Genomic DNA, 115,343 nt, shown 5'->3' with positions numbered 1-115,343 from the left:
CAGCGGTGGCCGGGCGGGGTGGAACATCGTGACGTCGGCCGGCGCGGACGAGGCGGCGAACTTCGGCGTCGACGGAATCCCGGCGCACAGCGGAAGATACGATCGTGCAGCGGAATTCGTCGACGTGGCACTTGCGCTGTGGGACAGCTGGGAAGACGATGCCGTGGTACTCGACCCGGACACCGGCCTGTTCGCCGACCCGGCAAAGGTCCACACGATCGACCACGATGGACCGCGCTTCCAGGTCAAGGGGCCGCTGAACTCCCCACGATCGGCGCAGGGGCGTCCACTGCTGGTACAAGCCGGTTCTTCGGAGAGCGGTAAAGAGTTCGCCGCCCGGCACGCAGAGGCGGTCTTCACTGCGCAACGCACCCTCGCGCAAGGGCAGGAGTTCTACCGGGACCTGAAGGCGCGGGTGGTGAAGTACGGCCGCAATGCCGGCGATCTGAAGGTGCTGCCCGGTATCGTCCCATTCATCGCAGACACCCAGGAGGAGGCGGAGGCGCTCGAACGGTCCTTCACCGACCTGATTTCTCCCGCGTACTCGCTGCGTCAGCTGTCCACGATGCTCGGCGTCGACCTCACCGAGCATTCGCTCGACGCCCCGCTCCCACCCTTGCCGCCGCTCAACGAGATTCAGGGGAACAAGAGTCGGTACCAGCTGGTGAAGGATCTTGCCGAAGACGGCTCGCTCACCGTGCGGCAACTGATCGGACTCCTCGGCGGCGGGCGTGGACACCGCACGTTCGCCGGAACCCCCGAGCAGGTGGCGGACGAGTTGCAGATCTGGTTCGAACAGGGTGCGGCGGACGGCTTCAACATCATGCCGCCGTACTTGCCGGGAGGTCTCGACGACTTCGTCGATCGGGTGGTTCCCATTCTCCAGGACCGCGGACTGTTTCGCACCGAGTACACCTCGACGACCTTGCGCGGTCACTATGGACTGGGCGAGGTCGGCAACCGGTTCGCACCCGGTGACGCGCTGGGCGGTGCCGTCGGCGAAGCGAGCGCATGAGCGGTCCGACCGGCCTCAAACCCTTTGTCACCACGGTCTTCGTCCCGGCCGCAATCTTCGGGATCGGCCAGGGCGCCGCGGCGCCGGTCATGGCCCTCACCGCACGCGATCTCGGTGCGTCGGTGGCGGTGTCGGGGCTGATCGTGGCGGTCGTCGGGCTCGGAGCCGTGCTCGGTGACCTGCCGGCCGGGCGGATCGTAGCCAGGTTCGGCGAGCGGCGGTCGATCATCGGGGGCAGCTCGGTCGGCGCCCTCGGCGTCCTGATCTGCTTGTTCGCGCCGACGCCGGGAGTGCTGGGTCTCGGCGCCCTGCTGACCGGGCTCGCCAACGCAGTATGGGGCCTGGCCCGGCAGAGCTACCTGGCCGAGGCCGTGCCGCTCGGGCTGAGGGCGCGTGCCATGTCGTCGTTTGCGGCGATGTGGCGGCTCGGCTTCTTCGTCGGCCCGCTTCTCGGTGCCGCCGTGATCCTCGTCGTCGGCACGCGCGGCGGGTTCGTCGTCCAGCTTGTCGGTGTCGTGTTGTCGGGGTGGCTGATGTCCCGCGTCCCCGATCCACCGAGCCGCACGGACGGCCCGGCGAAGTCGCATGCCACGCTGCCCTCCATTCTGCGGGGGCACCGAAAGCTGTTGTCCACCCTCGGCGCCGGCTCGCTGCTGATGGGTGCGGGGCGAGCATCTCGGGAAGCGGTGCTGCCGCTGTGGGCCGCCCACCTCGGACTCGACGCCGCACAGGTAAGCCTGGTGTTCGGTGCCGGAGCGGCCGTCGACCTGCTGTGTTCGTATCCGGCCGGCCACTTCATGGACCGGTACGGCCGGCGATTCATCGCCGTACCCTCCCTGCTGGTGATCGGAGTGTCGTACCTGGCGTTGCCGTTCTCACACGATCTGGTGTCGATCGGTGCGGTCGCCGTCCTCATGGGCATCGGCAACGGGCTCGGCAATGGCGTCATCATGACGCTGGGAGCCGACATCGCCCCACCCGCGATCCGCGCCGAGTTCCTCGCCGCCTGGCGACTGACCCACGACACCGGTATGTTCGCCGGGCCGTTGGGGGTGGGTGCGCTGGCCGCGGTGCTCCCGCTCGGGTTCGCCGTCGGTGCGATCGGCGGGGCTGCGCTGCTCGGTGCGGGCCTGCTGTTCCGCTTCATTCCCGTCTATTCGCCGTGGCCGCCTCGACCGAGCCTCGATCCGGGTTCCGTCGCCCTCGAGGAACAAAGGACCTAGGACTCGGCCGGGCTCGGTGAGGCGGCCCAGGGGAGCTAACCGGCCATGGCCGATACCGGCGAGATCGCCCCTGCACGCCTGGCGGGAAGCAGTGCCGCAATCACCCCGCAGACCCCGCCGATCAACACGATGGCGAAGAGCTGCACCCACGGGATTCCGCTGAGCACCACATCGTCGTAACCGAAAACAGAGGCAGTTCCGGCGCTTCCGAAGATCATACCGAACACGACGCCCATTCCGGACGCCACACCGGCCACCAGGAGAGCTTCCCAGATCAACATTGCGCGTACTCCCTTTCTCGTCAGGCCGAGTGCTCGAAGCAGTCCCGATTCACGACGACGTTCGAGGACGGACAGTGCCATCGTGTTACCGACGCCGATCAATGCGATCAGCACGGCTACCGACAGCAGACCCGCGACCACCATGAGCATGGTGTCGAGCACCGAATCGATAGCCCCGCGCATCGCGATCATGCCTTGGACTTCGCTTCCGGGCGCCAGCTCACGGGCAAGCTCCGTCACCTGGTCGGTCGCGGCCAGCGACTGCTCGTCGGAGTTGCCCTCCGACAGACGAATCCAGTACGCGTCGATCACCGGGGACGATGCCGACACCGCCATATCGGTGTGGTCGAGGAGAGCCGGCTGACCGTCCCGGCCCTCCACCACCGTGACTGTGACGTCGCCGCGATCACCTCGGACCGTCGCCGTGTCTCCAGGGCTCAGACCGTTGTCCCGCAGTCCGGCGGGAGAGAGCACCAGCCGTCCCGGTGAGGGAAGGGTGATCGGGGTGCGCAGCACGGACCGCGCGGCACTGCCCGACACCCCGAAGGCCTCCAGTTCGCCACGTCCATCGATGACCAGGTCGGCCCGCTCGAGCGCCGAAACCCCCGACACGCCCGTTGTTGCCGTGATCCGCGGGCCCAACTCCGGTGCAAGTCCTCGGTTCCCTGTGCTGCTGACCATCACGTCCACCGGAAACTGCTCGTCCATCGCGGCGGGGGCGGACGATTTCACTGTCGCGATCCCCACCACCAAGGTGCTGGTCAGCGCCACACCGATCAACAGAGCAGTGACTGTAGCGGCGGTCCGGCGCGGATTCCGGCCTGCGTTGCCCGCGGCGAGCTCGCCGACCGGACCTGCCAGCCGTGCCAGAACGATGCCCGTCCGGCTGATCAGCGCCGGCACCATGGTAGTGCTCAGTGCCGCGATGCCGAGGAACGAGAGCAACCCGCCCACAGTGGCTGCCGGAACTTGCTGTGCGAGGACGCCTACCACGGTCATCGCGATTCCGGCGGATAGCATCACGAGGCCGAGAACCCTGCGGCCGAGTGATATTCGCGCACTCTCCGGCTTGGCCTCCATCGGATGCAGCGCTGCTAGTGGTGACAGTCTGGTCGCCGCCCGTCCGGGGGCAGACGCTGCCACCATGGTCATCACGATCCCCACTGCCACACCGAGCGCGACCGCCAGCGGATCGACATGCAACACCGACAACGGGATCGGTGCATCCGCGGCCGTGGCCACCCGTCCGACCACCCAGGCCAACGCGATCCCGACACCGGCGCCGAGAACGGACGCGATGATCCCTACTGCGGCGGCCTCCGTCCGGATACTGCGGCGCACCTGTGATGCGGTTGCACCGACACAGCGCAGGAGCGCAAGCTCCTGGGTCCGCGCCGCGAGCAACACTGCGAACGTATTGGCGATCACGAGCGCCGCGACAACGACCGCGATGGCGCCGAAGGACAGGAGGATGGAACTCAGCACCTCGGCCTGGCCGAGATACTGTCCTGCAGCGTCTTTCGTGGCCGCGGCTCCGGTGACCACGGTCGAGTCGGCGGGCACGGCCTCGCGGATACGGGTGGCCAGCTCCTGCTGTGACAGGGACCCGTCACCGGCAATGCGTACCTCGTGGGTGGCGGCGTCACCGGCCCACTGAATCAACTGAGCAGGTGTCGCGAAGACCGTGGTGCCGCGCATTCGCTGCGCTGTTCCGGAGAGGTCGACCAGCCCGACGACGCGCACACTGGTGGTCACACCGTCGCTCGCGTCGAGTGCAGTCACCGTGATCTCCGAGCCGACAGGGATTCCGGCGTCCTTACTCACCAGCGCCTCACCGAGTCCCCTGGGCAGTTCTCCGTCGGAGACCTGCTGCCACCGCAACACACTGTCGTCCGCGATCGACACGGCGTCACCGTAGGACTTTCCGTCGATCGCAGAATCGACCCGGACGGAGGCGCTCACGTCATCGGTCGTCGTGGCGACGCCGGGGATCCGGGCGAGGTCGGCCGCCCTGGCGCCCGGCCCGGAAGCGACCGCGTCGGTGCCCCGATATTGCACAGCGAGTGAGTTGTCGATTCCGGCGCCGACGGTGGAGTTCAAGGTCAGCGTCGCCACGATGTACCCGACGGCGATGACCACCGCGAGAATTGAGGCCACGTACCGGCCCGCGTGCGCCCGGGCCTGCGCCAAAGCCAGCTCCCTCATCGCCGCACCGCCGCGAGGTCGTTCGCGCCGAGTGCGCGCATCGACGCGATCACGGAATCTACGGTCGGCCGGAGAATGTCACCGGCGATCAGACCGTCTGCGATGAGAACCACCCGGTCCGCATACGACGCGGCCACCGGGTCGTGCGTCACCATCACCACCGTCTGCGACGTCTCCCGCACGCACGTCCGCAGGAGCCCGAGAACCTCTGTGCCGGAGTGTGAATCGAGGTTTCCGGTCGGCTCGTCGGCGAAGACGACGTCGGGCTGCGGAAGCAGAGCGCGCCCCACAGCCACCCGCTGTTGTTGCCCGCCCGACAACTCGTGGGGGAGATGATCGAGCCGGTGGGTGAGCCCGAGCTTGGCGACCACTTCCGCCATCCACTGTGGCGATGGGGTGCTGCCCGCCAGGCGCATCGGCAACATCATGTTGGCTCGTGCGCTCAGAACCGGCAGGAGGTTGAATGCCTGGAACACGAATCCGATCCGCTCACGCCGCAGTTCGGTCAGCTCCCCATCGCCCAACCCGGTAACCTCGGTGTCGCCGAGAAACACGCGGCCGGCCGACACCGTGTCCAGTCCGGCCAGGCAGTGCATCAGTGTCGACTTGCCGGAACCCGACGGACCCATGATGGCGGTGAATTCGCCTCGTGCGAAATCGACGTCCACCCCGCCCAGCGCCTGCACCGCTGTCTCACCCGTGCCGTATACCTTCGTCACTCCGCTCGCGCGGACCGCAGCCTGCATCGTCGTCCCCACCTCCGTGTTGGTCCTTGTCATCACGGAATCGACGTTATTGCAGGTGAAGCGGTGTGCGCGTCGGAGCGCGGAGCCATCTTTCGGCGGCGGCCGTCATCCCCCGGTAGGACGACGTGGGCCCCCAGCGTCAGTCCTCGGTACCGAGAAGGTCCGAGCGGCGCACCAAACCGACCTGGAACGCGAACACCACCGCTTGCACCCTGTCTCGTGAGTGCGTTTTCGACAGGACGCGTCCCACATGCGTTTTCACCGTGGTCTCCGATATGTGGAGCTGCGCCGCGATCTCTGTATTGGACAGCCCATACGCCATGGCCTCGAGGACTTCCACCTCACGGGGTGTCAGTTCCTCCGGAAGCTGTGCGCGGTCCATCGAATCCTCGAGTAACGGCCCCACGTGCTGGAGGAGGCGGCGAGTGGCCCGTGCCTCGATCACAGCGTCGCCCCGGTGCACCGTCCGGATACCGTCGAGCAACTGTTCCGGTGGAACGTCCTTGAGGAGAAAGCCACTCGCACCCGCCCGGATTGCGGACAGGACATATTCGTCGTTGTCGAAAGTGGTGAGTACCACCACTTTCGGCGCATCTTCTGCGGCCAGCAGCTGGCGGGTGGTTTCGATGCCGTCCATGCGCGGCATCTGCACATCCATCAAAACGACATCGACGCGACGTGCCGCGAGTTCGGTGAGCGCCTGCCGCCCGTCCGACGCCTCGACTACCACCGACAGGTCCGGCTGCGAATCGATGACCATCCGGAATCCGGCGCGGACCAGTTGCTGGTCGTCGATCAGCGCAACATCGATGCGGCCGCCGTGTTCGTCCATGCACTCACCCTAGGTGTTTCCGTGAGGGAGGACGGCGCGGACCCGATAGCCGCCACCAGGTTTGGGACCAGCCGTCACCCGGCCGCCGTGAAGTCGTGCGCGCTCGGTCATCCCGATCAAGCCCTGCCCACCTGCGGATGGTTCGATGAGCGCCGCCGAAACGCCCCGGCCGTCGTCCACGACAGTGACAACCAGATCGTGCTCGCTCCAGCTCATTTCGACGTCGGCGTGCGCCCCCGGCCCGGCGTGCTTGAGCACGTTGGTCAGCGACTCCTGCACGATCCGGTACGCGGTCAGACTCGTTCCCGGGGGCAGTTCCCGCGGGTTACCTTCGATCTGCAGGTGCACGTCCACCGCACTTCTGCGAAGGTCTGCGACGAGCGACTCGATATCCGACGCACCGGGGATCATGGCGAAGTCCCGGGGTCGGTCCTCCCGCAACACAGACAGCAGGGCCCGCATATCCGTCAGCGCTTGCCTGCCTGTGGCGGCGATCGTCTCCAGCGCAGCGACAGCCGCTGCGGGATCCTGGGCGGCCCCGTACCGCCCACCGTCGGCCTGAGCGATGACCACGGTCAGCGAGTGGGCGACGATATCGTGCATCTCCCGGGCAATCCGCGTGCGCTCGGTGATGGTGGCGATCTCGGCTTCCTGTTCCCGTTCGAGTCCGAGGAGCCGAGCTCGCTCTGCCAGCCCGTCGAGTTCCTTCATCCGAACCCGGCGCAGGTCACCGAAGGCCCACACCGCGAGGACGAAGACGACGAAGGCGAGGGAGTTGTACACGAGTATCTCGGACGACTTGCTGTCGGAGAAGTACTTCACCGTCGCGCCCACAGCCCCGACCATGGCGAGACCGAGCGCAGTGAAACTACTCCACCGCGGACCGTAGGCGGCGAAAGCGTAGAGCGCGATGGGGACCGCGACTACGGACAGCAGGAGGGTGTGTGCGATCACGACAAGGTGCAGCACGGAGAACGCGGCGATGACGAAACCCGACACCACCGTGTGCGAACGACGCCAGGCCAGCGGCACCGTCATCCCCAAGGAAACGACCACCGCGGTCACGCTCGCCTCCGCCGCGGTGAGGAGACTGAGAACGGTGACGACGCCGGCAACGCACACGTCGATTCCGCGACTGTGTTTCGCGCTCCATCGGTACCACTGTTCGGTGGAAGGAAAGCGGGCCATGCTGTGACGGTAGCGCCTGTTCAAACGATCGGGCCGCGGGTGGCGCCGCACCCTGCAGGACTACCTGGACTGTGGGTACATTCTTCTCATGCGCTTCGGATTGTTCGTTCCTCAAGGCTGGCGCCTCGACCTCGTCGGTATCGATCCTTCCGAGCAGTGGGCGGTGATGCGCGACTTCTCGTTGCGTGCCGACCGCGGCTCCTGGGATTCGCTCTGGGTGTACGACCACTTCCACACCGTTCCGGCGCCCACCGAGGAGGCAACCCACGAGGCGTGGACCCTGATGTCCGCTCTCGCTGCCGTCACCTCGCGGGTGCGGCTCGGCCAGATGTGCACCGCGGTCAGCTACCGCAATCCCGCGTATCTGGCCAAGGTGGCCGCCACCACCGATCTCATCTCCGGTGGGCGAGTGGAGATGGGCATCGGAGGCGGCTGGTACGAGCACGAGTGGAGGGCCTACGGATACGGATTCCCCTCGCCCGGTGAGCGTCTCGGTCGCCTCGAAGAAGGCGTTCAGATTCTGCGCCAGGCCTGGATTAACGGCAGCGCGACCCTTGCAGGCACGCACTACCAGGTGGACGGGGCGATCGTGCGGCCACTTCCTCTCCAAGAGGGCGGTATTCCCCTGTGGATTGCCGGTGGCGGCGAAAAGGTGACCCTGAAGATCGCGGCGAAGTACGCGCAGTACACCAACTTCGACGGCACTCCCGAAGGATTCGCCCACAAGTCCGAGATCCTCCGCAGGCACTGTGAGGACGTCGGAACCGACTTCGATGCCATCGTCCGGTCGGCCAACTACAACGTCGCAATCGGAACCACCGAGGCCGAGGTCGAGCAACGACTGGCCACGCTGGTCGAGCGCGTCACCCCCTATGTCGGCGCCGAGGCGGCGGAGGGAACTCTCGGCGCCTTCCGCGGAATGCCGGGCGTGGGTACCCCGGATCAGATCATCGAGAAGCTGTCCGCTCTGAAGGCGCAGGGCATGACCTACGGCATCTTCTACTTTCCCGAAGCCGCGTACGACACGTCCGGTATCGAGCTGTTCGAGAAGGAAGTACTCCCGGCGCTGCGCTGATCGCCGGCTCGCAGGCCTACAGTGGCGGCATGTTCGTCGTCACCCTGAACACCGGCACCGTGTGGCTGAGCCCGCCGGTCGTCAGCGACATCGACGCGATCTGTGCCGCCTGTAGCGACTCCGCGATCGCCGAGTGGACCACCATGCCCTCGCCCTATGCACAATCGGACGCCGAGCACTTCGTGCGGCGGACCGTCCCCTCCGGATGGGCGGATCGCAGCCCGGTCTGGGCAATACGCGAGCGCGCCGACGGACCGGCGGTGGGAATGATCGGGCTACTCGCGCGCGACAACTCGTCGGCCGAAATCGGATACTGGCTCGCCGCCGGTGCCCGCTCTCGGGGTCTCATGGCAGCCGCGGTGGAGGTGGTGTGCGACTTTGCGTTTCGGCCGGGTGGGATGGGTCTCGAACGCATCGAGTGGCGTGCCTTCGTCGGCAACCACGACTCCGCGGCGGTGGCCCGTAAACTGGGATTCCGGTTCGAGGGAGTGCAGCGCCGTGGGCTGCTCCAACGTGGAGTCCGGCGGGATTCGTGGATGGCAGCGCTGCTGAGGGACGACCCGCGCACGCCGGCAGACGGCTGGCCCGGCTAGTTCAGCGCAGGCTCTCGGGAAGCTCGTGCTCGGACACGGCCACTCGCTGATCGGGACTCGTGCGCACGTGTTCCGACTCGGAAATCTTGCTCTCCAGAAATTCCCACTCCGCCTGATCGATGGCCTCGGCCGCACGGGCGCGCACCGAGGAGTCGCGCGTCCCCCAGGCGATGGGCATCGGACTGACCATCTCCCAGGTGTCGGCGGCGCTGTGCGTGTTGCGGTCGCTCAGAAGCGCGACGGACGGCACCCTGTCGCCGACGTTCTGCTTCTGATGTGCACGGATCGGAACGTTCCGGGTGACCAGCACGTACGACGGCCGCCCTGCCGCAGGCTTCGCCGCGTCGATCAGCGACAGCAGCGTGAGCGCACGCGGGTGCACCTCCGAGATCACGGCCGGAACCAGTGGGCTCTTCGCATACAGGTCTTCGATGCTGCCCACCTTCTTGGGCACCCAGAACGCCACCCACACCGACGTGAGAGCGACGAGCGCCACCACGACGCCGAGGATGATCGACCACGGATGCCCGAGCAGGATCAGCCCCACAGCCGCGGCCGCGAACAGCAGGGCAACGATGACCGCGGACACCTGGAGGCGTCGCATATCGGCGAACGTCTGATTCACAGACTTCGCGTAGGCCCGATCGACGGTGAACTCGAAATGTCGCACGGCACCAGCTTAGAGTCCCAGGCTCCGCGGCGGCGGAGTCACCCGATGGCGGGCCCGAGAAGGTCGTCGGCGTCGGTGATCCGGTACGCATAGCCCTGCTCCGCCAGGAAGCGCTGCCGGTGTGCGGCGTACTCGGCGTCGAGGGTGTCGCGGGCGACGACGGAGTAGAAGTGCGCTTGGCCGCCGTCCTGCTTGGGGCGCAGCAGCCGTCCGAGCCGCTGGGCTTCCTCCTGCCGCGAACCGAACGTGCCCGAAACCTGTACCGCGACGGAGGCTTCCGGAAGATCGATCGAGAAGTTGGCGACCTTGCTCACCACCAACGTCTGGATGTCACCTGCCCGGAAGCTGTCGAAAAGTTCCTCACGTTCCTTGTTCTTGGTGGAGCCCTTGATGACCGGTGCGTTCAACGCCTCGCCCAACTCGTCGAGTTGGTCTAGGTAGGCGCCGATGATGAGCGTGGGTGCATCGGTATGCCGCTCGAGGATCGATTTGACCACTGCGATTTTCGTGTGTGCTGTGGAACACAGCTTGTACCGCTCGTCGGGTTCGGCGACTGCGTAGGCCATGCGCTCGGCATCGGTCAACGTGACCCGCACCTCGACGCAGTCGGCGGGAGCGATCCAGCCCTGGGCCTCGATGTCCTTCCACGGTGCGTCGTACCGCTTGGGGCCGATCAGCGAGAAGACGTCACCCTCGCGACCGTCCTCACGCACCAACGTGGCGGTGAGGCCGAGGCGGCGACGGGACTGCAGGTCGGCGGTCATCCGGAACACCGGGGCCGGAAGAAGGTGGACCTCGTCGTAGATCACGAGGCCCCAGTCGCGGGAGTCGAACAGTTCGAGGTGCTTGTACTCGCCCTTGGTCCGGCGGGTGATCACCTGGTACGTGGCGATGGTGACCGGCCGAATCTCCTTGCGCTCACCGGAATATTCGCCGATTTCCTCCTCGGTGAGGGAGGTGCGGGCGATGAGCTCCCGCTTCCACTGGCGTCCCGCGACGGTGTTCGTGACGAGGATCAACGTGGTGGCTTTCGCCTTGGCCATGGCGGCGGCACCGACCATGGTCTTGCCTGCGCCACAGGGAAGGACGACGACACCGGAACCGCCCGCCCAGAAGGAATCGGCTGCCATTTCCTGATAGTCGCGCAAATGCCAATGGCCGTCCGCCGATCCGGGCGACGTGCCGTCGTAGTCGAGGTCGATCTGGTGGGCTTCACCGTCGACATATCCGGCGAGGTCTTCGGCCGGCCAGCCCACCTTGAGGAGGAGCTGCTTGAGTCGTCCGCGCTCACTCGGGTGAACTACCACGGTGTCGTCGTCGACACGGGCGCCGAGCATCGGGGCAATCTTCTTGTGCCGGGTCACCTCGGTGAGCACGGCGCGGTCCAGACTGACGAGGGTCAACCCGTGCGCGGGGTTCTTCACCAGCTGCAGGCGGCCGTACCTGGCCATGGTGTCGACGATGTCGACCAGCAGAGGCTGCGGCACGGCATAGCGGGAGAAGTTGACGAGGGCGTCGACCACCTGTTCGGCGTCGTGCCCGGCCGCTCGCGCATTCCACAGGGCCAGGGGAGTGATGCGGTAGGTGTGGACGTGTTCCGGCGCACGCTCGAGTTCGGCGAACGGCGCGATCGCCTGCCGGGCGTCGTTCGCGCGTTCGTGATCAACCTCCAACAGCAACGTCTTGTCGGATTGGACGATCAACGGTCCGTCGGTCACGGAAGCCTCCTTGTCACGCCGGATTCTGGCCAGCCTGTCCATTGTCCTGGTATGGGCGTCGGCGCGCCACGTCGCCACCTCTCACCTGGCTCGATACCAGCACATTCTGGGCGGTGGCCGCCTAAATTGAGAGGTGAGCCGGTGGTTCCCCCAGAGACGAGGCCTGAGATGACCCAGCCCCCCGACCCCTCACGTCCCGATCCGAACACCCCCGGCCAGCCGCCGAACAACCCGCAGCAGCCGTACCAGCAGAATCAGCCCTACCAGCAGGGCCAGTACCCGCAGCAGCCTTACCAGCAGGGCCAGTACGGTCCGCCGCCGGGACAGCCGGGTCAGTACGGTCCGCCGCCGGGACAGCAGGGCCAGTACGGTCCGCCGCCGGGACAGTACGGGCAGTACCCGCCCGGCGGTCAGTATCCGCCTCCGAAGAAGTCGCGCAAGGGCCTGTTCATCACCCTCGCTGTGGTCGCCGTGGTGCTCCTCGCCGCTGTCGCCGCAGTCGGCCTGTTCACAGTGCGTAGTGCCGACCAGAACAGCCTCGACGTCGGAGATTGCGTCTTCTTCGAATCCGCCTCGACCACGGCCGCCGAGACCGAGCACGAAAAGCGGGACTGCTCCGACGACGACGCCACGTACGAGGTGGCCACCAAGCAGGACGGTGACGTCCAGTGCGGTGACGACTACTTCTCCTACACGCTGGTGGGGGAGGACGACACCGTCGAAAGCACGCTGTGCCTGATCCCGAACATGGTGAAGGATTCGTGCTACCTCCTCGAGGACGACGGCAGAATCGTTCCGGGTGTCTGTTCCCAACCCGACACCGTCACAGTGGTCGAACGCGTCGACGGCCAGGACGACGAATCCCTGTGCAACCAGTTCGACGCCGCATTTCCCATCGCCTTCTCGGAACCGCAACGCACCTACTGCATCGAGGTGAACTTGACCGGTTAGCGACTCACAATCAGCGCCGTGCCGATGCGCTGTGGCGGGGAAAGCGCGGGCGTACCGTCGATGTCATGACCGACGACCAGGTTGCGCCGTGGGATGACATCTACCGCGGGGATGCGGAGAATTTTTCGGGACCGGTGCCATGGAACATCGGTGAGCCGCAACCCGAAATCGCCGGACTGATCGCCGAGGGCAAGTTCCGCAGCGACGTATTGGACGCGGGCTGCGGACACGCCGAGACTTCCCTCCACTTGGCGGCGCAGGGGTACACGGTGGTCGGTCTGGACCTGTCGCCGACGGCCATTGGCGTGGCTCGGGCGGCCGCGGCGGACCGTGGACTGACAACTGCCACCTTTCAGGTGGCGGACATCAGTTCTTTCACAGGCTTCGACGGACGGTTCGCCACGATCGTCGACAGCACCCTGTTCCATTCGCTGCCCGTTGACCGTCGCCGCGACTACCTGCACGCCGTCGCCCGAGCGGCGGCACCCGGTGCGCACTACTACATCCTGGTGTTCGCGAAGGGTGCCTTCCCCGAGGGGCAAGGACCGAATCCGGTGACCGAGGAAGAGTTACGCGAGGCCGTCGCGGAGTACTGGAACATCGACGACGTTCGCCCCGCCTTCATCCACGCGCTGCTCGGACCGGAGGAGGCCGCGAACTGGGAGCGCGACGACAAGGGCCGGGCCATGCTGCCTGCGTGGCTACTGTCGGCTCACCGCGATTGATGGGGTGGGGCGACACCGCGAGTCGTGCGGCGCAGCCAAGCGCAGCCCCTGCCAACGATCTATATCAGCTGGCAGGGGCGCTACACGGACAACCTGCTACGTGATGACGAGCGGCGCATGAGAAATTTTGGCGAGCACGGGCATGGAAGTCCAGAGATTGTGATCCACGCCATGAAATGCCCTGTGAGTACTTGTTAACCGCCCGCGGTTAACAAGTACTCACAGGGGGGATCAGGCGCCGATCGACGCCTTCATCATCGGGAGCATGGCCCAGAGCTGATCTTGCCAGTAACCCCAGGTGTGGGTTCCGGATGCGGGGAAGTCGTAGTGCGCGGGGATTCCCAGTGTGTCGAGCCGTACCTGGAAGGCGCGGTTCTGGGCGAGGGCGATCGCTTCGAGGCCCATTGCCGTGCTGGTGTTGAACACGCCGATGGCGGAGTCCGGCCGGTCGTACGCACCGGGCAGCCCGCTTCCGGCGGAGATCCACATCGGTAGCCCACGGAGGAGGGGGGCGACGACGAAGGGGTCGTTGCGGAGCCAGGCCGGATCCCACGGCGGCCCCCACATGGAGTCGGAGTTGTAGCCGCCGGAGTCGAGCATCGACACCCGAATGGCTTCGCGCATGCCCGGTGCCGACAGGTTGAGGTATCCGGACATCGAACCGGCGAACGTGAACTGGTCGCGGTGGTATGCGGCGAGGATGAGGGCTGCGTTGCCGCCCATCGACAAGCCGGCCACGGCGTTGCTCGTCCGACTGATGCCGTACACGTTCGCGAGGAAGTCGGGCAGGTTCTGGGTCAGGAACGACTCCCACTTGTAGGTGTAGGGCTGTCCGTTGGTATTGCTCGGGGCGTACCAGTCCGAGTAGAAGCTGGACATCCCGCCGACGGGCTCGACCACGTTGATTCCGTGATCCGACAGCCACGCGGCGTTGGTCTCGTGCTCCCAGCCGCTGACGTCGTTGGGTGCGCGGAGGCCGTCGAGCAGGTACAGGGCCTTGTTGCTGCCGTTGTTCGCCAGCCAAATCCGTACCTTGATCTGCCCGACACCTCCCGGGGCGGCAACCCAGTGTTCACGCAGCCGGTCATACGGATTCGCCGCAGCAGTTCCGCCTCCGGCCAGTACGAATGCCAACGGCAGAATGACCACCGCGACCATCAGACGTACGACTGCGCGCAGCATCGTCCGCCGGCCCGTTCCGGTAACACTCATGTTCCAGCCTCCTGGTAGTCGTCCCCGGCCAGGTACATACCCGTAACACGTTATTGCCCGGAAACCCTGAGTCCAGGTGTTTGCGCACAATCGTTATCCGAGGCGCCGTTCAGTCGACTCGTGCGACGGAGGTGATTCGGTGCAACGTGAAGCGACGGACACTGCCACTCGCCGGGTCGAAAGCGTCGAGTTGACCACCGCCGACGCTCACGGGGTCGACGATGCGGTGCGTCGCGACGCCCTGCGCGTCGACGTAGCCGATGGACACGCTGCTCTTCTCCCGGGCGGCAGTGCTGAGCAGTGCGACGGTGGCGGCACTGCTGGCTCGCGACCCGTCGGCGCGGATGCTGCCGCGGCCGTGAGTCGATGCGGCCAGATCACCCGCACGCAGGGTGCGGACCACTGCGTCGAGCTGCGCGTCGGTGGCGACGGCCGGTGCTCGAGACCCGGGGGCCTTGCGACGGGTCAGCACCCGCGCGCCCCGCGGACGAAGGTCGACCAGCGCTCCCGAAGAATCCTCACCCGCGGGCGCGAACCCGGCGGCGCGCAGTTCGTTCAGTACCTCCCGCAGCGGGGCCTGCGACACCGCCACCGTCGGCGCCAGCGCGCGGAGCGCCAATGACGCGGCCACGGGTGACGCCAGCACCTCGGCGAGCAGGGCGGGATCCTCACAGCGGACGAAGGACGAGGCGACTCCGGCCCGCAGCCGTCCGTGCCGCCGGGCAACGTCGTCGATCAGGTACGACAACGACTGCGGCACGGGGGTGCGCGACCGGGTCGTGAAGAGGCTGTGCAGCTCGGCGGCCGTCATCCCGGCGTCGAGTGCCCTGCGCACGCTGTCTTCGCTGATCCGGTACATGGACGCGGCACCGGCCGACTCGATGTCCGCGACCAGGGCGATCTGCTCGAGCAGGTCGGGCGTGAGCGGTCCCGGAGCGACGACGGTGAGGTCGGCCTGCACGAGAACGTGGTCGACGGGCTCGGGGAGTGAGGCATGCATCTCCGCCTCGGCGTCACCGCCGTGAATGAGCGCACGACCGGCAGAGCTGAGGGCGCCGCGTGCGACCAGACCGAGAGTCGCGGCCTCGTCGAGGGTCCGCTCCACCGCATGGACGCGCAGTCGGGCACCCCACCTCGGGCGTCGCCACGCGAGCAGTCGGCTCAATTCCGCGGGCGCTGCGGACTGACCGCTCCCGAGTTCGGCGAGAAGCCCGAGGATCGTCTGCCGGTCGCGGGGTGCGGACGGCGCCCGCACCTCCTCCGACAAGGCGGCAACCGGTTTGTCGTTGGAATCGCGCATACCGATGAACCACGCCATGCGCGGCAGCTCGAGCCATCCGGCGGCCAATGCGTGCCACCGCCGGGCGATCGGCGCGTTCAGCCAGTTGTCGACGGCGGCCGTCGGCGCCCAGTAGCTGTCCCCACTGTCCGAGGGCGGAGCCGGATCAGGCGCGCCGCTCGCGATCAACCCGGCCGCCGCGAGAAGCTCGACCAGCAGACTCAGCCGGTTCTCGTCGATCCCGGACACCTTCGCGATGCGCCGTAGCTCCCGGACACCCAGACCGCCGGCCCGCAGGGCGGGCGCGGGCGCCTCCCCGAGCACCTTGACGACGTCCTCGCAGTGGCGGACCAATTCGAGGGCCTCACCCGCCGCTGCGGCATTGATGTCGGCCGGTTTGTACTTACGGCCGGTCACGGCGGGCGGCGTCAGGGAGGTGGGGTCGAAAGCGGCTTCGCCGCGCAGGACCTGACGCACCTGGAACGGCAGCTCCACCGTCTCTTCGTCGACCCAGCGCAGGAGTCCTGCGGCGAGAAGGCGCTGCACGGGCCGATCGGCAGGCGTTCCCGGGGCCGCGTCCCGCGTCCGACCGACGGACGTGGAGCGGGCGAGCGTCTCGAGGATGTCGCGTTCGACCGTCACCAGCTGTGCCAGAGCCGCGGTGATGCCGGCCTCGTCGAGCGTCTCCGTGGGCTCGGCGATACGTCCGACACGCCACGGAATGGTCGCGACGACGGCGGGAACGATGCGGAGATTGTCGGCATCGCCCCACACCAGTGCCAGCGACCGCAGGGTGTCGAGGGTGGCGTCGACCGTCTTCTTGGTCACCCTCGTCCCCACTGCACCCAGGAGTGTGGCGCGGGAGACAGGCATCTCGTCCGCTTTGTCGAGGGCGAGTAATTCGAGGATGCCGAACTCGAGCGAGGTGAGATTGTCGGCGGCACGGGCCACCGACGCCCGCTGTTCGGCGCGTCCGGCGAGAACGACGATCGTGGCAGGCGGGGGGACCGCCAAGTCGGGGCGCGCACGAAGCAGCGCGATCAGGTGGGCGTCGCTGCGCGCTGCCAGCCAGTCGGCGAGACTTGCGCCGCCGGCGCTGCTCGTAGCGGCGCCGGGGGTCGTGACGGTGTCGTCGGTGTCGGTCATCGACTATCAGATTAGAGACCTGGGCTGTACGTCGCCGACCGCTCCTGTCAAAATGTCCCCGTGGCTAACAATTCTAAGAAGCAGTATGTGGATCCAGGGTGGCCCGAAACCGCCGATGGAGATCACGCCGTGACCGAACTGTCGTCGAGCCGGGCGGGCGGTCTGTCCCCGTTCGGCGAGGACACCGAGTTCCCGCTGCCGGCGGAGTCGTTGCCGTACGCGCATCCGCACACGGTGATCAACCGCTAGTACAACGGCAGAAGAGGGGCCCTGCACCGGAATGGTGCAGGGCCCCTCTTCGCTGGGCCGAGAGGACTTACTGCGGAAGCAGGGCCCGGTTGGCGTCGATGAGCTGCAGGATCTGGGGATCGATCTGGATACCCTGAGCCTTGACGGCCTCGATGGCCGAGTCGATGGCGTCCGCAGCCTGCGGGGCCGCATTGGTGCTCGGAACGCCGCTGGTGAGGTCGGGGAGCGCCGGGGCCTCCGGGACGTCGGGCACGGTGGCCGGCGCGTTGCGCTGGGTGGGGGCGCTGCTCAGGCCGAGGCTCGAGGAGCAGGACGGCCATGCGCCCCATCCCTGCGAGTCGAGAACACGCTCGGCAACGACGATCTGCTCTTCGCGTGAAGCCTGGTTGGCGGTGGCGGCGTACTGGCTGCCGCCGTGTGCGTTCCACGTGCTGGGCGAGAACTGCAGGCCGCCCTGGTAGCCGTTTCCGGTATTGATGCCCCAGTTGCCGCCGGACTCACACTGCGCGAGGCGGTCCCAGTCGGAATCGGGGGCTGCGTTGGCGGTGCCCGAGAAGGCTGCTCCGGCGACGCCCATGATGGCGCCGGTGACGGCGACCTTGGCGACGGTACGGCCGGTGGTGGTGGGCTTGCGATGACGTCCGCTCATAGTGGGTCGAGATCCTCTCCACACGCGCCTGCGAGGTCAGCTGTCGGGTTCGGGCTGAGAGGTCGCCCGGCCTCACCCCTCCTGGCTTGGAGAGGGTCTGGCTTCACCCCAAGATCCGACTGTGCGTGGCACATTAGGACCGGTGTCCGCCTGGGAACTCGTGTTCCCTGGAGGACTTTGGGTCCCCCGTCCTCGTCCCTGGAATGCTTCGTCGGGACTCCGGTACCCGCGGGACGAGGCTTGGCGCGGCGGGCCGGATGTGGCCGATGTTTGCTCGACCGCTGACGACGGTAACGGTCCGAGGCCTCAGTGTCACCATTTGATAACGCCGCGTGTCCGTGCCTGATGCAGCCCACTATTCGGGGCCTCGCGGACTCTTCCCAGCTAGTAGCGGCGAGACGTGCCTATCGCCGACCCGTTGCTCTTCTGTTACCGGGCCGTTATGTGAGTAACGTCACATCAGCGTGGAGCGTCGACTATGTCCTTGCCGAGAGGCATGAGCGAGATCGGAATCATCTTGATGTTCGCGACGGCGAGGGGGATGCCGATGATGGTGATCGCCATGGCAACCGCGGTGACGATGTGGGCGATCGCCAGCCACAGACCGGCGATGATGAACCAGATGACGTTGCCGATCAGCGACGCCACCCCGGCCGTCGGTTTGTCGACGACCGTCTTCCCGAACGGCCACAGCGCGTAGACGCCGACGCGGAAGGAGGCGATCCCGAACGGAATGGTGATGATCAGAATGCAGCAGAGAATTCCGGCGACGAAGTAGCCCAGGGCGAGCCAGAGCCCACCGAAGATCAGCCAGATGATGTTGAGCAGAAGTCTCATGATCGTCCCGTCGTAGTGAGGGTCTGGATGTCGTCGCCGAGCGTGTGCACGATCAGCGTGTTCGTCGGCCCTGTCTCAGCGCCGCCACGATCCCGAGGAGGAACCCGATCGGGCACGCGAGCGCGATGAGATACAGGACGAGGCCGGGATCGCTGTCCGAGACCACCGGGGTGAGGAAGATCGCCACGATCGCGAGGAACCCGACCGCGAACAAGGCAAGCGCCACCCGCAACAGACCATCGTGGGTGCGGGGGGTCCCGGGCGTGCTCGGGGGAGTCGATTCTGGGGGCACACCAGCAACGATAATGCCTGGAAACCCGAATGCCGGAGGCAGTGTGTGCAAGGTAGACTGTGGATACTGCGCGTCCCGCACCAAAGGTGGGGCGCGTTGTTTTGCATACCAATTGCACTTCAAGTGATGAGCGGGTGAACGCGGTGCCGACCGGCAAGGTGAAGTGGTACGACGTCGAAAAGGGCTTCGGCTTTCTGTCGCAGGAAGAGGGGGAGGACGTCTATGTCCGTTCGTCCGCTCTGCCCGAAGGCGTCGAGGGCCTCAAGGCCGGTCAGCGCGTCGAGTTCGGCATGGCCGCCGGGCGGCGCGGTCCTCAGGCGTTGAGCTTGAAAGTGCTCGACCCGGCGCCGTCGCTGCGCCAGAACGCCGGGCGCAAGGAACCTTCCGCGAAGAAGCACACCCCCGACGAATTGCACGGCATGGTCGAGGACATGATCACGCTTCTCGAGGCGAAGGTGCAGCCCGACCTGCGCCGGGGCAAATACCCCGACCGCAAGACGGCTCAGCGCATCTCCGAGGTGGTCCGCGCCGTCGCCCGGGAACTCGACAGCTGACAGAACGCTTTCTGCAAAAAGGAACCCCGCACCACGACACGGTGCGGGGTTCCTTTTTCGCTTGCTGTCGAATCAGGCCGTCTTGATCGACCAGGCGGCCCGCGCTTGCGTCAGCCCCTGCTCGTCGATGACGGCGGAGGGCAACTGGATTTCGACTCCGGCCAGCTGTAATTCTTCCGTCGACGGCACGGTCACTGCACGGGTCTCACCCGCGCGGTGCGCCCTCTCCTGCACGACGACCTGCCCCGACGGGTCCTGATAGACGACGACCATGCGCCACGGTGCGTCGACGATCTCCTGGGGCAGCGACAACTGCAGCGCGGATCCGGGGGGCACGTTCAGCTCGGCAAGCCGGCCCGTCTCGCAGTTCTCGAGATACAGATTGCAGAACGCCAGTGGCGCCACCTGCTCGGCGTGGCCGTGCGCGAAGGCGGTGATCTCGGGCAGGCGGGGATCGGAGTCCCGAATGAGCGCGTACAGAACCCCGACGAAGGCCACGGCCGCCACCACCAGTCCCACGGTGATCAGTGCCAGGGTCTTCTTGGTTCGCGCCTGGATACTCACTTACGTCACATTTCCCGTCGATCGGTCGGCCCTGTGGGTCGAGATTGGCTGAGTTACTTCCTGTTCGGCGAGGTCGGGCCGCTTTCCGCCGAGGCCTGGCAGCAGCGTGCTGCCCCGGTAGGTGAGGACCGTCTGCACCAGCCCGACGGTCATGACCGCCGACACCACGGTGAATCCGATCCAGTACTCGGTGGGGAGCAGGACGCCCAGCGCACCGCCCACCACCCAGCTGAGCTGCAGCACCGTCTCCGAACGACCGAATCCCGAGGCGATCGATTCTTCCGGCAGATCGTGTTGCAAGGATGCGTCCAGCGACACCTTGGCCAGGGCGCTCGCCGCCGACCCGACGAGGGTGGCAACGGCTGCGGTCAGGAGGTTGTCGGTGACGGCAGCGATCACGGCCACCACCCAGACGGCGCCCGTGCAACGCAGGACGATCAGGGCCGGACGGCCGAGTTTGAGGCGGGCGCCGGCGGCGTTGCCGGTGAAGTTCCCGATGCCGGCGGCCGCCCCGACCAAGCCCAGCATCGCGGCCTGGATCAGCGGTTCGTGGTCGGTCCGGGACTTCGCCACGAACGCGATGTACAGGGTGAGGAACCCGGTGAGCACGCGGATCGTGCTGTTGCCCCACAGCCCGGTGATGACCGCCCGTCCCAGCGGCTGCCTGCGCTTGCCCGACTTGGGCCCGGCGTCCGCCTCCGGCGTCACCCGGGTGCGGTCGATGACCTCGGTGCGCCGGTCGTCACCGTGATAGGTGAGGGTGGCCGGGACCTCGCCTTCGGTCACCTCCACCCACGACGGGATACGCATGCTCAGGTAGGCACCGAGGACGGTGATCACCGCGGCCAGCCACAACGTCGCCATGGACGATCCGGTGGCCAGTGCGAGAGCGCCCGCGAGAGCACCCGCGCCGATGGTTCCGCCGAGGAGACCGAACACGGTGAGCCGGGAGTTGACCCGGACGAGGTCGATCTCGGGCGGTAGTACTCGTGGTGTGACAGCGCTCTTGAGGACCGAGAACGACTTACTGAGCACCATCATCCCGAGTGCGGCGGGATAGAGCACCCAGCTGTCGAAGTTGAAGACCAGGATGATCGCGAGCGCGGTACGCAGTCCGAACGACGACGCGAGGGCGATGCGCCGACCGTGCTGAAGACGGTCGAGCATCGGGCCGATCAGTGGGGCGATGACCGCGAACGGGGCGATGGTGATCAGAAGGTACAGCGCGACCTTGGTCTTGTCCTCGCCCGTCGCCGCGGAAAAGAACAGGGTGTTCGCGAGCGCGACGGCGATGGCCGCATCGGTCGCGTTGTTGGTCATCACCGCATAGGTGAGCGCGGTGAGTCCCGATTTGTCGGCCCCGTCAGCTTTCGCTGCCCGGTGGAAAGTGGCGATCGTCCTGTTGGTCAGCTCGCGACTGCGCATGGCGGCTACCCGGGTGACCGTGAGCTTGCGCGGCATCGGCGGCGCCTTGGGGGCGTTCGCCCGGTCCTCCTCCGACCGGGATCGCTGCCCACCGCCCACCGGATGCAGGGGCGGTAACGGCGTACGTCGTCCTCCGGAGCGGGCAGCCGGAGGATAATTGTCGTAGCCGGGATGAGCGGTGGGCCCGGAATTGCCGTGGGGCGCCCGACTGCTGTCGGAGTCGAAGGGTTCGCGCGGTCCGGTCACTCCCCAATTCTGTCCTAGTCGGCGGACATCCGACCACAGCAACCCCGGGCAAGCTGGTGGGACCGGCCTGTCAGGGAACGAATCGGACCTCGAACATGCGCGGCCAGTATTTTCCGGTGAGGAGGAAACGGTCGGTTCCGGGAATCTGGGCGACGCCGTTGAGGACGTCGACGTCCCGCGGCCCGGGCGGCAAGGCGTCGCGTAGTGCGCTTGCGTCTATCGCCGCGATCACGCCGCCGTCGGCGGGGTCGATACGGACGAGGGTGTCGGTGGTCCACACATTGGCGTAGATGGTGCCGTCGTCCGCGCACTCGAGTTCGTTGAGGTGAGTGACGGCAACTCCGTCCCGGCGCGCCTGGACGGTGCGCTGCGCTTCGAACGTTCGGGGGTCGCGGAAGGTGAGGGTCGACGAGCCGTCACTGGTTACCAGGCTGTCGGCAAGCGCGCAGATGCCCCAGCCCTCGGCGTCCAGTGCGACCCGACGCTGCTCGCTCAGGGTCTCCCGGTCCCGAGCGATGGCCACACCGTCACGCCAGGTCAGCTGCCACACCGTGTCGTCGACGACGGTGATGCCCTCACCGAACAGTGGGGGAGGGAGCTCGGCCCGAGCGCGGACGGTCCCGCTGCCCATGTCTGTCGCACGAACCCACGACTCGCCGCTTCGACCTGTCCCCTCGAAGAGATCGTCGCCGGCGATCTCGAGCCCCTGAGTGAAGGCATTCGGGTCGTGATCGAGGGTGCGCAGTATCTCCACACTCAGCTCGGCGTCGGGGGCGTCGGCCGCTGTGGGGGCCTGCGCGGAGCAGGAGCTCACCATCATCGCGACCCCGAGGAGGGGCCCCGCGAGTGCGGGGACGAGGTGCCTTCCGCCGGTCATCGGACCAGCATGACAGCCCAGGTGGGCATCCACTTGCGGTGGTGCGGCAAACTGGTGGTGTGAGTGTTGCTTCTTCCGACGAGCGCGCAGTGTCGCGCCCCGTACTGACCGACGCCGTCGAGCTCGCCCGAACCGCGCTGGCCGAACTGCAGGACGGGGGAATCGGCGAGTACCTGGGTGTCACCACCGAGGACGAGTGCGCCGCGACTCACCGTTTCGTTGCCGACCTTCCGGGCTACCGGGGCTGGCAGTGGGCGGTGGTGGTGGCTGCTGATCCCGCGGCGGATCACGCCACCGTCAGCGAGATCGCCCTCCTGCCCGGACCCGATGCCCTCGTCGCCCCCGACTGGATTCCCTGGGATCAACGCATTCGGCCGGGTGATCTGTCGGCCGGTGACTTGCTGGCACCCCCGGCCGGCGACCCCCGGCTCGTTCCCGGCTACGTCGCCAACGGCGACCCCGAGGTCGACGACGCTGCCCTCGAAATCGGGCTCGGCCGCAAACAGGTGATGAGCCTCGAGGGCCGTCTCGACGCCGCGCAACGCTGGCACGACGGCGAGTACGGTCCGGATTCCGAGATGGCCAGGGCGGCCCCGTCCACGTGCTCCCTGTGCGGGTTCTATCTGCCGCTCGCCGGGTCGCTGCATCGAGCGTTCGGCGTGTGCGGCAATGAGTTGGCGGCGGACGGGCACGTTGTCGACGCCGAATACGGATGCGGGGCCCATTCGGACACCTCGCTGCCGTCGGGTGCCGGTTCGCCGCAGTTCGACGCCTACGACGACGGCGCCGTCGAGATGGTCGAGGGTCCGACCGGAACCGAGGCCGGGACCGCCGACACCGACACGGAGACAGTGACGGCCGAGGCGACCGCGGCCGGGGACTCCGACGTGGAGGATTCCGCATCGACCAGCTAGCCGATCCTTTCGGCACGGGTGCCCTTCGGGACTCGACGCTGCACGCGTGGCGCACCTCACCGACCCGGTTGAGGGAAGACGCCGCCGCGGAGTCCGATCTCGTCCACGCCGGCTACCGCGACCGGTTGCTGACCGAGCTGGCGCAGAACGCCGCCGACGCGGCAGCGCGCGCGGGCGTGCCCGGTGAGCTCTGGGTGCGTCTCGACGGACGCGTGCTGAGCGTCGCCAATACGGGTGCGCCGCTGGACGAGTCCGGGGTGCAGGCTCTCGTCGCCCTCCGCGCGTCGAACAAGTCGGCGGGCACCGTCGGCCGTTACGGGGTCGGTTTCACCGCGGTGTTGTCGGTGAGCGACGAGGTGGAGTTGCGCTCGACGTCCGGTTCGGTCGCCTTCTCCTCGCAGCGCACGCGATCTGCGCTCGCGGAGTTCGACGGCGCCGATCCGGGTGCCGATGTTCCGGCGCTGCGCCTCGCGTGGCCCACCGACCACCGTCCCGTCGCGGGGGCGACGTCCGAGGTCGTCTTGACCCTGCGCGACACCGTCGACGCGACCGCGTTGCTGTCCCACATGGCCCGTGAGGCGCCGGACCTGCTGCTCGAGCTTCCCTCCCTGGCCTCGATCACCGTGGGGGACAGGGAGTTTCGAAGACGTGAGCACCCACTGGCATCCGGGCTGACCGACATTGCCGTCGGCGACGACCACTGGTGGCAATTCGAATCCGGGCGGGCCCGGTGGCTGGTCCGCGTGGTCGACGGCGTCGTGCGCCCCTCTGCCGACGACGTCCTGCGCGCCCCCACTCGCTCGGACGAGGAACTGTCGATCCCGGCAATGTTGATAGCGGACATTGCGATGCAGCCCGATCGCCGGCGGGTGCTGCCCGGCGTATCGCTTGCCGAGGTGACGGTCGGTTACGCCGACTTCGTGGCGGCATTGCCCCCGAAACAACGACTGGCGCTGGTCCCCTTGCCGGGTTTCGCTCGCAGCGAGGTCGATTCGTCTCTGCGAGAACAGCTCCTGACCGAACTGCGGGAGAAACCGTGGCTTCCCACAGTCGGCGGTAAGGACAGGGCGCCCAACCGGGCATCGGTCGTTCCCGGACTCAGTGACGAACTCGCCGAACTCCTCGCCGACATCGTGGACGGCCTGGTAGTGCCGGAACTGTCGGGCCCGCGCTGGGCGCCCGCTCTGGCCGCCGTCGACACCCACAGGATCGGACTCGCCCGCATCGCCGAACTGCTCAGCGGGATCGACCGCGAGCCGACGTGGTGGGCTCGCCTGTACGCGGCGCTCGAACCTCTGGCCGTCGACGCACTCGCCGCCGAGGAACTGGCCTCCATTCCCGTGCCGCTGTCGGACGGCCGCACGGTGACCGGACCGCGAACGGTATTGCTGGGTCACGACATCGGAGACGTTCTCGGTGTCGACTGGACGCGGCTGGTCCACCCCGAGGCGGCACACCCGCTGCTGTCGAGGCTCGGCGCCAAGACCGCGACCGCCGTCGACCTGCTGTCCGACCCGGCGCTGCGGGCCGAGATCGCGGACCTCGATCACGACGACGTGGCGGCGGCGGAGGAATTGTCCACCGTGGTGCTCGCGCTCGCCGCACACGCCGAGCTCGGTGCCCTGCCGTCGTGGGTGGGCGAACTCCTTCTGCCTGACATCGACGGCGAGTTGCGCGGCGCCGACGAATTGCTCCTACCCGGTGCACCTCTCGCGGCGGTTCTGGTGGACGACTCGCCGTTCGCGTCGGTGGACCCGGCTTTCGCCGAGCGGGTGGGCGAGACTGCATTACGTGCCGTCGGTGTGGGCTGGGGCTTCACCGTGCTGCGCGCAGAACTGCCCACCGGGCCCGATCACGACCTCGACGACGAGAACCGCTGGTGGGACACACTCGACGATGATCCCGAGACGATCGACGCCGTACGTGACCTCGACCTCGTGGACGAGGACCGCTGGGCGACGGCTCTGACCATGCTCGCGACGGATCCGTCGACCCGCCCACTGCTCGCGGACCGCGGTGGTTATACGGCGTGGTGGCTACGGCACAACGCAGAACTGGACGGCCAGGTCCTGGGATTGCTGCGTGAACCGGGCGATGACACGTTCACCGGGCTACTTGACGCCGTCGATCATCCGGAGTCGGGCGTGTTCGCCGCGGCGCTCGCCTCACCCGCCGTCGATTCTCCCGAACTGGCGCAGCTACTCCTCGATCGTCTCGCCGACTCCAGGCGGCAGCCTTCCCCGGCCGTGATCGTGCGCACGCACACCCTGCTGGGCGCGGCCGCTGCTGCGGGGATCCTCGACCTCGACGAACTACATCTTCCGGACCATGTGCGCGCCGTCACCGGCGCGGTAATCGACGCCGGCGAGGCGCTGGTGCTCGACAAGCCGTGGTTGGCCGCCGCAGTCCCGCACGACCGTCTGGTCGCCGGGGCCCTCGACACCGGTGAGGCACTGGCCGACCTGCTCGATGTCGCCACAGCCTCCGCGGCGGTGCGGAGCGTCGTGACCAGCACTGGCCGCCCGGTGTCATGGGAGCTCGAACCGACGGCAGTGCTCGCCCACGTCAGCATCGGCCGGCCCCTGCCCCACGGCAAGGTCGTGGTTCATCCGCAGCTCACCGTATCGCTCACCGGTGCCCTCGATGCCGAAGTGACCGTTCCGTGGTGGGTGGACGAAGACGGCACCACCCACGTCTCCGAGTCCTGGGCGGCAGCCACCTGGGGTGTGCCCGATGCCCGTTGACAGCAGTGTTCTGGACGGGGTGATCGAGGACCGGCCGCTGTGGCTGGTCGACCTCGTCACGGCGATCACGAACAGCGGGGGAACCGTCGCCGCGTGGATCATCTCGGTCGTACTCACCGTCACTCTGCTGCGGCAGGACCGCCGACGGGACGCCCTGCTCGTCGGCGGCGCGATGCTGTCCGGCTGGGCGGTGATGAGCGGCCTGAAACAACTGTTCCGGCGCGACCGACCACCGCTCCCCGAACGGCTGGTAGACATCTCGACCTACTCGTTCCCGTCCGGCCACGCCATGATGACCGCCATCCTGGCCTGTGTCGTCGGTACCGTGGTCGTTCGCCTCGTCGTGCTTCCTCATGTCCGCGCGGCAGCGCTGACCCTGCTCGGGCTCTACACGCTGATGGTCGGGCTGTCGCGGGTCTACCTCGCGGCGCACTGGATCACCGACGTCCTCGCCGGCTGGGTCTTCGGGGCACTGTGGGCGGCCTTCTGGATTTTGCTGACCCGCTCACCCGCCCGCACCAGCACCCGCCCCTAGAGCAGACCCTGCTGTGCCACTAGAGCAGACCCTGCTGTGCCCCCCGACTGCCGCGCCTCGCCGCCCGCCGCTGCAGCGCGAACAATCCGTAGCCGAGGAATCCGACGACGACGCCCGCGATACACGTCGGCAACGCATCCGCCCACCGGTCGCCCGTGACGATCACCACGACCATCGCCACAACCCACGCGAGCGTGCCCAGGATCAGTGCAGGTCGCGGGTCGGCGAGGCGCCGGGTGAGGGGCTGTCGGTCTGCGGTCTCGTTCACCGAAAGAACGCTACCCTCGTCGCCGTGCCCTAATCTCCAGTAGCGACGCGCGACTTCTGGCGATGGGGATTGAGAACATGGGTGCAGCTCCGAAACTGCTCGACAACTACTTCAAGATCACCGAACGTGGTTCGACGGTGGGCACGGAAGTTCGTGGCGGTGTGGTCAGCTTCGTCGCGATGGCGTACATCGTGGTCCTCAACCCGCTGATTCTCGGCAGTTTCTCCGCGGACGACGCCGTCGCCAAGACGGACGTCCTCGGCAACATCCTCCCCGTCAACCAAGTGGCCGCGGTCACCGCCCTCGTGGCCGGGCTGATGAGCATCGTCTTCGGCATCGTGGCCAACTATCCCTTCGCGATCGCGGCGGGCCTCGGTATCAACAGTCTCCTCGCCGTCACCATCGCGCCGCAGGTCACCTGGCCGGAGGCGATGGGCCTGGTGGTGATCGACGGAATCATCATCGTCGTCTTGGCGCTCACAGGTTTCCGGACCGCGGTGTTCAACGCCATTCCGCCCGAACTGAAATCCGCGATCGCCGCCGGCATCGGAATGTTCATCGCGTTCATCGGCCTCGTGGACGCCGGATTCGTGCGACGCATTCCCGACGCCGCCGGAACGACGGTCCCCGTGGGACTCGGCATCAACGGATCTATCTCTTCCTGGCCCACAGTGACCTTCGTGTTCGGTGTCCTGCTCATGGGCGTACTGGTAGTCCGTAAGGTGCGCGGTGGATTGCTGATCGGCATCGTCGTCACCACCGTGCTCGCGGCGATCATCGAGGCGGTCGCCGGAGTGGGCCCGTCGCTCGGAGTGAACCCGAACGGTTGGAACCTCAGTGTGCCCGCGGCTCCCGATGTCGTCGCGGAACTCCCGGACCTGAGCCTCGTCGGCGACGTCAGCCTCTTCGGCGCCTTCGTCCGCATCGGCGTGCTGGCCGCGAGCCTCCTCGTGTTCACTCTCGTGCTCGCCAACTTCTTCGACGCCATGGGCACCATGACCGGACTCGGCAAGGAAGCCGGTCTCACCGACCAGGAGGGCAACCTGCCCAACATCGGGCGGGCGCTCGTCGTGGAGGGAACCGGTGCCATCGTCGGAGGTGGCGCATCCGCTTCGTCCAACACGGTGTTCGTGGAGTCCGCATCCGGTATCGCCGAGGGCGCGCGCACCGGCCTGGCGAATGTCGTGACGGGACTGCTCTTCCTGGCCGCGATGTTCCTCACCCCGCTGTACTCGGTGGTGCCGATCGAGGCGGCCGCACCAGCCCTGGTTGTGGTGGGCGCCATGATGATCGGCCAGGTCCGCGACATCGACTTCTCGAAGTTCTCGATCGCACTGCCCGCGTTCCTCACCATCGTCGTGATGCCGTTCACCTACTCGATCGCCAACGGCATCGGTGTCGGCTTCATATCCTGGGTGGTCCTGAACGCTGCGAGTGGCGGTGTCAAGAAGATTCACCCGTTGATGTGGGTGGTGGCACTGCTGTTCGTGGCGTACTTCGCAGTGGGCCCGATCACCGACGCAGTAACGTAAACGACGGCCCATCGGTCCCGTATTGTCATTCCCGTGACCACGGATACGCGCGCACTCGCCAGCGACCTCTCTTTGGCCGTCGTGCGCCTCACGCGTCATCTGCGTGGGCGTCGCGTCGACGCCCAGGTGTCGCTCACCCAGTTGTCCGCGCTCGCCACCCTTGCCCGCGACGGAGCCATGACGCCGGGCAATCTCGCCGCCCGTGAGAAGGTACAGCCGCCGTCGATGACCCGGGTCATCGCCTCGCTCGTCGATCTCGGACTGGTCGAGCGTGCAGCGCATCCCACCGACGGCCGCCAGATCATCGTCACCCTCTCCGATGCCGGTCACGCGTTGATCGCCGACGAGACGCACGCCCGTGAAGCCTGGATGAACGAGCGGCTGTCCGGACTCGACGAGGACCAGTTGAAAACGCTCCGCGACGCGGTCGGCATCATCACGGCCATCGTCGCCGACTCCGAGTAGCCGCACCGGAGCGCAGGCGCTTCGGCCGTCGGGAGCAAGATGGAACGGTGCCACCCGAACCTGACGCCGCCTCACCCGCCCGGCAGAAGACCGGAATGTTCGCCGCCCTGCATACCCGCAACTACCGGTTGTGGGCCTCGGGGCAGATCGTGTCCCTCGTCGGGACGTGGATGCAACGGGTGGCGCAGGACTGGCTCGTCCTGACCCTGTCGGACGGCAACGCCCTCGCGGTGGGCATCGTGATGGCACTGCAGTTCGGGCCGACCCTGTTCCTGTCCGTGTGGGGTGGCGTGCTCGCCGACCGCTACGACAAGCGGCGAATCCTGATCACCACTCAGGTGGCGATGGCGTTGTGCGGCCTGGTGCTCGGCCTGCTCGACGTGGGTGGGGTGGTCGTGCTGTGGCACGTGTACCTCATCGCCTTCGTGCTGGGTTGCGCCTCCGCGATCGATGCACCGGTCCGTCAATCGTTCACCATCGAAATGGTCGGCAGGGATTTCCTTCCCAATGCCATCGCGCTGAACTCGATGACCTTCAACACCGCACGCATCATCGGCCCGGCGGTGTCCGGGGTGCTCATCACCCTCATCGGCACGGGCTGGGTGTTCCTCCTCAACGCAGCCACGTTCACCGGGGTGCTGGTCGCGCTGGTGATGATGAATACGCGGGAACTGTTCACCGCGCCGCCCGCGGAACGCGGTAGAGGGCAGGTGCGGGCGGGCTTTCGGTATGTGTGGGGCCGCGCCGATCTGCGCGTGCTCATGATCGCCGTGTTCCTGGTGTCGACGTTCGGGCTGAACTTCGCCCTCAGCCTGGCTGTGCTCGCCCGCAACACCTTCGGGCAAGGCGCGGACGCCTACGGGCTGCTGTCCACCACCCTGGCCGTCGGCGCGCTCGCGGGCGCCACGATCGCCGCGAAGCGCCGGACACCGCCGCGATTGCGTACGTTCCTCGGTGCCGCGGCAGCGTTCGGCGCGTTCGAGATTCTCGTCGGACTCATGCCCACCTACCTCCTCGTGGCCGTCATGCTGGTGCCAACGGGGGCGCTCACCCTCACGTTCACCACGGCGGCGATGAACATTCTGCAGATGTCGGTGCCGTCGGAGATGCGGGGCCGGGTGATGGGTATCTATATGCTCTGCTTCCTGGGCGGCACTCCGCTGGGCAGTCCGGTCCTCGGCTGGCTCGCCGACGTCCTCGACCCGCGTGCGCCCCTCGTGATCGGCGGTGTCATCTCATTGGTCAGCGGCCTCGGCGCTGCCCTGTATCTGATGCGGCACCAACGAGTGCGACTGAAGGTGCGCAGACCGGATGCGGGCCGCTACCTTCCGGTGTTCGAGCTGCACAACGTCGTCGACCCGCACCCGGTCGTGGTGTGCGACGCCACCGAGCAGGCGGTGGAAGCCGGCCGCGACTCACGGCCTTGACGGCTGCCGCGCCCGTTCAGACGCCGACCGCCGTCGCCACGGCCCGCCGGGTCAGCACTCTCGCGAGGTGGCTGCGGTAGTCGGCGTCGGCGTTACCGTCGGTGACCGGGTCGGTGCCCTCGGCCGCGTGCTCGGCGGCCGCCCGGATCAACTCCGGATCGGAGGCCTTGCCGACGAGCGCGTCCTCGACGCCGCGAGCCCGCACCGGCACGGCCCCCATGTTGGTCAGCGCCACCCGGGCCTGCCGGATCGTGCCGCCGTCGACCTGAATCGTCGCGGCCACCGCCACGATCGACCACGCCTCCGCGACGGTGTTGAACTTCTCGTACCGCGCCTCCCAGCCGGTGTGCTTCGGAATCCGCACATCCGCAAGTATTTCGTCCGGGTGCAGTGCCGTCGTGTAGTAGCCCTCGAAGAAGTCGGCGACCGGAATGCTCCGCTTGCCCGCGGTACCGACCGCGGTCAGGGTGGCGTCGAGTGCCAGTGCCGGTGCGCACAGGTCACCCGCCGGATCGGCATGCGCCAGAGCGCCACCCAGCGTGCCGCGGTGCCGGATCTGCGGATCGGCAACAGTGCGGGTCGCTTCGACGAGCAGCAGCGCGTGCTCCTGGACGAGCGGGTCACGGATCATGTCGTAATACGTGGTCATCGCGCCGATCACGATGCTGTCGCCGTCCTCGCGCACACCGCGCAACGCGCCGATCCGGCCGAGATCGACGAGAGTGCTCGGCGAGGACAAGCGCAGCCGCAGCACCGGCAGCAGGCTCTGGCCGCCCGCGAGTATCTTGGCGTCGTCCCCTGCCTCGGCGAGCGCGGCCACCGCCTCTTCGACCGTGGTCGGGGCTACGTAGTCGAAGGTCGACGGAATCATCGGGCACCTCCCTGAGCGGACCGGATGGCGTTCCAGACCCGCATCGGTGTACAGGGCATCGCGATGTCATGCACCCCGAACTGGCGGACGGCGTCGAGGACGGCATTGACGACGGCGGGGGTGGATGCGATCGTTCCCGCCTCACCGACTCCCTTGACGCCGAGCGGATTACCGGTGGCGGGGGTCTCGGTGCGGCCGGTGGTGAACTTCGGCAGATCGGCCGCGGACGGTACGTGGTATTCGGCGAAGGAACCCGACAGTAGAGTGCCGGACTCGTCGTACACCGCCTCCTCGTACAGGGCCTGCGCGATGCCTTGGACAAGTCCGCCGTGCACCTGACCCTCGACGATCAGCGGGTTGACCACGTGCCCGATGTCGTCGACGCACACATAGGACCGGATGCCGACCTTCCCGGTCTCGGTGTCCACCTCCACCGCGCACAGATGCGTGCCGTGCGGGAACGAGAAATTTTCCGGGTCGTACGTGGCCTCGGAGTCCAGGTTCGGCTCCACCCCGTCGGGCAGATCGTGCGCGGCGAACACGGCGAGCGCGACGTCGGCGATGCCGACCGCCTTCTCGGTGCCCTTCACCCGGAATCGGCCCTCGGTGAATTCGAGATCGTCCTCGGCGCACTCCATCAGGTGCGCGGCGATGGGCCGGGCCTTCGCGATCACCTTCTCGGCGGCCTTCACCACCGCGATCGCCCCGACGGCCAGCGACCGTGAACCGTACGTGTCCATGCCACGCGGCGACGTCTGGGTGTCGCCGTGTAGCACCTCGACGTCCTCGAACGGAACCCCGAGCTGATCCGCGACCACCTGGCTCCACGCGGTCTCGTGTCCCTGGCCGTGCGCCGACGAACCGGTGACCACCTCGACCTTGCCGGTGGGCAGCATCCGGATCGCCGCGTGTTCCCACCCACCGGCCCCGTAGGCCAGGGCGCCGAGGGTACGCGACGGCGCCAGACCACACATCTCGGTAAACGTGGACACCCCGATGCCGAGTTGCACCGGGTCCTTTCGCTCGCGTCGCTCCACCTGTTCGCGCCGGAGACCGTCGTAGTCGAACAACTCCCGCGCGCGCTCGGTGGCGGCCTCGTAGTTGCCGGAGTCGTAGGTCAGGCCCGCGACGGTGTCGAACGGGAACTCCTCGTGGGTAATCCAGTTCTTCGCCCGCAGTTCCAGCGGATCCATCGACAACTCGGTCGCGAGCTCATCCATCATCCGCTCGATCGCGAACGTCGCCTCCGGCCGCCCCGCGCCGCGATAGGCGTCGGTGGGCACCTTGTTGGTGAACACGTTGGTGCACGTGAAGTGATACGCCGGGAACTTGTAGATGCCGTTGAACATGAACGCGCCCAGGATCGGCACCCCCGAGGTGACCAGGCGCAGATACGCGCCCATGTCGGCGAGCAGTTCGACCTTCATTCCGGTGACGGTGCCGTCGCGGCGGGCGGACAGGGTCAATTTCTGGATCTGGTCGCGCCCGTGATGCGCCGCGACCATCGATTCGCTACGCGACTCGGTGTACTTGACGGGCTTGCCGAGTCGTCGCGCGACGAGCAGCGCGATGACCTCCTCCGGCGTCACCTGAAGTTTGCCGCCGAAACCGCCGCCGACATCCGGGGCGACGACGCGCAGTTTGTGCTCCGGTATGTCGAGCGTCATCGCCAGCATCAGCCGCAGGATGTGGGGGATCTGTGTGGCCGACCACATGGTGATCTGAGCGCCGGTCGGGTCGACCACCACCGAGCGGGGTTCCATGAACGCCGGGATCAGCCGCTGCTGCCGGAACGTGCGCTCGACGAGAACCTCGGCGTCGCGGATGGCCTGCTCGACGTCGCCGCCCGTGCCTGCCTCCGCAGAGTCGAAGGTCCAGGTGGCGCTGACGTTCGTCCCGAGGTCCGGGTGCACGAGGTCGGTGCCGTCGGCGGCCGCGGCCGCGAGATCCAGCACGACCGGCAGTTCGTCGTACTCGACGTCGATCGCCTCGAGTGCGTCGTGCGCCTCGTACGCGCTGCGCGCCACCACGACCGCGACGGCCTCGCCGGCGAAGTTGACGCCGTCGACCGCGAGGGACGGGGCGGGCGGTGACTTCATGTCCGGTGTGATCGGCCAGGCACACGGCAGACTGCCCTGCTCGGCGGCGAGATCGGCGCCGGTCAGGACCGCGACGACACCGGGCATCTCGCGGGCGGCGGTGGCATCGACACCGGTGATGCGGGCGTGCGCGAACGGGCTGCGCAGAATCGCCAGGTGCTGCATACCCGGCAGCACGAGATTGTCGGTCCAGCGGGTGCGGCCCGTGACCAGATGCTCGTCTTCCTTGCGCTTGCGGGCCTTCCCGATTTCCGGTTCGGCGGTGGCGGTCATCGCACACCTCCCTGCGCGGTGTCGGTCTTCGGTGCATCCGCCGTCGTCGGTGTTTCGGTGGTGCTGCCGCCGCGCAACCGCTGCGCCGCATCCTGCACCGCGCTGACGATGTTCTGGTATCCGGTGCAGCGGCACAGGTTGCCTTCCAACCCCAGCCGCACGGTCCGCTCGTCCGGGTCGGGTTCCTCGGCGAGCAGGTCGAGGGTCTGCATGATCATGCCGGGCGTGCAGTAGCCGCACTGCAGGGCGTGGTTGTCGCGGAACGCCTGCTGCACGGGGTGCAGGGTCCCGTTCCGGGACAGTCCCTCGATGGTGAGGACGTCGGCGCCGTCGGCCTGCACGGCGAGCATCGAGCAGGACTTGACGCTGTGACCGTTCAGGTGAACGGTGCACGCCCCGCAGTTGCCGGTGTCGCAGCCGATGACGGTGCCGACCTTGCCGAGCCGGTCCCGTAGGTAGTGGACGAGGAGTAGTCGTGGTTCCACCTCGTCCGTGTATTTCGTTCCGTCGACGGTGACAGTGATGCGCATCGCGCCTCCAAAGCCGGGAGCCTCAGGTGATACGTCCTACTCTGCGCCGATGAAGCGCGAACAACACCCGAAATCGTGGAACCCGTTCCGGATCGGTCACGTTCGGCGCGCGACCTCGAGCAGTTCCTGCAGTGTCGCGAGACTGTGCCCGGCGAGCAGACGATCGACGTACGGCAGCGCGGCCGCGATCCCCGACTGCACCGGCTCGTAACCGTCCGCGCCTGCGTGCGGATTCACCCACAGCACGGTGCGAGCAAGCCGGCGTAACTGTGCCATCTGTTCCGCGAGCAGCGTGGGGTCACCGCGCTCCCAGCCGTCGGAGAAAATCACTACGACGGCGCCGCGGGCCACGCCCCGCCTGCCCCAGCGGTCCAGGAACGCGCGCAGCGTCTCACCGAGACGGGTGCCGCCCGCCCAGTCGGGCACGGCCCGGCCTGCCGCGGCGAGCGCCACTTCCGGGTCGCGGACCCGCAGCGCCCGGGACAGCCGGGTCAGGCGGGTGCCCAGCGAGAACACCTCGGTGCCGCCCGGGTTGCCGCGGGCGACGACGTGCGCGAAACGCAGCAGCGCGTCGGCGTACGGGCTCATCGATCCGGACACGTCGATGAGCAGCACCATCCGGCGTGGCCGGGTGGCTTTGCGGTGGAGGCTCGGCCGCACCGGTTCGCCGCCCGCCGCGAGCATGCCCCGTACGGTGCGCCGCGGGTCCACCGTCCCCCGGCGGGCCGGGCGCATCCGGATGGCCGGGCGGGTCGGGGGCCGCGGGCGCAGGGCGGCGATCAACTCGGCGAGGTGCGCGCGTTCGGCCGCGGTGAGGTCGGCGATGTCGCGGTGGCGCAATACCTCGGTGTCATCCGCGGCGACCCGCAGTTGCGGCGCGTCGCCACCGGTGTCGCCGCCGTCCGTCGTGGTCAGGGCGGCGGTTCGGGCCCGGCGAGGCAGTTCCCCGGACCGCGGCACGCGGGCGGGAACGGTACCGCCGAACCAGGCTGCGAACGCCGAGTCGTACCGGGGGATGTCGTCGGGACCGCGGCACAGTGTCGCGCGACCTGCCCAGTACACCTGCTCGGGATTGCGCACTTCCACCTCGCGGAGCGCCCGGGTGAACGCGGAGACGGCGTCCGACGCGACCGGCAGTCCCGCGGCTGCGAGGGCGTGGGCGAACCCGGCCAACCCCACCAGAGGATCGCCGGCGCCCTGTGCTGCGGGCATGCTTCTCACCCGGCCAGGAGCCGGTCCAGTCCGGCACGGGCGACCCGTTCGAGGTCCTCGCGGTACTTGAGGACGGCACCGAGCGTCGCGGCGGCTGTCTCCGCGTCCAGCACATCCCGGTCGAGTTCGCGCAACGCGCGCGCCCAGTCCAGTGCCTCGGCCACCCCCGGCGGCTTGAGCAGTTCCATTTCCCGTAGGGAGTGGACGGCGTGGGCGACCTGCGCGGCGAGGGCGGGGCCGATGCCGGGGATGCGGCGCCGCAGGATCGCGACCTCCCGGGCCAGGTCGGGGTGCTCGAGCCAGTGGTACAGGCAGCGGCGTTTGAGGGCGTCGTGCACTTCGCGGGTGCGGTTGGAGGTGAGCACCACCAGCGGCGGTGTCGCCGCCCGCACCTCGCCGAGTTCTGGGATGGTGACCGCGTTCTCGTCCAATACCTGCAGCAGGAACGCCTCGAACTCGTCGTCGGCGCGATCGATCTCGTCGACGAGCAGCACGCAGGGGGCTTCGGTGAGCGCCCGCAGCAAGGGGCGGGCCAGCAGGAACCGCTCGGTGTACAGCGAGCGTTCGACGGTGTCGGCCTCGAGCAGGCCGTTGCTCGCCGCCTCGAGCGTCCGCAGGTGCAACAGCTGCCGCGGGAAGTCCCAGTCGTAGAGCGCCTGCGCGGCATCGATGCCCTCATGGCACTGCAGGCGGATCAGCGGCAGGTCGAACGCCTCCGACAACGCGGTCGCGAGCGACGTCTTGCCGGTGCCGGGTTCACCCTCGCAGAACAGCGGCCGTCCCATACGTATGGCGAGGAACGCGGCCATCGCGACGCCGTCGTCGGCGAGATAGCCCGTGGCGTCGAGCGCCCGCGCCAGTTCCGCAGGCGAACCGACCGTCGGTCTGGAATCCCTCACTTACGCGAGCCTAGGTGAGTGCCCGCCCCCGGACACGCGACTCGGAGGAGCTTGCCGCCATCAAGCGTCCGGCTCCACCCTGCCGCGGTCCTCGCTCAACCGCCGGAACATCGCGGTGGCGCCGAACCGCGCCGCCACCCGTTCGACCAGTCCCGGCGCGATCTGCCCCAGAGCGAGCAGCGGGCGGATCGGGGCTCCGCTCTCGACGATCTCGGGCCGGTCACGCTGGATTGCCCGGATCACGGCGGCGGCGACCTTGTCGGTGGTGGTCTCGCCCGTGATCCGGCCGGCCCTGATGCCGCGTTCCGTCATGCGTTGGTACATGCCGTCGCCGGCGATGAATCCGGGGCACACGACGGAAAAGCCGACGGGCGAGCCCGCGTACTCCGCCCGCAGCGACTGGGTGAGGCCGATCAGGCCCGCCTTCGTCGTGGCGTACGGCGCGCAGTACGCCGGACCGAGCTTCGCTGCCAGCGAAGAGATGAACACCACGTGTCCCCAACCGCGGTCGAGCATCCCGGGAACCACTCGGCGTGTGAGAAGCAGTGGTGCGGTGAGATTGACGTCGACCATTGCGGTGAGCTCGCCGGGGTCGAGTCGGGTGAAGGCCGAGACGTTCTCCACTCCGGCGTTGTTCACCAGCAGGTCGAGGGGACCGACTGCCGCCTCGGTGCGTTCGATGAGCGAATCGAGCTGTTCCAGTCGGTTCAGGTCCCCGGGCACGGCCTCGGCGCGCACACCGAGAGCACGCAGTTCACCGACGACTTCCGCGAGTCGATCCTCGCGCCGGCCGGACACGGCGACGGTGACGCCTTCACGCGCCAGCGCCCGTGCGATGACGCGGCCGAGGCCGCCGGAGGCACCCGTCACCAGAGCCGTGCGTCCGTGCAGTTGCTTCATCCCTTCGAGCTTTCGCGTTCGGTGGTGGGGAGTCAACGGGGTGACTCTGCACATACGGCACGATGGACCAGTGGTTTCCGTCATCGACATAGCAGATCCGGCCGATTCGCGGCTGGACAACTTCCGCGATCTCAACTCCTCGGATCGCCGCCCGGATCTTCCCGAAGGTAAGGGCCTGGTGATTGCGGAAGGCGTGCTGGTGGCTCAGCGCCTGCTTGCCTCTCGTTTCGACCCGATCGCGCTTCTGGGCGTCGATCGCCGGCTCGGGGAACTCGCGGACGACCTGGCTCGGGTGGACGTCCCGTTCTATCGAACGACGGCGGATGTCATGGCGGAGGTCGTGGGATTCCATCTCAACCGCGGCGTACTGGCCGCGGCACGTCGGCCGGTGCCGCTCGACTTGCCGGAGGTGCTCGACAACGCGCGAACGGTCGCTGTCCTCGAGGGAGTGAACGATCACGAGAACCTCGGTTCCATGTTCCGCAACGCTGCCGGGCTGGGAGTGGACGCCGTCGTCTTCGGCAAGGGTTGCGCGGACCCGCTCTACCGCCGGGCGGTGCGAGTGTCCATGGGTCACGTTCTGCGCGTTCCGTTCGCACACGTGTCGGCCTGGCCCCGCGACCTCGACGCGTTGCGCGAGCGCGGGTTCCAATTGATCTCGCTGACGCCGAACCCCGAAGCGATCACCTTGGCCGAGGCCATGACGGGGGAGAAGGTCGCCGTCCTGCTCGGCGCGGAAGGCCCAGGCCTCACCGAACATGCCATGCGCGCCACCGACGTCCGTGCCCGCATCCCGATGGCCCCGGGGACGGATTCGCTGAACGTGGCCACCGCCGCCGCGATGGCGTTCTACGAACGCGTCCGGACGGGTCGGTGACGGTGCCGCCTGCACCACGACCGGTGTCCGGCGCCGGGGCCCCGTGGTTCACGGGGTTACTCGTCACCGGATTCACAGCGGTCGTCGTGGCGACCGCGGTTATCGCCTTCGGCACCCAATTGGCCCGCATCAACGCGGTGCTCGCGGTCTTCCTGGAGCTGGTGGTGGTGGCGGGTGTCGCCCCGACTGCGTGGCGGTTCCGCCGGACACCGGTGTGGCGCTGGGTGGTATACGGAATGGGCGTAGGAGTTTTCGTGGGATGGATCGCGGCTCTCGCGGGCGCCGGCTGACCGTTCAGAAACCGAAATACCTGCGCAGGCGTCCTGGCCTACGGATGCTGGAGGGTGGTTCGACGGCAACGGGCGCCGGTACCGGTGCCGGTGCCGGCTCCGACACCGGTGCTGACACCGGTTCCGGCTTCGGCGTTTCCGGCTCCTCTACGTCCGCGGCGGGCCCTTCGCCTGGGCGGTGCACGCTGAAGGCGAGCACCGGGAGGGACTTCGGGTCGAGCTCGGAGTCCTCTCGGGGTCCGGTGTACCGGAATCCCAGCCAGTTCCGGTTGGCGCCTTCGGCGAACTGTTGTGGGTGGAACGGCAGCGACTGTGGATCGGGAAGAACCCCCGGCGGATAGCGCAACGGGAACTCGCCCGCCCAGTAAGGTCTTTCCCACACCAGGGGTAGGCCGAGGTCTTCATGGATGTGCACCGGTGTCGCACTGAAGGATCGGGCCATCTTGCCGTTCTCCCACATTGCGAACGAACCCCACGCGAGGCCGGGCTTGGACGCCACATAGTAGATTCGCTCGAATTCCGGGACCGGCAACCAGCTTTCAGGCAGTGTCGACGGGCGGGGAATCGTCAGATCAGCACTGCACACGACGGTGACACCGGAGTAGCAACCGATATACACGGTGCCGTCCTGGTCGACGGCGGACGCCTCGGACAGCGACGCCGAACCGGTCGGCGTGGCCACCAGATCGGGATAGAGCCGGCTGGCGAGTGCCTGGGCGGCATCAGGATCGGATTGTGGGTGTCCACGTAGGACGGTGACCGGATCGGGGGTGTCGACGTACCAGATCGTTGATACCTTCGCCCCCACGGTCATCCCTCTCTTTCGGTGCTTACCTGAAAGAGTACGACCACGACCGTGTTCCCGGCCTGTTCACCGCGCCGGTGATCAGCGTCCGCTGCTGCGAACGCCGAGCAAAACGTCGTCCCACGACGGAAGCGACGGCTTCCCGCGCTTGTCCCTGTTGGAGGTCTGGTGCGGAGCGACCTTCGGTGCGGTCTGCTCGGGCTCGGTGTCTTCGTCGATCGGCTCGGGCACGTCGGTTTCGGCTTCGACGATGCGCTCCGGCTCCGCCGCAGGCGATGGGGACTCCGCCGGGTAGTCGACGAACTCGAGTTGCTCGGGCTCGTCGGATGCCACGGGAGCCAATCCGCGCAGTGGACGGCCGAAGTCGGGATCGATCAGGTCGAACGCGGTGTCGTCGAGCGCGACGATGGTGCCGCCGTGGGCATCCGGCTGGTACCGCCAGTGCGCGGCGTTGGTGGTGCGGCCCGCCTGCCACTGCAGCTGGGCGACCCAGTGGTTGTCCTCGTCACGCCAGGCGTCCCACGTGGCGTCGTCGATGTTGTGTCCGCGCGCCCGGAAAGCCTGGGTGACGATCTCGGCCAGCGTCGGAACGGCAGGGCCGTTGTCGCGTACCGGATGTCCACCCTGCGCCATCTCGGCGGCACGGGAGCGTTCGAGTAGAACCGGGTAGGCGAAGCGTTCCACCTTCGACAGCGGAATACCGGCCTCGTCGGCCACCTGCTCTACGGAAGCGCCGGCGCGAATGCGGGCCTGGATCTCACGGGGTCTGAGCTGACTGTCCATTTCGATCTCAATCTGGCCGAGTCGAGCGATGTCCCCGCGGGATGCTGCGCGGAGCTTGTCATCGGCGGGAAGCCGGAATTTTTCGCCGGTAGCAGCATCAGCGCACACGACGTGCGAACCATCTGGCTCGAGACCGATCACTCGAAGCTCTCGCACGTTGACCTCCTTATCGCGCCGGCTCGCGACGATGTACCGCGCCAACTGTAATTCATTCGTGACAGCCGATGCGGGAGGACACGCGCGGCCGTGGTCACGGCACAGAGGATGATGTCCGCGTTAGGCTTCGACGTTTCGGAGTCGCGATTCATCCCGGACACCGTCCATCACTCCGTCGGGATCGGCTCCCAGGACGTGGTCGTGGCGCGCATACTGATCGGCAGAGCCCGGGAACGGGAAGTCGGAACAGAAGTGGACACCCCGACGATGAGCCATACCGATGTCGACGCCACCGACCTCGCCCATCTGCGGCGCACGATCGAACTGGCCGACGAGACCGGCGACGCGGGCAACAGACCCTTCGGTGCGGTGGCCGTCGGCTCCGATGGTCACGTCATCAGCGAGGGCGCCAATTCCGTCGCCACGTCCGGCGACGTCACCGAGCACGCCGAACTCGATGCGATCACCACGGCCTGCGCCGAGGGGCGGACAGAGCAGCTCGTCGGCGCCACCATGTACGCCAGCGGTGAGCCTTGCCCGATGTGCAGCGCCGCGATGGTCTTGGCAGGGATCAGACGGGTCGTCTTCGCCGCGTCGTCCGACGACTTCGGCCGAATCCTCCCGGACGGGCCGCGGTTCGGCCTGCGCTGCTCCGAGGTGGTGGAGTCCACCGACGTCGAGATCGAGGTCAGCGGCCCTCACCTCGGGGACGAGGCTCTCGCTCCGTTCCACCGATTCCTCGCCACCGACTGAAACCGCCACCGACTGAAAACGACGTCAGCCCCCGGCAGCACATGCCGGGGGCTGACGTCGATTCAGTTCACTAGCCGAGCTGAGAGACGACCCAGTCGACGCACTTGGTGAGCTGCGTGACGTCCTCGGGGTCGACGGCCGGGAACATGCCGACGCGGAGCTGGTTACGGCCGAGCTTGCGGTACGGCTCGGTGTCGACCACACCGTTGGCGCGCAGGATCTTCGCCACCTGGGCGGCGTCGATCTTGTCGTCGAAGTCGATGGTGCCGACCACCTGCGAGCGGTGCGCGGGATCGCTGACGAACGGGGTGGTGTACTCGGTCGCCTCGGCCCACTGGTAGAGACGCGAGGACGAATCCGCGGTGCGCGAGGTGGCCCAGTCGAGGCCGCCCTGCTTGTTCAGCCACTCGATCTGGTTGGCAAGCAGCAGAAGTGTCGCCACGGCCGGCGTGTTGTACGTCTGATCCTTCGAGCTGTTGTCCACGGCGATGGGCAGCGAGAGGAATTCGGGGGTCCAGCGACCCGAGTCCTTGATCTCCGCCACCCGTTCGAGGGCCTTCGGGCTCATTAGCGCGATCCACAAACCACCGTCTGCCGCGAAGTTCTTCTGCGGCGCGAAGTAGTAGACGTCGGCATCGGAGACATCGACCGGCAGTCCGCCGGCACCGGAGGTGGCGTCGATGGCGATGAGGGCGTTCTCCGACCCGGCGGGACGGGACACGGGGATCGCGACACCGGTGGAGGTTTCGTTGTGTGCCCAGCCGATGAGGTCGACGGACGGGTCGGACACCGGCTCGGGGGCGCTGCCCGGCTCGGCCGACACGACGATCGGATCACCGATGAACGGGTTGTTCTTCGCGACCGACGCGAACTTGGAGCTGAACTCGCCGTTCGTCAGGTGCAGCGACTTCTCCCGGATGAGGCCGAACGCCGCGGCATCCCAGAACGCGGTGGTGCCGCCGTTGCCGAGAACCACCTCGTATCCCTCGGGTAGGGAGAACAGGTCGGCGAGTCCGGACCGCACGCTGGCGACGACGTCCTTGACGGGCTTCTGGCGGTGGCTGGTGCCGAACACCGAGGAGCCCACCTCCACCAGCGACTGAAGCTGTTCGGGGCGAACCTTGGAGGGTCCGCAGCCGAAACGTCCGTCGGCGGGCAGGAGGTCTGCGGGGATGATCGGTGTGGAGGTCATCGCTACTTTCTGTTCCTTACTGATATTTCCGGTGAGGGTGTTCAGCTGGTGTGGGCGATCTGGTCCCAGCCCTCGACGGACTCGGGGGTGCGGGGTGCGGGGCCGGTGTAGATGGCGGCGGGGCGGACGAGCTTGCCCAGACGTTTCTGCTCGAGGATGTGGGCGCACCAGCCGGCGGTGCGGCCGCAGGTGAACATCGCGGGCATCATGTGCGCGGGAACCTCGGCGAAGTCGAGGATGACCGCGGCCCAGAACTCGACGTTGGTTTCGATGGCCCGGTCGGGGCGGCGCTCGCGGAGTTCGGCGAGGGCGGCCTGCTCGAGGGCGGCGGCGGCTTCGTAGCGGGGGGCGTTCAGCCGTTTGGCGGTGGCGCGCAGCACGCGGGCGCGGGGGTCTTCGGCGCGGTAGACGCGGTGACCGAAGCCCATCAGTTTGTCTTTGCGGTCGAGGATGCCCTTGACCAGGGCGCGGGCGTCGCCGGATTTCTCGGTGTCCTCGATCATCGGCAGGACGCGGGCGGGGGCGCCGCCGTGCAGGGGGCCGGACATTGCGCCGATGGCCCCGGAGAGGGAGGCGGCGACGTCGGCGCCGGTGGAGGCGATGACGCGGGCGGTGAAGGTGGAGGCGTTCATGCCGTGTTCGGCGGCGGAGACCCAGTAGGCGTCGATCGCTTCGACGTGGGCGGGGTCGGGTTCGCCCTTCCAGCGGACCATGAATCGTTCGGTGACGGTCTTGGCTTCGTCGATGCGTTTCTGCGGGACGGCGGGCTGGTAGATGCCGCGGGCGGACTGGGCGACGTAGGACAGGGCCATCACGGAGGCGCGGGCGAGTTGTTCGCGGGCGGTGTCGTCGTCGATGTCGAGGAGGGGTTGGTATCCCCAGATCGGGGCGAGCATCGCGAGGCCGGCCTGGACGTCGACGCGGACGTCGCCGGTGTGCACGGGCAGGGGGAAGGGTTCGGCCGGGGGCAGGCCGGGGCCGAAGCGTCCGTCGACGAGCAGTGCCCAGACGTTGCCGAAGGTGACGTGCTTGGAGACGAGGTCTTCGATGTCGACGCCGCGGTAGCGCAGGGCGCCGCCGTCCTTGTCGGGTTCAGCGATATCGCTGGTGAAGGCGACCACGCCCTCCAGTCCGCTGACGAAATCTATGGGGACCGCTGCGCGGTTGGAAGGTTCGGTGACAGTCGTCATTGGTGTCGTCCCTCGAATGTTGTTGCGCGGGCGTGCTCGATCCGCGGATTCCTCGGTCTTGCGGTTACGTGCGCCGGGTCGCAGGATCAGGGTGTTGATCTGGTTGCGACCGCCGTTGAGGCCTTGCATCAGCGCGTGTTCGGCGGATGGCAAGAGGCTGCACACCGGGTGCCGTGACTGTGATGGCAGAGCTGGATGGCGATGTCAGGCGATTTCGAATAGTCCGGCAGCCCCCATGCCGCCGCCGATGCACATGGAGACGATGGCGTAACGCACGCCTCGGCGTTTTCCTTCGATCAGGGCGTGACCGACCAGGCGTGCCCCGGTCATCCCGTAGGGGTGTCCGACCGAGATCGCGCCGCCGTTGACGTTGAAGCGTTCGGGATCGATGCCCAGTTCGTCGCGGCAGTACACCGCCTGGGAGGCGAAGGCTTCGTTGAGTTCCCACAGTCCGATGTCGTCGACGGTGAGACTGTGCTCCTTGAGCAGTTTCGGGATCGCTAGGACGGGCCCGATGCCCATCTCGTCCGGACGGCACCCGGCCACCGCGATGCCGCGATAGATTCCGAGTGGCTGTAGTCCACGCCGTTCTGCTTCGCTGGATTCCATCAGTACCGATGCTGATGCACCATCGGACAGTTGGGAGGAGTTACCTGCCGTCACGGTGGCTCGGGCGGATACCTGACCGTCCGGCAGCACCGGTGCCAGTGCGGCCAGTGCGTCGAGGGTGGTCGACGGCCGGTTGCCCTCATCCTGGGTGAGGGTCACCCGGGTCTCGACGGTTCCGCCGGACTCCCTGTCGGTCACGGTCTTGATGGTGTCCAGGGGAACGATTTCCGCGTCGAACCGGCCGCTTCCTTGAGCGCGAGCTGTGCGCTGCTGGGACAGTTCCGCGAACTCGTCCTGGCGTTGTCTGCTGACGTTGTATCGTTCGGCGACTATCTCGGCGGTGTGCAGCATGGGCATGTAGATGTTGGGGGCGTTCTGTTCGAGCCAGGGGTCGAGTGACCGGTGGTGGTTCTGTTTGTGGTTCTGTACCAGGGAGATCGATTCGATGCCGCCGCCTATTGCAATGTGCATGCCGTCGCAGATGATCTGTTTGGCGGCGGTGGCAATCGCCATCAAGCCGGACGAGCATTGCCGGTCCAGTGTCATGCCCGAGATCGAATCCGGTAGGCCAGCTCGCAGAATGGCTTGACGCGCGATGTTGCCGCCGGTTGTGCCCTGCTGCACGGCACAACCGAGGATGACGTCCTCGATCTCGCTTCCCTCGAGTCCGGCCCGCTGCACCGCATGCGTGAGAGCGTGGGCCGCGAGCTGCTGGCCCTGGGTGTTGTTGTATGCGCCGCGGTACGCCTTCCCTATGGGGGTCCGGGCGGTGGAGACGATGACTGCTTCGCGCATGGCGGTACTCGCTTCGGTAGTTCGATGGGGTCGTCGGATCGGTGGTCAGGCGTGGTAGCTACTCGTTCCGGCGCGGCCGACGACGATGTTGGGGACCACTGCGCGGGAGGAGAGCCGCAGCAGTGCGTCGACGAGCTCGACGATGTCGCCGACCTGGATCATTGTTTCGGGCGGTATCTGGTCATGGACCCAGGTGGCCATGTCGGTGTCCACGAAGGCGGGTGCGATCGCGGTTGCTGTGACACCGTGAGCGGACTCTTCCGCGTTCAGGGTTTCGATCAGTGAGATGAGTGCGGCCTTCGTCGCTCCGTACACCGCGAGACCGGCTTCGGCGTAGACGCCGGTGATCGAGGCCAGTGCAACCACTTTCGATCCTCGGGCCGGATCGGCGGCGGCTGCGGAGCGCAGCAGCGGCAGTGTTCGCTGCAGCAATATCAGCGGGGCCCGTAAATTGACGTCGATGGTCGTGTCGAATCGCCGCATCGGGTAGGCGTCGATGGTTCCGGAGGATCCGAAGCCGGCATTGAGGACCAGGGCGTTGAGGGTGTCGAACCGGTCGGCGTGGGCATCGACCAGCTGGTCGACCGCCGTTGGATCGGCCATGTCACCGGCCGCCGTGACGACCTCTTTCGCCCCTGCTGCCCGCAGGTCGTGGGCGACGGCCTCTAGCCGCTCGGGATCCCGGGCGCTGATCGTCAGGCCGTAGCCCTGCTCGGCAAGTCGGGTGGCGATGCCCAGCCCGATGCCGCGCGAGGCGCCGGTGATGAGTGCACTGGTGCCCATCAGTTCTTTCCTTTCAGGGCGTGAAGACCCGCCGCGATGAATTCGGGTACCGACTCGCCCGCCTTGTCGAAACCGTCCCCGACGGTCGCACCCACCCGGTAGCGGTGGTTGATGCCTTCGGCGATGACGGCGAGTTTGAAGTTGGCCAAGGCCAGGTAGAAGTTCCAGTGCGCCAGTTCCCGGCCCGAGGCGAGTGTGTACCGCTGGGCGATCTCGTCGGCCGACGGCAGCCGTGAGCTCGTCCACGCGGCGGGTTCACCGATGACGAGGTCGAACGCCGGATTTCGGTAGACGCACATCAGCGCGACGTCGGTGAGCGGATCCCCGAGGGCAGAGAGTTCCCAGTCCACCACCGCAGCCACCCGGCTGACATCGTCCGGAGCAAGGATGGTGTTGTCGATCCGGAAGTCGCCGTGCACGATCGAGGCCTCCGACTGTGCGGGAATCGAGTCGGCGAGGCCGGCGTGCAACCGGTCGAGATCGGGGGAGTCCTCGGTCTTCACCCGGCTCCACTGCTTCGCCCACAACGCCACCTGCCGGGTCACATACCCGTCCGGCCGGCCGAACTTTTCGAGACCGACCGCGTGGTAGTCGACGTTGTGCAGGGCACCGAGCACCTGGACCAGTTCGTCGATGCAGGCGTCGATGTCTTGACCACCGAGTTCGGCGAGGTCGGTTTTGGTGCGGATGACACGCCCGGTGACGTGTTCGACGAGGGTGAACGGGGCACCGAGCACGGATACGTCTTCGCAGAGCGTGATGGTGCGCGCGACGGGGACTCCGGTGCCCTGGAGCGCCGAGGTGATCCGGTATTCGCGGGCCACGTCGTGCGCGGAGGGGGTCAGGCCCGCGGTGGGTGGCCGGCGCAGCACCCACCGGGAGGAGTCGTCGGAAATGGCATAGGTGAGATTGGATTTGCCACCGGAAATCAGGTCGGCGCGCAGTTCACCGTCAACCCTTACACCGGAGTCGATCAGGTAGGAGCGCAGGTCGCCGAGGTCGAGTCCGCGGTGCTGGGTGGCGGTCATGCGGCGGCCTCCCGGGCTGCTCTCTTCGCGGCACCGATGGCCCGTTTGGCGATGGCCCAGCGGTGTACCTCGGAGGCCCCGTCGTAAATGCGGAATCCTCGCACCTCACGGGAGAGGCGTGCGAGCGGCAGATCGCCGGACACCCCGAGCCCGCCGCACATCTGGATCGAGCGGTCGACGATCCGGAAGATTGCCTCGGCGGCGAAGGTCTTCGCGATGGAGGTGGCGTTGCTCGCGTGCCCGCCCTGATCGAGTTCCCAGCAGGCCTGGGTCAGCAGCGCGCGGGTGGCGGCGATGTCGATTTCGTTGTCCGCGACCATCTGCTGGATCATGCCGAGGTCGCCGAGTTTGCCGCCGAACGCTTCCCGCTCGGCGACGTGTGCCACCGCGATGTCGTGGCCGCGGCGCGCGGCTCCGAGCCAGCGCATGACGTGCGTCATCCGTGCCGGTCCGAGCCGGACCTGCACGTAGCGGAATCCCTGGTCGACTTCGCCGAGTACCCCGTTGTCGGGAACGAACAGGTCGTCGAAGAACACCTCACAGTGTCCACCGATCATGGACTTGTCGAGGGTGTCGATGTGCCGGCCCACTTTCAGGCCGGGTACATCGGCGGGGGTGATGAACATGGTGGCGCCGCCGCGGTCGCCCGGTTGGCCGGAGGTGCGGGCGAAGATGATGAAGAATCCGGTACCGTCCGCGCCGGTGATGAAATATTTGTGTCCGTTGATTTTCCACCCGCCGGGTACCTTCTCGGCGCGGGTGGTCAGTGCGGTCGGATCCGATCCGGCTCCCGGGGACGGTTCGGTCATCGCGAAGGCAGACCGCAGATCGCCGTGGGCAAGGGGGGCGAGGAACTGCTCTTTTTGTTCCGGGCTGGCGATGTGGTCGAGCATGTGGACGTTGCCTTCGTCGGGTGCGGCGATGTTCAACGCCACCGGTCCGAACAGGGAGTACCCGGCTTCTTCGAAGATGGGTGCGCGGTCGGTCATGTTCAGCCCGTGGCCGCCGTATTCGACGGGCACATGGGGGGCGAAGACCCCGGCTTCTTTGGCCGCCTTCTGCAGTTCCACCCGCAAGGTGTCACCACCGGCGGCGGTGATGTCGCCGTGGTGCTCGTCCTCGACGGGCAACACCAGATCGCGGGTGAACGCTCTGGTCTTCTCGACCAGTGCGGTCACCTCCGGTGAGTGGGAAAGACCGATCACTGTGAACTACCTCCGTATGGCACACGATGACCGCACACGGGGCCTGGGCGGCCGCCCAGCCGATTGGTCATCATCTGTCCTTGAATCGATGTGCTGAATGAATGTGAGTCACTCGGTCAGGTCGAGCTGTCGGCGTCGGCGGCCGGGACCCACTCGGGCGGCCGCTTCTCGGCGAAGGCGCGGATCCCTTCCCGCGCCTCCGCCGAGCCGAAGTACCGGGCGGTGAGGTTGTGCATCTGTGCGAACTGATCGGACAGGATTGCACTCGGTGGATGTAGGAGCTGCTTGACGCCGGCCAATGCCTGGGGGGAGCCGAGCTGCAACGTGCGGGTGAGCCGAGTGACCGTGCTGTCGAGGTCCGCTTCGGAGGTCACCTCACTGACCAGGCCGATACTCGCCGCGTGATGCGCATCGAATGTTTCCCCGGTGAGGAACAGTCGGTGCAGGGCCGGTGGCATTACTCGCAGCCGCAGCGGTACCGAGATGATCGAGGGAATCACCCCGATCCGGACCTCGCTGAATCCGAAGGTGGCGGTGTCGGCGGCGATTGCGAAGTCGCAGGCGGCGACGAGCCCGATTCCGCCGGCGCGGGCGGGGCCGGCGAGCCGCGCCACCACGGGTTTCTGCGAGGTCATCAGCTTCTCGAGGAGCGCGATGAGTTCACCACCGGACTTGGTGGTGTCCGCGCTGCGCGCCTCTTTCAGGTCGGCGCCTGCGCAGAACACCGATCCGGTGTGCGTGAGGACGATGACGCGTGTCGACTCGTCCTTCAGTGCCTCCTCGAGCAGCTGCAGCAGCTCGGTTCGTAGCTGCGCGGACAGTGCGTTGCGGTTGCGCGGTGAGTCGAGCGTGATGGTGGACACGCCGCGCTCGGCGGTGAGGTGTACCAGTTCGGTGGTGGTGTTCAGGGTGGACATGAGCCTTCCTCACACTGTTTCGGTGGCGACGAGTGCATTGGGCATCTGCCCGTCGGCCGGCAGTAACACGGTGGGGATGTCGAGGTGCTTGGCGCGCACGTACTCGCCGAGTCCCTTTCCCTGTGAATCGAGGTCGAGGTTTGCGGCCACTCCGCGGCCGAGTAGGCCGACGATGGTCACTCCGCAGGCGCGCAGGTGCGGCAGCTCCCACATGCGCAGGCCGCAGTCCGCTGCCTCGGGGACCAGGGCACGCACCGCGTCCTCGGTCCACCACGAGCGCAGCCATCGGTGCGCGTCGTCGTCGCGGGCCCAGACACCCAGTGTGGCGTTGCCTGCCTTGTCTCCCGAGCGGGTGCCGAGAACGGTGCCCATCGGCAGGCGGACGGTCGGACCGGGAAGCGGTTCGGCCGGGCCCGCGGTGATGTACTCGAAAGGTGGAACTTCCGGATCGGTCGGGGCCGGAGGAACGTCGGTGATGTTTCCGGCCAGGGTGACTCGCTGGTGGAACATGCTGGCGGGCATCAAGGTCGGCCAGAAGACCGAGATTTCACTGCCTGGTGCGGGTGGGGCGGTGAAGTACAGGCCGGGGTAGCTGGCCAATCCGGTTTCGATCGCGGCTCGGGGAAAGGCGCCGACCTTCTCCCGGGATGGATCGGTCACTGCGATCGTCAACAGCGCGACTGCCTCGTTCATCGTCGCAGGGTCGGGTCGATCGGCGCGCAGCAACCGGGTGGTCACGTGTCGAAAGGCCTGCTTCCCGCCAGGGATCGTCGCCCACAATGCGTTCTGGGCGAGGTCAGCTTTCGCTTCGATGTTCGTTCCGGTGAGCACGAAGGTCACCTCGTTGCGCCACCCACCGGAGACCAACGCACCGACCTTGATGGTGGCGGGCGCGGGTTCACCTCGGACACCGGAGATTCGGACTCGATCATCACCGACCTGGTCGAGCCGGACTGTGTCGAGGCGGGTGATCACGTCGGGGTTGGCGTAGCGGGGTCCGTCGATCTCGTAGAGCAACTGCGCGGTGACCGTTTCCACGGTGACCGCACCACCGGTGCCCGCGTGTTTGGTGATGACTGAGGAGCCGTCGGCAGCGATTTCGGCGATGGGGAAGCCGACGTGAGCCATGCCGGGAACCTCGGGGAAAAACGAGAAGTTCCCGCCGGTGGCTTGCGCCCCACACTCGATCACATGCCCCGCAGCGACCGCACCGGCGAGGGCATCCCAGTCGGTGCGAGACCAGCCGAAATGCCAGGCGGCGGGCCCGAGGATGATCGCGGCGTCGGTGACGCGACCGGTGATCACGACGTCGGCGCCGGCGTCGAGGGCTTCTGTGATGCCCCACCCACCGAGGTAGGCGCTGACGACGTCGGGGTCCTGGCCGATCTCGGAGAAGGGCTGGCCGGTATCGAGGTGCGGTGCGTCCCAGCCCTGCTCGCGGGCACGGGTGAAGGCGTCGGTGGCGTCGTCACCGTCGACGACCGCGACCTGCACCGTCCGGCCCACCTGTTCGGCGATGCGTGTCACCTGCTCGGCGCAGGCGTGCGGGTTGAGCCCGCCGGCGTTCGAGACGATCTTGATGCGCCGGTCCAGGCAAGCGCCGAGTACCTCGTCGAGTTGCTGGACGAAGGTGCGGGCGAACCCGGTGTCGGCGTTGCGTTTACGCTGTTTGACCAGGACGCCCATGGTCAGCTCTGCGAGCCAGTCGCCGGTGAGGACGTCGATGGACCCGCCGTCGACCATCTCCCGTGCCGCAGCGAGGCGGTCACCGAAGAAGCCGGAACAGTTGGCGATCCGTAGGGGGTGGTGCGTGCTCACGGTTGATCTCCCGCTGCCAAGGTGATGAGGACGGTGTGCGCGTCGACGTATTGGCCGACCGTGACATGGATCTGCTCGACCGTTCCGTCGACGGCGGCGGTGGCGGGATGCTCCATCTTCATCGCCTCGATGACGACGAGCTTCTGGCCGGCCGTGACCGTGTCACCGACCTCGACGGCGATGGCGGCCACGGTTCCGGGGATCTCGTTGACCGGGCCGAGAGCGGCCGCGGTCGCATCGCCGGGATCGGGCAGACGCGGCTGCGGCTGCCAGCCGGACTGACTACTCGCGTCGTTGACCCAGACCGAGCCGTCCGGATGTACGCGCACCGTGCAGGGATAGTCCACCCCGTCGTAGTGAACGCGCACGCTGTCGCCGTTCAGGTCGCGGAGAGTGAATTCGTGCACGACACCGTCGACGTCGAGAAGGAGGTCGGTGTCCCCCTGCCAGCCACCCAGACGGTAGCCGACGTGCAGGGCGGGCTCCCTACCGGCTCGGTGCCAGGTGGCGCGGGACAGCAGGCGGGTGGCGAGGGGGCGGAAACCGGGCCGGGCATGTCCACGGACCGGATCGGCGCTTCGCCGCCGCGCCGTCGACACGGCCACCGCGGCGGCCAGGTGAACCGGCCAGGCCGTCGCCATCGGCGGGTCGAGTAGGTGCTGGTGGTGGTCGAGGAAGTCGGTGCGGGTGGCGCCGTCGAGGTAATCGGGGTCCCGCAGCAGGGACGAGAGGAAATCACGGTTCGTCGTCACGCCGTGGACCTCGGTGGCGTCGATCGCGGCCGCCAACGCGAACGCCGCCTCGGCGCGGTTGTCGGCGTGGGAAATGATCTTGGCGATCATCGGGTCGTAGAACGGCGAGATCTCTGCCGGGGCGGCGATCCCGTCCTCGTAGCGGATGCCCGTCCGCACCGGGTGGGTGTAGTGGTGCAGCGTGCCCGGGGTGGGCAGGTAGTCGTTCGCGGGATCTTCCGCGTAGAGCCGGACCTCGATCGCGTGCCCGTCGATGCGGACCTCGCCCTGGTCGAATCCCAAAGTCTCGCCGCGGGCTACTCGCAGCTGCAAGGCGACCAGGTCCAAGCCCGTCACTTCCTCGGTGACAGGATGTTCGACCTGCAAACGCGTGTTCATTTCGAGGAAGTAGAACCCGCCGGTTTCGTCGTCAAAGAGGTATTCCACGGTGCCGGCGCCGACATATCCGAGCTCGCGGACCAACGACACTGCTGTCGAGCCCATCTTCTCGCGCACCTCGGGGGTGATGACGGGCGAAGGTGCTTCTTCGAGGACCTTCTGATGACGGCGCTGGATCGAGCACTCACGTTCGCCCAGATGCACCGCATTGCCGTGCTTGTCACCGAAGACCTGGATCTCGATGTGCCGGGAGAACTTCAGGTACCGCTCCAGGAAGACCGTGGGATTGCCGAACAGGTTCGCGCCCTCGCGGCGGGCCGCGGCGACCGCCTCGACCACCTCGTCGGCGCGCTCGACCAAACGCATACCCTTCCCACCGCCACCGGCAACGGCCTTGACCAGGAGAGGGAAGCCGACCTCGGCCGCGGCGGCCTCCCAGGCGGCGGTGTCCTCGCCGGTGATGACCGCGTCCGGGAGGACCGGCACGTCGGCCTTGCGGGCCCATTCCTTGGCCCGGTCCTTGAGCCCCATCTCGCGGATCGAGTCCGGGCTCGGGCCGACGAACAGGATACCGGCGGCCTCACAGGCCTGGGCGAATTCGGCGTTCTCGGAGAGGAATCCGTAGCCGGGGTGGATGGCGTTCGCGCCGGTGCGCCGGGCGGCATCGAGAATTTTCTCCCACACCAGATAGGATTCGGCGCTGCTGGCTCCACCGATCGGGACGGCGAAGTCGGCATCGGTCACGTGCGGTGACCGGGCGTCAGGATCGGAATACACCGCGACCGTGCGGATTCCCATCGCGCGGGCGGTGCGGATGACGCGTCGCGCGATTTCGCCGCGGTTGGCGATGAGCAGGGTGCTGATCGAACTGTGATTCACAATCCTTCTCACAATCGGAACGTAGCGAACCGGGACGTGCCGGTCACCGGTGCGGAATGGGTGGCGGACAGGGCCAGGCCGAGGACGGTGCGGGTATCGCGGGGATCGATCACGCCGTCGTCCCACACCCGGCCCGTGGCGTACACCGCCCCGGACTGGCTGTCGATCATCTCCTCGATCTCGCGGCGCACCTGGGCATCGTCGGCGTCGCTGAACGCTGCACCGGACCGCTGCGCCGCGGCCTTGCGGATGATCGACATGACGCCACCGAGCTGAGCGCCGCCCATGACGGCGATACGGTGATTCGGCCAGGTGAAGACGAACCGGGGATCGTAGGCGCGACCGGACATCGCGTAGTTGCCGGCACCGTACGAGGCCCCGATCATCAAAGTCAGATGGGGGACAGTGGAATTGGAGACGGCGTTGATCAGCTTCGCGCCGTCCTTGATGATGCCACCGCGCTCGGCGGCGGAGCCGACCATGAAGCCGGTGATGTTCTGCACGAACAACAGCGGTATGTTTCGGGCATTGGCGAGCTGAATGAAATGGGCACCCTTGTTCGCCTCGTCGGAGAACAAGATGCCGTTGTTGGCGAGGATCCCGATCGGGTAACCGGCGATCGAGCCCCACCCGGTGACCAGCTGGGTGCCGAAGAGTGGTTTGAACTCGTCGAAGCGCGAGCCGTCCAGAACGCGAGCGAGGATTTCACGGACCTCGACCGGACGCTTCGCGTCCGCTGCCGCGCAGCCCAGCAGTTCTTCCTCGTCGTAGAGGGGAGCGTCCGCGGGTAACGACGGACCCGGACCGGCCTTGGTCCACTGCAGATCCGACACGATTTGCCTGCCTAGACGCAGCGCGTCACGCTCGTCTTCGGCCAGGTAGTCCGCCAAACCCGACACCCGGGCGTGCATTTCCGCACCACCGAGCGACTCGTCGTCGATGTCCTCGTTGATCGCCATCTTCACCAACGGTGGGCCACCGAGATACACCGAAGCGGCCTCCTTGACCAGCACGGTGTATTGACTCATGCCCGGCACGTACGCACCGCCGGCGGTGGAACTACCGAAGACGAGGGAAATCGTCGGTATTCCGGCCGCGGTGAGGCGGGTGAGTTCACGGAAGGTCCGCCCGCCGGGCACGAATATGTCGGCCTGACGGGGAAGGTCCGCACCACCGGATTCGACGAGCGTGATCACCGGCAGCCGGTTGCGCTCGGCGATATCGAGGGCGCGCAACTGCTTGGCCACCGCATCGGGGTTCAGGGAGCCACCCTTGACCGTCGACTGATTGGCGATGATCATGCACTCCACGCCGCTGACCGGGCCGATCCCGGTGATGAGCCGGCCACCGGGCTGCTCGTCCGGATCATGCGCCCCGGCGTAGCACGACAACTCGAGGAAGGGCGCGTCCTCGTCCAGGAGCAGATCGACCCGTTCGCGGGCCAGCAACTTCCCGCGTGAGCGGTGACGCTCGACAGTTTTCGCGCCACCCGCGTCGAGCACGCGGTCCGCGAGGGACTCGAGCGGTTCGAGGGCCTCGAGCATCGCCCGGCGATCGAGCAGGAACTGCTCGGACCCCGTATCGAACCGTGTGGAAAGGGCAGTCATACGTACACCTCGATCGGACTCGTGGACATCGTGTGGTGCTGCAGCCGGTGCACCCCACCCGCAGCAGGAAGGCACCGCCCTTCATCGCCGGACGGCACTACGGCAGCAGCTCGACGTGCGAACACATCGGCGAAAGGCGCTGCCAGGTGGGACATCGGGACCGCTCAGCTTCTCGGTCCGGGGTGCACAACCGGCGATATGTTCTCGCGATGCGTTCAATGAAACCGCAAGTTGATTCCTTAGTCAAGTGCCAACTACGCCAGTTCACCTGGAGTTAGTAGGGCCAGCGCGATGCGCATCATCGTGGAATCCCATTAACAGTTGACTGATCAGTCAAGATGTGGCTATCATCACAATAGTGCCCGGTGGTGATGTGGAAAGTTTCTTTCCCGCCGGTGAAACTGTGCCTTCCAAGGTCCGCGGCAGTGGGCAAATCCCCACCAGACACCCCAAGGTGGGTCTCACCGTGACTTCGCCCGCGACTCGGATTGAGCTGAGAGACCGAATGCGCACACCACCACTGCACCGTCATAACGAACGATCGAGTCGAGGAGTGAACCAGATGTCCAGACAAGAACATGCATCGGTGGCCACCGAAAACAACCACACCGATGCCCTGGTCATCGGTGCCGGTTTCGCCGGTGTACGCATGCTGATCGAACTGCAGAAACTCGGATTGTCCGCCGTCGCGCTCGAAGCGGGAACCGATGTCGGTGGAACCTGGTACTGGAACCGGTACCCGGGCGCCCGGACCGACAGCGAAAGCTGGTCGTACTGCTTCCCGTTCCCGGAGATCGAACAGGAATGGGACTGGTCCGAGCGCTACCCCGGCCAGGAGGAGGTACAGCGCTACATCAGCTTCGTCGCCGACCGCTTCGACGTCCGACGCAACATCCGATTCGGCAGCCGTGTCACGGCCGCCGCCTACGACGAAGCGGACAACAGATGGACGATCACCACCGACGACGGTAACCAGTTCACCTGCACCTACTTCTTCACCGGACTCGGGCACCTGTCGGTTCCCCAGGAGCCCCCGTTCGAGGGCCTCGACAGCTTCACCGGTGAGGTCTACCTCACCTCGCGGTGGCCGAAGGAGAAGGTCGACTTCACCGGCAAGCGAGTGGCGGTAATCGGGACCGGAGCCTCCGGCATCCAGACCATTCCGCATGTCGCCGAAGTCGCCGAGCACCTAACCGTCTTCCAGCGCACCCCGAACTATGTGATGCCGGCGCAGAATCACGACCTGGACGACGAGTTCCGACGCAAGATCAAAGCTGACTACGCCAAGGTCTGGCAGCAGGCCCGCAGCCATGTCTTCGGCTTCCCGATGGATCCGGCGGGGCGGATGTACGACGACGTCGATATCGACGCCGAACGTGACCGGATCTTCGAAGAAGGATGGCGCAACGGCGGCTTCCATTTCGTCTTCGAAACCTTCGACGACCTCATCCTCGATCAGCGATCGAATGACGCCGCCGCGGAATTCATCCGCCGCAAAATCCACGAGACCGTCACAGATCCGGAGACCGCCGAACTGCTCACTCCTCGCGGATACCCCTACATCTCCAAGCGGCCGCCGTCGGGAACCAACTACTACGAGACTTTCAACCGCGACAACGTCAGCCTCGTCGACATCCGCAACAATCCGATCGAGTCGATCACCACGACCGGCCTGCGCACCCGCGATCGCGAATACGAGTTCGACGCCATCATCTTCGCCACCGGATTCGACGCCGTCACCGGCGCCCTGAACAACATCGACATCCGCGGCGAACACGGGGTCGAGCTCTCCGAGTACTGGGCCGCCGGCCCGGAAACCTATCTGGGCATCGGCACCCCCGGCTTTCCGAATATGTTCATGATCTGCGGACCGCAAAGCGCCTACGCGAACATCCCTGTCATCATCGAACAGGTCGTCGAGTGGCTCGGCCGGGCGCTGACCTACATGAACGAGCACGGATACGACCGCATGCAGCCGACCACCGAGGCCACAGAGAAGTGGACCGAGCACGTGGCGGAGATCTTCAACATGACGCTGCTCCCCAGCGGGGAATCCTTCAACAGTTGGTACCTCGGCGCCAACATTCCCGGCAAGCCCCGCCGTGTGCTGTTCTACTTCGGCGGCGCGGCCGGCTACTTCCAGGAAATCGAGAAGAGTGCCAGCCACGACTTCGAGGGCTTCGAGTTCTCGAAAGTTCCCGCCGCCGCCGGCCACTGACGCCGCTACCAGGAAGTCGAGAGCCGATGTTCGTCATTGCGAGCACCTACACCCGACCCTTCAGCCGTGACGAGCCCGTGGTGTCCGAGCACCTCGCGTTCGTCGACCGCTGCTACGACGACGGACAATTCGTCGCGTCGGGTCCCCGCCAACCGTTCACCGGGGGACTGATCATCGCCCGCGGCGACAGTGAAGACCAGGTCCGTGCCCTCATGGAGGAAGACCCCTTCGTGCGCGACGGGGTGGCCCACTACGAGTTCATGCATTTCCGACCCTCCAAGGCCATCCACCCCGACCTGGTCGAATCCTAGCGTGACACCCGAGGTGACGTGTCCGGGACGATAGAACCGGGCACGTCACCTCGCCGGTACCTGAAAGTGTTCGCCGGAAAGAGATAAAAGAGGACCACTTCTCATGAACAACGATGCCGAGCCTGCTCGCTCGATCACACCGCAGTCAGCAACATTGTCGGCGCTGCTGCACAACGCGTCCCCGGACAGCACCTTCCTGCTGTGCCTGGATCGAGACTGGACCTACGGCGACTTCTCGCGCGCGGTGGACGAGTTCGCCGCGGGCCTGATGTCTCTGGGAATCAACAAGGGTGACCGCATCGCCATCGCCGCCCCCAACTCTGCACAATGGCTCATTACCTGGTCCGCCGCAGCCAAGATCGGCGCCATCCTGGTCACCTTGAACGTCGCATATCGCGAGCGCGAGTTCGACTACATGCTCAACCAGTCCGCCGCGAGCATGCTCATCTGCTGTTCCCGAGACGGTGCGTTCGACTTCGTCGACTTCGTCCAGGGACTCCGCCCGCGCATCCCCACCGTGTGTCACTACATCTTCCTCGGCGACGACGGATTCGTGGGAAGCCATCGCTGGGATGAGATACCGACCGCACCCGACGCCGATTCCCTTCGGCACCGCGAGTCGCTGGTACAACCACACGACCCGGCAGTCGTCCTGTACACCTCAGGAACCACCGGAGACCCGAAGGGTGCAACCCTGACGCATGCCAGCATTTTGGCATCCGCGGCCGCGACGGCCGAGCACCTCCACCTGACCGCGGATGACGTCGCGATCGGCCACATGCCCCTCAACCACGTCGGTGGAATGACGTGCACCGTCGCTGCCACGATGGCCGCCGGCGGCAAGGTGGCATTACTCCCGCGGTACAGCCCCAAAATGGCGCTCGAAGCCATCGACCGCCGGAAGGTCACGATCTTCATCGGCGTCCCCACGATGTACACCATGATGATGGACCTGCCCGACTTCCCAGCCGCGGACACCTCCTCGGTCCGCATCTGCGTGACCGGCGGGTCCAACGTCGAACCCGCAATGGGCCGACGAATCCTTGACACCTTCAACGGAGCCCGTATGGCCAATCTGTACGGCCTCTCCGAAACGTCCGGGGCCTGCATCATCTCCGCTCCCGATGACGACCTCGAGACACTCGTCGCCACCCTGGGAGTTCCCATCGGCGACTTCGAGATCCGCATCACCGACGACAACCACCAACCGCTGCCTCCCGACAGCGAAGGCGAACTGCACATTCGCGGCGGATGCGTCGCCGACGCATACTGGAACAAGCCCGCCGAATCGGAACATACTTTTCTCCCCGACGGATGGCTGGTCACCGGCGATATGGCGCGCCAGAGACCGGACGGCCGAATTGCATTATGCGGCCGCAAAAAGGAAATGTACGTCCGAAGCGGATACAACGTCTACCCCGTCGAAATCGAGAACATTCTCGCCGCCGACCCGACGGTCGCGATGTGTGCCGTAATCGGAATTTCTGACGACTTGTACGGCGAAGTGGGACACGCATACATTGTCCCCACACCGGGAGCAACTGTCGACATCGGCGCATTATTCGACCGATGCCGAGAACAACTCGCCAAATATAAGATTCCCGCTCGGATACACGTGGTCGACTCATTGCCGCTCACACCATCCGGAAAAATCAAAAAGGTCGCGCTACGTGCGTCTGCGCAAGCAGAAATCGAGCCCGTAAGATAGGAACGACGATGCGCTGTGCGCGGCGCGGCGGCGGATCCCGGAAGGATGACACGAGATGGCAGTACACAACGGCAGCCGTTCTGATACTGGAACTGCAATTCCCCCTGCATCGCTCCGACCGGCCCAGCAAGAGACGCCAACCACCCAGCGGGGACGTCGTACGCGCGGAGCATTGGTCGCGGCAGCACGCGAACTCTTCGAGGAACGGGGCTTCCGCGAAACCCGGATCGCAGATATTGCCGAACGGTCCGGCACATCCTACGGCACTTTCTACCATTATTTCGAAACGAAGGAATCTGTGCTGAACGAACTGTTCACGATGGTGGCGGGAGAAATGTTCAGCGCCTCACAAATGAACAGCAATGTGCCGGATGATGCAATTTCAAGAATTGAGGCCGCAAACCGTCAGTATTTTGCTGCAGCGGCACGCAACGCCTGGCTGGTCGCAGTCATCGACGAAATGGCAATCCGAGATCCGCAGTTTCGTGACCTGAAATTGCAGATCCGGGACCTCTTCCTGCGACGCAACGAAGCAGGAATTAGGCGAATGCAGGAAGAGGGAGTGGTGGATTCTCGGCTCGATGCCGAAATTGCCGCGGCCGCGCTGGGCGGAATGGTTGAACACTTTACCCAAATGTGGTTCATCCACGGGGTGAAGTTCGACGAGGATGCGGCCATTTCCACACTGACTCAGCTGTGGGCTCAGTCTCTCGGTCTACGTTTCAATCCTGATCCACCAGTGATGTGACGGAGTTGAGCGTGTCGTAGAGCACGAGAGCCCCTGCCGGGCAGGAGAATCTGAGCTGCCGCACAGAGATTCCAGCATCAGAACAGAAGCATTCTCGCAGGTGAAAGCATCTCGTACCGTCACCCACGTTTTCGATGACCCGACCCGAACCTCGTGTCGGCCGCTGGGCGGTGCCGGCAATGCGACTGGCCAAGACCGACGGGGATCGCCACCGCCCGCGCCCGGTACCGTGATCACGCGATCGTCGAGCTGGCGATCGCGGAGTTGAAGAACGGGCCGCTGGCGCACCTTGCCATCGGGAAAATACGCAGCAAGGCGGTCCGGCGGCGCACGCTGTGATTGCGTACAACCTCGCTTGCGCCGCCGGCGTCGCTGCCTCGCCGCGTCTTGCCCCGCGTCCGCTGGGCGACGCTGCGGACCCATCTGATTAACATCCCGGCCCGGGTCGCGTCCTCCGGACGCCGCCCCGACTTTGCATGTGCCGACCGGTTGGTCCTGGGAGTTCGGCCTGGCGTCACCTCTCGAGATCGCGAGCAGTCCATCGGTGGCCACCACCTGACCATTTGCCCAGCAGGGCACGACCGGAAATTTGAGTGGAAATGCCGGGTAGACCGGAGGATCACGTGTGCTTCGGGGAATTGCTCGCCCGAATCTGGCGGGACGTCAGCCCAATCAAGGACGGTGAATCGGGGCTGAACGGATGGGTCTTTGGACAAACGCTTGGCCACGTCGTTGGTGGCGTAGTCGGCCACTGATTCGGCGGTACGCAATCCGACCACTATTTCCGCCAGAGCCATCACTAGGACCGGATTGAAGAAATGCATGCCCACGACGCGCTCCGGGGTGCGCCGTGGCATTCGCGGGACACCGGGATGGACGATGTGGTGGACGTCCAGATCGCTGTGCCGGGAAGAGGACGACGCCGTCCAGTCGCCTGAAAGGTCGAGCTTGACTTCCTCGATCGCGGGGCGAGCCTCGATGATCAGCTCCCGGTCGGCGAAGTCGTCGATCACGAGTGTGGTGAAAACCGGACTTCGTGCGCTGTCGGAGGCCTCTTGGGATAGTTTTCGTGCGCGTACTGCGCGAGAGCGAATTCTCGTTCTTGACGTTAGCGGCAGCACCCGACGCTTCGTCACGTTCGAGGATCAGTACAGGTTCGCCGGCCCGTGCGACGATCTCTGCAGTGCCGGCACCCATTGCACTACCGTCGACCCACTCCAACTCTAGTCACCACCGTGTGCTCCTCCGGAAAGCGACGACGAAAGCAGGTCGACGCGGCCCGTCCCCGACACCAAATCAGTTCTCTACTTCTTGAGCCGGTACGGTTTGAGTTCGTGTCGAAGGGTCAGCGGATCCACCGTTGATTGCGGAAATGTCTTCGAGCGTCCGGCCCCTGGTGCGCTCCCCGAAGACGCCGATCACTAGTGCGGCGAGTGCGGCGGCAGCGGCCAGGAAGACGAAAACGGATGTGAAGCCCATCTGGCTAAGAATAGCGGCGACCGCGAACATGCACACGACAGTGGCGAGGCGGCCGACACTGTTGGGTATTCCAGTGCCTAACGCACGCAACTGAGTTGGGAAAATTTCAGGCATGTAGGTGTACATCATTGCAGTGTTGCAGTACAGCAATAAACTGATAGCGACTCCGGACAATGCGAAGATCAAGTCAGATTCGGTGGTGCCGAACACCACGAGCAGTATCGCGGTCAACAGGTAGATGGCCATGATGGCGGTACGACGTTCGACTCGCTCGATGAAGAGAAACGCCAGAAGCGCTCCTGGGCAGGCAGCGACGGCGAGTATGGAGGTGTAGGTCAAACTGCTGTCCGTGCTGAAGCCGTGCTCGGTGAGAAGGACCGGCATCCAAGAGTTGTAACCGTAGAACGCTGAGGTTGCGAACGCGAGCGTCACCGACATGACCACGGCGCGCTTGAGATAGCCGCTGCGAACCAGGTCGCTGGCGGTTCCGACGGGAGCCGCGGGGGCATTTACCGGAACGGGAAGGTCAGTGCCTGTGATGTGCACCGACCGTCGTTCGATATCGGCGACGATGTCTTCACCATCATTGGTCTGGACAGCACCGGAATGTTGTTCGAGCCACCGGACCGATTCCGGAAGTAGGCGCGATGCGACGACAGCGACGACCAGCCCGCTTCCTCCAGCGACGAAAACCCAGCGCCATCCGTTGGCACTCATTGGGACAACCCAGCGACTCAGCCAGGACATCAACGGGATTCCCAGCAACGCGACAGCCAAGAGGAGCGACTGCACCTTGCCGCGGTGGTTCCGCGGGAACATCTCGGCGACGTATGTCAGTGCTGCGACCGTTACGGCATAGAGGCCCGCCCCGATGAAGAATCTATACGCTGCCAGTTGTACCGGCCCGCTCGATGTTGCGGACAGAATCGACAAGCCCGAGTAGAACACTGTGCCCCATACGAGCAAGCGCTTGCGCCCGAAGCGATCGGCGAGGATTCCGCCGATTACTGCGCCGAGCGACATACCGAGGAAGGCGCTGGCGCTGATGAGTGCAACTGCATCGACGGAGAGTCCCCATTGCTGACGCAACGTCGGGGCGACGTAGGCGAAAGCGTTCAAGTCAGCCATCTCGAATATCAGAAGACCAGCTAGGACCGCGCTCCACACTTTGTGGCGAGTCGTAAGAACCGGGATACGGTTCAATCGTTCAGTGAGCGTGTAGCCAGAGGTATGCATACCGGGTTCGACTTTCTGCTTGAGGAATTCAACGAAAGCGTGTTGGACACAACAGTGGCTGTGGCACGCCCGAGGTCGCAGAAATGCCTCGGGATCGGACAGTTGTAGTCGCCACAGTGCGAGTGCCGCGCCTCCCCGCAGAACTCTTGTGACCCCGGGCCCGTGGCACCCCGAGTCGGACCTGAGCGGCAGGGCTTCTGTCCCAAGTGCGCGGTGACGTAAGCATGATTCATCCGCGGACGTAAGACTAGCCAGATATGACTTGTGAGTCAACTTCAATTCTTGGTATGGATACGACACCCGTCCTTATCAGGGGTATACGCTGCGTCGATTATTGGACGAGAAAGTGACATACAAATCAGGTGTCGGTTTCCAGCGATCTCGCCGGGCGGCTCAGAAGCTCTCGCGCTCTTCGCGCTTTGCAGATCGGTGCCGAGATGGCTCCTCTTGGACGAAGACGCGGCGTTCCTCGGTTTATCCTGCTACGCAGGTGCACACAACGCGGCAGCACCGCCTGGCGGTCGCATGATCACGGGCAGGGACCGATGTCGGGGTCGAGTACGTGACGATCGCCAATCAGTCGACGGTGAAGGAGCGCGCTCGATCCGGACGCTGTAGCGAAGCAACTGCGTGCACCCGACATCTCCGACCGAAACAGGCCCCCGGCCATCACGCTCGTCGAATCCTGGGCAGCGGATCTTCTCCGGCATGGCGATGGGACGACTCTTCGGCGGTATGCGCGCCCCCGTCGACGCTAACTTTGCTTGCGGCATTCGACGGGATGGGAGGAGCTTTGGCGGTCCCGCTGTTGCTGGAAAGCAACACATGTGATCGGTTGGTGTCCGATTGGGTAGATTTGCGGAAAGGGCTGTCAGGTAGCGCATCACGGTTCTTGAGCGAATGTAATCCACAACAGTCCATGGCCCTGATCGAGTGACCTGTATTGCGAGGGCGCGGGCAAAAGCGGAGTGCTTCCGGGGGCCGGTTTCGGGGACCCTGTCCTCCTGGCACACCCAGCGACTGTGGATGGAACTCGCCCTGCGAACTTGACTGACTAGTCAACTGTTGTAGGCAGCGATTGACCCGATTTTGCAGGAGTTATATCTGAATAGGTATAACCAGGCAGCCGTTGGGTGCGGCTACTGTTGACTACCCAGTCGAATAGTGGTTTGCTGTGAGGGTCGTCACAGACCGGCCCGACTCAGCCGCGCGCAGGAGCGGTGAAACCATATGCGAGGGTATGCCGCTGTGCTGCGCCGACGGGAACGGGCGATCTCGAGGCCGGCCGGCGCGGAGTGCACGGGCGGCTTCGCGTTGGTGCCGCGCAGCGCTCGAACCAATCGCATGAGTGGAGGTGTTTGTAACAATCGGTCGGACCTACGCACCTGAGGTGGTCACAGTTGTCGAGCAGACTGTCCTCGATCATCTGGTGGCACTTCCGATCCCGCGCCCCGCGAACGCCGATGAAGACGCCCGCGCGCACAATTAATGCGCGGATTAAAATTTCTGCAAATCAATTGATTTCAACACTGAGAAGGAGTCGCAAAATGAGCATCGAGCAGAATAAGCAGTTCGTCGAGCAATTCTTGGCCAAGTTCGCAACAGCCGACATCGACGCCGTGTTGGCCGACATGTCAGAGACCTGCACCTGGTGGGTCGGCGGAAAACCGGAACTATTTCCGCTGGCGGGTACCAAAAACAAGGCGGAAATGGATGAGCTCCTCAGGAATTTGGTCGTGCCCATGAAGAACGGACTCGAAATGAGGGTGAAGGCGCTCACCGCCGAGGGCGACCGCGTTGCTGCCGAGGTGGAGTCGTACGGTGAAAATCCGGACGGAAGCATCTACAACAACGAATATCACATGCTGTTCGTCGTATCTGACGGAAAGATGCAACAAGTTAAGGAATACCTCGACACCCAACACACTTTCGACGTGTTCTTGGCGGGCAAGTAGTCATCCTCCCCCTAGAGTCGCCCGAGCTTGTTGTGAGCGGATCGACCGATGCCCCTGCGGCATTCGCCCCATGCGTGGCAGCGCAATGTCGACTGGCTATCAGTAGGCCAAGGGTAGCTGTGTCGCGCTGGAGCCAAACGTTCTTCAATTCGTGCTGGTGGACCCGTAGCCCCACGTTGGCGTCAGGCTGCGACACAGCTTTGACGATGATGTGCGCGCTATCGAGGGGCGGGAAAGACCGTATCGTGCGCATCGCGCGACCCTAAGTCATAGAGTAACCGATAGGCCAGTCATTTCGAGAGAATCCGAAGTCCGTGTGTTACTGCGATGCACGGAGATATGACCGTGAATTACAAGCTGGTCGCGACGATCTGTTGACCGGCAAATCAAGTCACCATTCTTTGTGGTGGCAGCACAAACTGGTTCGACTTGTACGCTAAGGAGCAGCAATGAAAATTGGAGTTATTCAGGTCCCGGCCGATCGTGAGCACGACTCGGCAGTTGTAGCGCGGCGTGCCGAAGAACTCGGTTTCGAGTCGTACTGGCTGGGCGACCACCCCGTCGTCCCGGTTGATGACAAGTATCTGAACTACCCAGGGCGGTGGGAGGAAGGCGCCACTGAGCCACCCAGCCTGGTGATGCGTGAGCCCGATCCGCTCATCTGCCTGGCTCGCGCTTCCGCGGTCACCAGCACCATCACTCTCGGCACCGCTGTGCTGCTGCCAGCCGAGCGGGAGCCGATCTTGACCGGGTCTCAGGTCGCCACGCTCGACGACGTGTGCGGTGGGCGGCTAAAGCTCGGCGTTGGAACGGGATGGAACGAGTCCGAGTGCCGCGTCATGGGCGGGGACTGGAAGCACCGATGGTCCCAGGTCACCGAACACGTCGCTGCCATGAAGGCGCTGTGGACAACCGACCCCTCCGAATTCCACGGTACCTACGTCGACTTCCCACCCGTACGGTCCTTCCCGAAACCACGCAGTCAGCCGCATCCACCGATCCTTCTGGCGTCGATGGGTTCACCGAAGGTATTCCAGCGCATCGTCGAGTGGGGCGACGGCTGGATCCCAATTGTGCAGACGGCGGAGGAGCTTGCGACGGGAGTCGAGCAGCTTCACGGGTTCGCCAGAGACGCCGGTCGAGACCCGAACGAACTCGATGTCAGCGTCTTCGGGCTGCAGGGGCAGTGGCGCACGCGCGACGAGGTCGCCGCGCTCGAAGCGGCCGGCGCGGACCGCGTCATCATTTGGCTCCAAGACGTCCCACTTGACGAGATCCTCAAAGAACTCGAGGATCTGGCGGCTGAACTGCTGGGATGAGGCATACCAACAAACGTAGCGGTCCGGCCCGGCAGACGCGTTAACGGCCACGACGGAGCAACGCCGCTGACCATCACCGTCGCGGTATGACATCGGTTCGCCGTAGGCACTCGGCGTCCCGAGGGTGCCCGCGCATGCCTACCCCATGGTTGCCCGTAACTACTGCCTGCTCTGTCGCTCCGGGTAGGCACTGAAGTTGCTCCACCATGTTGCTGGCAGACTCCTCAAATGCCAGGACGTCACCGAACTCGCAGGAAGCGGCAACCGCTGTGGCGCCCGCCGCACGCATAGGGCAGAGCTTGATAGCACCCTCGACCGCTGCAATGCCACCGGGAGACGTTCGCCGACCTCGAGGCGATCGTTCAGCTGAAGACGGTCGGGAACCATCTGAGGTCGCGAGCGCAGCGTCGTTCCTGGCGTGATCCTGTCGAGCAAGATCACTGGGATGGGCGCCGAGCGTGCGGTGTCGGATCGGTGTGACGTGCGTACAACGGCTGACATCGATTTGCGACGTAAGGAAACAGATGGCTCAATTCGTACAACTCGAGACAACCGCCGACCATGTCGGCGTCGGAATCATCCGGATCGAGCGCCCGCCGCTCAATCCGCTTAGTCGACAGGTGCAGATGGAGATCGCCGCCGCTGCCGAGGAGACGAACCGGCGCGCCGATATCAACGCCGTAGTGGTGTACGGAGGTCCGAAGACCCTTGCTGCCGGTGCCGACATCAAGGAGATGCACTCCATGAGCTCGGCCGACCTTCGTGCGGATGCCCGACGACTGCAGAGCGACCTCGGTGCCATCGCGGACATTGTGAAGCCGACCATCATGGCAATCACCGGGCTCGCAGTCGGTGGCGGACTCGAGTTAGCACTTGGGGCGGACCGAAGAATTGCCGCGAAGGATGCGAAGCTCGGGCTCCCAGAGACCAGACTCGGGATCATGCCAGGGGGCGGAGGCACCCAGCGATTGGCTCGGTTAATCGGCCCATCCAAGGCCAAGGATCTCATATTCACCGGTCGGGTCATCGGCGCCAGCGAAGCATTCGACCTCGGACTTGTCGACGAAGTAGTCGCGCCTGATGAGGTCTTCGACGCCGCTCTCGCGTGGGCGGGACAGTTCAGCGACGGGGCTTCTCTGGCAATTTCTGCTTCCAAACGGGCTATCGACCTCGGAATGCAAGTCGATCTCGCAACAGGATTGCGAATCGAGGAAGGCCTCTTCGTGGAAATCCTCGACACGAAGGACCGGAAGAGCGGCTTCCAGTCCTTCATAGATGACGGGCCAGGTAAGGCGAAGTATAGGGGCGAGTAAGACCGGCATCGACGGCCACCGATCGATGGGCTCGTCCGAACATGGAGTTCCCCGCTCTGATGAAGCAGGTGACGTTGCCGTAGGCGGCAGTAGCGAGCACGGGTGCTGACTTTGTAACGCATCAAGGCTTGATATCGAAACACCACCCGGTTCAGTCAACGGCCTCGTCGAGTGAACCGTACGGCAAGGACGACGGCAGGGCAGCAGGCGCGGGAGTTGGTCGTAGAAACGGCTAAACTTCGGCAAGCCCTCCCCGAGGCTCACGGCGGTGCAACCGACAAAGGAAAGCGAGTGCAGCCAGCCATCGGGTCACCGGAAGCAACAAGCCGCTGTCCTCGAACGCCACGCGGACGTCGTCCACCTCGGGTTCGAGCTGCGCAGTGCCCGGTGCATGTCAACGAGCGCATCAAGCCCCGTCCTTCCGCGTCTCGGAGACGAAGGACGGCAGGACGCGAAAAACTATGCAGCGTAGTCGTTCTGGCCATACTCTGTATCGCCTCTCCGCGCAACGATATCGATTCCCAGAACAACGGTTCGCACGACGACTCCTTCGCGCAGTGGTCAGGGAATCAGGACTGCACGGCCCGCTACGCGCCCATGGGCGAGGTCGTCAAAGGCTCGTGCGGCGTCAGTAAGAGGATATGGAACCGTGTGCACGTTCACTTTTCCCTGCTGGGCAAGTGCGATGACTTCAAGTTGATCGACGCGGGTGCCGCCATAGGAACGTTGGAGCCGAACTCCCCAGGGCAGGGTTGGGCCGTCGGTACCTGTCGGGTACACAAGCGTACCTCCACCCAACCCGATGAGTTGAATTGCGCCATCTGGGGCAATAATTCGCGTCGTCAGATCGACGGTGTCCTGCGTTCCCACGAAGTCCAGCACGACCTCGACGCCATAGCTTTGTGTTTCGTCGAGGATCCGTGAGACGGTGGTTTCGTCGTTTCGAAGGGCTAAGTCGGCACCGATCATCCCGGCGGATATGAGTCGGCTCTCGTCAGCGTCAACCGCGATTACCCGCGATCCGGCCGTGGCCGCGATGATTTGAATTGCCATATGACCCAACCCGCCCACGCCGATGACTACGGCAGTCGCGTCCGGTGTAAGCCGGTCCCTGACATTGTTGATTGCGTGCATCGGCGTGACGCCGGCGTCCGCCAAAGGCGCTGCGGACGCCGGGTCGAGGTCGCCGATCATCTCCACGTGCCGAGCTTTGACCTTCATGTATTCGGCCATGCCGCCATCTGGTCCGATGCCCGGCGTAGTAGGAAATCGCGTGCGACTTCCGTTTGTCGCGCAGACGTTGTCACGCCCCACGGTGCAGGCGCGACATTGGCCACAGCCCCAGATAACGCTTACAAGCACTGCGTCTCCGATCTTGTATCCCGTCACGTGCGACCCCACACGCTCGACATAGCCCGCGGTCTCGTGGCCCATCGTGCCGCCGAAGAAGGGCCACGATTCGCCCATTTCAAGTATGTGCAAGTCGGATTGGCACAGCCCGGCACCAGCAACTTTGACGAGCACTTCGTCAGCGCCGATTTCGGGGATCGGAACTTCCTGGAGTTCTATCCGTCCAGGGCTGACCAGCTTCAGGGCTCTCATACGTTGTTCGCTTCCTCATATGTTTGGAACGTCGAGTGCGGGATGTACATACCTCGCAGCGACCAGGCTGCAGGTGAGTGCATGATCCCTCGCGCGTTTACGTGCACCACGGGCTGTCGATTGCCGGCCGCTGCATATGTGGCCGCATCGGAGACCACTCAGTCCCTGTGTTGCTCTGCCCAGTCACGTGACCGAACGGATGCGACACCGTGCACCAGTAGAAGTACAAGCCCGATGAGGAACATGAACCCGCCCAGACGCAGATTGGGGACAGTCGCAAGAAAGGCTGACCACGACAGGACGCCTTTGAACGCGAGTACCGTGACTACGAGTACGAGACCAGCGGCACACGTCGCCATAACGCCGACTAGTTTCGAGGAATACTTGGTCGCCGCCAGCGCCAAAACCGATGCGGGAATGATCAATATCCACATGCCCCACTCAAAATAGATGCGCGTCAAAGGCGACGTGCTATTTCCGGCTGCACCACGGATGTCGCCGAATGTGAGATGCATTTCCGGAATTTGATTGGATGGCTGCGCCGGCAAAAATTGCCAGGTAAACCACGGCAGACTGAGAACGATCAGCAGGATCGCTAGCGTGGGTATGGCCCACCGCCGCAACACTACTAGTTCAGATCGGCGGTCCGAAAATACTTCTGTGGTCATTCCATGCCTTCCGTTACGGTTCTTGATCTCGATTTGTGGTTGGGTTGCTTCCCGCTTGTCCTTGCGTTGCGCACGGCAAGTGCTGAGGGCGCCGCTGGCAGCTCGGGGAACGCGAGCGCCCTCCAACGTGGGATCACATGGTGTGGCTGTTGCTGCCGTCCTCGCGCTTCGAGTCAGGTTCTTTGCCGCGAGCGACACTCGTCGATCCGGGCCTGAAGACACCGACGACATCGGTCGTGGCGGTGGGGAATTACTTCGTGCGAGTCCTATGGCGCCCGAGTGCAAACCGCACTGTAAGTACACGTTCAGGCAGCGCAGTGAGCGCGACCGCCACAGCTGTGTCCGGCTATGTGGTGGACGCGTACAGCGAAGGTGCAGTGAGAACGACGACGTTACGTCGTTGCGTGTGTCGCCCACACCGGTGGTCGTCTTCCGTGAGGTGTCGCGCCTCTTCTTGGCTCGGGCGCGAGGTAGGAACAGACTACAAGAGCGCGGAAACTGTGCGAACTCATTAGTTCGCCATGCGCTCGGCGGAATCATCGAACTCTTGACTACGCAAGTGCGCTGGGATGTCACGGGCTCCGCCCGGCGACGGTCAGGAAGTGCTCATATTCCTGACCGTCGCCGGTTTGGTTCAAGCCACGACGAATCCGTCGTAGTTGTTCTCGGCAGATGTCAGGCACTCTTTTCTGTATGCGCCTGCGCCACCGAAGTAGAAGAGGGATGCATGTGCCTTGCCTGGCACGTTGTCGCCGAAGAACCACGAACGCTTACCTTTGGACAGGACGGTCGCATTGACGATCTGCGCTATATGGTCATTCCACGCTTCCGTCGCGTCGGGTGTCGCCTCAATCCGGTCGAGACCGTTTTCTCGGAGGGACTTGATCGCCTGGCCGATCCACTCTACGGCACCTTCGATGACTACTGGAATGTTGGCGAATGGCGTTTGTGGACCAGAAATCATGAACATGTTCGGGAAGGCATCGACACCAATGCCGAGGTGTGTCCTCGGTCCGTGCTCCCACTTTTCCTTCAGGGTCACGCCACCCCTTCCTTGCACGTTCATATGGGTCAGTGCGCCCGTTCCTGCGTCGAACCCGGTGGCGAAGATGATCACGTCAGCTTCGTACTCGTCGTTCCCAACGCGGACCCCGTTTTTTGAGATCTCGGTGATTGGGTTGTTGCTGACGTCAACGAGCGATACATTGTCGCGGTTGAATGTCTCATAATAGAAGTGGCCGAGCGGAGGCCGCTTTCCCGCCAGTGGATAATCTTTCGGGCAGAGCATCTCTGCGGTTGCAGGGTCGTTGACGATCGCGCGAATCTTGTTCCGCACGAATTCGGAGGCGACTGCATTCGATTCGTCGTTAACCAGGAGGTCATCGAACGTCTCGAAGATGAACCGGAACCCACCGGCTTCCCAGCCTCCTTCAAGGATCTTCTGCTGTTCCTCCGATGTGTAATCGGTCATTACACGTCCTGCAGGAGCCATGGCGAATCCGAAGAAGTGTTCGCGTGCCATCGCCCAAATGGTGTCCGAGTTTGCGCGAATGGACTGGCGCTCGTCCTCCGTCAAGACGTAATTTCGACCTGGCATCACGTAATTCGGCGTACGCTGGAAAACAGTCAGTTGCTCGGCCGTGAGGGCCACAATTGGAATGACCTGTACAGCAGTTGCGCCAGTTCCGATAACCGCGACCCTTTTCCCGGTGAAATCGACCTTTTCCTCCGGCCAATTTCCGGTTACATACCATTCTCCCTTGAAGTTGTCGAGACCTGCAAAGTCCGGCTTGTATGGTAGCGACAACAGTCCCGAGGCGGGGATGAAGTACCTGCAGGTGTATGTTCCACCTTGCTCGGTGGTGATAGTCCATTTATTGGACTGTTCATCATAGATCGCGGAGTTGACGCGTGTGTTGAAAAGGATGTCTTTGCGCATGTCGAACTTATCGGCAACATACTTCAGATAAGCGAGCGCCTCAGGCTGAGATGCGAATCGCTCAGACCAATCCCACTCATCCTGCAGTTCCTTTGAAAACGAGTACGCGTATACCCAGCTCTCGCTGTCTGTGCGCGCCCCGGGGTAGCGGTTCCAGAACCAGGTCCCGCCCACCTCCGGTGCAGCTTCGAGAACCTTGACCGAGAGACCTAGTTGCCGAAGCTCGTGGAGCATTCGCATTCCTCCGATGCCCGCCCCGACGACGACTGCATCGAACTCTTCGTTTCGACCATCTGTCTTTCCAGAAGCAACCTGGGTATGAACCGACACTTTCGTCTCCTTGTGTTTGTTTGCATGAACGTACTGCGGGAGGGCTTTCCTGGTATCGATAATTCAGCTGAGCCCAAAACGCGATCGGAGTCACGTCCCGGCCTCGGAAGTGGCCGTGTCCGCCTCTACGGCTCTGCCCGCCATGAGTGTGAAACGTGCTGTTGTTCTGAGTATGTATGGATTCGACTTCGACTCCTGCGGCAACGGCTCGGTAAGCGAGCAGCTGGGAGTCGTTGAGCAGCCTCTCGGAGCCGCCGGCGATCAGCAGCAGCTGCGGCAATCGAGCGAGGTCGGCCTGGAGTTGATTTACGAGGCCCACCATCGCGGCCGGGAGGGGCTATTGGGTTTCGCGGCGCTTCAGCACTGTACTGATTGCAAGATTGCCGCCGGCGGGGTCACCAGCAGTAGCGATTCGATCGGCCTCGATCCTTGTTTCAGCAGCCACTGGTTCTTTTGATTGCGTGGCGAGTTCTTCGAGCATGGGTCGCAGGGCAACAAGACCCATTCACGGACTCGCGGCCGTTCGGTCAGTCACCGAATGGTAGGGGGTTCTCGGCACGGCACTGTGGGTGCTTGCCATGAGTTTGTTCTTCTTTCCAGTCCTCACGCTGAGTCGTCCTCGGGATGTCAATACGAGCAGGTGTTAGCACCTGCACAGAGACGCTATGCCGTGAGTCACACTGCCGGTAGGCAGGTGATCGCTCTCACGTGCTGCGATTTTCGTATCGGTCGATCACCAGCACGGGGCAAGAAGTCGAAACGGTGCTCTTCGGCCTTGTGGGGCTATCCCTCGGGCAGCGGGTTGCAGCCACCGTCGCGTGAAACATGCGAGCGTGGAAGGCGATGTGTCCTCGTTCGTCACGGACGGCGGGGCTGCTGGGATGGGACGGCGGCTGCTGGATGGATGGCGTAGGCGTGAGGCACACTGCCGTGGCAGTCGGCGACTGAGGGACCGTCGACGGGACGGTACCGACCGAGGTTCGAGAAACTGGCCGGCTACGAGCGGAAGCGGGGTCTTCCGCATCTGTCGGTTAAGCAACCGGCCCGACTGGCGGTCGGCACACCTGAAGCTTGACATGAGCAGGACGTCTGTAAGATAGATCACAAGGAAGGGGTGGTTGTCGCTGGCGCCACGGTCGTCCAGACAGTCAGGAGTGCACGAAGATGGACATGGACGTACGGCACATGAAGATGTTCGTAGCCGTAGCTGAAGAAGGAAGCATTCGTCGCGCGGCTCAAAAGTGCTTCACCGCCCAACCCCAGGTTTCGCAGGTCATTCGTAGGTTGGAGCGAGAGATCGGCGTGGACCTCCTCGAACGCTCTCACCGCGGTGTTGAGCTGACCCCGGCTGGCATCGTCCTTCTCGATCAGGCGCGGCATCTCATCAGCAAATTCGATCACGCGGTCCAGATGGTCCGAGACACTGCGGTAGCGCGTCCTTTAGTCGTCGGCCTTATGGCTGGACAGATTGCCGCCGCGGAACTGACCGTGCCCATCATAAGGGCGTTCAAGAACGCATATCCTGGCGTACCGATCAAAATCCATGAGTGTACTTTCGAGGAGCAGTTCAGCGGACTGAGGGATGGCGACGTTGACATCGCACTTGTGCGCCCACCGTGCTCCGAAGATCGCCTTACCGTTCTGCCGCTCTTCCGCGAACCCCGGCTGGTCTGCATGAGTAAGAGTCACCCACTCGCGGATGCAAGCAACTTATCCGTCGACGACATCCTCTACGAACCCATGATCGATATGGTCAACGTTCCTCGCAAGTGGGTCGATTTCTGGCTCCTGAACGATCTTCGTCAGGAACCCGGACAGACCCGCAGCACACCAGCGGTGACAATCGCCGAACTGAAATTTACCCTGATGTTCGATGATGTTCTCATGCCGATTGCGGGGAGTGCCTGGCGTATGGGGCTTGAAGACCCATCGCTCAAAGCTATTCCGCTGAGCGATGCCACCCCATCTGAAATCGCTGTTGCATTTAACCCGGAGGAGCTAAGGCCGGAGATTCGCGCCTTCGCAGACTGCGCCCAGGAAACCAGCCGACTCATGATCGATCGCGTTCCTGGCGGCGATCTCTGCGAGCTTTCCCGGTAAATATGCTGTTAGCTCGAACCAGCGGCCAATGTGACTGGCGAGAACCCGACGACGACGCTGCAGCGTCCAACACCAGACAAAGTGAGTCGCTGGTTTCGTGCGCGAAAGACCAAGGACTGAGACATCTGTCCGAGAACAGCAGCGCTTTCGTCCCCGATGCGCTGTGTCGACGGTGGCGAGATCCATTGGTACTGCCGTGATACGAAAATCGTCTCACCGGAGCGGCTGTGCGTCGTACCGCTGAGCAAAATAGCGCCGTATCGTTGTTGTCGTAGCTGATTTCACAACGATAGGAAGACCTCGATGCACAACTCGCCTGGCGAGGTCACGGTGGTCGGCCGGAATCGCCTTTCCCGACAAGAAGGCCGCGTCGATGAGTGAACATCCCGCTCGCCGCGCTTTCGACTCCATAGAGCAGGCGATCGCACGACCCGTAGAACGAGCCCTCGGCGCCCCGGAAGCCGCCGAACTACTCGTGGCGGCGAGTCGCGCATCAATGTGGGGTAGGCGGCGTGTCGCGGACGTGCGGTCTGCGTTGGTTCATGTCGCCGCTCTGCCGTCGATCCAGGATATCCGTCTACTTTCGGCTCAGATATCGCGACTGCAGCGCAACGTTGAGGAAGTCGAACAATTGCTTCAGGATCTGAGGATGGAGGGTTTCGGTGAGTCAACCGAGCACCGGAACGATTAATCGCATACAGCGGGAAATCGAGCGAAACGCCGTTCGTGCCCGTAACGGAATAAAGTATCTGATTGGCGGCGACTGGACCACGCCGCACTCGACACCGAAAGATATTGTCTGGCAGCAGGGTGATGTCAAGCTGTGGCGATACCATAGCGACAAGGTGTCCATATCGCCGCCCCTACTTCTCTTCATCGGCCTGGTCTCCCGCAGCTCAATCTTTGATCTGCATGAGAAAGTCAGTTTTGTCCGGAATCTTCGCGACGAAGGATTCGATGTATTCGTCTTGGATTGGGGTACACCGGGTCCGGGTGACGCGGACAATACACTGGAGACGTACGTCTGCCGGTATCTCCCCCGTGCGGTCCGCGCTGTTCTGCGAGCCTCAGGTGCTACGGATCTGACTGTTCTCGGGTACTGCATGGGCGGTAACCTCGCACTGTTGGCTGCGGCGTCGCAACCGAAGCTCCCCATTCGCAACCTCATCACGATGGCGACGGCGGTCGACTTCAGCCAGATGCCGGCACAGTTCGGTGTTTTGCGCGACCCGAATCAAGATTTGGAAGCGTTCATCGATGGTGAAACCGGATGCATCTCACCGAACCTGATAGAAGCTGCTTTTCGGGTCCGCAAACCGACTGCTGCTGCCGCCCAGTATGCCAACTTGTTGGAAAATCTGTTCGACGACACATACGTCGAAGGCCACCAAGCGATCGCAAGGTGGACAAGTGATCATATTCCGCTGCCCGGAGGCGTAGCACGGCAAGTTGTGGAAAGCTGGATACGTCAAAATTCCTTCGTGAACGGGACATTGCGCGTAGCAGGTCGACCCGCAACCCTCGAATCGATCAGATGCCCGGTGCTGAGCATCGTTGCGACACGCGACGAGATCGTTCCTCTCGCCGCAGCGCAGCCGATGGGTGCGCTCGTAGGTTCGTCGGATTTCGAGATGCTGAAACTTGATGCCGGCCATATCAGTCTGGTGATTGGGCGCGGCGCGCGGAAGGTAGTGCTGCCAAAGATTCTTGCGTGGCTCATCGAGCACAGCGAGGTAAGGGAGAGCTAAGAGATGCCAGTTCGTCACCTTGAGCCGGAAGATGCCGTCGCACTGCGTGACTTCTTCCGATCGATACCGGAGCAAGACGCACGCTTTCTGAAAGAAGACTTGGCGAATCAAGAGGTAGTCGATACTTGGCTGGGAGCTGGCCGAATTGTTCGGCTTGCTTATGTGGGCGACGATGACCGTATCGACGCGGTCGCCTCCATCGCACCGGGGATCGGGCGGAGCGACCATGTAGCCGAACTCAGGCTCCTCGTGGGCACAGATAGGCGCAGGCGCGGGATAGGGCGCGAGCTCGCACAGACGGCGCTCATCGCTGCCGTCCGTGCTGGATACCGAAAAATTACTGTAGAGGTCGGGGCGGCACAACAAGGCACCATCGATTTGTTCCGCGGACTCGGCTTCACTCCTGAGGCGCTACTACGAGATCAAGTACGCGCAGACGATGGCACGCTGTTCGACATCGTTGTGCTTGCCCAGCTCGTCGACCAATCCTGGGAAGCGCTCACAACTATCGGCGAAAGTGAACTAGCATGAGACCCGGCGAAAGTCGTATCCATCATGTTGCCGGTTTGCGACTCAACGTCCGGCAGGCTGGTGACGGACCTCCAGTCCTTCTGATCAACGGACTGGGCGCGCACACCTCCATGTGGGATGCCGTCGAGCGGAACTTAACTGGAATGCGGCTAATTTCGTACGATTCGCCGGGTGTCGGCCGTTCACCCTCGAAGTATCCGCCACCCTCTATCAAGCGACTCGCGGACGTTCTGGCGGAACTCCTCGATCAACTAGCGCTGCCACAAGTCGACGTTTTGGGCTATTCATTTGGGGGAGCGGTCGCACAGCAGCTTGCCTATCGCTATCCGGACCGAGTCCGTCGCCTTGTCTTGACCGCAACACTTCCCGGCTGGGGAAGTGTGCTAGGAGAACCCAAAAGCATCGCGCTCGCCTACAACCCACTCCGCTATCTTTCGCGGAGCGTCTACGAGAGCACAGTTGGCGACCTCGCGGGCGGTCAGGCGCGCACCAGTGCTGCGTTTCGAGCACAACAGAGTTTCTATCGGCTCGCTCAGCGACCGAAGCTACTCGCCTACTACTGCCAGATCGCCACCCTGACCACGTGGTCCAGTTTGCCCTGGCTGGGTGAGATTGCAGTCCCCACCTTGGTCGTCACCGGTGATGACGATCCACTTGTGCCACCGGCCAATAGCTACCTGCTTGCCCAACGAATCAAGTGGGCGCGGCTCCTAGTAGTCCCAGACGAAGGTCATCTGCTGTTGCTCGATGAGCATGGACAGGCCCACGAGCCCCTCCGTGAATTTTTCTTGTCGCCGAAACTCGATGACTCGACCACGTGGAATCGCGCGGCCGTCATCGACAAGGACACGTCGATCGCAGCCGCCCGTCAGCGCGGGATCGGGGCAGCTCCCTGGGCCCAATTGAGCACCTTCTCGCGTCGCCGGCTCCTGCGATCCCGAGGTCGCGGGTGGTGAGCTGCACGCCGGATACGTTGGCGTGATCGGATCGGATGTCGATCACCGATGAGAAGCTCGCGATCACGTTCCAGAGTGATCTCACGCCCCCAGCAAAGGCGCGAGCATGCCCACAAGTAGTTCACCGCGGCCCCACTGTCCTCGCGGCATCAATATCGGCGGACCGACCGGTGTTCCTGTCGAGTCGACTCGATGATCCCCGCCAGCTGAGGCGCAGCGCGTCGCGTTCCTTTGCGGCGAGGCCGGTCTGTCAGGCCGCACGCCCGGTCGTGCATCTCCGCACCACCGACCGACTCGTCGTCGATGTCCTCGTTGATCGCCTTTTCAGCAGTGGCGGGCCACCGGACCACACCGAGGCGGCCGCCGTTTGCCAGCAGAGTGTACTGACTGATACCGGTGCGTACGCGACACAGCGGTGGAAACTGCCGAAGACGGAGCCGTGGAGATTCCGCGGCCGAGGTCGGTGAGTCCACGGAACGTTCGCCCGCCCGACACGAAGACGTTGAAAGACGGAAGACGTTCGGCACCAATGGATTCTACCAGCCTGAGCACCGGATACCGGTCGAGCCGGACTGCTCCGACCAATCGAGAGCGGGGGACAGAGCAGTTAGCGGTCCGCCCCGATGCATTTGTGGTGTCCGGCCCGATTATCGGGGACCTGTCACAGCCACCGTTCACCGGTGCGGGCTCGTCAGTAGCGACGAGCCCGCACCAACACAACCGTTCCTGTTAGGCGTCAGCTCTGCTCGGCGGCGGCTGCGGCGATGTTGGCCATATTCAGCCCAGGAAGAAGCATATGCCCACCATCAATCACCAGCTCGTGGCCTGAGACATAGCGCGACTCGTCGGAGGCCAGCCAGAGCACACCCTCGCTGGTCGCCTCTGGAGGAAGCATTCCAACGTCCTTCAGTAGGGCATACGCCTTGCCGCCGGACTCCATGCTGTCCCTGGTGCCCAGTCCAGAACCACCAGCCATCAGGTCCCAGCCGCCCTGCCAGTCCAGAATCGCCGTCCTGACCACACCGGGCAGCACCGCGTTGCAACGGATGCCATGCGGACCAAGTTCGAGAGCCACAGCCTTCATCAGGCCGAGGGCGCCGTGTTTGGCGCTGACGTAGTGCGCATAGTTCGTCCCCGCCTCTCGGCCGTTCACCGACGCGATGACGATCATGGAACCGGCACCGCGTTCAATCATGTGCGGCGTTACTGCCTTCAAGGTGCGCATCACACCGAGCAGATCGATGTCGACAACGTCCCTCCATTGCTCCTCGGGAATCTCCCAGAACGGGCCGACACTCCATGCCCCCGCGTTGGCCACCACAACGTCGATCCCGCCGAACTCGGTCAAGCCGGATTCGACTGCCGAGTCGAGATCGGCCTGAGACCGAACATCTCCCACGACGCCCAGGATGCGGCGGCCGAGTTTCTCGACCAAGTTCACGGTCTCGTTGAGATCGTCCTCGGTCGCCAACGGGTGGGGAATTGCGCCCTGGCTCGGGCAGTCGAGGGCGATGATGTCGGCGCCCTCCTCGGCGAGCCGAATCGCGTGCGCTCGGCCCTGTCCCCGCCCAGCACCCGTAATTAAAGCGACTTTTCCATTCATTCGACCCATCAGTGACCTCACTGTCGTTGTCGCGGTTGATACAACGATGCTATGGCGGTCGAAGGATTGTGACAGCCCTCACTTTCCTCTCCGGGCTATAGGAAACTCGTCTCACTGAATCGGGTTGCGGATGAGCGCTCGAAATCGATTTTCTTGTCAACTCGACTTGTTCGTCGTCTCATGGGAATCGGTCACTTTGCCACCCAAGGCATAGACACCGGCTAGGTGCCGACGACGGCGTTGCGATGACCATCGATGTTCATCAGTTGTGGATTCTCGTTGCCGCTGCCGAAGAACGTAGTCACCGTTTCGCAGTGCGGAGGCCCTAAGTCGCACAGCCCACGGTTATCGCAGATCATCCGTCGGTTGGAGCGTGACGTCGGTGCGGCCCTGCTACGCCGTGGTCGCGTTCGCCGAGAGGACCAAAATTGTTTGTCGACGAAGGTAACCAAATGCATTCGGCCACAACCCCAGTAGCACCTTAGACGATATGAGGGGCTGGACTGAGGCCCCTCACATGAGAACGTGGGTTGCTGACAGGAACGGGGTTCTGGCCGGTAGGAGCCACAAGATGTGGCAGGCCTCAGTGATCAAGAGTATCGGATTGGATGTGTTCGCACGATCGGTGGTCGCGTGCGGTCTCGACGGGCAGACCGGTGAGCTGTCCGAGCGGAGATTGACACCGGACCACGGCGAAATCTTGTGTTGGATCAGGTCGCTACCGGCTCCGGTGGCGGTGACCTATGAGGCTCGGCCGGCCGGATTCGGGCTGGCCAGATCGCTGACCGCGGTGAACATCGAGTGTCTGGTCGCGGCACCGTCGAAACTGCAGAAACCATCCGGAGACCGGGTCAGAGACCGACTTGTTGACCGAACTATCGGGCCGGTCTTTTGGAAGGTGCGTGCGGGGTTCGACTGGGCTCGCTAGGTTCGCTTCTCATGACCGACGACGGGGATGTGCCGCGGGAGTTGTCCGGGCTGGTGGTGCCGCTGCTGGGGTCGCTCGAGGCGACAGGAGATCTGTTCGAGCCGTATCGGCTCGTTGACGGCGATGGCGCGGTGGTCGTGCCGGTCGCGGCGTTCTTCGCCGAGTTGGCGGCGTGCGGGCGTCCGGCGACGACGCAGCGTTCGTATGGGATGGATCTGTTGCGCTGGTTCCGCTTCTTGTGGGCGCTCGGGGTGGGCTGGGATCAGGCGACTCGGATCGAGGCACGTGATTTTTGCCGCTGGTTGCAGGTCGCGGTCAAGCCGCACCGTCGGCATTGGCGTTATCCCGACGGCGATGCCCCGCAGTCGGGTGGGCAGCGGACCGCATCGGGGTCGAATGCGGTGACCGGCAAGGCTGTTCGCGGTGACCGGTACGAGGCGGCGACGGTTGCGCACTGTGAGAGCGTGTTGCGCGGCTTCTACGACTTCCATCTGGAGGCGTGCACTGGGCCGATGGTCAATCCGTTCCCATTGTCTCGGCAGCGCCGCGCAGGTCGGACTCATGCGCACCACAACCCGATGGATCCGTTCGCAGGGCAACGCAGCGGCCGGTATCGGCCGAAGGTCGTGACGCGGGCGCCGCGCTGCATCCCGGACGCCCGGTTCGACGAGCTGTTCGCACAGCTGGGTTCGCACCGTGACCGGGCACTGGTCGCGTTCTGGGTCTCGACCGGGGCGCGGGCCTCGGAGTTGTTGGGCGCCACGGTCGCCGATGTCGACCCGGGACAACAGTTGATCACCGTGATCCGGAAGGGAACTCGGGTGTTGCAACCGTTGCCCGCCGCACCGGATGCGTTCGTGTGGCTTCGGCTGTATCAGGCGCAGCTGGCCGGTCTGGTGCCGGCCGGCAGGGACGAGCCGTTGTGGTGGACGCTGCGGCGCCCGTTCCGGGCGCTGCGTTACGACGCGGCACGGGCGATGTTCACCCGCGCCAACGCTGCGCTGGGGTCGAACTGGTCGCTGCACGATCTTCGCCACACCGCCGCATATCGGATGGCTCGCGACCCGCAGATGCCGCTGACCGACGTGCAGTGGGTGATGGGCCACGCCAACCTGTCCACCACACAGCGTTATCTGAATCCGGTGACCGAGGACGTGATCGCCGGCCTGCTGGCCTTCCATGCCCGACAACGCGATGGCGACCCGGCCGCGCCGCCGGCGACGGAATACCGCGCCGAGAGTCTGCAGATCTTGTTCGGTAAGGACGAGTCGTGACCAACGCCGACTCACAGGTGCTGTTGACCGGAGCCACCGATACCGCGCCTGCGGCGACCGGCCCGGCGAATCCGACCGGGGCGCAACTGCTCGCGTCGTTCCCGCCCCGGCCGGTCACCGCGTCGTGGCCGGCGACCGAGGCGAGCCGAGCCGAGGTACTCGGCCGGGTCCTGTCCGCGCCGTGGGCATTGGACAACCCGAACAGTCAGCAGACTCGGCGACTGGGGATCCTGGCGGTGCTGAGCTGGCTGCAGACCCAGTCCGGGGACAGCTGGCAGCAGCGGTGGCGGGCCAGCGGCGCGGAAGACCAGCCGGACTGGCGGGAGCTGGTCACCCCCGAGGTCAATCGCGCGAAGCCGCTGCCGCACCTGAGCCCCGGGCTGCTGGTGCTGATCTGCGCCGATGTGATCCGGCCCAGCCAGCAGTGGCTGCTGCGCTTCGCGCCGGCGCGCCGCAACCTCGCCGCCGAGATGGCCCGCACCCGGGACCCGCACGCCTTCGCCGCACTCACCCAGTCGTGCACGGATGGCCGGGTCGGATTGCAGAGCGGACAGCAGGCACTGACCCGGATCGCGATCATCATGTCCGCCAAGGGCGGCCAGATCGATGCGGTGCGCGTCGGCGACTGCGTCGAGCTTCTCGACGTCGCCGCCTCCGTGCGCGCCACCTCCGAGGTCCACGCCCACAGCCCGCTGTTCTACCAGCTGCTGCGCACGCACGGTGCCCTGAGCGAAGATGCGCCCGCCGCGATCGAGATGTTCTCCGGCCGCGGGCAGCCGAGCTGTGAGCAGCTGATCGACCGCTACCGGATCGACTGCCGGCCGGTGCGGGACGTGCTGGTCGACTATCTGCGCGAACGTCAGCCGTCGGTGGACTTCTCCTCGCTGCAACGACTGGCCTACCTGCTCGGCAAACTGTTCTGGGCCGATCTACAGGCCCACCACCCGGGCATCGACTCGCTCACGCTGCCTCGCGACGTCGCCGCGGCCTGGAAGCAACGCGTGCTCACCCGAACCCGCACCAGAACCACCCCCGACGGTGACCGGGTCGTCGTCGCCTCGCCGCGACTGGACGGGCGCAGCGTGCTCACCGCCGTGCGCGCCTTCTACCTCGACATCGCCGAGTGGGCCGACGAGGACCCGGCCCGGTGGGGGCCATGGGCGGTGCGCTGCCCGGTCAGCGCCAGCGACGTCTCCCACAAGAAGGACCGGTCGAGGCGCAAGTCCCGCATGGACGCCCGCACCCGCGAACGGCTCCCGGTGCTGCCAGCGCTGGTCTCCTGGGTGGCGGCCGAACGCGCCGACACCGCCGAGTTGCTCGCCGCCGCCGAACGCGCCGAGCCCGGTGAGTTGTTCACCGCCGCCGGGGTGACCCTGCGCCGGTCGCAGATGAAGATCGAAACCACCGGGCGGATCTGGGCCGAAGACCCCGACAGCGGACCACGCCGCGACCTCAGTTTCGAAGAACACCGCGGGTTCTGGACCTGGGCCGTGGTGGAAGTATTGCGTCACACCGGAATTCGAATTGAGGAACTGACCGAACTGTCCCACCACAGCCTGATCCAATACCGGCTGCCGGCCACCGGTGAGCTGATTCCGTTGCTGCAGATCACCCCGTCGAAGACCGACACCGAGAGGCTTCTGGTGATCTCACCCGACCTCGCCGACGTGCTGTCCGCGATCATCGCCAGGATCCGCGCCGGTCAGCCACACGTGCCGCTGGTGGTCTCCTACGACAAGAACGAACGTGTCTACAACCCACCCATGCCGCTGCTGTTCCAATGGCGCCGACGACTCGAGAACCGCGCGGTGTCGGAGAGGGCGCTACGTAAATACCTCGACCATGCGCTGACCGCGATCGGCGTCAAAGACGCCAGTGACCGTCCGCTGCGCTACACCTTCCACGACTTCCGCCGACTGTTCATCACCGACGCGATCACACACGGGATGCCGCCGCACATCGCCCAACTCGTCGCCGGACACCGCGACATCAACACCACCATGGGATACAAGGCCGTCTACCCCGAAGAGGTGATCAACGGTCATCGAGCGTTCATCGCCCGCCGCCGCGCGCTGCGCCCCAGCGAGGAATACCGCACCCCGACCGATGAGGAATGGGCGCAGTTCGTCGGCCACTTCGAACGACGCAAGGTCGCCGTCGGCGACTGCGGCCGCTCCTACGACACCCCCTGCGTCCACGAGCACAGCTGCCTGCGCTGTCCGCTCCTGCGCCCGGACCCCGCCGCCAGGCCCCGCCTCGAGCAGATCCGTGACAACCTCCTCGCCCGAATCGCGGAGGCCGAATCCCGCCGCTGGTTCGGCGAGGCCGAGGGCCTGAAGGTCAGCCTCGCCGGCGCCCGCGCCAAGCTCGCCGAGATGGACCAGATCGCCGCCCGCCGCCACAGCGCCGTCACGTTGGGCATCCCCAGCTTCGCCGACTCCGCCGGCCGCACCATCACGAACCCACCCCGCTACCAGAACCATCCCTGACCTCGCCGAACCCGGCCGACCCACCTTCAAACTGCAAGATCATTTGTTAGTTCGGAGAAGATGCACGCGATGCCCGGCATCTGGCCCGGCTGTTGCACCTCGGGCAGATGGTGGCCGTGACCGTACCGGGCGTGGAGCAGGAGGCTGCCCGTGATCTGGTGCGTGCCCGCAAGGACTGTCGTGGGATCTGATGGCGCCCCGCACCGAATGTCGAAACTGTCGCTGAGACAAGGGATCGTGTACTACGGCGGCAACGCGTGGGCGATGGTGCACGACACCTGGCTGCGCCGGCAGAGTTTCTACGCACCCGGGTTCCACCTAACGTACGACACCGCCTACGACACCATGCTCGCCGCGGTCGAACGGCGAGACTGCCTCGACGAGGAATCACCCGAATGGCCGCGACGAGTGCCTACACCCCGGTGGTGTCCCGGCTCGGCTACCTGCGCGGGGGCGCGGCGCTGACCGCGTTCGGGCTGGCGGTGGAGATCGGCGACTGGCAGCGGCTCACCGGACGCTCGATCGGCGCCTACTTGAGGCTGGTGCCCACGGAACACTCCTCGGGCAGGTCCCGCTCACAGGGATCGATCACCAAGTCCGGAAACGGCCACGCACGACGACTTGATCGAGGCCGCCTGGCACTGGCGCCGGCCCTACCGCCACGAGCGCGAAGCTGCGCCGCCGGTGGAACGAGGCCGGCCCGGCGTCCCGGGCCCGCGGATAGCATGGCAACCGGCCTCTACACGAACGCTGGGCCGGGTTCGATGCCCGTCCTATGCGTCCGGCGCTAGCGAACACCGCCATCGCCCGTGAACTGGCCGAGTGGTCCTGGTCGCTGGCGATTCTCGACGACTGACGGTCCAGAGCACCATTGCACCCCCTATGACTGATCGTCGTCGTCAACTCGTCGGCGGCAGGGGCGGTCTCCTCGCTGCATTGCGGGGACTCCACCTTTGCCACTGCTCCTCGGTGACGACTGGTCAGGGACAGGGCCGCAATGGGTGGGAGGTGGGTCGCCAGCAGCGATACCTTCTGTCTGCAAACGTCCATACGGCGATGGGGTGGTGACGGCAGCGCCTGGGAGTGATCCGCGTCGACCCCATGAGCAATCCGCAACTGCGCGTGCGGATCGCGCTCGAGGTTAGACCAGCGATCCGCTCCAGCCGAACAGCCGTCATGCGGTACCCAATCCACGTATATCGGTTGGGCCACACGTTGATATCGACACTCTCGTCACCGCCAACACGTCCTCTGGACCAACCAGGCGGCGTCCACAAGCGACCGACATGGACGCCGCGTCACCGTGCGGTCTTGGCAAATCCCAACTACATATCGGGGTCGTGTCACGCTCGCGTCCGTCATTGTTTTCCCCGAACGCCGTTCCATAGCCGTGTGAATTCTCTGCGGTTTTTTCGAGAGCCGACATCCGGACGTTGGCAGTCAGCGACTGCTCTCAACCTTGGTTTGCGCAAATGCGAGCGCAATCGGCACCGGCAACCCGACCCGTGTCCATCGACGCGTCCGAGCGAGACGTGTCGCACCTTCCTGCAATCTCCGGTTACCTCGACGAAGTCTGCCAGATGTCTATGGCTGAGTGTTGCGGCGAGACTCGAGCTGCGCGCGCACACGGTGCTTCTGGATTTTGCCGGTGCTGGTCTTGGGCAGGTCGTTCACCACGATAAAACGTTTAGGTACCTTGTACCCGGCCAGGTGCTCTTTCGCGAAGCAGCGAATCGCCTCGTCGGCGATCGCCCGGCCCGGGACCGGAACCACTACTGCCGTCACGCTCTCGCCCCACCGCTCGTCCGGCATTCCGACGACCGCACAGTCGGCTACGTCCGGGTGTCCGAGCAGGGCACGTTCGACCTCCACGGACGACACATTTTCGCCTCCGGTCTTGACGATGTCTTTGATCCGGTCGGTGAACCAGAGGACACCCTCGTCGTCGAGGTAGCCGACGTCGCCGCTGTGAAACCATCCGTGCGTGAACGCTGCCGTATTGGCCGCCTCATTGTTGCCGTAGCCTTGCATCGCCTGCGGGCCGCGGTAGACGATCTCGCCTTCCTGCCCGCGCGGCAATAGCTCGCCGTTCGGTCCCATGATGCGTACGTCGGTGGTGATGACGGCGGTGCCCCACGAGGCGTTCTTGTCCCACTGGTGCGACGGCCACTGCAGCACCGACGGCGGGGTGAATTCGGTCTGGCCTGATCCGAGCACGACATCGGCGTTCGGGAACACCTGCCGCACATCGTCCAGGCGCTGTTGGCTCATCGGAGCCATGGCGTAGACCGCCATTCGTACGTTCTCGCTCCCAGGCGCCCCCTTGCCCGCCGCGTCCACGAGCTGGCCCCACATGATCGGCAGCAGCATCAAATGGGTGACTTGTCTGGTGGCGAGATCGCGCAGGAGCGCGTTCGGATCGAAGCTACGGTGGAGCACCACGGTCCCACCCGTAAGCAGCACCGGCAATGTCAGGCTGTTCAGGGCAGTTACGTGAAACAGAGGCAGCACGATGGGAAAAACCGAGTGATTGTCGCCCCGCTCGTGCCGAAATTGCACGCATGTGCTCAGCGCAGCCATCATCACTGCGACATGGCTGGTCAGGACGGCCTTGGGTCGCGAGGTGGTTCCCGACGTGTACAAGCACTGAGCGATGTCACGGTCCTCGACTATGACCTCGACAGCGGGGACCGTTGCACTGATGAGCTCCGCGAACGGCATCACCGGGATGCCGGCGAACTCGGCGCGAGGGGTTCCCGTACGTGCGACCACGACGCGCTCCACCGACGACGCCGTGGTCGCGGAAAGGGCCGTCTCGAGCAGCGCCGCGACCGTCTCCTCGACGACAACCACCTTCGGGCGGGCGTCGTCGAACTGGAACGCTACGCCCTCGGCCGTCAGGCCAAGATTGACCGGCATGCACACCACACCGATCTTCGCGCAGCCGAAAAACGTCACCAGGAACTCCCAGGAGTTGGGTATCAGCATCGCCACCACATCGCCCCTCTGCAGGCCGAGGTCGAGTAGTCCGGCGGCGGCGGCGTTCGACCGCGCCTCGAGTTCGCTGTAGGTCAGCACCACGTCCCCGTCGACAACTGCGGGCCGGTGTGGGAATTGCTGAGCTGCGCGGGTGGGAAGGTCACCGAGGCAGACCCGTCGCACGAGATTGACGGTCAGTGGCGCGACACCGCCGAGTTCCGGACGTAGGGACATCGTCTTTACTCCAATTCGTCAGAGGACCTCGCAGCCGGCCCGATCTGATCCTCGAACGCGAGACCTCTCGCGGGTAGCCCTCGTCTGGATATCGCCCTATCTGGGTTTCCTATCACCCAACAATCCTTTCGTCGTTGACGCGCACAGTGCTCAGAGGGCAACGTCGATAACACGCCCCACCGTGAGCGGCCACCCCAAATAGATGAGCGGGGTTGATGTGATCCCGGGGGCATCCACCTCATGCGTGCCCGTGTCGAGAGCCTGGGCCGGAAACGGAGATCAAGAATGTCCATACAGACCGAAACGCACCGAGACTCGCCGCACGCGAGGTCGACGGATTTCGATGCGGTGGTCGTCGGCGCGGGGTTCAGCGGACTGCGGATGCTGCAGGAACTACGCGGGCTGGGCCTATCGGCACGGGTGATCGAAGCAGGCTCCGACGTCGGCGGCACCTGGTACTGGAACCGCTACCCCGGAGCCCGCGTGGACAGCCAGAGCTGGGTCTACGCCTATTCCTTCTCCGAGGACTTGCAGCAGAACTGGCGGTGGAATGAGCGATACCCGGCCCAACCCGAGACTCTGTCGTATCTCGAGCACGTGGCTAACCAGTTCGATCTGCGGCGCGATGTCGAATTCGACACGAAGGTGCAGTCAGCGCAGTTCGACGATGCCAGCACCACCTGGACCGTCACTACGGACCGGGGGCACAGTTACACCTGCAGGTACTTCATCACAGCCACAGGACCGCTGTCGCAGCCTTACCTGCCCGACTTCGACGGGCTCGCCGACTTCGAGGGCCAGTGGTACCAGACCGCGCGGTGGCCGGAAGAGGGCGTCGACTTCGCCGGTAAGCGGGTCGCCGTCGTCGGTACCGGCGCCACGGCGGTCCAGATCATTCCGCAGGTGGCGCGTGAGGCGGCTGAACTCACAGTCTTCCAGCGCACACCCAACTGGGTACTGCCCGCCCGCAATGATGTCCTCACCGACTTTGAGGACCGCGCGATCAAGGCCAACTACGAGGCGATCTGGAATCAGGCCCGCCAGCACTTCTATGGCTTTCCCATGGACCCGGCAGGCCGCACCAGGGCCGACGTCACTGCGGAAGAGCATCAACGAATCCTCGAGCGCGGCTGGGAACTCGGCGGGTTCGGGTTCATCTTCGAAACCTTCGATGACATCCTGGTCGACGACGAAGCGAATAAGATCGTCGCGGACTTCGTCCGAAACAAGATCCGCATGATCGTCGAGGACCCGGCGACCGCTGAATTGCTTTGCCCCACCGATCATCCGGTCGGCGGGAAGCGGCCCCCGCTCGGGCACTACTACTACGAGACCTACAACCGCGACAATGTTCGTCTGGTGGATGTGAGCACGACCCCGATCACCCGCATCACCCCGAACGGGATTCAGGTCGGTGACGACAAGTACGAGGCTGACATCATCATTTTCGCTACCGGATTCGACGCGGTGACCGGGACGCTGAACCAGATCGACATTCGGGGTCGAGATGGCGTGGAGCTGCGCTCCAAGTGGGAGCACGGGCCACGCACTCAGCTCGGAATCGGTGTGGACGGTTTCCCCAACATGTTCATGGTATGCGGACCTCAGACACCCTTCGCCAACATCCCTGTCGTCGCCGAGGGGATCGTCGAGTGGATCGGCAGCACGCTGCAGCACATGCACGACAACGGGTTCGAGCGTATGGAGGCCGATCCTGACGCGGTCGAGCGGTGGCGCAAGCACCTCGATGAGATCGTCAACGCGACAGTTCTGGTCAAGGGCAAGCGAGCCTGGTGGCTCGGTGACAACATCCCTGGCAAGCCGCACGCGTGCCTGTTCTACTTCGCTGGCGCCGGAGCCTATCGGCAGGAATGCCAAGCCTGTGTCGAACAAGACTATGCGGGATTCACTTTCACAAGATAACCGTTGACCACACAGTAGGAGACCAGCATGAGCACCACCGTTCCCGACGCACTCAAGGAAAGCTACACCGCGATATCCGCCCGCATGGCCGCCAACCCGGAGATGGACATTGCCACGCTCCGCAACATGCTCGACAGCTTGGAGTCGCTCGCCGCCGAACCGACTGACGTCACCTACGAGGACGTTGACGCCGGGGGGGTGCCAGCGATCCTCGCCACACCCAACGGCGCCAGTAAGGATCACATTCTGGTCTATGCCCACGGCGGTGGCTGCGTGACCGGTTCCGCGGCCAGCCACCGCAAGGTTGCTGCGCATGTCGCCAAAGCAGCCGGTGTCCGGGCAATCATCCCGAACTTTCGGCTCGCCCCCGAGTTCCCGTTCCCCGCTCAGATCGACGACCTCATTGCGGTGCACCGGTGGCTGCGTGCAAATGGCTACCGCCCGGAGAACACCGTCACCGCGGGTGACTCGGCGGGAGGGAACCTTTCCATTACTACTGTCCTGAAGCTGCGCGAGCTCGGCGAGCCGCTGCCTGCCGCCATCATGGGATTCTCTCCATGGTTGGACATGGAAAACCTCGGCAAGACAATGGAGAGCAACGCCGACAGTGAGGCTCTGGTCTCGCGTGAGGTCAGCGAGTTGATGGCATCGCTCTATCTCGGCGACACCGCGCGAACCGAACCGCTCGCCAACCCGCTACACGCCGACCTGGCCGGGCTGCCGCCTGTCTTCGTCAGCGCGGGCGATGCGGAGACTCTGCAGGACAACGCCGAACGGTTCCACGACAAGGCCCGGGCCGCGGGAGTCGATGTAACGTTGGAGATCCAGCGAGGCCAACAGCACGTTTACTTGTTCATGGCCGGAAAATCCGAAGAAGCCGACACCACCATTGCCAACGCCGGGCGGTGGCTCCGCGAGCGCCTCGGCCTGAAGAGCTAGGTAAAGCGCAGCAGGTGGTCGGTGGAACAGCATCCAGCTTCCACCGGCCACCTGCTGGGGTGACAGCCCTCAGGCAGAGGCAAGCAGCAGCGGGGCGGGCAAGCGACTTCGGCCGAGAATTAGAGACCACCACAGAGAGGAATCACCGACATGGTGATGTTCACCGAAGAGCACATCGCGTTCCGCAAGATGGTTCGCCAGTTCGTGGACAAAGAGATCCAGCCGAACGTCGACAAGTGGGAGGCCGACGGCGGGTTCCCGGCACACGAGCTGTTCCCCAAGCTCGGCGCACTCGGTCTGCTGGGCCTCGAATACGACAGCGCCTACGGCGGACAGGACGCCGATCACCTGTACACGGTCATCCTGAGGGAAGAGCTCGGCCGAATCGACGCCGGCGGCGTCCCCATGTCGATCGGAGTCCAGACCGATATGGCCACCCCGTCGCTGCACCGCTTCGGGAGCGAAGAACTCAAACAAACGTATCTCGCGCCCGCAATCGCCGGCACGGCAGTGTGCTCGATCGCCGTGACCGAAGCGGACGCAGGATCGGACGTCGCACGCCTACGCACCCGCGCAGTGCGTGACGGCGACGAATGGGTGATCAACGGGTCGAAGCTATACATCACCAACGGAACCCAGGCGGACTGGATCTGCTTGCTCGCCCGCACCTCCGACGAGCCCGGTGCGAAGGGTTTCTCCCAGATCGTGGTGCCGACCGACCTGCCGGGCTTCGCGGTCTCCTGCAAGCTCGACAAGTTGGGGATGCGGTCCTCCGACACCGCCGAGCTGACGTTCACGGATCTGCGGGTCCCCGTCACCAATACCATCGGGGAGATCGGCCGGGGCTTCCAGCAGCAGATGACCCAGTTCCAGAACGAGCGGATGAGCGCTGCTTACGACCGGGTCGGGGGACTGCAGCAGGCCCTGGACCGAACTCGCGACTATCTCAAGCAGCGGACCGCGTTCGGCAAGGCTCTCATCGACAACCAGCATGTCGCGTTCCGGCTCGCAGAGCTGTACGCCCGCCTCGACATGCTGCGGCAGTACAACTACGCCTGTGCCGAGGCCTACATGCGCGGCGAGGACACCAGCCGCTATGCGACGGTGGCCAAGCTCGAGATCGGCCGGCTCTCCCGCGAGGTGGCAGCGACCTGCCTCCAGTACCACGGCGGCATCGGCTACATGGAGGAGACCTGGACCGCCCGATTCCTCCGGGACATGACCCTGACGTCCATCGGCGGCGGCGCCGACGAAGTAATGTTGCAAGTCCTCACCAAACTCGACGGACTCCACACCTGAGACGTCCCGAAGAGGAACTGCCGCAGCGATCTCGAAGAGCCGGGCACCCGCTGCATTGCGCCCTGCCGTAGAGCGTGTCTTATGTGGCGAGTTTCTTGAAGCTGAACAGGCCGCGGCCAGGCGGACGAATCCGGCGATGTTCACGCGGTTCGGGGCGGATGGTTAGCGCCGATAGCCGGTGACCGGGCGATGGTTCGTCCTTCCACGAGGTCCGGCCGAGTCGGTCGTTGTGCTCAGCCGCCGCGGCGAACATCGCTTGAACGTCGTCTAATGGTTCCCGTCGCCCTGCAGCCGAGTGGGACGAAATGAGGATGCGAGCGACGCCCGAAGGTACGAGTGAGAAGGAGTCGGTGTCCCATACCGGGGTGGGGCCCGGTGCTTTGGTGCGCCGACAGTCCGAGGACGCGAGCAATCCGGCGACCGAGGTCTACACCGATCGGATCGACATAGGGGAGGCGGTCGCGATTGGACGCCGAACCTGGATCGACGGTCAACCGTCGAGGACGACCGCCTTCCCTCACACCGAAGACGTCACCGTCGATTCCGGTGAAGGCCGTACCGCGTCGGTGCGCAGTCAGGTCGGCTGAGGAGCCCGTGACCCGAGCCGCGTCGGCGAGTGGCGTTTGAGGGACATTTCGACGATCGGACGGCCAGTCGGTCGCGTGATGCATCTGAAGAACGCCCCCGCGGCGAGATTGCTCCAGTGTGGCAAGTGGATCGCATCCGCCATTCGGGGCGGCAAGACCTCGGGGGCGGCAGAACCTTGGGGGGAGGCGGGCCTACCGTCGCGGGAGTCGGTCAGGAGGCGCCGAGCATTTTCAGTGACAGATCGACGTACTCGTCGATGAGTCGGTCCCGATCCAGGGTTCCCGCTCGGTCGAACCATTCTCGGACACCGTTCAACATGTCGAGGATTGCCATAGTCGTGATCGCCGGGTTGCGCACACTGAAGCAGCCGCTCTCGGCCCCTTCTTCGATCAGCTCGAGTAAGGCATCGTGATAGCGACGTTGGAGGACGATGCCTTCTGTGCGTTGGTCAGGATCGAGCGCATAACGTATGGGATTGCCGAGCAGGAGTTCGGGTCGTCGCTCGTCGCTGACCTCGATATGGATGCGGATCACGTCGGCCAGCCGCTGTCGCGGATCGCGGGTGCGATCGTGCAAAACGGGCACAGTTGCGGCGACGAAATCTGTCATGAAGTTCGTGATAATGGCGTGCAGGACAGCCTGCTTGTTCGCGAAGTGGTGATACATCGTCGAGGACGAGATTCCGACGGCCTCACCGATGTCGCGAATGGACGTCCCGGCGTAGCCGCGCTCGTAGAACATAACGCTGGCGCACCGCAGAATCCGCCCTCGCAGCACCGGGCCCTCATCGAGAGACCGCTTCCTCGCCACGGCACACCCTTCCGCTCCTATTGCGTCGTGAAACCACCTTATCAGCCGTGTCGATCGAGCGATCGCCGTGTATCCGTCGCGTATTGACGTTCCGGCGCAATAGCCGCTAACGTGTCGATCGAGCGATCGAGACGCTTTTCTGTCTCGCGGATCGATGGATCCCGGACTTTCCAACGTCGCGACAGCGCAATTTCGAGCGCGAGCGGCGACACGATGAGGTGGTAGCAATGGTGAAGGCAAACAAACAGGACCGGAAGTCGAACGCGGGAGGAGGATCGGTCTCCGCATTGACGGGGGTTGGAACTTCTGAAGATGCGAGATCATGCCCGAATGCCCCTTCAGTCCTTGCCCGCGACAAGCTCCGAAGCGCGATTGCGGAAGCGGACCTGCCTGTGCTGTTGATGGTGCTAGTCCATCTCACCGGTGAACATCGCTGGATCGAACCTCCGTTCCTGCCGGATCGAGACATGCGCATCTTCGCTGACGAATCAGGTGGGTTTTCCATAGACGTACAACAGGAGATCCGCTGTGCCGCAGTTGATGTGATATCGAAGATCGCCCCCGGCGACACCTTCGCGGACATCTCCGAGGACTTGTTCAGCGAGATGATGCGAGTTTGTGTGGCTGATGAGGTGCCGCCGGAATACGGTCCCCTCCTCCTCGAAGAGATGGGTTTTCGCGACAGGAAACCCGCGGACCCGGTGAGCGTCGGATCTGAAGAATTCAGCGTCCTGGTGATCGGTGCCGGCGTCGCTGGCATCGCCGCTTCTGTTGCGCTGACGACGGCAGGCATACCGCACATCATCATCGAGAAGAATCACGATGTCGGCGGGACCTGGCTCGAGAACACGTACCCGGAGGCCGGCGTCGACACGCCGAACCACTGGTACTCCTTCAGTTTCGCTCGAAACCATGACTGGAGGCACTACTTCTCCAAGCAGCCAGAAATACTCGACTACCTCAGGGGAGTCGCTGACACCCATGGTGTCCGCGAGCGCATCCGATTCGGTACTGCCGCACGATCGAGTCGCTATGACGAGACGAGGCAACGGTGGCATACCGTTCTGGTGCTTCCGGATGGAACGGAAGAGACGCTCGAGACGAACGCCGTGATATCCGGAGTGGGCGGCCTCAACCAGCCCAAAATTCCTTCGTTTCCGGGGATGGAGTCCTACGGAGGGACACTTTTCCACACCGCGCGCTGGCCTGCAGATTTGGACCTCACCGGCAAACGAATCGCCATTGTCGGCACCGGAGCGAGTTGCGTCCAAGCCGCCCGCCTCACAGCCGAGCGAGCGAACCATCTCACAATCATTCAGCGTTCACCCCAATGGATTTCACCTAATTCGAACTATCGTGCAGAGGTTGGCCAGGGCAAACGCTGGTTGCTGCAGAACGTTCCCTACTACGCTGCATGGTATCGGTTCACTCTGTTCTGGCGATATGGTGACAGTCTGCTGCCGCACATCACTGTCGATCCCAACTGGGAGCATCCGGAGCGGGCCGTCAACAGCAGCAACGACCGGCATCGAAAGTTCTTCACACGTTACATCGAGCAACAACTCGATGGACGGCCAGACCTCGTCGACAAGTCACTGCCAACCTATCCGCCCTACGGGAAAAGAATGATCCTCGATAACGACTGGTACAAGACGATCCGGCGCGATGACGTGACGCTCGTCGACGAAGCGGTGACGAGATTCGACGAGACAGGTCTGATTACCGACAGCGGAGAGCATCACGACGTCGACATCGTCGCATTAGCGACCGGGTTTCACGCGACCCGCTTCCTGTGGCCTCTCGAGGTAATCGGAAGAGACGGAACGTCAATACGGGAGGCATGGAACGACGACGACCCACGGACGCACCTGGGCATGACAACGCCAGGCTTCCCAAATCTGTTCATGATGCTCGGCCCGAATACGTTCCTCGGGCATGGCGGGAGTGCCATTTTCATCATCGAGACCCAGATCAATTACATCGTCAAGTGTCTCGTACGGATGATCCGTGAAAGAATTGGGACCATTGAGCCACGAATCGAGCCCTTCGAAGCCTACAACGCCAGTATCGAGGCGGCCCATGAGAACCTCGTGTTCACCCACCGAGGAATGAACAATTGGTACAAAAACTCCCGCGGCCGTGTCGTAACCCTCACACCATTCAGGCTGGTCGACTACTGGGGCATGACGCGCGATCCGGATTTCACCGAATACGTGACAACGCCAGCCATCTCGACACTTCCCAAGCGATAGAAGGACATCAGCAAGCGAACTAGGTCACACACCGAGAACGACCGGGTGGGCATTCCCGTGCTGTTCCACCACTGCTTCGGCATGGTGATCGGCAGTTTGGCCTGCACCAGTCGCGGCGCTGCCATGGTGATTACGGCCCAGTCTTCGATCCGAGGCTACCCCCGTGCCATCGAGCGTCGCACCCATGGCCAAGGCGTTGACCGCAGTGCTGACGCACAGCGTTCCAGTTGCCCCGTCGATGAGAACAGTCTGCCCGGCACGCACGCCGGCCTTGCGCAGGCCCGCATATGCTGTGCCCAGATACCCAAAACGGCTGGCTTGTTCGAGGACATCACGGTCGCGGTCCTCGACACCCAGGCCAGGTGGGCGGCAATTAACCAGGAACGACTCGCCGGCCGGGTGCACGTGGCGGGATCACCGCGACGCGCGGATCACCTGCACGACCATCCTGGTCGGTATCCCGCCCGCGGGGTGGGGTGCCGGCACGGCCGAGACGAAGGCGCCGTGATGCTGGTCGAACGGGTACACCACCGGGCATCATCATCGATGCCACAGGTGACTCGCCGACCGGGGATGAGCACGTGTCGTCGACTCCTTCCTCGATGACTTCGGTTTCATCGTGGATGTTCGGTGATCGGCGTCCGCAACCAAACATCGCGGTGGCGCAGTGGGGCCTGAAATCCTCGTCGTCGAGCTTTTCCAACAGCGCAAGCGGGACAGCGGAGTGCAACTCGTATGTCGGAGCTCTCGGCTGGGAAACGACCACGGTTGGGAGACTTGCTCTGGCCTCGGCGCGGGTGGGAATCGCCTCTACGGAAGGCTCATCGTTTGGACGCCTTTTTCGGCAGGCCGGATGGGTGGGCGCCGACGACGGTGGGTACCCCATAGATGGTGATGTGAGATGACCTCCCACGAGGCGATCCGGCGCTGGATCGCGCAGCAGATGTGCCTCGACCTCGAGGCCGCCGATCCGGCCGTCCTGGCTTACCTCGACGAGGTGACGGCGGTAGCCGAGGCGGGCTACGTGCGGTCCCTCCTCAAGCTCGGGAGTTACCGGCCCTTGGAAGGTTGACCTCCGGACAGGTCCGCGGCCGGACTATTTGTCCGGTATAAGATCCGACCCGACGGCGTATTCTCCTCGCTTTCAGCGTGGTTGCATACGGGGTGTGATCCGCCCCGTTCCGGCGCCATCGATCATCTAGTTGTGATTGCTCACCGAGCTCAACCTTCCCCGTAGGCGAGGAGCGGCACCGGCAGGAGAACCGATGCAGGTCTGTGTCGGTGCTTGGCGTTGACTGTGGTTCGCCGATGACGGAATCGACGTGGTGTCGACGGGCTCCGACTCGTGTGCCGCTTTAATGGTCGCCGGGCCAGCCCTGCTTGTTGAGCCGTGCCGCCCGAGCATTCGCGTGGGTGACTCGTGCCTCCTGCCATTCCTGATCGGTTCCGGGCGGTCGTATCGAGGGTATGCATGGAGCCGCGGGTGGGCTCGGCGGAAACCACGGTGATACAATTCTGTATAAGTGCAGTTGGAGGTGGTTTGGATGGCGTTGACCGGTGATGTCGAGCGTGATCTCCGGGCGATCCCGGCGGAGAAGGAACTGCTGCAGATCAAGTTGCTGCGTGCGGTGGCGCACGCGACGGACAATCAGGTGCCGCAGCGGGTGATCGCGAAGAATCTGGCGGTCACGCAACCGGAGGTCAGCCGGATCGTGAAGAAGCTGCGGTTGAACCCGTCGGCCCGGGACCGCTCCCCGCGGGAGGTGTTGCTCGAGCATGCCGCGAAGCGGATCGATCACGATCGGATGATGGCCGAACTGATCGCCTGGGACTACACGTTCGGCCACGTCCCGGCTGACGACCCGTTCGGGGAGAGCTATGTGCGGGGGACCTGGGATCAGATCGAACGCTCCCGCGACCTGCTCAGTGACGACGACTATCGGGTGCTGCTCGCGGCCACGGCCGACCGGCGTGCGCAGGCGAATGCATTCTGACCCCGCTGCTGTCGCTGCCGACCTCGAGGCTTGGTGCCGGCCCGGCGGGATCCTCGACAAGAACGGTCCTTCCGCGTCGATTCATCTGTTCGACCCGGTCGCTCGCCGCCGGACCCGGGACGCGATCGTCGACGCCTACCTCGCGGAACAAACCGACGTCGGGGTCGGCCGTCAGTTTCTGGCGTTGGCGACCGCCGGCCCACCGGGGGTGGGGAAGTCGTCGAGTATCGACCGCCGGCACCTCGCCGGGCAGGGCTGGCGGGTACTCGATGCGGACACGATCAAGGACTACCTGCTCCGCGATGCCATCGAGCGGGGCGTCTACACCGACCTGCTGAGCATCGACCTTGCGGACGGGCACCGGCTGATGCCCCGCGAACTCGCCACCCTCGTACACACCGAGTCGACGAAACTCCTCGACACCATCACGGAGATCTGTCTGTCCCGCGGGGAGAACCTGGTCCTCGAGGGCACGTTCAGCTGGCCCGGCCTCGGCCCGCGGCTCATGCGCGATCTTGCCTACGCGGACTACGAGAAATTCACCATCCTCGATGTCGAAGCACCCCAGCACATCACCCGCGCCCGGGCGTTGACCCGGTGGTGGCGGGGCCGGCAGGAAGCGTTGCGTGGCGGTGGCGGTTTGGGTGGCCGGTTCACCCCGGGGTTCGTCATCGATGCCCTCTATATCGGCGACTTCGAGGAGACGGTGTGCGCCCGCAATGCCCGGGCCGCGTTCGATCATCCACTGTCCGCGGAGATCCCGACCGTGGAGTTGCTCGTCGAGCATGCCGACGGCGGTGACGAGACGTGGGTAAAGGAGAACGGCGTCGTGGTCTACCCGCAGATTCCAGCCGACCGACCCGAGCCCTGACCGTCCCGATCTCAGGCACAGTAGCGGGCAGATCAGTTGCTGCTTGCCGCGAAGTCGCCTTGGTGATGGACCAGGAAGCAAGTGGTGCAGGTGACTTCGTCGCATATTTGGGAACGCGGACGGTGAGTTCTTCGCCGGACCGGTCGGCGCCGGGGTAGTTCGAAGGATTCTGCGGTGTCGCTGTCTTCGACGTCCACGGCGGGGCCGGGTTAGTAGTCGATGCTGTGCCACAGATGCATCGGGTGACCGGGGTGGGGAGAAATTCGGGTTCGCGCGTACCGGCCGCCGATCCCGAGCAGGGGGCACGACCCGGCCGATCTGCCAGATCACGGTGGCGTTGGAAATGCGTGGTCAACGTCTGTGATCTCGTCGAGGGTGTCGATGAACCTGCGGGGCGGCTGTGATCGTGTCGCCGGTCGTCGGTGATCATGACGGCGGGGGTGTGGCCGGCGCGCGCCTGCGCCGGTATCGCTGCGACCCGAGTCCGGGAGACCCTGCACCGCCAGAAATTGCGGCACAGTCGTGTGTGAGTAGATGGTGGGCCGTAAGGTGCACGCCTGCTCGCCGCCCGAACACAGGCATCGTCAAAGCCGCCACACTAAATCCTCAGCCGCCGAGACAATTCGGGTATTTGCGTTGGGGATCAGCCCCTGCCATGGCGAGCCACGCTCGTCCTGCATGAAGCTCGGTGCGATGTGAGTGTGAGCCCCCAGAGGGTCGTGGTGGTTCGCCCACATTTCAATGTCTTGAGACAATTTAGATTAAGTTCGGGTGAGCTTCCTCATTACCGAGACGGACCTGCCGTTACTGTGTGCGGTCGACGATTGCCGAGGTAGAAGGAGAGCACGATGGCGGTATCACCGAGGAATTTCGAAGGTTCGGCGAAGCGGACGATCAAAGAGATCCGTGAGTGGGCGATCGGAGAGGGTCGTGAAGTGTCGCCGCGCGGTCGGATTTCGGCCGAGATCGAACAAGCTTTCCATGACGCTCAGGCACAAACGGCGCCAGCGAGGAAGGTAGCCGCGAAATCGTCGGCCGCGAAGAAGACGGTCGCGAAGAAGGCGGCGGCGAAGAAGGCGGCGGCGAAGACGACGGCCTCGAAGAAGGAGGTCGCCACGAAGGCGCCGGTGAAGAGCGCTGCGGCGGTCGGCAAGGCTCCGGAGAAGGCGACGACCAAAGAGATCCGTGAGTGGGCGATCGGAGAGGGTCGTGAAGTGTCGCCGCGCGGTCGGATTTCGGCCGAGATCGAGCAGGCTTTCCATGACGCTCAGGCCAAAACGGCGCCAGCGACGAAGGTAACCGCGAAATCGTCGGCTGCGAAGAAGTCGGCTGCGAAGAAGACGGACGGGAAGGAGACGGCTGCGAAGAAGACGGACGGGAAGGAGACGGCTGCGAAGAAGACGGACGGGAAGAAGACGGACGGGAAGAAGGCGGCCGCAAAGAAGACACCGGCGGCGAAGAAGTTGGTGGCTGGGAAGAAGGCTCCGGCGAAGACAACAGCGCCGAAGACGACGGCCGCGGAGAAGATAGTCGGCACGAAGGCGCCGGTGAAGAGCGCTGCGGCGGTCGGCAAGGCTCCGGAGAAGGCGACGACCAAAGAGATTCGCGAGTGGGCGATCGGAGAGGGCCGTGAAGTGTCGCCGCGCGGTCGTATTTCGGCCGAGATCGAGCAAGCCTTCCATGACGCTCACGCAAGGGAGGTTCCGGAAGAAGCGGTGCCGGCGACGAAGACGCCTGTGAAGACGACGGCCGCGAAGAAGGCAGTCGCCATGAAGGCACGGGCGGCGAAGAAGAAGGCTCCGGCGAAGACAACAGCGCCGAAGACGACGGCCGCGGAGAAGATAGTCGCCAAGAAGGCGCCGGCGAAGAGCCCGGTGGCGGTCGGCAAGGCTCCGGCGGAGACGACGACCAAGGAGATCCGTGAGTGGGCGATCGGGGAGGGCCGTGAAGTGTCGCCGCGCGGTCGTATTTCGGCCGAGATCGAGGAAGCCTTCCATGACGCTCAGGCTAAGGAGGTTCCGGCAGAGGCGGTGCCGGCGACGAAGGCGCCTGTGAAGAAGGCTGTCGCGGGGAAGGTCCCGGCGGAGACGTCGGTGGCGAAAGGGGCAGGGGCGAAGTCGGCGGCTGCGGAATCTGCTGTGGAGTCGGCTGCGGATGCGACGGCCGTGAAGAAAGCTCCGGTGACGGATGCGGAGGCGGGCACCGCTCCGGCGAAGGCGACGACCAAGGAGATTCGCGAGTGGGCAATCAGGGAGGGCCGTAAAGTGTCCCTCCGCGGTCGGATTTCGGCCGCGATTGTCCGAGCATTCCAGGACGCTGCAGCAAAGTTGCCGCTCCCGCTCGGTTGAAACGGGTGGGGGTCCGCTATCGGGCGTGACCGACCGACTCCTGTTGCCGCGGCATGCCGTCACGGGTGATCCGATGTTCGGCACCGCGGGGAGCACCATCAAGGAGCCTGCTGAGTTGCTCGAACGCCACGTCCCTCCCCGTGACCAGGATGCTGCGCTGCACTGAGGGTGCCTCTCGTGTGTGTCGAGCGGCGCGCTCCGATGACCGCCCGCTCAGGCCAGGATGAGGCCGTGGGCGATCGAACCGCAGCAGACCTTGACGCGTGTTGTTCCCGGCGGCATGCGCACCTCGATCGCTCGTACGGCTGGGTCATGCGGCATGCCTCGGGACCCGACGAGTCTGCGCGGTCGATCGAGGAACGCACTGCCAGAACGGATCCCGGCGAGGCGGCACGGGTGATTCTGCGGCGTGTCGAGCGGGGCAAGGCACGGGTGTTGGTTGGCCCGGATGCTCGGGGGTTGATGTGGTGACCAGTTTGCTCGGGCCTGCGTATCAACGTTGTTGCCGGCGCGAAAGCGCCTGCAGAAATGAGGTGTTTACCTACAACCGCGGGGACTGTTCGCCGGTGAATCTGTTCGCGCCCGGGAGGCGGATACGACCCTGGCGGCTACCTGTGCGGCTCTATCTGGTCATCGCTCTTGCTCTCGTTGGCGCGGCGAGGGTTGGCGCACAGTGTTTCTCGTGGCCCACCGAGGATGGCTGCTTGCACGCACCTGAGCAGGCCCTGTGTCAACGAACAGGGAGGTGTTCCATCAGTTGTGCCAGGGTGCCCTCGTCACGGGCGGGGGAGGATGTCCATCCACACGCGCAGTGGTGGCCGTCCGGTGACGGGTACGTCGACGAATACGAGGGAGCGCTGCGGCGAGGTCCAGTCGCGCATGTCGAGTGTCGAGCAGCCGGGGGTCGGTTCGAAGCCGCTGGTGCACAGCACGCTCACCCCGGGCTCGACGGGAGTCAGAACGCGGGTTCCCGGGACGTCGGGGTTCCAGAAGCCGGGGTCCTGCGGACCGAGCACGTCGTTGACGAACACGAGGGAGCCGCGTGGAATCGGTGGGGCGGCGGGGTCGGCACCGGCGGAGGCTGAGCCGATCAGAACCGTTGCAGCAGCCGAAGCGAGGGCGGCGCCGGTACGCCGCCCGGAGGGGATCGGCGGGGCCATGTCGGACTCCTTTGGTCAGGGAACGTGCGGAAAGCGTGTCCTCACGTTAGTCGTTGTCCCACGTCGAGCGGCCGCTTCGGGTGACTGATCGGGAATCGAGGATTCTGGCGTAATCAGGAGCAGGTCAGGCGGTTCGCACTAACCCATTCAATGGTGGTCCTTCGGTGTGCTCCGGCCCGGCTCAGAGTCACGGCCGCGAAGACCGGATATTGCCCAACACAAATGTTGGGTAGGATGGGTGTATGGCGACGGTCGAGGCACGAGACGAGGCAGTGACGGCGGCTGCGGCGAAGAAGGCCGCGGGGCGTGCGGCGCGGGCGAGCGGTCACGGGGGCAGGTCGCCGCGGGTGGCCGCCGATGATCCGTTGTCGGCGGAGCGGGTGCGGTACCTGACCGGCGCGTTCGGTGGAGCGCAGCTGGCGGCGATCGTCGGGGTGAACCGGTCGCAGCCCTCGCGGTGGATCAAGGGTGTGGAGCGGCCGGGCCCGGCCGCGGCGCCGTTGTTGATCGACCTCGAGCACGTGTTGGCGCGTGCCCGCCTGGTCTGGGGGGAGACGGCCGCCCACACGTGGCTCGAGAGCGCGAACGCGTATCTCGATGGGGCGCGTCCGCTCGATGTGCTGCAGCTGTCCGGGCCTGCTCCGGTGCTCGAAGCGTTGGATGCGCAGGCGTGGGGCGGGGCCGCCTGAGTGCTGGTCTACCGCATCTTCCCGTACCTGTCCGCGGCGGCACAGGGGCAGCCGGGGCACCCCATGTATGAGCACCGGCCGCAGCGCGGCGGCCGGATCGATCACCCGGATTATCACGTCTGGTACCTCTCCCGGCTGGCGGAGGCGGCCTGCGGGGAAAGCTTCGGAAACCTCGCCCGCTGGGAGGCGTCGATGCTGGAGTTCCCGCTACTCCCTGGTTCGCGGCGCGCTCTGGGGGTGTTCGAGTTGCCCGATGATCTGCGGGTCCTCGATCTGGATGATCCGGCCCAGTTGGTGCGGTTGGGGTTGCGCCCGACCCAGGTGGTGACCCGGAATCTGACGGTGACCCAGGGGTGGGGGCATCGGATCTGGTCGGAGACCGAACCCCACACGGGGGATCGGGCGTGGCAGGCGGTGTCGTGGTGGTCGTATCACCGCCCGCAGTGGTCGGTGCTGGCCTCCTGGCTGCGCACAGAGTTGGTGCGGGTCGAACCCCTGGACCTGGAGCATCCAGCAATCCTCGACTCGGCGAAAGCCCTGCAGCGCATCCTGATGTGACGGGTGCCGGGACCGTCGCCTCGCGCGTGAACCGGAGCGAGGTGCACCCGGCGGTGGGCGGTGTCGGCCACCGCGGCCAGGCGGCGCGCTTCTTCCGTTTCGGAATCGGGTGCGCGAGCGGGACGACGATCGCGCCGACGACGAGTCCGACGAGTGCGGACACCACGGACGAGTGAGGTCGATCCTCAGCGTCGCACGGAAGCGGCGGAAGGTGGGGGAGTTGATCGGGTTGCCGATCGGGACCCGCCTGAACTACCGGTATCCGGTGCTCCAGTTCGGCCGCGCATGGCACCAGACTTGGGAACTGGTGAAGTACGCGAACCGGCGGCTCGCGGTGCACAGACCTGTAGGGGCGTCGTGGTGGCTGACGGGTACGGACATTCTCGATGGTCGCAGCCCGCTCGAGGATCTCGAGGCCGGTGAGCTGACTGAGATCGCGGGCGATAACGTCCTCGTCATGGCCCGCCGGGGTGCGTGTGAGCGAGTGCGAACCTCTCACGGCGCACCCGTGCACACCGAGATCGTCGCGGCTGGCACCGAGTTGTGGCGGATCCACCGCGCGGGCAGCCCGTTCTCGCCGAACAGTGTTCCGCTCGACTGCCATCGACCATCGACCCCCCGCACGATGCGGGGTGCCGCGGCAGGGCCGAGTTCGACCCGTCCACGGCAACCGCATCTGCTCCGGTGGATCACACCTCGGCGGCTACCTGTTAGGTCGGGTTATCGGTGGGTGCTGTGGTCGCCCGAGGGGATTCTGCGTGGCACTGACAACCGCGAGACCGCGCTGCTCTCCGACACAGCGCTTACCGAAGTGTCGCTCACCCGGAGGATCACGGGTGCGGATGTCACGATCGCGGTCCTCGACACCAGACCGGGCTGGCGGCGATCAACCAGGACGGCTCGCTCACCGGATGCACATGGCGCGACTACCGCGACTCCCGCATCACCTACACGAACATCCTGCTCGTCACCCCAAACCGCCTCAGGGGTGTGGTATCGGTGCCGACACAGGCAGGACGAACGCGCCGTCCTGCTGGTCGAGCGGGGCACACCACCGGAGATCACCATCGACGCCACAGGGACTCTCGCCGACCGGGGATGGGCATGGACCTCGTGTCATCGAGTCCCTCCTCGACGACTTCGGTCTCGTCGTGGACGTTCCGTAACCCTGCACGCCATGAGGCATCATCTGTTGGGAGCGTGAGGCCATCCTGAAACGCGTCGAGAGCGCGCTGAGTCTTCACTCTGGTTTGGAGGAGCTAGCAAATGGACCTATGGCCACTACTTACTGACGATGGATTGACTGGAGTGCACTCAGTCGAGCGACAACTTCGCCCGCGCACGGTCGGTGTCGCGGTCCGTTCGGGCTCTGTCGCAGACGCAACCGAGGTGGTCACGGCTCTCTGCACTGACTGGGCGGGTGGCGCCATGCCGCTCATCCCCGTGACCCCGGGGGCGCCTTCGATGGACGAGCGGATGGAGCGCGTCCTGCTGGCCAGCAATATTGATGGAATCAAGGGCAGAGGGGTGCTCCCGGAAGACGTCGTGGATAGATTGTCGGATAGGTACGCAACGAGGACGCAGTGGTTGCTCCGTCAGCTTGTCGAGGCAGGCGATCGACCCCGGGTGCAGACCTGTCGCGGAGTGTCATCCGACAATCCTTGGTATATAGGATATCTCGCTGTCTTTGGGGATCTTCCCGATGGCCCGAACCGGGAAAGTAACAGATGGAATGATCTCAGAGGTGACTTGACGTTCGCTGACGTCGTAGACGTGGAAACGGTGGATGGGGATCCGTCTGCGGCGGACCTGGTTGCTCGAATCGGCGAGTTCGATCGTGCCACCGCCGTGAGCTCGACCCGTACGCGTCTCGCTACCGGTATGAGCGGAGGATACAACCAGGGATTGCCGAGTAGCTCGCGCTTCTCGTGGGGGCAACGGGACGTGTCCGCGAAGTACGGGCCTAATATCCTAGTGGCGTATGAACCGGGAAGTGTTGAAGACTTGGCGCTTATCTGGAATCTTCGAGCGCGGTTCGCCCATCCCAATAAATTCCCTCTTGCGGTGCCGATTACGGGATCGATCGAGCAGGACCTCGAGTTCTTTGCGCAAGAGAGTTCAGCGCACCACTTCTTCGGACTCGGCCACGATCTGGCGCTGACGTCGTGCTCGGTATCGCGAGACAGGCTGAACACGCTAGCCGCCGCGACTGATCTGAACGTTGTCGATCCGTGGGAGCTTCTAGGTGAAATCCCCGGCTACTGTGTGTCTTCAGCGGAAGTCGTTCAATTCTCCGAAGGAGAGGCTACGGTCGCGGCGTTCTCCCCCAACGAGATAAAGGAACTCGGTCACGAGTACCTCGGGAGCAGTCACGCCACCTGGCTCACTCTCACAACCACGGTAAAGAACTCCAGGCTTCCGGCGAGCCCGGCTATGCGCCGCGCCCGGGGACAGCGACCAGGGTATCTTCATGGGAAGGTCTCACACGTAGGCAAGCTCGACGAGTTCGTGACACTTCAGCATCCGACCGGACTCGAAGTTCTGCGGGCACTCGCAACTGATCGATCGTTGCAGGCACGGACAAGCACCCCGGGTAAGGCTGCTGAGCACCTGATCAGAGCAGCTGGTGGTGAATTGTCGATGTTTACATCTGCCGGCGTGACCAGGCTCCTGACCGAACTGACGCGGCGTGGTCACGCCAGCCTCGTGAAACGTCGCCTCGACCAGTATCTGGCAGGAAGTGATGCGATTCCCGGTGACGCCAGATACGACGAGCTCAGTGCGAAACTGGACCAGGCTCTGGGAGTACCCGACCTCGATGAGGTCGGGTACATGAACTTCAACCGATTGAAGCAGCTTCTCGACCTGAGCCAGAACGAAGCGACCAGATGGATCGATTGGGCAGTACGGCAACGAGTCTTACTGCGCGGTGTCGAAGCCAAGTGTCCCCACTGTGCGCACAGGCAGTGGCGCACTCTTGCGGATGCAATACCTGAGTTGGTCTGTCATGGTTGCGGACTCACGATCGACAACCCATTCGGGCCGCACAAGATCGACTATCAGTATCGAGCCAGTGAAGCGCTCCTGCGAGCAATGGGCCACGATGTCTTGTCGGCCATCCTTGCCATCAGACACATCAGCCGTATCTTTGGGCGTCGTGACGGCGCGGTATTTGGTGCGTACCCCGGCGTCGAGTTGCTCGAACTCGGATCCAAGACCGTCTCCGCTGAGATCGACGTCCTCGTAGTACTTGGGAACGGCCAATGGCTCATCGGCGAGTGCAAGACAAATGCTCGCGGTCTCAACGAGAATGAACTATCAAAACTGTGGACAGCCGCAGATAGGGTGAATGCGCCAGCGACCTTCACTGCCACATTGGATCGCTCGACCAACTGTTCCAATCTATGGAAGATTACGGAGGACCCCAATGGTCGACCACACTTCGCTCTGACCGCCGAGCATCTCTATGACCTGCAAGCGATGGGCCCGACATACGACGAGGAGTTCTTCGCGTGGCGCGACGACTGGGTCCGAAGGCCCGCCAGAGTAACGGCAAAGACGGAGGATGGGGTGGGTAAGGAGTTTGGTTCCTTCCTGCTCCGGAAAGCCGAAGACCTACGGAAGCGAATGCGCGCGCCCTGGGACGAAGTCACCGAGTAGGCCGAGCAGTCGGACGGCAAGGCGTGCTGAATGCCATCAAGAGCGAAGTCTTGCCCGACACCGGTGTCGGTAGTTCCTGGGTGTTGCTGCGGTCGCGACGTTGACCGGTACTAGGTCGCCTGTATATGGGTGCGGCACCGAGGCGGATGTGCCTTCGTTAGTCGTGCGTCGGTGTAGGTATGTCATTTTCTATATCCCCACCGAGCGTCCGGTGTCTACCTGCACGGCCGTGGGCGGCTAGGTTGTTTGTTCGTGCCTCGGCGACTGACGGATGTGGAAGCGACAGAGCGGATGCGTGCTGCAGGTGCTGAGCCGCTGGATCCGTATCCGGGCGCGGGGCGCCCGTGGCGCTGCATGTGTGCGCGTTGCGGTCGCACCATCGCCCCCAGTGTCCATAGCCTGACGAAAGGCAACGGTCCGTGTGCCTACTGCTCAGGGAAGGCCGTGGACCCCGTCACTGCTGTCGAGGTGATGCGAGCGGCGGGCCTGGAGCCGTTGGTTCCGTACCCAGGGAGTAAGAACACGTGGCTATGCCGTTGCAGGCGCTGCGGTAACGACATCGCGCCTCGCTACAACAACGTCCAGCAAAGCCAAACTGGATGTAAGTACTGTTCGGGGCACATCATCGACGAACTGGCGGCCGAGTCGCTGCTGCGCCAGCACGGTCTCGAACCACTCGAGCGTTATCCCGGTGTCCAGGTTCCGTGGCGCTGTCTCTGTCTGCGGTGTGGACGCGAGACCACCAAGCGGTGGAATGACGTCAAGAACGGGGTACCGGGCTGCAAGTTTTGTGCGAGACGGGCGGTCACCGAGGTGGATGTCGTCGCGGCGATGCACGCGGTCGGCCTCGAGCCTTTGGATCCGTATCCGGGAAGCAACAGGCCGTGGCGGTGTCGGTGTCTGACCTGTGACTCGCTCGTCAGTCCCCGCTACAACACGGTCAAGAATGACGATGGTGGATGTCGGGTCTGCGCGGCCCGCAAACGCGGACTGGGCCGGCGTCGGGATGCCGACGAATGTGCCGAACTGATGCGAGAGCTCGGACTCGAACCTCTGGTCCCGTATCCCGGCAGTAACAGCAAGTGGCACGCCAGGCATCGGGTGTGCGGACTGGATGTCAATCCGACTTTCCACCAGGTGATGTCGATGGGTGCAATTTGTCCGCACTGTGCGGTCAGCGGTTTCAAGCCGGCGCTGCCCGCCGAGGTGTACCTGATCACCGACACGCTCCGTGCCGTGCACAAGATCGGAATCGGAGGCCTTCACTCCAACAGGGTCAAGCTGTGGACCAAGAAGGGCTGGAGTGTGTATCGCACGAAACGCTTCACCGTCGGGGCGGACGCCTACGAAGTAGAACAACGAATCCTGCGATGGCTCCGGGTAGACCTCGCCCTACCACCATATTTGGCCGAGGAGGACGGTTGGACTGAGACCGTGTTCGCCGAAGCCCTCAGCCTCCCCGACCTCTGGTCGACCATCGAACGGATCGCGGCAGAGGTCCTCAGGTCGGGTACGACGGAGCCTCGAGCGGATGCGATCTCCTTTCACAATCACGAGGAAGCCCGCGCAGGCATTCACCCGATGATCCGGTGACCCGGGGGACAGGGCTCACGTGCAGCGAGAACGGAAGCTGTGGGAACACGGGCACCGGTCCTCGGCGGAGTAGACCGTCGCTCCGGCAGCGTTTGCTGTCCGGGGACGTGCCGTCAACACAGATCGCAGCACCTTCCTACAATCACCCGAGCCGCTGGTCGGTTTCACCAACTGCTGCTGGTGAGGCGGCCGTCCGCGTGGTCGACGGTCGCGGTGATCATGGTGTCGAGCCGCTCGTGAGGATGATTGGCGGTCAGTCCGGGAACTACCGGGTCCGACATGACCTCGAGCAGCACCGCGTAGGAGCCGTTGGACCAGCTCGTCCTCGAGACACCGAGTTCGGTGTTGATGATTTTCGCCCCACCGCGATTGGCGTCGAACGGAACCCGCGTACCACCCTCGATCAGGAACGTCTGATCGGCGCTGGTGGCAAAGTCGGCGTCCTCCCGAGCTGCCTGCGGGCTGTTGTGCAGATCGACCTCGACGACGACGCTGCCGTCGGAGTTGCCGCAGGAGTAGGTGGCGAGGATGTCGCCATGTGCGGACGTCGCGGGGGAGCCGGGGGCCTGCCCGGTCCGGTCGCTGAATCCGCCCGCAGTCAGGACGTCGGAGTCGAGCAGGGCGCAGGGATCGTGAGCGGGAACCGTGGCCGCCGGCGGGGCGGGCACCGGCGGTGCCTCGTCGGGGAAGCGGGCACCGCCCGGGCATCCGAGGGTTGTGTATTCGTGGGCTGACTTCGTCGTCTCGGTACCGGGTGGCCCCGCGAGCGGTTGACCACCGTGTGCGATCCAGCAGGGCCGGCCGCCGCCGTAGATGCTCTCGTCGAACTCCGGCGTCCACTCCACCGTGGTCAGTGCGTAGTCCGCCTCGTTGGCGTAGCCGTAGCAGTAGGCGGCCTTCGTGGTGTGAAGGTAGTGCTGCACGCACTGTCTCTGGAGTTCTTCGACCTGGTGCGGATCCTCGGTGCCCGCGACGAAGCGCACGTTCGACTGTCCTCCCTCGTCGTCCTTTGCCACCCCGTGAGCGCGCACCATCGACTCGGAGAAGGTGAGCGGTGCAGGCTCGGCAGCAGAGGTGGACTCCGCGGCCGGCGTGGTCGCCTGGGCCGGCGTGGTTGCCTCGGTCGGTGCGGGTTCTGGTGCCGCCGAGGATGCAGTGCGCTGGGGTTCGGAGCTCGAGTCTTTGATCGCGTTGCCCACTGCGCCGATCGCGAGGAGGACCGCCACGATTGTCAGGCCAGTCCACCAGCGGAGGTTCGTGCGCTTCTGCTCGGGTGTCCACCCCTTTGTCGTCGTCGGTGGTGTTGACGGCTGGGAGGGTGGGGTGGACGTTGCTTGGGTCGGGTACGCAACCTGTTGCCACGCCTGCCCGTCCCAATACCTGAAGGAGTTCGAGCCGTCAGGATTCGGGTACCACCCCGGAGTTGTCATGGGAATGAGATAGCACACTCTGTTCTCTGCGGTGGACCGTTCCGGTGCTGTGTCGGTTCGGATGGGATCGGTGAAATTCGGGGAGTCAGGGAAGGTCGTTGTCTTCCAACCCCGAGCCACTCCCTTGAATGGCGTTGAGGCCATCGAGGCGCTGGACGCGGGTCAAGGGGAGGGATTCCAGGTCCACCTTCGACCGGGGGATGACCCGTACTTCTACCCGACGATGCCACGCCAGATGGATAATTCGGCGGCGCCCAGACGGAATGGACAATCGCCGAGTGGAGTCTTCCCGGCATCACTCAGCCAGGCACCGACGACGGCGACGTCGCGTAGTGGTCGGACGGACCCGGGACGTCGAGCATGACGGCGGCCCGGGCCCGAGGGACTAGAAGTCGAACGCATCCTCCTGCAACTCGAGGACAGTGAAAAGACCTGTCAGAGTGTTGTATTGAGTCGCGAACTCTTGGCGGAGAGACGGGAAGTTCAGCCGAATCTGGGGATGGCCGCCGTCTGATCGCTGCGGGGCCGTCGGGAGCTGACTTGCGTAGCGGAAGGACATCCCCTTCTCGTCGACTTCCGCCACGGCCTCAATGTGCTGTCGAATTTCAGGATCCAACGGATCGAGGTCGAGTGCCGTGAGGTGTGCGTCCAACTCGATTACAAGGGCCGTCAGGTTGTGGCTGATCTCGTGGCGCAGTCGCTTGTTGAGCATTTCCAGGTCCAGCGGGTGAGCAGTATCGACGTGACCTGCCTTCCGGCGGAGGCGGCAGGCATAGCGGATGAGACCTTTGAGGGATAGCTCGAGTGCGTGGCGCCGATGGTTCAGCCACGGAATCAACATCGTGTCGTCGAACGGCTGACCACGAAATGAGTCGGCAAGCCGGTTGGCAGCTTCGTCATAGAACATCGCGACCTCGGCATCGTCTCTCGTGCGGGGAAGCATGATGACGTCGCGAAGCCGTTCTCCCGGGTGCTCATCCCAGAGTTTGGCGCCCATGCTGTCGTCGCTCATGGAAACTCCTACATTGTGCGTACACGCTCACTCGGTGCGCGGCCCGGCAGGAGCCGAACTGCGCAACGTTACTGGATGGTGCAGCGTGCGGCCAACTGTATGGCAGGCGATGAAGGGAGCAGCAGGGTCCGGATCGCCGCTCCAGCAGGAGCCGCAGGGCGCAGCCCAGTTCGACCAGCTGCTGCAACCCCTATGTACCGGCTCGAAGTGGGCTCGATGATGACCGGGAAGTCGACGACGAGGCTTCCCGCGGCGCATCGCTGCGATATATGCGGAGGGTTACCGGAACGCAGTATGTGGGTCGTGCCCGGTCACGGCCTGGCCGAGATCCAGGTGCTCGGCCACATAGTCGGATGGGAACGACGGCGCCGTCGCTGGGGACCCTGGTGACGATCTTCGGTCGTTGTGGAGCCCATCCGCTGCTCCCGGCGCGCAGCCGCCGGTCGTTATGTCGGGTGGTGACGAGGTCGCCTGCAGAGGCGACGAATGCGCCGGTCAAGTTGATCTCTTTCTCGGTGTCAACGCGTCACCGTCGACACCGCCCATGCCGTCATCACCCCGGGGGCCACACGCGAGACCTCTGCGTCGCACTGGCCCGCGGTCGCGAGTGCAACATCGCCCACGTGTCACCGATCGACCCGACGAGCTCAACATCCGACGGCCTCGGGCAACGCAGCGACACTCGCTCGAACTTCGGCGCGGAAGCCTGCCGGTTCTGGTTAGATCGGCTTCGATGACCGAGCCCGACTACGAACTCCACAAGCTCGGCTGGCGCGCCTTCCAGGACCTATGCGGTGTTGTTCTTCAAGAAGTCCTGGGGCAAACCTTCACCACGTTCGCGGACACGAACGATGCCGGTCAGGACGGGGCATTTCATGGGCACTGGGCTGTACCCGGTGATGCCCCTGTCGCGGAGTTCGAGGGCATTGTCTCCACAGCGATGCCGGTCGTCGTGCAGTGCAAGTTCAGCGTCGACCCTTCCGGCACGCTGGCACCGTCGGACCTTGACGCCGAACTCGCCAAGATCGACGACTTGCACGCACGCGGGCTGTGCGACGGCTACATGGTGCTGACGAACCTGCGGGTCACCGGCCGAACCCGGGCTTGGTTCGTCGAGGAAGTGCGCAAGCGTGGGGTGACAGCCGCATCAATTCTTCCCGGTCCCTGGATCTGCACCCAGATCGAGAAGAACTGGAACCTGCGTCGCTACGTACCGCGCGTTTACGGGCTCGGCGACCTCACCAGCATCCTGGACGAGCGCAGGATGCGCCAAGCCCGCGCGCTCCTGACGAGCCTGACACGCGAGTTGGAGACGTTCGTCCCCACCAGTGCCTACCGGAACGCAAGTGACGCGATTACCAATCACGGGTTCGTCTTGCTCTTGGGCGAACCTGCGAGCGGAAAATCGACCATCGCGGCGATGCTGTGCATGACCGCTCTCGACAACTGGCAGTGCGACGTGATGCGCGTAGACGGTCCAGAGGAACTGCTCGCGCACTGGAATCCGGACGACCCGCGGCAGATGTTCTGGATCGACGATGCGTTCGGCAGCATCCGGCATGAACCGCACCTGACCGACGCCTGGGTGCGACGGATGCAGCAAGTCATGGCCGCAGTCAGCCATGGAGCTCGGGTGCTGATGACCAGTCGGGACTATATCTACCGCGAAGCTCACCCGAGGATGAAGGAGTACGCCTTCCCTCGACTGCGCGAGCAGCAAGTCGTCATCGACATCACGAAGCTGAGTGCATCTGAGAAGGAGCAGATGCTCTACAACCACCTCAAGGCCGGCGATCAGCCGGCCGCAGTGCTGGACGGATGGCGGCAACACCTACGTGCCGTGGCGGCCGTCGCCCGATTCCAACCCGAGGTAGCACGTCGACTGTCACTCCAGGACTTCGTGCCGGCCGCTGGGCTGCGCGGCGAATCGCAGCTAGTCGCGTACTTCGAGCATCCGAACGAGTTTCTCGTCGACGTGCTGGATGGTCTGGAGCCCGCACAGCGCGCGGCTCTCGCAGCGGTCTACCTCTCGGGCGGCGAACTCCTGGCGCCGTTCGCGCCCGACAGCCGACTATCGTCCGCGGTGATTGCCCTGGGCGCGACGGTCGCTGAGACCAGTCGCGCCTTCGCCGCTATCGAAGGAACATTCTTGTCCCAGGTCCTCAGGGCCGACGGGAACACGGTCTGGCGCTTCCACCACCCGACGATCCGAGAAGGGTTCGCCGCTTCCGTCGCTCGTGACATCTCCACGCTGTCGGTCTATCTGGAAGGGATGACGCCTGACGAGCTTGTCTCCGAACTCGATTGCGGTGGGCCGAACCAGCGCGGAACGTTGGTTCGGGTTCCGCCCGCCATGTATCCGCTGATCGTCCCACGTGTGCCCGTGCCCGACCGGGGGGAATGGTCAGGGCGCCGTCGCGCATGGTTCCTGCGAACCCGGTGCTCCGACAAGTTCTTGCGTATGTGGGCCGAAGCTCACAAGGATGCGTTACCAGGCATGGCGGACTTCGGGATGATGGTGGACGCGATGGGGGAGCCCGGCGTTCTCAGCAGGCTCAACGAGGCAGGGGCCCTGCCGACGGACATCCGCCGGAGAGCCGTCGAGCGAATCGTCGAGTACAGCATCGACGACCTCGACCCCGCTTGGGCTGACTCGGACCTTGACGGTCTGTTCACGGTAGAAGAGCGCGCCGACCTACTCCGACGAGTCGAGCAGGAAGTGCTTCCAAACCTGGAGCAGCGCATCGACGACCATGTGGACTCATTCGTCAGCGACATGAGCAAGGACGAGCTTTACCAGACACCCCGCGATTACGTCGCAGCCATTCGGAGCGCATTCCCGGAGCATCAGGATGTCCTCGAACGCTGCGGCAGAGTAGACGCGCACATCGACGACCGGGCGTACAACGACGAGGATGAAGCCGAGCCGCCGGCCGAGAGGTCAGGGCTAGCAGCCCCTGCTCGACCAGCTTCGGCCGAAATCGCCAGCGCGCGCGATCCGTTCGAGGACGTCGCAGCCGGCCACTGACCTCCGAGACGTCCACCGGAAGCTGCTCGAGCGCTGACCAGGTGCTTCCGAAGGTCGGACCACAGGCTTACCCTGACGTCGAGTGGATAATCCATGGGCACAAGACCATCGAGGGCTCCGTTGCCCACGAGTTCTTCCCATAGACGGCGTACACGGATACCCCGATCGGCAGGAGTGCGATCGCCACGAGCAGGACCATGAGTGTGGGGGCGTCCTCGAGCGCGGCGGTGGCCAGTGCTGCCACGACTGCTGCGGCGAGGAGCATTGTCAGCGCCAGGGCCTCCCACCAGCGCTCCTGGTGCGGGCGCCGGAAGTTGCCGAGCTGCAGACGCACCGCGGCCCGGACCCGGGGTCCGGGCGGCGGGTTCGCAGTCCTCCAGCGGTCGATGCCGTCGAAGAATCGTGTGGTGGTGCACTCGCCGCCGGGCCATCTTTTGTGCGCATCGATCACCGCGCGTTCCTATCACTGAACTGGGCGGATGACATGTCCCTGTGATGTCCGAAGGACCCACGCCCCAACGCGATACTGTCCGCACCACGTCCAGTCAGCTCAGGTGATGGGGGAGATGCCGTGATGGGAATGCCGCAAATGCGCCGCCGCTCGGGCAGATCCTGTCCGCCGATGAGGTCGCCCCGTTCGTGGCCCGGGTCGCGTACCCCACCGGCCCGGTGGTGCTGGTGGACGAGGAACTCGCTCTGGCCTTCCCGGTACGGGCATACGGTGAGTGGCGGGGTGTGCTGGGTCTGCCGGATCTGGTGGTGAAGGCGCGCACGCTTTCGCCGGTGACTGTCTGCGGCCGCGCCGCGGCCGACACCGCCCGTGATTCCGGGTGCGGCGCGTTGCGACCACCCGGCTCGGTTCTCGGTCGCCGCCGCCTGAGGGGTGGCAGGGTGCGGGGTATGACTTTGCGGCTGCCGACCACCTTCGCGACCGACTCGAATGCTGCGGCGGTCGCGGCCCTGACGGGGTATTACGGCCGCCCGGACCTGGGCGACGTCGCCTACGTCGGGGCGAACTTCGACTCTTGGTCCAGCACCGGTAATCGGGCAGGGGAGGCGGACCGGTTCACCGCGGACGACCTGGTTGCGGCGGGTGTTCCTGTCCGTGCAGATTCCGCCGACGGCGGCGCGGGCAATCCTGCACACCGATGCGGAGGCGTTGGACGCCCTTCTGACGGCGATAGGCCCGGACCGGGACCTGGTTTCGACGAACCGGACCCGCTCGCCCCGGGATGGCCCGCCTGGGACGTGGAAACGGCCCTGTGGGTGCTGCCGGGGATCGGACGAACGAAGGCAACGAAGCTGATTGCCCGTAAACGCCCCCGGCTGTACCCGATCTGGGACTCGGTGGTCAGTCAGGTCCTGGGCACCGAGCGAGCACATCTGAACCCGGTCCGGGAGGCCCTTCGCGCCGACGACGGAGCGTTGCATCGCCGGTTGCTGTCGATCCGGAAGGAGGCCGGCCTCCCCGAAGGGATCTCCGCCCTGCGCGTCTTCGATGTCATTGCGTGGATGGACGGCAAGAACCGCGGCCTGGGCGATGGCTCTGACCTGGGAAGATGGCACGTCCCGGGGTGAATCGGCATCGGCACGTCCGATGATGGATCGTGTGGACGAGGCGACACCCGCGGGATCGGGAAAAGGGCTGGGGATTTCGCTGGGCATCATCGCGGGTCTGCTGGCGGGGTTCTTCTGTTATGTGCCGGCGGTGATGGTGTGGCAGCACTTTTTCGATGTTCCGCGACCGAGGGTGTATCCGCACGGCTCGTTCACCTCGTTCGGGCCGGATCCGCCGCCGGCCTCGTGTTGGGTGAGCTGGGCGGCACCGGCCTTGCTGGTTGTGGTGTTCGGGTTGGTGACGCTTCCGTGGCGTTCTGTTCGGCAGTTCGCCATTCCGTTTGTGCTGGCGTTTATGCCGATCGCCGCGCTGGCGGCGTGGTTCGTCATCGGGATGGACCTGTTCTTCACCCCGGACTGAGCTGGTGCTTGATGCTGGGGCAGCGGTGTTAGCGCGTCGCAGGGCTGTTGATCCGGGCCGGGTTGACGTCAGAGCGGTCTCGGTTCAGGGGTGCCACCTGTGTCCTGCCTGTCCGTGCCGGTCCCACCGTTGGTGGGAGGAGAGCTGTACAGACGGTAGGTGGCACCGTTCTTGAGTTCGTGAGGGGAGAAGGACTGAGGCGCGAAGTTGGTTACGTTGGTGGGGTTGGTCACGGTGATGTTGTAGCTTCGCTGGTTCGCGGGGATGTCGTCGAAGTGCGCGGTGTAGGTGCATAGGCCCGTGCCGTCGGGATTCTGATCGATGGAGCCGACTTCCATTGGCGCTTCTGCGAATGCGGAACCTGTGTCTCCGAGGATGACCACCTTGTCGTTCGGGGAGACTCGATTCTCTCCGATAGTGCATTCGCCGGATTCGGCCGATGCAAGGTTGGCTTCGCCGGTGACGGTTACCGTGGCGGCGAAGGTTTCCGGCACGTCGGTTGTGGTCGAGCAGTTCGTCAGGATCAGCGTTTCCACAGATGCCGCTGCTATGGTCGCGAGCTGTCCCATTCTCTGCCTCATTCAGCCACGGTAAGCCAGTACCAGTCGTCGCCGCGGTTGGTCTCCCGAACAGCGAGTGCAACGCAATCTGGGAGCGGATGGACAAGGTGTATCTGCCTACGGCGGAGGAGTTGATGCGCCTGCTGGCGGAGTCGTTGGGTTACACGGTGACGAAGGCGGCGGTGCGGTCGTGACGGTGGAAGCAATAATCCTCCGGGATCCCGACGGGCCGACCAGCGCGTGGTACTCATCGATGGTAAGCCCGTCGAGGTGGTGGAGAGCTGTATCGATGCCGGTGCGGGTTGGGATTGGGATGACTGGACCGAGCACCGTGATCTGATCCTCGGGCGTGCGTCTCCTGCGGCGCGTGAGTTGCTGCTCACTCTGCTCGATGGTCCGCCCGGCGGAGTGTGTGTGGGGGCGCCGGCGAGGTGTGGGGGTGGTTGTCGGGGGAGGGGTGCGTGTCGCCGGGTGCCGGTTTTGCCCGGTTTTCTCCACTGTTTGAATCATGTTGGTAAACAGTAAAATTGGCTAATCGCTTTATATAGCGGTGTTTACATCTATTATGCACGTCGCATCTCGGCTTGTGATCGAAAAATGTTCTTGTGCAACGCAGTTAACACTCGATGTCTTTATAGGTGGATTGTGTTGCATCTTCAGCGGGTGTATGCTTGGGGTATGACGATGGGCGACTCGGTGAGGCGAGACCGCATCGGTGCGGGTGCACCTTCCCTGCTTCCTCAGCCTCGTTGGGCAGTTGGGAACCGGATCGAACGTGTCGACGAAAAGCGCAGGTGGGAACCTAATCTGCGAAACTAAGAGGAGCGAAGCGACTCGATCGACGGCAACGGGAATCGACCCACTGCGAGCCGCGCAGCGGCTCCCTGCGGGGAGCGGAGCGACCCGGTCCGTCTCCCGGAGCGAAGCGACGGGAGCAGCGCCGCG

Annotated in this window: 96 protein-coding genes, 3 pseudogenes and 1 riboswitch (1 of these 100 running past the window's edge); of the genes and pseudogenes, 51 read left to right on the top strand and 48 right to left on the bottom strand. The window is 64.9% G+C overall.

Annotated elements, in window-relative coordinates; translation table 11 throughout:
• A protein-coding gene (locus ACH49N_RS05015; protein ID WP_358270927.1) for an LLM class flavin-dependent oxidoreductase crosses the window boundary here: on the top strand, window positions 1–1,015 show its 3' portion. Its footprint begins 350 nt before the window's first position; 1,015 of the gene's 1,365 nt are visible here — the last part of the coding sequence; the start codon falls outside the window, past its left edge; it ends in the stop codon at window positions 1,013–1,015.
• The gene (locus ACH49N_RS05010; RefSeq protein WP_358270926.1) at window positions 1,012–2,238 is read left to right on the top strand and encodes an MFS transporter; all 1,227 of its coding nucleotides are present in this window, start codon (window positions 1,012–1,014) and stop codon (window positions 2,236–2,238) included. Before ACH49N_RS05015 ends, ACH49N_RS05010 begins: the two co-directional genes overlap by 4 nt.
• A 35-nt stretch (window positions 2,239–2,273) precedes the next feature.
• On the opposite strand, the gene ACH49N_RS05005 is transcribed toward ACH49N_RS05010, so the two are convergent.
• The 4 genes from ACH49N_RS05005 to ACH49N_RS04990 form a co-directional block, all read right to left on the bottom strand.
• Window positions 2,274–4,724: an ABC transporter permease gene (locus tag ACH49N_RS05005; RefSeq protein ID WP_358270925.1), complete on the bottom strand. Its 2,451-nt coding sequence runs from the start codon at window positions 4,722–4,724 to the stop codon at window positions 2,274–2,276.
• A complete protein-coding gene (locus tag ACH49N_RS05000) occupies window positions 4,721–5,503 on the bottom strand; it encodes an ABC transporter ATP-binding protein (protein ID WP_358270924.1) in 783 nt (260 codons plus the stop codon). Before ACH49N_RS05000 ends, ACH49N_RS05005 begins: the two co-directional genes overlap by 4 nt.
• 106 nt (window positions 5,504–5,609) lie before the next feature.
• Entirely contained in the window at window positions 5,610–6,302 is a 693-nt protein-coding gene (locus ACH49N_RS04995; RefSeq protein ID WP_213573388.1) for a response regulator transcription factor, read from the bottom strand.
• 9 nt (window positions 6,303–6,311) lie between these two features.
• The gene (locus tag ACH49N_RS04990; RefSeq protein WP_358270923.1) at window positions 6,312–7,490 is read right to left on the bottom strand and encodes a sensor histidine kinase; all 1,179 of its coding nucleotides are present in this window, start codon (window positions 7,488–7,490) and stop codon (window positions 6,312–6,314) included.
• Between the two features lie 88 nt (window positions 7,491–7,578).
• Here ACH49N_RS04990 and ACH49N_RS04985 point away from each other — a divergent pair, with 88 nt between their 5' ends.
• On the top strand, window positions 7,579–8,565 hold the full coding sequence (locus ACH49N_RS04985) for an LLM class F420-dependent oxidoreductase (RefSeq protein WP_109327367.1): 987 nt from the start codon (window positions 7,579–7,581) through the stop codon (window positions 8,563–8,565).
• Between the two features lie 29 nt (window positions 8,566–8,594).
• On the top strand, window positions 8,595–9,158 hold the full coding sequence (locus ACH49N_RS04980) for a GNAT family N-acetyltransferase (RefSeq protein WP_358270922.1): 564 nt from the start codon (window positions 8,595–8,597) through the stop codon (window positions 9,156–9,158).
• A gap of 1 nt (window position 9,159) precedes the next feature.
• Here the strand turns inward: ACH49N_RS04980 and ACH49N_RS04975 are convergent, their stop codons facing one another.
• The gene (locus ACH49N_RS04975; protein ID WP_358270921.1) at window positions 9,160–9,828 is read right to left on the bottom strand and encodes a DUF3239 domain-containing protein; all 669 of its coding nucleotides are present in this window, start codon (window positions 9,826–9,828) and stop codon (window positions 9,160–9,162) included.
• Window positions 9,829–9,866: 38 nt separating this feature from the next.
• Complete coding sequence (locus ACH49N_RS04970; protein WP_109327371.1) at window positions 9,867–11,546, bottom strand: DNA repair helicase XPB; 1,680 nt, start codon at window positions 11,544–11,546, stop codon at window positions 9,867–9,869.
• Window positions 11,547–11,714: 168 nt separating this feature from the next.
• Here ACH49N_RS04970 and ACH49N_RS04965 point away from each other — a divergent pair, with 168 nt between their 5' ends.
• The gene (locus ACH49N_RS04965) at window positions 11,715–12,497 is read left to right on the top strand and encodes a hypothetical protein (RefSeq protein ID WP_358270920.1); all 783 of its coding nucleotides are present in this window, start codon (window positions 11,715–11,717) and stop codon (window positions 12,495–12,497) included.
• Window positions 12,498–12,562: 65 nt separating this feature from the next.
• Window positions 12,563–13,222, top strand: a complete 660-nt coding sequence (locus ACH49N_RS04960; RefSeq protein WP_358270918.1) for a class I SAM-dependent methyltransferase — start codon at window positions 12,563–12,565, stop codon at window positions 13,220–13,222.
• 231 nt (window positions 13,223–13,453) lie between these two features.
• Here ACH49N_RS04960 and ACH49N_RS04955 read toward each other — a convergent pair whose 3' ends face one another.
• A complete protein-coding gene (locus tag ACH49N_RS04955) occupies window positions 13,454–14,434 on the bottom strand; it encodes an alpha/beta hydrolase family protein (RefSeq protein ID WP_250777854.1) in 981 nt (326 codons plus the stop codon).
• A gap of 109 nt (window positions 14,435–14,543) precedes the next feature.
• Window positions 14,544–16,859 carry a helicase-associated domain-containing protein gene (locus ACH49N_RS04950; RefSeq protein ID WP_358270917.1) on the bottom strand — a complete coding sequence of 772 codons (2,316 nt, stop codon included), beginning with the start codon at window positions 16,857–16,859 and terminating at the stop codon, window positions 14,544–14,546.
• Window positions 16,860–16,919: 60 nt separating this feature from the next.
• On the opposite strand from ACH49N_RS04950, the gene ACH49N_RS04945 reads away from it, so the two are divergent.
• Window positions 16,920–17,108, top strand: coding sequence for a hypothetical protein (locus tag ACH49N_RS04945; protein ID WP_109327376.1), 189 nt, complete (start codon window positions 16,920–16,922; stop codon window positions 17,106–17,108).
• Window positions 17,109–17,175: 67 nt separating this feature from the next.
• Here the strand turns inward: ACH49N_RS04945 and ACH49N_RS04940 are convergent, their stop codons facing one another.
• The 3 genes from ACH49N_RS04940 to ACH49N_RS04930 all read right to left on the bottom strand — a co-directional run bounded on the left by ACH49N_RS04940 (window position 17,176) and on the right by ACH49N_RS04930 (window position 18,886).
• Window positions 17,176–17,757 carry a resuscitation-promoting factor Rpf1 domain-containing protein gene (locus ACH49N_RS04940; RefSeq protein ID WP_109327378.1) on the bottom strand — a complete coding sequence of 194 codons (582 nt, stop codon included), beginning with the start codon at window positions 17,755–17,757 and terminating at the stop codon, window positions 17,176–17,178.
• 9 nt (window positions 17,758–17,766) lie between these two features.
• A riboswitch (cyclic di-AMP (ydaO/yuaA leader) is annotated at window positions 17,767–17,981 on the bottom strand.
• A 235-nt stretch (window positions 17,982–18,216) separates the two neighbouring features.
• On the bottom strand, window positions 18,217–18,594 hold the full coding sequence (locus tag ACH49N_RS04935) for a YccF domain-containing protein (protein ID WP_159919851.1): 378 nt from the start codon (window positions 18,592–18,594) through the stop codon (window positions 18,217–18,219).
• Between the two features lie 52 nt (window positions 18,595–18,646).
• Window positions 18,647–18,886, bottom strand: coding sequence for a hypothetical protein (locus ACH49N_RS04930; RefSeq protein ID WP_213573378.1), 240 nt, complete (start codon window positions 18,884–18,886; stop codon window positions 18,647–18,649).
• A gap of 143 nt (window positions 18,887–19,029) precedes the next feature.
• On the opposite strand from ACH49N_RS04930, the gene ACH49N_RS04925 reads away from it, so the two are divergent.
• Entirely contained in the window at window positions 19,030–19,440 is a 411-nt protein-coding gene (locus tag ACH49N_RS04925; protein ID WP_159926933.1) for a cold-shock protein, read from the top strand.
• A gap of 72 nt (window positions 19,441–19,512) precedes the next feature.
• Here the strand turns inward: ACH49N_RS04925 and ACH49N_RS04920 are convergent, their stop codons facing one another.
• From ACH49N_RS04920 to ACH49N_RS04910, 3 genes are all read right to left on the bottom strand, one after another.
• Entirely contained in the window at window positions 19,513–19,998 is a 486-nt protein-coding gene (locus ACH49N_RS04920; protein WP_213578272.1) for a DUF2771 domain-containing protein, read from the bottom strand.
• Between the two features lie 6 nt (window positions 19,999–20,004).
• Window positions 20,005–21,675, bottom strand: coding sequence for an MFS transporter (locus tag ACH49N_RS04915; RefSeq protein ID WP_358270915.1), 1,671 nt, complete (start codon window positions 21,673–21,675; stop codon window positions 20,005–20,007).
• 70 nt (window positions 21,676–21,745) lie between these two features.
• Complete coding sequence (locus ACH49N_RS04910; protein WP_358270913.1) at window positions 21,746–22,552, bottom strand: glutaminyl-peptide cyclotransferase; 807 nt, start codon at window positions 22,550–22,552, stop codon at window positions 21,746–21,748.
• 38 nt (window positions 22,553–22,590) lie between these two features.
• Here ACH49N_RS04910 and ACH49N_RS04905 point away from each other — a divergent pair, with 38 nt between their 5' ends.
• From ACH49N_RS04905 to ACH49N_RS04895, 3 genes are all read left to right on the top strand, one after another.
• Window positions 22,591–23,466, top strand: coding sequence for a DUF3027 domain-containing protein (locus tag ACH49N_RS04905; RefSeq protein WP_358270911.1), 876 nt, complete (start codon window positions 22,591–22,593; stop codon window positions 23,464–23,466).
• 176 nt (window positions 23,467–23,642) lie between these two features.
• Window positions 23,643–26,210, top strand: coding sequence for an ATP-binding protein (locus tag ACH49N_RS04900; protein ID WP_358271404.1), 2,568 nt, complete (start codon window positions 23,643–23,645; stop codon window positions 26,208–26,210).
• Window positions 26,200–26,745: a phosphatase PAP2 family protein gene (locus tag ACH49N_RS04895; RefSeq protein WP_358270910.1), complete on the top strand. Its 546-nt coding sequence runs from the start codon at window positions 26,200–26,202 to the stop codon at window positions 26,743–26,745. The genes ACH49N_RS04900 and ACH49N_RS04895 overlap by 11 nt, the downstream gene beginning before the upstream one ends.
• Window positions 26,746–26,764: 19 nt before the next feature.
• Here ACH49N_RS04895 and ACH49N_RS04890 read toward each other — a convergent pair whose 3' ends face one another.
• Window positions 26,765–27,013: a DUF2530 domain-containing protein gene (locus ACH49N_RS04890; protein ID WP_109327394.1), complete on the bottom strand. Its 249-nt coding sequence runs from the start codon at window positions 27,011–27,013 to the stop codon at window positions 26,765–26,767.
• A 77-nt stretch (window positions 27,014–27,090) separates the two neighbouring features.
• Here ACH49N_RS04890 and ACH49N_RS04885 point away from each other — a divergent pair, with 77 nt between their 5' ends.
• The 3 genes from ACH49N_RS04885 to ACH49N_RS04875 all read left to right on the top strand — a co-directional run bounded on the left by ACH49N_RS04885 (window position 27,091) and on the right by ACH49N_RS04875 (window position 30,437).
• Window positions 27,091–28,545 carry an NCS2 family permease gene (locus ACH49N_RS04885; RefSeq protein WP_250777843.1) on the top strand — a complete coding sequence of 485 codons (1,455 nt, stop codon included), beginning with the start codon at window positions 27,091–27,093 and terminating at the stop codon, window positions 28,543–28,545.
• Between the two features lie 33 nt (window positions 28,546–28,578).
• On the top strand, window positions 28,579–29,010 hold the full coding sequence (locus ACH49N_RS04880; protein WP_109327398.1) for a MarR family winged helix-turn-helix transcriptional regulator: 432 nt from the start codon (window positions 28,579–28,581) through the stop codon (window positions 29,008–29,010).
• A gap of 95 nt (window positions 29,011–29,105) precedes the next feature.
• Entirely contained in the window at window positions 29,106–30,437 is a 1,332-nt protein-coding gene (locus ACH49N_RS04875; RefSeq protein ID WP_358271402.1) for an MFS transporter, read from the top strand.
• Between the two features lie 16 nt (window positions 30,438–30,453).
• Here ACH49N_RS04875 and ACH49N_RS04870 read toward each other — a convergent pair whose 3' ends face one another.
• The 6 genes from ACH49N_RS04870 to ACH49N_RS04845 form a co-directional block, all read right to left on the bottom strand.
• Window positions 30,454–31,308 (bottom strand): xanthine dehydrogenase family protein subunit M, encoded by an 855-nt coding sequence (locus ACH49N_RS04870; RefSeq protein WP_358270908.1) that lies wholly within the window; start codon window positions 31,306–31,308, stop codon window positions 30,454–30,456.
• Window positions 31,305–33,680 (bottom strand): xanthine dehydrogenase family protein molybdopterin-binding subunit, encoded by a 2,376-nt coding sequence (locus tag ACH49N_RS04865; protein WP_358270907.1) that lies wholly within the window; start codon window positions 33,678–33,680, stop codon window positions 31,305–31,307. Before ACH49N_RS04865 ends, ACH49N_RS04870 begins: the two co-directional genes overlap by 4 nt.
• Window positions 33,677–34,210 (bottom strand): (2Fe-2S)-binding protein, encoded by a 534-nt coding sequence (locus ACH49N_RS04860; RefSeq protein ID WP_358270906.1) that lies wholly within the window; start codon window positions 34,208–34,210, stop codon window positions 33,677–33,679. Before ACH49N_RS04860 ends, ACH49N_RS04865 begins: the two co-directional genes overlap by 4 nt.
• A gap of 96 nt (window positions 34,211–34,306) precedes the next feature.
• Complete coding sequence (locus ACH49N_RS04855) at window positions 34,307–35,422, bottom strand: VWA domain-containing protein (RefSeq protein ID WP_358270904.1); 1,116 nt, start codon at window positions 35,420–35,422, stop codon at window positions 34,307–34,309.
• 5 nt (window positions 35,423–35,427) lie between these two features.
• Window positions 35,428–36,321, bottom strand: a complete 894-nt coding sequence (locus ACH49N_RS04850; RefSeq protein ID WP_358270902.1) for a MoxR family ATPase — start codon at window positions 36,319–36,321, stop codon at window positions 35,428–35,430.
• A 60-nt stretch (window positions 36,322–36,381) separates the two neighbouring features.
• Entirely contained in the window at window positions 36,382–37,221 is an 840-nt protein-coding gene (locus ACH49N_RS04845) for an SDR family NAD(P)-dependent oxidoreductase (protein ID WP_358270901.1), read from the bottom strand.
• Between the two features lie 70 nt (window positions 37,222–37,291).
• Here ACH49N_RS04845 and ACH49N_RS04840 point away from each other — a divergent pair, with 70 nt between their 5' ends.
• Together ACH49N_RS04840 and ACH49N_RS04835 are read left to right on the top strand one after the other, a co-directional pair.
• Window positions 37,292–38,098, top strand: coding sequence for an RNA methyltransferase (locus tag ACH49N_RS04840; protein ID WP_317768651.1), 807 nt, complete (start codon window positions 37,292–37,294; stop codon window positions 38,096–38,098).
• Window positions 38,095–38,388, top strand: coding sequence for a DUF2537 domain-containing protein (locus ACH49N_RS04835; RefSeq protein WP_397504416.1), 294 nt, complete (start codon window positions 38,095–38,097; stop codon window positions 38,386–38,388). The genes ACH49N_RS04840 and ACH49N_RS04835 overlap by 4 nt, the downstream gene beginning before the upstream one ends.
• A gap of 4 nt (window positions 38,389–38,392) precedes the next feature.
• Here the strand turns inward: ACH49N_RS04835 and ACH49N_RS04830 are convergent, their stop codons facing one another.
• The gene (locus tag ACH49N_RS04830) at window positions 38,393–39,202 is read right to left on the bottom strand and encodes a DUF6928 family protein (RefSeq protein WP_358270899.1); all 810 of its coding nucleotides are present in this window, start codon (window positions 39,200–39,202) and stop codon (window positions 38,393–38,395) included.
• Window positions 39,203–39,274: 72 nt separating this feature from the next.
• Window positions 39,275–40,132 (bottom strand): septation protein SepH, encoded by an 858-nt coding sequence (gene sepH / locus ACH49N_RS04825; protein WP_159919883.1) that lies wholly within the window; start codon window positions 40,130–40,132, stop codon window positions 39,275–39,277.
• 267 nt (window positions 40,133–40,399) lie between these two features.
• On the opposite strand from sepH, the gene ACH49N_RS04820 reads away from it, so the two are divergent.
• A complete protein-coding gene (locus ACH49N_RS04820; RefSeq protein ID WP_358271400.1) occupies window positions 40,400–40,885 on the top strand; it encodes a nucleoside deaminase in 486 nt (161 codons plus the stop codon).
• A 70-nt stretch (window positions 40,886–40,955) separates the two neighbouring features.
• Here ACH49N_RS04820 and serC read toward each other — a convergent pair whose 3' ends face one another.
• From serC to ACH49N_RS04770, 10 genes are all read right to left on the bottom strand, one after another.
• A complete protein-coding gene (gene serC, locus ACH49N_RS04815) occupies window positions 40,956–42,077 on the bottom strand; it encodes a phosphoserine transaminase (RefSeq protein ID WP_159919885.1) in 1,122 nt (373 codons plus the stop codon).
• 41 nt (window positions 42,078–42,118) lie between these two features.
• Window positions 42,119–43,267 carry a citrate synthase 2 gene (locus ACH49N_RS04810; protein ID WP_397504415.1) on the bottom strand — a complete coding sequence of 383 codons (1,149 nt, stop codon included), beginning with the start codon at window positions 43,265–43,267 and terminating at the stop codon, window positions 42,119–42,121.
• 204 nt (window positions 43,268–43,471) lie between these two features.
• On the bottom strand, window positions 43,472–44,671 hold the full coding sequence (locus ACH49N_RS04805) for an acetyl-CoA C-acyltransferase (protein WP_358276139.1): 1,200 nt from the start codon (window positions 44,669–44,671) through the stop codon (window positions 43,472–43,474).
• Between the two features lie 45 nt (window positions 44,672–44,716).
• The gene (locus ACH49N_RS04800; RefSeq protein ID WP_358276138.1) at window positions 44,717–45,454 is read right to left on the bottom strand and encodes an SDR family oxidoreductase; all 738 of its coding nucleotides are present in this window, start codon (window positions 45,452–45,454) and stop codon (window positions 44,717–44,719) included.
• Window positions 45,454–46,482 carry a phosphotransferase family protein gene (locus ACH49N_RS04795; protein WP_358276137.1) on the bottom strand — a complete coding sequence of 343 codons (1,029 nt, stop codon included), beginning with the start codon at window positions 46,480–46,482 and terminating at the stop codon, window positions 45,454–45,456. Before ACH49N_RS04795 ends, ACH49N_RS04800 begins: the two co-directional genes overlap by 1 nt.
• Window positions 46,479–47,687 carry an acyl-CoA dehydrogenase family protein gene (locus ACH49N_RS04790; protein WP_358276135.1) on the bottom strand — a complete coding sequence of 403 codons (1,209 nt, stop codon included), beginning with the start codon at window positions 47,685–47,687 and terminating at the stop codon, window positions 46,479–46,481. Before ACH49N_RS04790 ends, ACH49N_RS04795 begins: the two co-directional genes overlap by 4 nt.
• A 116-nt stretch (window positions 47,688–47,803) precedes the next feature.
• Window positions 47,804–48,604 carry an enoyl-CoA hydratase-related protein gene (locus tag ACH49N_RS04785; protein WP_358276134.1) on the bottom strand — a complete coding sequence of 267 codons (801 nt, stop codon included), beginning with the start codon at window positions 48,602–48,604 and terminating at the stop codon, window positions 47,804–47,806.
• Window positions 48,605–48,613: 9 nt separating this feature from the next.
• Entirely contained in the window at window positions 48,614–50,422 is a 1,809-nt protein-coding gene (locus tag ACH49N_RS04780; protein WP_358276133.1) for an acyclic terpene utilization AtuA family protein, read from the bottom strand.
• Window positions 50,419–52,431: a biotin carboxylase N-terminal domain-containing protein gene (locus ACH49N_RS04775; protein WP_358276131.1), complete on the bottom strand. Its 2,013-nt coding sequence runs from the start codon at window positions 52,429–52,431 to the stop codon at window positions 50,419–50,421. The genes ACH49N_RS04780 and ACH49N_RS04775 overlap by 4 nt, the downstream gene beginning before the upstream one ends.
• A gap of 8 nt (window positions 52,432–52,439) precedes the next feature.
• Window positions 52,440–54,038 (bottom strand): carboxyl transferase domain-containing protein, encoded by a 1,599-nt coding sequence (locus ACH49N_RS04770; protein WP_358276129.1) that lies wholly within the window; start codon window positions 54,036–54,038, stop codon window positions 52,440–52,442.
• A gap of 562 nt (window positions 54,039–54,600) precedes the next feature.
• On the opposite strand from ACH49N_RS04770, the gene ACH49N_RS04765 reads away from it, so the two are divergent.
• The 4 genes from ACH49N_RS04765 to ACH49N_RS04750 all read left to right on the top strand — a co-directional run bounded on the left by ACH49N_RS04765 (window position 54,601) and on the right by ACH49N_RS04750 (window position 59,023).
• Complete coding sequence (locus tag ACH49N_RS04765; protein ID WP_358276128.1) at window positions 54,601–56,256, top strand: NAD(P)/FAD-dependent oxidoreductase; 1,656 nt, start codon at window positions 54,601–54,603, stop codon at window positions 56,254–56,256.
• A 26-nt stretch (window positions 56,257–56,282) separates the two neighbouring features.
• On the top strand, window positions 56,283–56,567 hold the full coding sequence (locus ACH49N_RS04760) for a YciI family protein (RefSeq protein WP_358276126.1): 285 nt from the start codon (window positions 56,283–56,285) through the stop codon (window positions 56,565–56,567).
• A gap of 103 nt (window positions 56,568–56,670) precedes the next feature.
• The gene (locus ACH49N_RS04755) at window positions 56,671–58,275 is read left to right on the top strand and encodes a class I adenylate-forming enzyme family protein (protein ID WP_358276125.1); all 1,605 of its coding nucleotides are present in this window, start codon (window positions 56,671–56,673) and stop codon (window positions 58,273–58,275) included.
• Window positions 58,276–58,330: 55 nt separating this feature from the next.
• On the top strand, window positions 58,331–59,023 hold the full coding sequence (locus ACH49N_RS04750) for a TetR/AcrR family transcriptional regulator (protein ID WP_358276123.1): 693 nt from the start codon (window positions 58,331–58,333) through the stop codon (window positions 59,021–59,023).
• A gap of 233 nt (window positions 59,024–59,256) precedes the next feature.
• On the opposite strand, the gene ACH49N_RS04745 is transcribed toward ACH49N_RS04750, so the two are convergent.
• Together ACH49N_RS04745 and ACH49N_RS04740 are read right to left on the bottom strand one after the other, a co-directional pair.
• The gene (locus ACH49N_RS04745) at window positions 59,257–60,144 is read right to left on the bottom strand and encodes a 3-hydroxyacyl-CoA dehydrogenase NAD-binding domain-containing protein (RefSeq protein ID WP_358276202.1); all 888 of its coding nucleotides are present in this window, start codon (window positions 60,142–60,144) and stop codon (window positions 59,257–59,259) included.
• Window positions 60,145–60,319: 175 nt separating this feature from the next.
• Window positions 60,320–61,738 (bottom strand): MFS transporter, encoded by a 1,419-nt coding sequence (locus ACH49N_RS04740; protein WP_358276200.1) that lies wholly within the window; start codon window positions 61,736–61,738, stop codon window positions 60,320–60,322.
• A gap of 1,547 nt (window positions 61,739–63,285) precedes the next feature.
• Between ACH49N_RS04740 and ACH49N_RS04735 the strand changes: the two genes are divergently transcribed.
• The 3 genes from ACH49N_RS04735 (at window position 63,286) to ACH49N_RS04725 (ending at window position 66,325) form a co-directional block, all read left to right on the top strand.
• Window positions 63,286–63,693, top strand: a complete 408-nt coding sequence (locus ACH49N_RS04735) for a nuclear transport factor 2 family protein (RefSeq protein WP_358276122.1) — start codon at window positions 63,286–63,288, stop codon at window positions 63,691–63,693.
• Window positions 63,694–64,142: 449 nt separating this feature from the next.
• Window positions 64,143–65,012, top strand: a complete 870-nt coding sequence (locus ACH49N_RS04730; RefSeq protein ID WP_358276121.1) for an LLM class F420-dependent oxidoreductase — start codon at window positions 64,143–64,145, stop codon at window positions 65,010–65,012.
• A gap of 524 nt (window positions 65,013–65,536) precedes the next feature.
• The gene (locus ACH49N_RS04725; protein ID WP_358276120.1) at window positions 65,537–66,325 is read left to right on the top strand and encodes an enoyl-CoA hydratase-related protein; all 789 of its coding nucleotides are present in this window, start codon (window positions 65,537–65,539) and stop codon (window positions 66,323–66,325) included.
• Between the two features lie 561 nt (window positions 66,326–66,886).
• Here ACH49N_RS04725 and ACH49N_RS04720 read toward each other — a convergent pair.
• From ACH49N_RS04720 to ACH49N_RS04710, 3 genes are all read right to left on the bottom strand, one after another.
• On the bottom strand, window positions 66,887–67,927 hold the full coding sequence (locus ACH49N_RS04720; RefSeq protein WP_358276118.1) for an NAD(P)-dependent alcohol dehydrogenase: 1,041 nt from the start codon (window positions 67,925–67,927) through the stop codon (window positions 66,887–66,889).
• Between the two features lie 158 nt (window positions 67,928–68,085).
• Window positions 68,086–68,595, bottom strand: a complete 510-nt coding sequence (locus ACH49N_RS04715) for a hypothetical protein (RefSeq protein ID WP_358276117.1) — start codon at window positions 68,593–68,595, stop codon at window positions 68,086–68,088.
• Window positions 68,596–69,229: 634 nt separating this feature from the next.
• Window positions 69,230–70,864 carry an NAD(P)/FAD-dependent oxidoreductase gene (locus tag ACH49N_RS04710; protein ID WP_358276115.1) on the bottom strand — a complete coding sequence of 545 codons (1,635 nt, stop codon included), beginning with the start codon at window positions 70,862–70,864 and terminating at the stop codon, window positions 69,230–69,232.
• A gap of 172 nt (window positions 70,865–71,036) precedes the next feature.
• Between ACH49N_RS04710 and ACH49N_RS04705 the strand changes: the two genes are divergently transcribed.
• The 5 genes from ACH49N_RS04705 (at window position 71,037) to ACH49N_RS04685 (ending at window position 76,199) form a co-directional block, all read left to right on the top strand.
• Window positions 71,037–71,321 carry a hypothetical protein gene (locus tag ACH49N_RS04705; protein WP_358276114.1) on the top strand — a complete coding sequence of 95 codons (285 nt, stop codon included), beginning with the start codon at window positions 71,037–71,039 and terminating at the stop codon, window positions 71,319–71,321.
• A gap of 707 nt (window positions 71,322–72,028) precedes the next feature.
• Window positions 72,029–72,964: a LysR family transcriptional regulator gene (locus ACH49N_RS04700; protein WP_358276112.1), complete on the top strand. Its 936-nt coding sequence runs from the start codon at window positions 72,029–72,031 to the stop codon at window positions 72,962–72,964.
• Between the two features lie 662 nt (window positions 72,965–73,626).
• A complete protein-coding gene (locus ACH49N_RS04695) occupies window positions 73,627–74,712 on the top strand; it encodes an alpha/beta fold hydrolase (protein WP_358276110.1) in 1,086 nt (361 codons plus the stop codon).
• 3 nt (window positions 74,713–74,715) lie between these two features.
• Entirely contained in the window at window positions 74,716–75,243 is a 528-nt protein-coding gene (locus tag ACH49N_RS04690; RefSeq protein WP_358276108.1) for a GNAT family N-acetyltransferase, read from the top strand.
• Window positions 75,240–76,199 (top strand): alpha/beta hydrolase, encoded by a 960-nt coding sequence (locus tag ACH49N_RS04685; protein WP_358276106.1) that lies wholly within the window; start codon window positions 75,240–75,242, stop codon window positions 76,197–76,199. The genes ACH49N_RS04690 and ACH49N_RS04685 overlap by 4 nt, the downstream gene beginning before the upstream one ends.
• Before the next feature lie 736 nt (window positions 76,200–76,935).
• On the opposite strand, the gene ACH49N_RS04680 is transcribed toward ACH49N_RS04685, so the two are convergent.
• Window positions 76,936–77,811 (bottom strand): mycofactocin-coupled SDR family oxidoreductase, encoded by an 876-nt coding sequence (locus ACH49N_RS04680; RefSeq protein WP_358276104.1) that lies wholly within the window; start codon window positions 77,809–77,811, stop codon window positions 76,936–76,938.
• A 562-nt stretch (window positions 77,812–78,373) separates the two neighbouring features.
• Here ACH49N_RS04680 and ACH49N_RS04675 point away from each other — a divergent pair.
• The 4 genes and pseudogenes from ACH49N_RS04675 to ACH49N_RS04660 form a co-directional block, all read left to right on the top strand.
• Window positions 78,374–78,658: pseudogene (locus ACH49N_RS04675) on the top strand (IS110 family transposase); the annotation flags it as partial.
• 83 nt (window positions 78,659–78,741) lie between these two features.
• On the top strand, window positions 78,742–80,004 hold the full coding sequence (locus ACH49N_RS04670; RefSeq protein WP_358276102.1) for a site-specific integrase: 1,263 nt from the start codon (window positions 78,742–78,744) through the stop codon (window positions 80,002–80,004).
• On the top strand, window positions 80,001–82,493 hold the full coding sequence (locus tag ACH49N_RS04665; RefSeq protein WP_358276100.1) for a site-specific integrase: 2,493 nt from the start codon (window positions 80,001–80,003) through the stop codon (window positions 82,491–82,493). The genes ACH49N_RS04670 and ACH49N_RS04665 overlap by 4 nt, the downstream gene beginning before the upstream one ends.
• Before the next feature lie 59 nt (window positions 82,494–82,552).
• Window positions 82,553–83,349: pseudogene (locus ACH49N_RS04660) on the top strand (transposase); the annotation flags it as partial.
• A gap of 728 nt (window positions 83,350–84,077) precedes the next feature.
• On the opposite strand, the gene ACH49N_RS04655 reads toward ACH49N_RS04660, so the two are convergent.
• Window positions 84,078–85,706: an AMP-binding protein gene (locus ACH49N_RS04655; RefSeq protein WP_358276098.1), complete on the bottom strand. Its 1,629-nt coding sequence runs from the start codon at window positions 85,704–85,706 to the stop codon at window positions 84,078–84,080.
• A gap of 285 nt (window positions 85,707–85,991) precedes the next feature.
• On the opposite strand from ACH49N_RS04655, the gene ACH49N_RS04650 reads away from it, so the two are divergent.
• From ACH49N_RS04650 to ACH49N_RS04635, 4 genes are all read left to right on the top strand, one after another.
• Window positions 85,992–87,629, top strand: a complete 1,638-nt coding sequence (locus tag ACH49N_RS04650) for an NAD(P)/FAD-dependent oxidoreductase (RefSeq protein ID WP_358276096.1) — start codon at window positions 85,992–85,994, stop codon at window positions 87,627–87,629.
• 27 nt (window positions 87,630–87,656) lie between these two features.
• On the top strand, window positions 87,657–88,568 hold the full coding sequence (locus tag ACH49N_RS04645) for an alpha/beta hydrolase (RefSeq protein ID WP_358276094.1): 912 nt from the start codon (window positions 87,657–87,659) through the stop codon (window positions 88,566–88,568).
• Window positions 88,569–88,721: 153 nt separating this feature from the next.
• Window positions 88,722–89,867, top strand: coding sequence for an acyl-CoA dehydrogenase family protein (locus ACH49N_RS04640; protein WP_358276199.1), 1,146 nt, complete (start codon window positions 88,722–88,724; stop codon window positions 89,865–89,867).
• Window positions 89,868–90,178: 311 nt separating this feature from the next.
• Window positions 90,179–90,454: a hypothetical protein gene (locus tag ACH49N_RS04635; protein WP_358276092.1), complete on the top strand. Its 276-nt coding sequence runs from the start codon at window positions 90,179–90,181 to the stop codon at window positions 90,452–90,454.
• A 211-nt stretch (window positions 90,455–90,665) separates the two neighbouring features.
• Here the strand turns inward: ACH49N_RS04635 and ACH49N_RS04630 are convergent, their stop codons facing one another.
• Window positions 90,666–91,265 carry a TetR/AcrR family transcriptional regulator gene (locus ACH49N_RS04630; RefSeq protein ID WP_358276090.1) on the bottom strand — a complete coding sequence of 200 codons (600 nt, stop codon included), beginning with the start codon at window positions 91,263–91,265 and terminating at the stop codon, window positions 90,666–90,668.
• Window positions 91,266–91,492: 227 nt separating this feature from the next.
• Between ACH49N_RS04630 and ACH49N_RS04625 the strand changes: the two genes are divergently transcribed.
• Window positions 91,493–93,517, top strand: a complete 2,025-nt coding sequence (locus tag ACH49N_RS04625; RefSeq protein WP_358276088.1) for an NAD(P)/FAD-dependent oxidoreductase — start codon at window positions 91,493–91,495, stop codon at window positions 93,515–93,517.
• Between the two features lie 24 nt (window positions 93,518–93,541).
• Here ACH49N_RS04625 and ACH49N_RS04620 read toward each other — a convergent pair whose 3' ends face one another.
• Entirely contained in the window at window positions 93,542–93,922 is a 381-nt protein-coding gene (locus ACH49N_RS04620) for a hypothetical protein (protein WP_358276086.1), read from the bottom strand.
• Window positions 93,923–94,418: 496 nt separating this feature from the next.
• Between ACH49N_RS04620 and ACH49N_RS04615 the strand changes: the two genes are divergently transcribed.
• The 3 genes from ACH49N_RS04615 (at window position 94,419) to ACH49N_RS04605 (ending at window position 96,382) form a co-directional block, all read left to right on the top strand.
• Window positions 94,419–94,589, top strand: coding sequence for a hypothetical protein (locus ACH49N_RS04615; protein ID WP_358276084.1), 171 nt, complete (start codon window positions 94,419–94,421; stop codon window positions 94,587–94,589).
• A 472-nt stretch (window positions 94,590–95,061) separates the two neighbouring features.
• Entirely contained in the window at window positions 95,062–95,511 is a 450-nt protein-coding gene (locus tag ACH49N_RS04610) for a hypothetical protein (RefSeq protein WP_358276082.1), read from the top strand.
• Complete coding sequence (locus ACH49N_RS04605; RefSeq protein ID WP_358276080.1) at window positions 95,501–96,382, top strand: zeta toxin family protein; 882 nt, start codon at window positions 95,501–95,503, stop codon at window positions 96,380–96,382. The genes ACH49N_RS04610 and ACH49N_RS04605 overlap by 11 nt, the downstream gene beginning before the upstream one ends.
• Window positions 96,383–96,483: 101 nt before the next feature.
• Here the strand turns inward: ACH49N_RS04605 and ACH49N_RS04600 are convergent.
• A pseudogene (locus ACH49N_RS04600) lies at window positions 96,484–96,579 on the bottom strand (hypothetical protein); the annotation flags it as partial.
• A gap of 651 nt (window positions 96,580–97,230) precedes the next feature.
• Between ACH49N_RS04600 and ACH49N_RS04595 the strand changes: the two are divergent.
• The 3 genes from ACH49N_RS04595 (at window position 97,231) to ACH49N_RS04585 (ending at window position 99,201) form a co-directional block, all read left to right on the top strand.
• Window positions 97,231–98,730 (top strand): histone-like nucleoid-structuring protein Lsr2, encoded by a 1,500-nt coding sequence (locus ACH49N_RS04595; protein ID WP_397504414.1) that lies wholly within the window; start codon window positions 97,231–97,233, stop codon window positions 98,728–98,730.
• A gap of 25 nt (window positions 98,731–98,755) precedes the next feature.
• Window positions 98,756–98,896 (top strand): hypothetical protein, encoded by a 141-nt coding sequence (locus ACH49N_RS04590; protein ID WP_358276077.1) that lies wholly within the window; start codon window positions 98,756–98,758, stop codon window positions 98,894–98,896.
• A 65-nt stretch (window positions 98,897–98,961) separates the two neighbouring features.
• Window positions 98,962–99,201, top strand: a complete 240-nt coding sequence (locus ACH49N_RS04585; RefSeq protein ID WP_358276076.1) for a hypothetical protein — start codon at window positions 98,962–98,964, stop codon at window positions 99,199–99,201.
• A gap of 305 nt (window positions 99,202–99,506) precedes the next feature.
• Here the strand turns inward: ACH49N_RS04585 and ACH49N_RS04580 are convergent, their stop codons facing one another.
• Entirely contained in the window at window positions 99,507–99,890 is a 384-nt protein-coding gene (locus ACH49N_RS04580; protein ID WP_358276074.1) for a hypothetical protein, read from the bottom strand.
• A 242-nt stretch (window positions 99,891–100,132) separates the two neighbouring features.
• Between ACH49N_RS04580 and ACH49N_RS04575 the strand changes: the two genes are divergently transcribed.
• The 4 genes from ACH49N_RS04575 to ACH49N_RS04560 all read left to right on the top strand — a co-directional run bounded on the left by ACH49N_RS04575 (window position 100,133) and on the right by ACH49N_RS04560 (window position 106,390).
• Window positions 100,133–100,579 carry an antitoxin Xre/MbcA/ParS toxin-binding domain-containing protein gene (locus tag ACH49N_RS04575; protein WP_358276072.1) on the top strand — a complete coding sequence of 149 codons (447 nt, stop codon included), beginning with the start codon at window positions 100,133–100,135 and terminating at the stop codon, window positions 100,577–100,579.
• Window positions 100,580–101,137: an RES domain-containing protein gene (locus tag ACH49N_RS04570; protein ID WP_358276070.1), complete on the top strand. Its 558-nt coding sequence runs from the start codon at window positions 100,580–100,582 to the stop codon at window positions 101,135–101,137.
• A 1,428-nt stretch (window positions 101,138–102,565) separates the two neighbouring features.
• The gene (locus tag ACH49N_RS04565) at window positions 102,566–104,797 is read left to right on the top strand and encodes a hypothetical protein (RefSeq protein ID WP_358276066.1); all 2,232 of its coding nucleotides are present in this window, start codon (window positions 102,566–102,568) and stop codon (window positions 104,795–104,797) included.
• Window positions 104,798–105,241: 444 nt separating this feature from the next.
• Entirely contained in the window at window positions 105,242–106,390 is a 1,149-nt protein-coding gene (locus tag ACH49N_RS04560) for a hypothetical protein (RefSeq protein ID WP_358276064.1), read from the top strand.
• Window positions 106,391–106,554: 164 nt separating this feature from the next.
• Here the strand turns inward: ACH49N_RS04560 and ACH49N_RS04555 are convergent, their stop codons facing one another.
• Together ACH49N_RS04555 and ACH49N_RS04550 are read right to left on the bottom strand one after the other, a co-directional pair.
• Entirely contained in the window at window positions 106,555–107,820 is a 1,266-nt protein-coding gene (locus tag ACH49N_RS04555; RefSeq protein ID WP_397504413.1) for a DUF2510 domain-containing protein, read from the bottom strand.
• Window positions 107,821–108,205: 385 nt separating this feature from the next.
• Entirely contained in the window at window positions 108,206–108,832 is a 627-nt protein-coding gene (locus ACH49N_RS04550) for a hypothetical protein (protein ID WP_283295005.1), read from the bottom strand.
• 733 nt (window positions 108,833–109,565) lie between these two features.
• On the opposite strand from ACH49N_RS04550, the gene ACH49N_RS04545 reads away from it, so the two are divergent.
• Window positions 109,566–111,860: a hypothetical protein gene (locus ACH49N_RS04545; protein ID WP_358276062.1), complete on the top strand. Its 2,295-nt coding sequence runs from the start codon at window positions 109,566–109,568 to the stop codon at window positions 111,858–111,860.
• Window positions 111,861–111,927: 67 nt separating this feature from the next.
• On the opposite strand, the gene ACH49N_RS04540 is transcribed toward ACH49N_RS04545, so the two are convergent.
• Entirely contained in the window at window positions 111,928–112,311 is a 384-nt protein-coding gene (locus ACH49N_RS04540) for a hypothetical protein (protein ID WP_358276060.1), read from the bottom strand.
• Window positions 112,312–112,499: 188 nt separating this feature from the next.
• Between ACH49N_RS04540 and ACH49N_RS04535 the strand changes: the two genes are divergently transcribed.
• The gene (locus ACH49N_RS04535) at window positions 112,500–113,438 is read left to right on the top strand and encodes a DUF6308 family protein (protein ID WP_358276058.1); all 939 of its coding nucleotides are present in this window, start codon (window positions 112,500–112,502) and stop codon (window positions 113,436–113,438) included.
• A gap of 19 nt (window positions 113,439–113,457) precedes the next feature.
• On the top strand, window positions 113,458–113,838 hold the full coding sequence (locus ACH49N_RS04530) for a hypothetical protein (protein WP_397504412.1): 381 nt from the start codon (window positions 113,458–113,460) through the stop codon (window positions 113,836–113,838).
• 68 nt (window positions 113,839–113,906) lie between these two features.
• Here the strand turns inward: ACH49N_RS04530 and ACH49N_RS04525 are convergent, their stop codons facing one another.
• On the bottom strand, window positions 113,907–114,419 hold the full coding sequence (locus tag ACH49N_RS04525; RefSeq protein ID WP_358276054.1) for a hypothetical protein: 513 nt from the start codon (window positions 114,417–114,419) through the stop codon (window positions 113,907–113,909).
• Window positions 114,420–115,343 lie beyond the last annotated feature (924 nt).

The sequence above is a fragment of the Rhodococcus sp. NPDC019647 genome (genome assembly GCF_044389235.1).
In the GTDB taxonomy this organism is placed as follows: Bacteria; Actinomycetota; Actinomycetes; order Mycobacteriales; family Mycobacteriaceae; genus Rhodococcus_F; species Rhodococcus_F oxybenzonivorans.
The sequence above is the reverse complement of the archived record's forward strand: the minus strand, read 5'-3'. Positions and strand labels throughout refer to the sequence as shown.

Coding starts and splice junctions, on each gene's coding strand:
- ACH49N_RS05010 (WP_358270926.1), top strand. CDS start 1,012: ATGAGCGGTCCGACCGGCCTCAAACCCTTTGTCACCACGGTCTTCGTC.
- ACH49N_RS05005 (WP_358270925.1), bottom strand. CDS start 4,724: ATGAGGGAGCTGGCTTTGGCGCAGGCCCGGGCGCACGCGGGCCGGTAC.
- ACH49N_RS05000 (WP_358270924.1), bottom strand. CDS start 5,503: ATGACAAGGACCAACACGGAGGTGGGGACGACGATGCAGGCTGCGGTC.
- ACH49N_RS04995 (WP_213573388.1), bottom strand. CDS start 6,302: ATGGACGAACACGGCGGCCGCATCGATGTTGCGCTGATCGACGACCAG.
- ACH49N_RS04990 (WP_358270923.1), bottom strand. CDS start 7,490: ATGGCCCGCTTTCCTTCCACCGAACAGTGGTACCGATGGAGCGCGAAA.
- ACH49N_RS04985 (WP_109327367.1), top strand. CDS start 7,579: ATGCGCTTCGGATTGTTCGTTCCTCAAGGCTGGCGCCTCGACCTCGTC.
- ACH49N_RS04980 (WP_358270922.1), top strand. CDS start 8,595: ATGTTCGTCGTCACCCTGAACACCGGCACCGTGTGGCTGAGCCCGCCG.
- ACH49N_RS04965 (WP_358270920.1), top strand. CDS start 11,715: ATGACCCAGCCCCCCGACCCCTCACGTCCCGATCCGAACACCCCCGGC.
- ACH49N_RS04960 (WP_358270918.1), top strand. CDS start 12,563: ATGACCGACGACCAGGTTGCGCCGTGGGATGACATCTACCGCGGGGAT.
- ACH49N_RS04955 (WP_250777854.1), bottom strand. CDS start 14,434: ATGAGTGTTACCGGAACGGGCCGGCGGACGATGCTGCGCGCAGTCGTA.
- ACH49N_RS04950 (WP_358270917.1), bottom strand. CDS start 16,859: ATGACCGACACCGACGACACCGTCACGACCCCCGGCGCCGCTACGAGC.
- ACH49N_RS04940 (WP_109327378.1), bottom strand. CDS start 17,757: ATGAGCGGACGTCATCGCAAGCCCACCACCACCGGCCGTACCGTCGCC.
- ACH49N_RS04935 (WP_159919851.1), bottom strand. CDS start 18,594: ATGAGACTTCTGCTCAACATCATCTGGCTGATCTTCGGTGGGCTCTGG.
- ACH49N_RS04910 (WP_358270913.1), bottom strand. CDS start 22,552: ATGACCGGCGGAAGGCACCTCGTCCCCGCACTCGCGGGGCCCCTCCTC.
- ACH49N_RS04895 (WP_358270910.1), top strand. CDS start 26,200: ATGCCCGTTGACAGCAGTGTTCTGGACGGGGTGATCGAGGACCGGCCG.
- ACH49N_RS04885 (WP_250777843.1), top strand. CDS start 27,091: ATGGGTGCAGCTCCGAAACTGCTCGACAACTACTTCAAGATCACCGAA.
- ACH49N_RS04875 (WP_358271402.1), top strand. CDS start 29,106: ATGTTCGCCGCCCTGCATACCCGCAACTACCGGTTGTGGGCCTCGGGG.
- ACH49N_RS04870 (WP_358270908.1), bottom strand. CDS start 31,308: ATGATTCCGTCGACCTTCGACTACGTAGCCCCGACCACGGTCGAAGAG.
- ACH49N_RS04865 (WP_358270907.1), bottom strand. CDS start 33,680: ATGACCGCCACCGCCGAACCGGAAATCGGGAAGGCCCGCAAGCGCAAG.
- ACH49N_RS04860 (WP_358270906.1), bottom strand. CDS start 34,210: ATGCGCATCACTGTCACCGTCGACGGAACGAAATACACGGACGAGGTG.
- ACH49N_RS04855 (WP_358270904.1), bottom strand. CDS start 35,422: ATGCCCGCAGCACAGGGCGCCGGCGATCCTCTGGTGGGGTTGGCCGGG.
- ACH49N_RS04845 (WP_358270901.1), bottom strand. CDS start 37,221: ATGAAGCAACTGCACGGACGCACGGCTCTGGTGACGGGTGCCTCCGGC.
- ACH49N_RS04830 (WP_358270899.1), bottom strand. CDS start 39,202: ATGACCGTGGGGGCGAAGGTATCAACGATCTGGTACGTCGACACCCCC.
- ACH49N_RS04820 (WP_358271400.1), top strand. CDS start 40,400: ATGAGCCATACCGATGTCGACGCCACCGACCTCGCCCATCTGCGGCGC.
- serC (WP_159919885.1), bottom strand. CDS start 42,077: ATGACCTCCACACCGATCATCCCCGCAGACCTCCTGCCCGCCGACGGA.
- ACH49N_RS04810 (WP_397504415.1), bottom strand. CDS start 43,267: ATGACGACTGTCACCGAACCTTCCAACCGCGCAGCGGTCCCCATAGAT.
- ACH49N_RS04805 (WP_358276139.1), bottom strand. CDS start 44,671: ATGCGCGAAGCAGTCATCGTCTCCACCGCCCGGACCCCCATAGGGAAG.
- ACH49N_RS04800 (WP_358276138.1), bottom strand. CDS start 45,454: ATGGGCACCAGTGCACTCATCACCGGCGCCTCGCGCGGCATCGGGCTG.
- ACH49N_RS04795 (WP_358276137.1), bottom strand. CDS start 46,482: ATGACCGCCACCCAGCACCGCGGACTCGACCTCGGCGACCTGCGCTCC.
- ACH49N_RS04785 (WP_358276134.1), bottom strand. CDS start 48,604: ATGTCCACCCTGAACACCACCACCGAACTGGTACACCTCACCGCCGAG.
- ACH49N_RS04770 (WP_358276129.1), bottom strand. CDS start 54,038: ATGACTGCCCTTTCCACACGGTTCGATACGGGGTCCGAGCAGTTCCTG.
- ACH49N_RS04765 (WP_358276128.1), top strand. CDS start 54,601: ATGTCCAGACAAGAACATGCATCGGTGGCCACCGAAAACAACCACACC.
- ACH49N_RS04760 (WP_358276126.1), top strand. CDS start 56,283: ATGTTCGTCATTGCGAGCACCTACACCCGACCCTTCAGCCGTGACGAG.
- ACH49N_RS04755 (WP_358276125.1), top strand. CDS start 56,671: ATGAACAACGATGCCGAGCCTGCTCGCTCGATCACACCGCAGTCAGCA.
- ACH49N_RS04750 (WP_358276123.1), top strand. CDS start 58,331: ATGGCAGTACACAACGGCAGCCGTTCTGATACTGGAACTGCAATTCCC.
- ACH49N_RS04740 (WP_358276200.1), bottom strand. CDS start 61,738: ATGCATACCTCTGGCTACACGCTCACTGAACGATTGAACCGTATCCCG.
- ACH49N_RS04735 (WP_358276122.1), top strand. CDS start 63,286: ATGAGCATCGAGCAGAATAAGCAGTTCGTCGAGCAATTCTTGGCCAAG.
- ACH49N_RS04730 (WP_358276121.1), top strand. CDS start 64,143: ATGAAAATTGGAGTTATTCAGGTCCCGGCCGATCGTGAGCACGACTCG.
- ACH49N_RS04725 (WP_358276120.1), top strand. CDS start 65,537: ATGGCTCAATTCGTACAACTCGAGACAACCGCCGACCATGTCGGCGTC.
- ACH49N_RS04720 (WP_358276118.1), bottom strand. CDS start 67,927: ATGAGAGCCCTGAAGCTGGTCAGCCCTGGACGGATAGAACTCCAGGAA.
- ACH49N_RS04715 (WP_358276117.1), bottom strand. CDS start 68,595: ATGACCACAGAAGTATTTTCGGACCGCCGATCTGAACTAGTAGTGTTG.
- ACH49N_RS04705 (WP_358276114.1), top strand. CDS start 71,037: ATGTATGGATTCGACTTCGACTCCTGCGGCAACGGCTCGGTAAGCGAG.
- ACH49N_RS04700 (WP_358276112.1), top strand. CDS start 72,029: ATGGACATGGACGTACGGCACATGAAGATGTTCGTAGCCGTAGCTGAA.
- ACH49N_RS04690 (WP_358276108.1), top strand. CDS start 74,716: ATGCCAGTTCGTCACCTTGAGCCGGAAGATGCCGTCGCACTGCGTGAC.
- ACH49N_RS04685 (WP_358276106.1), top strand. CDS start 75,240: ATGAGACCCGGCGAAAGTCGTATCCATCATGTTGCCGGTTTGCGACTC.
- ACH49N_RS04680 (WP_358276104.1), bottom strand. CDS start 77,811: ATGGGTCGAATGAATGGAAAAGTCGCTTTAATTACGGGTGCTGGGCGG.
- ACH49N_RS04670 (WP_358276102.1), top strand. CDS start 78,742: ATGACCGACGACGGGGATGTGCCGCGGGAGTTGTCCGGGCTGGTGGTG.
- ACH49N_RS04655 (WP_358276098.1), bottom strand. CDS start 85,706: ATGTCCCTACGTCCGGAACTCGGCGGTGTCGCGCCACTGACCGTCAAT.
- ACH49N_RS04650 (WP_358276096.1), top strand. CDS start 85,992: ATGTCCATACAGACCGAAACGCACCGAGACTCGCCGCACGCGAGGTCG.
- ACH49N_RS04645 (WP_358276094.1), top strand. CDS start 87,657: ATGAGCACCACCGTTCCCGACGCACTCAAGGAAAGCTACACCGCGATA.
- ACH49N_RS04635 (WP_358276092.1), top strand. CDS start 90,179: ATGCGAGCGACGCCCGAAGGTACGAGTGAGAAGGAGTCGGTGTCCCAT.
- ACH49N_RS04625 (WP_358276088.1), top strand. CDS start 91,493: ATGGTGAAGGCAAACAAACAGGACCGGAAGTCGAACGCGGGAGGAGGA.
- ACH49N_RS04615 (WP_358276084.1), top strand. CDS start 94,419: ATGACCTCCCACGAGGCGATCCGGCGCTGGATCGCGCAGCAGATGTGC.
- ACH49N_RS04610 (WP_358276082.1), top strand. CDS start 95,062: ATGGCGTTGACCGGTGATGTCGAGCGTGATCTCCGGGCGATCCCGGCG.
- ACH49N_RS04605 (WP_358276080.1), top strand. CDS start 95,501: ATGCATTCTGACCCCGCTGCTGTCGCTGCCGACCTCGAGGCTTGGTGC.
- ACH49N_RS04595 (WP_397504414.1), top strand. CDS start 97,231: ATGGCGGTATCACCGAGGAATTTCGAAGGTTCGGCGAAGCGGACGATC.
- ACH49N_RS04580 (WP_358276074.1), bottom strand. CDS start 99,890: ATGGCCCCGCCGATCCCCTCCGGGCGGCGTACCGGCGCCGCCCTCGCT.
- ACH49N_RS04575 (WP_358276072.1), top strand. CDS start 100,133: ATGGCGACGGTCGAGGCACGAGACGAGGCAGTGACGGCGGCTGCGGCG.
- ACH49N_RS04565 (WP_358276066.1), top strand. CDS start 102,566: ATGCCGCTCATCCCCGTGACCCCGGGGGCGCCTTCGATGGACGAGCGG.
- ACH49N_RS04555 (WP_397504413.1), bottom strand. CDS start 107,820: ATGACAACTCCGGGGTGGTACCCGAATCCTGACGGCTCGAACTCCTTC.
- ACH49N_RS04550 (WP_283295005.1), bottom strand. CDS start 108,832: ATGAGCGACGACAGCATGGGCGCCAAACTCTGGGATGAGCACCCGGGA.
- ACH49N_RS04545 (WP_358276062.1), top strand. CDS start 109,566: ATGACCGAGCCCGACTACGAACTCCACAAGCTCGGCTGGCGCGCCTTC.
- ACH49N_RS04530 (WP_397504412.1), top strand. CDS start 113,458: ATGATGGATCGTGTGGACGAGGCGACACCCGCGGGATCGGGAAAAGGG.
- ACH49N_RS04525 (WP_358276054.1), bottom strand. CDS start 114,419: ATGAGGCAGAGAATGGGACAGCTCGCGACCATAGCAGCGGCATCTGTG.